This is a genomic window from Pseudomonas sp. NPDC090203 (assembly GCF_044746765.1).
GTDB classification, from domain to species: Bacteria; Pseudomonadota; Gammaproteobacteria; order Pseudomonadales; family Pseudomonadaceae; genus Aquipseudomonas; species Aquipseudomonas putida_AD.
This window is the reverse complement of sequence record NZ_JBIVCV010000007.1, coordinates 114,472-198,234: the sequence shown is the minus strand read 5'-3', so window position 1 is coordinate 198,234 and position 83,763 is coordinate 114,472. Positions and strand designations below refer to the sequence as shown.

The window sequence follows — 83,763 nt, the reverse complement described above, 5'->3', positions numbered from 1 at the left end:
AAGTTTTGGCGGACTAGTTCATTATGTCGGCGACTCAAAATTGCTGCACTGGCCGTCGCAAGACCGCAACCGCACGCGTTTTCCTGCGTCCGGGCACCGGTAACATCTCGATCAACAACCGCTCCCTGGATTCGTTCTTCGGTCGCGAAACTGCCCGCATGGTAGTTCGTCAGCCGCTGGAACTGACCGAGACCGTTGAGAAATTCGACATCTACGTCACCGTCATCGGCGGTGGTGTGAGTGGTCAAGCTGGCGCAATCCGCCACGGTATCACCCGCGCTCTGATGTCCTACGACGAAACCCTGCGCAGCGCTCTGCGCAAAGCTGGCTTCGTTACTCGCGATGCTCGCGAAGTTGAACGTAAGAAAGTCGGTCTGCGTAAAGCGCGTAAGCGTCCGCAGTACTCGAAGCGTTAATTCGCTTTTCGTTCAAAAAGAACGCTCAGTTTCCTCACGGAACTGGGCGTTTTTTTATGGGCGTCTATTATTGGGTGTGACGACTGGTCTCATCCGTGGATGCCCCGTTCCATAAGGCCTCCCCGTTTTCGCCAAATGGCAATACCCTTGCGGATACAAGGGCCTTTGCTTACATTTGGCAGGATTTTTTTGACAGCTAGAAAAATAATTCAAAGGGATGCCTGACCAAGCAGGCCTCTAAAAGCTGATGGGAGAGGACGGAATGAGCAATGACGGCGTGAATGCAGGCCGGCGTCGCTTCCTTGTCGCGGCCACATCTGTGGTCGGCGCTGCAGGAGCGGTGGGGGCTGCGGTCCCGTTCGTGGGGTCATGGTTTCCCAGTGCCAAAGCCAAGGCGGCGGGCGCACCCGTGAAGGTCAACGTCAGCAAGGTCGAGCCAGGCCAGCAGATGATCGCCGAATGGCGGGGCCAGCCGGTCTTCATCGTTCGTCGAACGCCCGAAATTCTCACCAACCTGACCAAGATCACCGGTCAGCTCTCCGATCCCGAATCCAAGAACTCCGTTCAGCCTGCGTACGTGGACCCCAAGGTTCGCTCGATCAAACCCGAGCTGCTGTTGCTGATCGGCATCTGTACACACCTGGGCTGCTCGCCCACGTTTCGCCCTGAAGTGGCCCCCGCAGACCTGGGCAAAGACTGGGTCGGCGGCTACTTCTGTCCTTGTCACGGCTCCCATTACGACCTGGCCGGGCGCGTCTACAAGGCGCAACCTGCACCCCTGAATCTGCCAGTGCCGCCGCATTCCTACGAGTCGGACTCAATCATCGTCATTGGTGTCGATCAGGAGAAAGCGTAATGAGCAAATTCATGGACTGGATCGATGCGCGCTTCCCTGCGACCTCCATGTGGGAAGACCATCTCAGCAAGTATTACGCCCCCAAGAATTTCAACTTCTTCTACTTTTTCGGCTCGCTGGCGCTGCTGGTGCTGGTCAACCAGATCGTCACCGGCGTGTGGCTGACGATGAGCTACACGCCCTCGGCGGAGGAGGCGTTCGCCTCGGTCGAGTACATCATGCGCGATGTCGAGTACGGCTCGATCCTGCGCCTGCTGCACTCCACAGGGGCTTCAGCGTTCTTTATCGTGGTCTATCTGCACATGTTCCGTGGCCTGCTCTATGGCTCGTACCAGAAGCCACGGGAGCTGGTGTGGATCTTCGGCATGCTCATTTACCTGGCATTGATGGCAGAGGCGTTCATGGGCTATCTGCTGCCATGGGGGCAGATGTCGTACTGGGGCGCGCAGGTCATCATCTCGCTGTTTGGCGCGATCCCGGTGATCGGCAATGACCTGACCCAGTGGATTCGCGGCGACTACCTGATTTCCGGGATCACCCTGAACCGCTTCTTCGCCCTGCATGTGGTGGCGTTGCCCATCGTGATTCTCGGCCTTGTGGTGCTGCATGTGCTGGCGCTGCACGAAGTGGGTTCGAACAACCCCGATGGCGTCGACATCAAGAAGCTCAAGGATGAAAACGGCAAGCCGCTGGACGGGATCGCCTTCCATCCATACTACACGGTGAAGGATATCGTCGGCGTCGTGGTGTTCCTGTTCATCTTCTGTTCGATCGTGTTCTTCTTCCCGGAGATGGGCGGCTACTTCCTCGAGAAGCCGAACTTCGAGCAGGCCAACGCCTTCAAGACACCAGAGCACATCGCCCCGGTGTGGTACTTCACGCCGTTCTACGCGATCTTGCGGGCCATCCCTGACAAGCTCATGGGCGTCATGGCCATGGGCGCGGCGATCGCGGTGCTGTTCGTGCTGCCCTGGCTTGATCGAAGTCCGGTCAAGTCCATGCGTTACAAAGGCTGGCTCAGCCGGATCTGGCTGGTGGTGTTCTGTGTGTCGTTCGTGATCTTGGGAATTCTCGGCGTGCTGCCGCCCAGCCCTGAGCGCGCGTTGCTGTCGCAGGTGTGTACGTTCCTGTACTTCGCCTATTTCATCCTGATGCCGTTCTACACGCGGATGGAGAAGACAAAACCGGTTCCGGAAAGGGTGACTGGCTGATGAAAAAATTATTGGCTGTTTTCATTCTTTCTGCCTTGCCTGTGCTGTCCTTTGCCGCCGAACACGGTGGACCGGAGCTGGAAAGCGTCGACATCGACGTCTCCGACAAGGTGGCCATGCAGGACGGCGCCCGCACCTTCGGCAACTATTGCATGGGCTGCCACAGCGCCAAGTTCCAGCGTTACGAGCGGGTCGCGGATGATTTGGGCATTCCCCACGAGATGATGCTGGAGAAGCTGGTCTTCACCGGTGCCAAGATCGGCGACCACATGACCGTCGGCATGCAGTCGGCAGACGCCAAGGCCTGGTTCGGCGCAGCGCCGCCCGACCTCACCCTGGTTGCCAGGGTGCGGGGCACCGACTGGCTCTACGGTTACCTGCGTTCGTTCTACGAGGATCCGGCACGGCCTTGGGGCGTGAACAACAAGGTCTTTCCTAACGTGGGCATGCCCAACGTGCTGGTGGGGCTGCAGGGCCGCCAGATCATCGGCTGCAAGCAGGTCCAGGCGGTCGAGGATGGCAAGAAGCAGTTCGACCCGCTGACCGGCTCGCCGCTGACCCATGAGGCCTGCGATCAACTGACCATCGTGCCCAAGACCGGCACCCTCACCGAAGAGCAGTTCGATGAGAAGGTGAAGAACCTGGTGACCTTCCTGGCCTACTCGGCCAACCCGGTCAAGCTGCAACACCAGCGCATCGGCACCTATGTGCTGCTGTATCTGGCGATCCTGTTTATCTTCGCGTACCTGCTCAAACGTGAATACTGGAAAGACGTTCACTGACTTCGCGCCAGTGATGAAGTAGATGGAACGCGCTCTGAAGAGCCTCATTCGGGCAATGGACGCAGAGCGGGTATAGTGGCGGGCGAAAGATTACGGAATTTACCTTGAGTAAATGCGCTATCTTGTCGCCCGCGACGAACACCCGCTGATTGTGGATGTTGCCGGAGGCGCCTTCAGGGCGCGTTCGTTTTTCTGCTTCTGAACATTTAACAAGCGAGGAGGATCACCATGGGCGTGACCAATCGGTTGGCCTGTTACTCCGACCCCGCCGACCACTATTCCCACCGCGTGCGCATTGTGCTCGCCGAGAAAGGTGTCAGCGCCGAGATCATCGATGTCGTGGGAGGTCGCCTTCCGCCGCAACTGGTCGAGGTCAATCCGTACGGCAGCACACCGACACTGGTCGATCGCGATCTGGCGTTGTACGAGTCGACAGTGGTCATGGAATACCTGGATGAGCGTTACCCGCATCCGCCTTTACTGCCGGTATACCCCGTTGCCCGGGCCAACAGCCGCCTGCTGATCCATCGGATCCAGCGCGACTGGTGCGTCCTGGTGGATGTCATCCTGGATGCTCGCAGCAAAGAAGCTGCCCGCACCCAGGCGCGCAAGGAGCTGCGCGAAAGTCTGACCGGCGTCTCGCCACTGTTCGCGGAAAAGGCTTTTTTCCTCAGTGACGAGCAAAGTCTGGTTGACTGCTGTCTATTGCCCATACTCTGGCGCCTGCCGATTCTGGGTATCGAGTTGCCGCGGCCTGCCAAGCCGCTGCTTGATTATATGGAGCGCCAGTTTGCGCGTGAGGCATTCCAGGCGAGTCTGTCTGCTGCCGAACGCGACATGCGCTAAAGGCTTAAGGAAACATTCGATGAACTCCAGTCGCCCCTATCTGATCCGTGCTCTCTATGAGTGGATCGTGGACAACGATTGCACGCCGCACATCCTGGTCAACGCCGAGTACCCGGCGGTGCAAGTCCCGCAAGGTTTCGCCAACGACGGACAAATCGTCCTCAACATCTCGCCAAGCGCCGTGCGCCACCTGCACATGGACAATGACGCGGTGAGCTTCGAAGGCCGTTTCGGCGGTGTGCCGCACAGCCTGTATGTGCCGGTCGCTGCGGTCATGGGGATTTACGCCCGTGAAAACGGCCAGGGCATGGTCTTCGACCTGGAGCCTGCCGTGGACGACGATGATGATCTGGATGTCGAAGACGACATGCCGCCACCGGACGACGAACCGCCACGCCCGAGCGGCCGGCCGAGTCTGAAAGTGGTCAAGTAACCCGACTGCGCGGTAATGAAAAAGGCGATCCCGAGGGATCGCCTTTTTTGTCGCCGCAGTTTGAGCGCATCGCACGTCCCGTAGCAGCACGGCTTGCCGGCGGGGACATTCTCAAGATCGCTCCCGCCGGCAAGCGGAGCGCCGCCCGGCCGGGCTGCTACGGTGGGAGCGATGGGCTGGCTGTTTAGTCGATGTACTCGAACAGCTTCACGATCTTCTGCACGCCGCCCACGCCCTGCACCAGGTTGGTGGCGCGGGTCGCTTCGGCCTGGGTCAGCAGGCCCAGCAGGTAGACGATGCCGTTCTCGGTCACGACCTTGATGCGCGAGCCCGGGATGGCGCTGTCGGTGAGCATCTCGGTCTTGATCTTGCTGGTCAGCCACGCATCGTTGCTGCGCGCCAGCATCGAGGAGGGCGCGATGACCTGCAGCTCGTTGTTGACCTTCTTGACCTTCTGCACCTGGGCGGCGGTCTGCTCGGCCAGTTGCTTGAGGTCGGCGCGTGGGGTCTGGCCGGCCAGCAGCACGATGCCGTTGAAGCTGGTCACCACGATGTGCGAATTGTTGTCCAGATCGGGGCTTGCCTTGGCGATGTTGACCGCGGCCTTGGTTTCGATCAGCGAGTCATCGATCTTGCTGCCGAAGGTGCGCGTACCGCGATCGTCGTCGATTGGCGCTTCGCGGCTGGCGTTGATCACCGAGCTGCATCCGCTGACGCCCAGGCACAGTGTCAGGGCCAGCAGGCTGAGACGTTTGGATATCATTCTTCACTCCCGAACAATTGGCTGTCGATCAGATCGCAAAGGCAATGGATCGACAGCAGGTGGACTTCCTGGATACGTGCGGTGACCTTGGCCGGGACGCGGATCTCCACGTCCTCGGGCAGCAGCAGCGAGGCGACATCGCCACCGTCGCGACCGGTCAGGGCTACGACAATCATTTCCCGATCATGTGCCGCCTGGATCGCCTGGATGATGTTGGCCGAGTTGCCGCTGGTGGAAATCGCCAGCAACACATCGCCGGGCTGGCCCAGGGCGCGGATCTGCTTGGAAAAGATTTCGTTGTAGCTGTAGTCGTTGGCGATCGAGGTGATGGTCGAGGTGTCCGTCGTCAGCGCGATGGCGGGCAGGCTCGGGCGTTCACGCTCGAAGCGGTTGAGCAGCTCCGACGAAAAGTGCTGGGCATCGCCGGCCGAGCCGCCGTTGCCACAGGCGAGCATCTTGCCTTCGTTGAGCAGGGCGTTGACCATCACCTGGCTGGCTTGCTCGATGTGCGGTGCAAGAACGTCCATCGCCTGTTGCTTGGTATCGATGCTGGCCTGAAAAAGCTGGCGAATTCGGGATTGCATGTCCATCTATGAAAACCTTAATAGGGGCGGCTGGTCGGGCGACGTCTGAAAGAGGTCATCGGCTTCCCGGCACAAAACTGTGCAGCCCGCAAAGCAAAGAGCAAATCAGTGTGAAGAGTGGTGTCGGCGAACAGGTTCGCAGATGTGGGCTTCAACGCGTAGTCAGGTGTCGAACGCATTCTGCACCCAGTTCGTTACAGGCCCCGCTCCCGGCTCGCCGTTGATGGCGACGACATCGAATCGGCAGGGGGAATCTGCCCATTTCGGTTCGGTCTGCAAGAACCATTGTGCAGCCAGGGTGAGCTTTTCCTGCTTGCGAACATCGACACTTTCCATCGCGCCACCGAAGCTGGCGTGGCGCCGATAGCGAACTTCGACGAATACTACTGTATCGCCGTCGAGCATGACCAGATCAAGCTCACCGCGTTTGCATGACCAGTTCTGTGTAATCAGTTGCAAACCTTGTTGCTGCAAGTGTTGCAGGGCGTGGGCCTCGGCCTCTCGCCCTGCGGTCTGGCGCGTGCTGCCTTGGGTCAAGGCGTGGTGTCCGGCAGGCGCTGGACGCGACCGTCGACGAACTGGGCCCATGGCAGTTGACGCTCGATACGCTGGCCCTGACCGATGGCCAGGCTGCCGGACAGACCGTCGATGCGGCTCTCAGGCAGGGTCTTGAGCTGGGTCAGGCGCGGCGCCAGGCGATAGGCATCGATGCCCATGGCGTACAGGCGACCCAGGCTGCCGGCGGCTTGAGGCCACTGGGTGGTGACTTGCTGGCGCAGCGGGTCGGTGGCGTTGAGCAGCCAAGGGGTTTCGCAGAAGCGCACGCCGGCCAGGTCGTTGTACATCGCCTGGTCGCCGCTGTTGGTGAACAGGTGCGAAGTCGCATAGACAGGCACGTCACCGGCGTACTGGAAGACCATGGTCGGTTTGATCTGCTGGGCCTGCTGCGGGGTCGCGGCCAGGAACATGAAATCGACATCCTGGCGGCGGCTTGGCTGTGCGGCCATCTGTGCGCCGGTGGTGCTTTGCAGGCGCTGGGCGCGGCCTTCGCTGTTGCGCAGCTGGAACAGGTCGGCGACTTGCTGGGCCAGGGCTACCGGCTGGTCGATGCGTTCGACGCCCAGCAGGGTGCCGCCCTTGGCTTGCCAGCTCTGGCGGAAGGCGTCGAGCACGCGGTCGCCCCATTCGCCTTTCGGCACCATGGCGACGGCGCTGCGTTTACCGTCAGCCCAGGCGCGACGGGCCACTTCACGGGCTTCGTCTTCCGCTGCCAGGCCGAACTGGAACAGCTCGGCCGGACCTTGCGCGGTCGAGTCGCTGTAGTTCAGGGCAAGGGTGGTGATAGGCAACTGCGGGTGAGCGCTGAGCTGTTTGACCAGCGGTTTTTCCAGCGGGCCTACCACCATCTGTACGCCAGCGGCCTTGGCCTGGGCGTAGAAGGCATCCATCGAGGTCACGCGGGAGCTGTCGAACACTTCGATGGCAGGCGGCTTCTGGCCGGCCTGTTGCGCCTGATAGTGCGCAGCCATGAAGCCGTCACGCAGGGCACGGGCGACCGAGGCTAGGGGGCCGTCTTGCGGCAGCAGCAGGGCGATCTTGGTCAGCGGCTGGCTTTTCAGGTCGCGCAGTTGAGCGAGCGACGTCGGCAACTGACGTGCGGCAGGGTGTTGCGGGTTCTGCGCTTTCCAGTTGTCGATGGCCGCCTGTTGTTGTTCCAGCGTGCCGGCACCCTTGACCGCGCGGGCCAGGCTCAGCCAGCCGCCCATGTCATCGGTGGCGTTGCTTTGCAGTTGCTCGGCAGGCAATGCCGCGACCAGGGTCCAGATCGCATCGTTGTTGGCGCTCAGGGCGTCGCCTTGCAGCAGCGGGCCCATGAACACGCGCTCGCTGGCGGCGGCGAGGGTCTGGCCATCAGCTTCCAGGGCGCGAGCGCGAACGGTGTGGGTGCGGGTTTGCAGGTCCACCGGCATTTCGGCCAGGTGCTGCAGGCTCGGGTGGTTGAGGGCGGTCAGCGCAGCCTTTGGCTGGCTGCGGCCCAGGGCCAGTTCGGCGGACAGGGTGTTGGCGTAGATCTGCTTGTCCGTCTTGAGCTGATCCATCTGGACTTGCTCAAGAATGCTCGCTGCACGGCTCGGGTTGTTCTGGCGTGCGGCCAGGTCCGCGGCGGTCAGCCTCAGCAGTGCGGCCTGATCGGGCGTCTTGGCGCTCGACGCCTGTTCGAGGAGTTGCTCGATGGTGGCGTCAGGGGTGCGTGGCAACTCGCCAAGGCTGGAGGAGGGCGAACTGGCGCAGGCGGCCAACAAGGCAGCCAGGCAGAGGGCAGAGAACAGCCGCAGGCAAGCGATCATGTATATGTTCCTGATACTTGAGCAAATAAGAGTGGAATTGTACCCAAGCACTGGCCGGGGCGCGACGTTGGAGGTATCAAAGCTGCGATATTGACCATGCAGATGGGCAATTGTGCGCACCGCGTGGTGGAATTCCCTGACAATGGCAGCCGATCTCAATGTATGAGCGGATGTGTGGGTGCATTTTCCAATCTCCCTGTCTGGATCCCCTGAACCTGTACAATGCAGGTTTTTACCCCACATGAGGTGCGCGTTTTGACTGCTCCAGGTGCTTTGAATTCCACTACAGGCTCGCTTTATGTGGTGGCCACGCCGATTGGCAACCTGGACGACATGAGCGTGCGAGCGCTGAAAGTATTGCGCGAAGTGTCATTGATTGCCGCCGAAGATACCCGGCATTCATTACGCCTGATGCAACATTTCGGCATAGCGACTCCGCTGGCTGCGTGCCATGAACATAACGAACGCGAAGAGGGCAGCCGATTCATCACCCGCCTGCTGGCCGGTGACGACGTCGCGCTGATTTCCGATGCGGGCACGCCACTTATTTCCGATCCTGGCTATCACCTGGTGCGTCAGGCGCGGGCGGCGGGCATTCAGGTGGTTCCGGTGCCTGGTGCTTGTGCCTTGATCGCGGCGTTGTCGGCGGCAGGCCTGCCGTCGGACCGTTTTATCTTCGAAGGCTTCCTGCCGGCCAAGTCGGTGGGGCGCAAGGCGCGTCTGGAACTGTTGAAGGAGGAACCGCGCACGGTGATCTTCTACGAGGCGCCGCACCGGATTCTCGAATGCCTGCAGGATCTTGAAGAAATCTTCGGTGCCGAGCGGCCTGCGGTGCTCGGGCGTGAGCTGACCAAAACCTTCGAAACCCTGAAGGGTTTGCCACTGGGCGAGCTGCGGGCCTTCGTCGAGGGCGACAGCAACCAGCAACGCGGCGAGTGCGTGGTGCTGGTTGCAGGCTGGAGCGAACCTGAGGGCGAGGACGTGATTGGTGCCGAGGCGCGCCGCGTGCTGGACCTTCTGCTGGAGGAAATGCCGCTCAAGCGCGCGGCTGCGTTGGCTGCCGAAATCACCGGCGTGCGCAAGAATCTGCTGTACCAGGTGGCCCTCGACAAGCAAAAGGGCGAGTGATCGCCATCCGTCAGCCTGTCACTCAATAGTGCCCCAGGCTTATTAATGCTTGTTCTTGAGCCTGCCAGCCATTAACCTTGGCGGCGGAGAGTCGATTGGACAGTCGCTGCCTTTCATTGTTCCGCAATGAAGGGGGGAGGAAAGTCCGGGCTCCATAGGGCGGAGTGCCAGGTAACGCCTGGGGGGCGCGAGCCTACGGAAAGTGCCACAGAAAATAACCGCCTAAGCACTTCGGTGCCGGTAAGGGTGAAAAGGTGCGGTAAGAGCGCACCGCACGGCTGGTAACAGTTCGTGGCTAGGTAAACCCCACTCGGAGCAAGACCAAATAGGGTTCCAAGGCGTGGCCCGCGCTGGAACCGGGTAGGTTGCTAAAGATGTCCAGTGATGGCCATCGTAGAGGAATGACTGTCCTCGACAGAACCCGGCTTACAGATCGACTCTCCACCTTTTCCCCTCTCCCTGCTTTTTCTCGCATTTCTTTCTCGCTTTCTTTGTCAAAATCCTCCCCTCGTAATGCCGAAAAAATCTTAAACCTCACAAAACACTTTAAGTTCGAACGCCATCTTTCTGAATATTTTCGGATTTATCTGTAGTCCCAATCCGAAATTTTTGGAAACTCCCGCACAACCTCTCCTAAATCTCCGTTCTGTAAGGGTTTTCCTTAAGAAGTTGCCTTGACGGTGTGGTGGGCGCATTCCTATAGTGTGCGCAAGTGGCGGAAAGTGGCGTGAAGTGGGTTTTTTGAGCGCAAAAAGATAATATTCGGAGAAAGCGCCTGTGTTCCGTGGTGCAAACGCAATCAATCTCGACGCAAAGGGCCGTCTCGCTATGCCGAGCCGGTACCGCGACGAGCTCGATTCGCGTAGCTCCGGCCAGTTGATTGTGACCATTGATACCGTTGACCCGTGCTTGTGCATCTATCCGCTCCCGGAATGGGAACTGATCGAAGCCAAACTGCGCGAGCTTGCAACATTCCGTGAAGAAAACCGTCGTCTGCAGCGACTGTTGATCGGTAACGCGGTTGATCTGGAACTCGACGGCAGTGGGCGCTTTCTGGTGCCACCACGTTTGCGTGACTACGCCAAGCTCGATAAGCGAGTGATGCTGGTTGGCCAGCTCAACAAGTTTCAACTGTGGGATGAGGACGCCTGGAACGCACTTGCTGATGCGGACCTTGCGGCCATTCAAAAACCGGGCGCGATGCCTGATGAACTGCGTGATTTGATCCTGTGACTATGAATAGCGGCTTTACCCACATCACCGTACTGCTCGAAGAAGCCGTCGAGGCTCTCGCGGTGCGCGCCGATGGCTGCTATCTGGATGGCACGTTCGGACGGGGCGGGCACAGCCGCCTCATCTTGCAGAACCTGGGGCCGGACGGCCGGCTCCTGGGGTTCGACAAGGATCCTCAAGCGATTGCCACCGGGCAAGCGCTGGCGGCCGAAGACGGCCGCTTTGTCATTGTGCAGCGCAGCTTTGCAGAATTGGGCTCAGAGGCTCTGGAACGCGGCATTGCGGGCAAGGTCAGCGGAATCCTGCTCGACCTTGGCGTCTCCTCGCCACAACTCGACGACCCTGAGCGCGGCTTCAGTTTCATGAACGACGGCCCGCTGGACATGCGCATGGACCCGTCCCGAGGGATCAGCGCCGCCGAGTTCGTCAATACTGCGCCTGCCGAAGAAATCGCCCGAGTATTCAAGGAATACGGCGAGGAGCGTTTTGCCAAACGCATGGCCGGTGCTGTCGTCGCACGTCGCGAAACCCAGCCTTTCGAACGTACCGGCGATCTGGCCGAAGTGTTGAAAGTCGCCAACCCTGCGTGGGAAAAGGGCAAGAACCCGGCAACCCGTGCATTCCAGGGTCTGCGCATTCACGTCAACAACGAGCTGGGCGACCTGGAAGCCGGCCTTGAAGCTGCGCTGGACGCACTGGAAATCGGCGGCCGTCTGGCGGTCATCAGCTTCCACTCGCTGGAAGACCGCATCGTCAAACTGTTCATGCGCAAGCTGGTCAAGGGCGAGGCCGACAACCTGCCACGCAACCTGCCGGTTCGCCATCAGGCCTTCGAGCCACGCATCAAGCTGATCGGCAAGGCGCAGTTCGCCTCCGATGAAGAAACCCGGGCCAACCCCCGTTCGCGCAGTGCTGTCATGCGTGTCGCGGAGAAACTCCGGTGAGCCGCGGATTCTTCAAGCCATTGCCAGGCGGCAGCTTCTTCATGCTGCTGTTGTTCATTGCCGTCCTCGTGTCGGCAATCGCCGTTTCCTACAGCGCACACTGGAACCGTCAGCTCCTCAACTCGTTGTATTCCGAACTCAGCGTTCGTGACAAGGCGCAGGCCGAGTGGGGTCGCCTGATTCTTGAACAAAGCACCTGGACCGCTCACAGCCGGATCGAGGCGCTGGCCACCGATCAACTGAAAATGCGCATTCCCAATGCCGCCGATATCCGGATGGTGTCGCCATGATGAAGCTTGACGGCGCACTCTACCCATGGCGGTTCCGCCTCGTGGTCGGCCTGTTGTCGGTCATGGTGCTGGCTATTTCCTATCGCATCGTCGATCTGCAGGTCATCGACCGTCGCTTCCTGATTGAACAGGGCGATGCGCGCAGCCTGCGTACCGTCTCCATTCCTGCGCACCGTGGCCTGATTACCGACCGCAACGGCGAACCGCTGGCCGTCAGTACTCCAGTGACCACCATCTGGGCCAACCCGTCCGAGATGCAGGCCGACAAGAGCAAGTGGGGCGTACTGGCCCAGGTGTTGGGTCAGGATCCGAAAGCCCTGGCAGACCGCCTGAACGAGCAGGCCAGCAAGGAATTCATCTATCTGGTTCGCGGCCTGACCCCGGAGCAGGGCCAGTCGGTGCTCGACCTGAAAGTGCCGGGCGTCTACGGCAAGGAAGAGTTCCGGCGTTTCTATCCTGCCGGCGACGTGACCGCCCACATGGTTGGCTTCACCGACCTGGACGACCATGGCCGCGAAGGGGTTGAGCTGGCCTACGACGACTGGCTGGCCGGTGTGCCCGGCAAGCGGCAGGTCATCAAGGACCGGCGCGGCCGGCTCATCAAGGACCTGCAAGTGAAGAAAAACGCCAAGGCTGGAAAGACCTTGGCTTTGTCTATTGATCTGCGCCTGCAATACCTGGCGACCCGCGAGCTGCGCAACGCGATTCAGGAAAACGACGCCAAGGCCGGCAGCCTGGTGATCATGGACGTGAAGACTGGCGAAGTGCTGGCGATGGTCAACCAGCCGACCTACAACCCGAACAACCGTCGCACCATGGTTCCGGCGGCGATGCGTAACCGCGCGATCATCGACGTGTTCGAGCCAGGCTCGACCATGAAACCGATCTCCATGACCGCAGCCCTGGACAGTGGCCGCTGGAAACCCAGCGACAAGGTCGAGGTGTACCCGGGCACCCTACAGATCGGCAAATACACCATTCGTGACGTGACCAAGACCGAAGGTCCGATCCTTGACCTGACCGGCATCCTGATCAACTCCAGTAACGTGGGCATGAGCAAGGTCGCGTTCGACGTCGGCGGTGAAGCGATTTTCCGTGCGATGCAGCGTGTGGGCCTTGGCCAGTACACCGGCCTGGGCTTCCCGGGCGAGCGCGTGGGCAACCTGCCGAACTACCGCGAGTGGCGCAAGGCTGAAACCGCGACCCTGTCCTACGGCTACGGCCTGTCGGTGACGGCGCTGCAACTGGTGCACGCCTACTCGGCGCTGGCCAACAACGGCAAGATCGTCCCGCTGACCATCCTGAAAACCGACAAGCCGTCCGAGTCTACCCAGGCGATTCCGGAAGCCACCGCGAAGACCCTGCAAGGCATGCTGCAGCAAGTCATCGAAGACCCGCGCGGCGTATACCGTGCCCGCGTGCCGTCGTACCACGTCGCTGGCAAGTCGGGTACCGCCCGTAAGACGTCGGTCGGCACCAAGGGCTACGCCGAGAACTCCTATCGCTCGCTGTTCGCAGGCTTCGGCCCGATGAGCAACCCGCGCTACGCCATCGTGGTGGTGATCGACGAACCAAGCAAAGGCGGCTACTTCGGTGGTCTGGTTTCGGCACCGGTGTTCAGCAAAGTGATGTCGGGCACCTTGCGCCTGATGAACGTGCGCCCGGACAACCTCGCGCCGGTCCCGCCTGAACAGCAGGCCAATGCCGCGCCACCGCTCGTCGTTCCAGTCAAGGGAGGGCGTGGCTGATGCCTTTCAACCTGAGCAAGATCTTCGCCCAGAGCGACCGTGACCTGTTGATCCGTGAACTGACCCTGGACAGCCGCAAGGTGCGTCCGGGCGATCTGTTCCTGGCGATTCCAGGCCTGAAGGTCGACGGCCGCGACCACATTACCGACGCCATCGCCCACGGCGCCGCCGCCATTGCCTATGAAGTCGAAGGCGCCAAGGTGCTGCCGATCACCGACATCCCGATGATTCCGGTCAAGGGCCTGGCCGCGCAGTTGTCGGACATCGCCGGGCGTTTCTATGGCGATCCGAGCCGCGGCATGCATCTGGTTGGCGTCACCGGCACCAATGGCAAGACCAGCGTGACCCAGTTGATCGCCCAGGCGCTCGACAAGCTCGGCCTGCACTGCGGGCTGATCGGCACATTGGGCACTGGCTTCTACAGCGAGCTGAAAAGCGGGATCCACACCACGCCCGATCCGATTTCCGTGCAGTCGACGATCTACGACCTGAAAAAGGCCGGGGCCAAGGCCATCGCCATGGAAGTGTCGTCCCACGGTCTGGATCAGGGTCGTGTCACCGCGCTGGCGTTCGACGTCGCGGTGATGACCAACCTGTCCCGCGATCACCTCGATTACCACGGCACCATGGAAGCCTACGCGGCGGCCAAGGCCAAGCTGTTCGCCTGGAATGACCTGCGTTGCCGCGTGGTCAACCTGGACGACGATTTCGGTCGCCAGCTCGCCGGTGAGCAGCACGCGTCGCGGCTCATCACCTACAGCCAGGAAGACAGCAGCGCCTACCTGTTCTGCCGCGATGCGGTGTTCGACGACGATGGCGTTCGCGCCACCCTGGTCACCCCGCAGGGCGATCACCTGTTGCGCAGCAGCCTTCTGGGCCGCTTCAACCTGAGCAACGTGCTGGCGGCGGTTGGTGCCTTGATGGGACTCGACTACCCGCTGAGCGACATTCTCAAAGTGCTGCCGAGCCTCGAAGGCCCGGTCGGCCGGATTCAGCGCCTGGGCGGCGGCAAACGTCCTCTGGTTGTGGTCGATTACGCCCACACCCCCGACGCGCTGGAAAAAGTGCTGGTGGCCCTGCGCCCACACGCCAAGGGCCAACTGGCCTGCCTGTTCGGCTGTGGCGGTGATCGCGATCGCGGCAAGCGTCCGTTGATGGCCGAGGTGGTCGAGCGCTTGGCCGACAAGGTGCTGGTCACCGATGACAACCCGCGCACCGAAGACGCCGCCCGCATTTTCGACGACATTCGCGCAGGTTTCACCTCGGCCGATAGCGTCGCTTTCGTCGCCGGCCGCGGCCAGGCCATTGCACAGATCATCGCCCAGGCCGATGCCGCCGACGTGATCGTGCTGGCCGGCAAGGGCCACGAGGATTACCAGGAAATCGACGGGGAACGCCATCCGTTCTCCGATCTTGAAGAAGCCGCCAAGGCACTGGACGCATGGGAGGCTGCACATGATTAAGCCGCTTTCGTTCAGCGAACTGCTGTTGCCACTCGACGCGCGTCGGGTCGGCGAAGACGTACATTTCAACGGCGTCAGCATCGACAGTCGCGCCATCGAGTCAGGCCAGCTGTTCGTTGCGCTGACCGGTCCGCGTTTCGACGGCCACGATTACCTCGATCAGGTCGCCGCCAAAGGTGCGGTGGGCGCGTTGGTCGAACGTGAGGTTGCAGACAGTGCATTGCCGCAACTGATCGTGGGTGACACCCGCAAGGCGCTGGCGCAACTGGGCGCGCTGAATCGCAACGCCTTTGTCGACAAGCCGGTCGCGGCGATTACCGGTTCCAGCGGCAAGACCACGGTCAAGGAGATGCTCGCGAGCATCCTGCGCACGCGCGGCACCGTGCTGGCGACCAAAGGCAATCTGAACAACGAGCTGGGCGTACCGCTGACCTTGCTGACACTGTCGCCGGAGTTCGATGCGGCTGTGATCGAGTTGGGCGCCAACCACGTGGGCGAAATCGCGCTGACCGTGAGCCTGACCAAGCCTCACGTGTCGGTGCTGACCAACGCGGGTACTGCTCACGTGGGCGAGTTCGGCGGTCCGGAAAAGATCGTCGAAGCCAAGGGCGAGATCATCGACGGCCTCGATTCGCGCGGCACTGCGGTGCTGAATCTGGACGACAAGGCATTCGGTATCTGGGCCGCCCGTGCCGGCGCCCGCAAGGTGCTGAGCTTTGCCCGCACCAACCCTGACGCCGATTTCCATGGTTCGGACCTGGGCATCGACGCCCGTGGCTGCCCGACTTTCACCCTGAACAGCCCCACTGGCTCTGCTCAGGTGCAACTCAATCTGCTGGGCGCGCACAACGTGAACAACGCGCTGGCCGCTGCCGCTGCCGCACACGCGCTGGGCGTGTCGCTGCCGGGCATCGTCGCCGGGCTGAACAACGTCCAGCCGGTGAAGGGGCGCACCGTTGCGCAACTGGCGACCAACGGCATTCGCGTGATCGATGACACCTACAACGCCAACCCGACCTCCGTGGCCGCAGCGACTGACATTCTGACCAGCTTCCCGGGCCGCAAGGTGCTGGTGCTGGGCGATATCGGCGAGCTGGGCGACTGGGCCGAGCAGGGCCACCGCGATGTCGGCGCCTATGCCGCTGGCAAGGTCGACGCGCTGTATGCCGTCGGTCCGCTGATGGCCCATGCGGTCAAGGCTTTCGGGCAGGATGCCCGCCATTTTGCAAGTCAGGCTGACCTGATCGAGGCGCTGGGCGCCGAGCAAGACAAAAACACAACCATTTTGATCAAAGGTTCTCGCAGTGCCGCGATGGAAAACGTCGTGGCGGCTCTCTGCGCAACCCAGACTTATCCCTTGAAGGCGGAGAAACATTAATGCTGCTGCTGCTGGCCGAGTATCTGCAACAGTTCTATAAAGGCTTCGCGGTCTTCCAGTACCTGACCCTGCGCGGGATTCTTGGCGTGCTCACTGCACTCTCGCTCTCGCTGTGCCTGGGGCCATGGATGATCCGTGCCCTGCAGAACAAGCAGATCGGCCAATCGGTCCGCAACGACGGTCCGCAATCTCACCTGTCCAAATCCGGCACCCCGACCATGGGTGGCGCATTGATTCTGTCCGCCATCGGCATCGCCACCCTGCTGTGGGCCGACCTGACCAACCGCTACGTGTGGGTGGTGCTGATCGTCACGCTGCTGTTCGGCGGCATCGGCTGGGTCGACGACTACCGCAAGGTCATCGAGAAGAACTCGAAGGGTCTGCCAAGCCGCTGGAAATACTTCTGGCAGTCGGTGTTCGGCCTGGGCGCGGCGATCTTCCTTTATATGACCGCACAATCTCCGGTCGAAACCACGCTGCTGATCCCGATGTTGAAAGACTTCAGCATTCCGTTGGGTATCGGCTTCGTGATCCTGACCTACTTCGTGATCGTCGGCTCCAGCAACGCGGTCAACCTGACCGATGGTCTGGACGGCCTGGCCATCATGCCAACAGTCATGGTCGGCGGCGCGCTGGGCATTTTCTGCTACCTGTCGGGTAACGTGAAGTTCGCCGAATACCTGCTGATTCCCTACGTGCCGGGCGCGGGCGAGCTGATCGTGTTCTGCGGCGCGCTGATCGGTGCGGGCCTGGGCTTCCTCTGGTTCAACACCTATCCGGCACAAGTGTTCATGGGTGACGTCGGCGCGCTGGCGCTGGGCGCGGCCCTGGGCACCATCGCGGTGATCGTCCGTCAGGAAATCGTCCTGTTCATCATGGGCGGCGTGTTCGTGATGGAGACCCTGTCAGTCGTCATTCAGGTTGCATCGTTTAAATTGACCGGCCGCCGCGTTTTCCGCATGGCACCGATCCACCACCACTTTGAACTCAAGGGCTGGCCCGAGCCGCGCGTGATCGTCCGTTTCTGGATCATCACCGTGATCCTCGTGCTGATCGGCCTTGCCACATTGAAACTGAGGTAACGCAGAGTGTCGTTGATCGCTTCTGACCACTTCCGCATCGTTGTCGGCCTCGGCAAGAGCGGCATGTCCCTGGTTCGCTTCCTGGCGAACCGGGGCGTGGCGTTTGCCGTGGCCGATACGCGGGAGAATCCGCCGGAGCTTGAGACCCTGCGTCGTGACTACCCGCACGTTGAAGTGCGTTGTGGCGAGCTCGACGTCGAGTTCCTGTGCCGCGCCGACGAGCTGTACGTGAGCCCGGGCCTGGCCCTGGCGACTCCGGCGTTGCAGGCGGCTGCGGCCCGTGGCGTGAAGCTGTCGGGTGACATCGAGCTGTTCGCGCGTAACGCGAAGGCGCCGATCATCGCCATCAGCGGCTCCAACGCGAAAAGCACCGTGACCACGCTGGTCGGCGAAATGGCCGCAGCGGCGGGCAAGCGCGTGGCGGTCGGCGGCAACCTGGGCACCCCTGCCCTGGACCTGCTCAGCGATGACGTCGAGCTGTATGTGATGGAGCTGTCGAGCTTCCAGCTGGAAACCACCGACCAGTTGGGCGCTGAAGTCGCTACCGTGCTCAACGTCAGCGAAGACCACATGGACCGCTACAGCGGCCTGCCTGCGTATCACCTGGCCAAGCACCGGATTTTCCGCGGTGCCCGTCAGGTGGTGGTCAACCGTCAGGACGCGCTCTCCCGGCCGTTGATCGGCGAAGGCGTGCCGTGCTGGACCTTTGGTCTGAACAAGCCTGACATCGCAGGCTTTGGTCTGCGGGAAGAGAACGGCGAAAAATACCTGGCCTTCCAGTTCGAGCACCTGATGCCGGTGAGCGAGCTGAAAATCCGTGGCGCGCACAACCAGGCCAACGCCCTGGCTGCCCTGGCGCTGGGCCACGCTGCCGGCCTGCCATTCGAACCGATGCTGCAAGCGCTGCGCAGCTTCGCCGGCCTGGTACACCGTTGCCAGTGGGTGCGCGAGCGTGCAGGCGTCAGTTACTACGACGACTCCAAGGCCACCAACGTCGGCGCTGCATTGGCCGCCATCGAAGGCCTGGGTGCGGACATCAGCGGCAAGCTGGTGCTCATCGCCGGTGGCGACGGCAAGGGGGCGGACTTCTCCGCACTCAAGGCGCCGGTCGCCGTTCATTGCCGCGCCGTCGTCCTGCTGGGCCGCGACGCTGAACTGCTCGCCGCGACCTTCGGCGATTCGGTGCCCCTGATACGCGTCAAGACATTGGAAGAAGCTGTGCAACGTGCTGCCGAAGTGGCTCAGCAAGGGGACGCCGTGCTGCTGTCTCCGGCCTGTGCAAGCCTGGACATGTTCAAGAATTTCGAAGAACGCGGACGTCTGTTCGCCCAGGCAGTGGGGGGCTTGTCATGATCTTTGGCGTGCTCAAGCCTTACCCGTCGCCGATCATCAGCGGCCGTGGCGTTGACGTCGACTTCCCGATGCTCGCCGGTTGCCTGGCCTTGCTGGGCCTGGGCCTGGTGATGATCACTTCCGCATCCTCGGAAGTCGCCGCCGTCCAGTCCGGCAACGCGCTGTACATGATGACCCGCCACCTCATCTACCTGGTGCTGGGCCTGGGTGCCTGCGTCGCCACCATGATGGTGCCGGTCGCGACCTGGCAACGCCTGGGCTGGCTGATGCTGCTGGGTGCCTTCGGCCTGCTGATCCTGGTGATCGTGCCCGGTATCGGGCGTGAGGTGAACGGTTCGATGCGCTGGATCGGCTTCGGCATGTTCAACGTGCAGCCCTCGGAAATTGCCAAGGTGTTCGTGGTGATCTTCCTGGCTGGCTACCTGATTCGTCGCCAGACCGAAGTGCGCGAGAGCTGGATGGGCTTCTTCAAGCCGTTCATCGTGCTGCTGCCCATGGCCGGCCTGCTACTGATGGAACCTGACTTCGGTGCCACCGTCGTGATGATGGGCGCTGCCGCGGCGATGCTGTTCCTGGGCGGCGTCGGCCTGTTCCGCTTCACCCTGATGGTGGCACTGGCGGTCGCGGCAGTGTTCGTGTTGGTTCAAGCCCAGCCTTACCGAATGGCGCGCCTGATTACCTTTACCGACCCCTGGTCCGATCAGTTCGGTTCCGGCTACCAGTTGACCCAGGCGCTGATCGCCTTCGGTCGTGGCGAGTGGTTCGGCGTGGGCCTGGGCAACAGCGTGCAGAAGCAGTTCTACCTGCCTGAAGCGCACACTGACTTCGTGTTCTCGGTACTGGCCGAAGAGCTGGGCGTGGTCGGGTCGCTGGTGACCGTTGCGCTGTTCATGTTCGTGAGTATCCGTGCGATGTACATCGGCATGTGGGCCGAGCGCGCCAAGCAGTTCTTCGCCGCGTACACCGCCTATGGCCTGGCGTTCCTGTGGATCGGCCAGTTCCTGATCAACATCGGGGTGAACGTCGGCCTGCTGCCGACCAAAGGTCTGACCCTGCCATTCCTCAGCTACGGCGGCAGCTCGCTGATCATCTGCTGCGCAAGCCTGGGCCTGCTGCTGCGTATCGAATGGGAATCGCGCAACAACATGGGCAGTGAAGAAGCCGAGTTCAACGAGAGCGATTTCGCCGAGGAGCCGAACCATGGCCGTCGGTAATGTACTGATCATGGCAGGCGGCACCGGCGGACACGTGTTCCCGGCACTGGCCTGCGCCCGGGAATTCCAGGCACGCGGCTACACCGTGCACTGGCTGGGCACGCCTCGTGGTATCGAAAACGAACTGGTGCCCGGCGCCGGTCTGCAGTTGCACCTGATCAACGTCACCGGCCTGCGCGGCAAGGGGCGTCTGTCCTTGCTCAAGGCGCCGTTCATGTTGCTCAAGGCCTTGTTGCAGGCGCGCAAGGTCGTGCGTGAGTTGAAGCCGGTCTGCGTGGTCGGATTCGGCGGCTACGTGACAGGCCCTGGCGGTCTGGCAGCGAAGCTTTCCGGCGTGCCGTTGATCATCCATGAGCAGAACGCCGTGGCCGGCACCGCCAACCGTAGCCTGGCGTCGTTCGCCGCTCGTGTGTGCGAGGCGTTCCCGCAGACTTTCGCGGCTTCGGCCAAGCGTCGCACCACCGGCAATCCGGTGCGTGCCGAGCTGTTCTTCGAGACGCCGCGTCAGGCGCTGGAAGGGCGCAAGCCACGGCTGCTGATTCTGGGCGGAAGCCTGGGCGCCGAGCCTCTGAACAAGCTGCTGCCCGAAGCCCTTGCGCTGGTGCCGGCAGAGTTGCGGCCTGAGGTGTTCCATCAGGCGGGCAAGAAACACGATGAAGTCACTGCCGAGCGCTACCGCGCTGCCGGTGTCGAGGCGCAGGTCGCCCCCTTCATCAAGGACATGGCCCAGGCCTATGGCTGGGCGGATCTGGTGGTCTGTCGCGCAGGCGCGCTGACCATCAGTGAACTGGCAGCCGCTGGACTGCCGTCGTTGCTGGTGCCGCTGCCCCACGCAATCGATGACCACCAGTCGCGCAATGCCGAATATCTGGCCCGTGAAGGCGCAGCCTTCGTGATGCCGCAAAGGACAACTGGCGCTGCCGATATGGCGGCTCGCCTGAAAGAGGTTTTGATGCAACCCGAACAATTGAAACGCATGGCTACCACGGCCCGCCAACTGGCCAAGCCGGATGCCACCAACACCGTCGTCGATGTCTGCCTGGAGGTGGTCCATGGTTGAGAATCAACGCGCGATGCCACAACCGGAAATGCGTCGTATCCGTCGTATCCACTTCGTCGGGATCGGCGGCGTGGGCATGTGCGGCATTGCAGAGGTGTTGCTGAACCTGGGTTATGACGTCTCCGGTTCCGACCTCAAGGCGTCCCCGGTGACCGAGCGTCTGGAATCCTTCGGTGCGCACATCTACATCGGCCACCGCGCCGAGAACTCGGCTGCCGCCGACGTGCTGGTCGTCTCCAGCGCCGTCAACACCTCCAACCCGGAAGTGGCGACCGCCCTTGAGCGTCGCATTCCCGTGGTGCCGCGCGCCGAGATGCTGGCCGAGCTGATGCGCTATCGCCACGGCATCGCCGTCGCCGGTACCCATGGCAAGACCACCACCACCAGCCTGATCGCCTCGGTGTTCGCCGCCGGTGGCCTGGACCCGACCTTCGTGATCGGCGGCCGCCTGAACGCAGCGGGCACCAATGCCCAGCTTGGCACCAGCCGTTACCTGATCGCCGAAGCGGACGAAAGCGACGCCAGCTTCCTGCACCTGCAGCCGCTGGTCGCCGTGGTCACCAACATCGACGCCGATCACATGGCGACCTACGAAGGCGACTTCAACAAGCTGAAGAAGACCTTCGTCGAGTTCCTGCACAACCTGCCGTTCTACGGCCTGGCCGTGGTCTGCACCGACGATCCGGTGGTGCGCGACATCCTGCCGTCCGTGAAGCGTCCGGTCATGACCTACGGCTTCAACGAGAACGCCGACGTGCGCGCCATCAACGTGCGCCAGGAAGGCATGCGTACCCACTTCACCGTGCTGCGCCGCGACCGCGAGCCGCTGGACGTGTCGGTGAACATGCCGGGCAACCACAACGTGCTCAACTCGCTGGCGACCATCGCCATCGCGACCGACGAAGGCATCACCGACGAAGCCATCGTCCAGGGCCTGTCGGGCTTCCAGGGCGTGGGTCGGCGGTTCCAGGTGTACGGCGAGCTGCCGGTCGAAGGCGGCAACGTGATGCTGGTGGACGACTACGGTCATCACCCGCGCGAAGTGGCTGCGGTCATCAACGCCGTGCGCGGCGGCTGGCCGGATCGCCGGCTGGTCATGGTCTACCAGCCGCACCGCTACAGCCGTACCCGCGATCTGTACGACGACTTCGTGCAGGTGCTCAACGACGCCAACGTCCTGCTGCTGATGGAAGTCTACCCGGCGGGCGAAGAGCCGATTCCGGGCGCGGACAGCCGCCAACTGGCCCATAGCATTCGTCAGCGCGGCCAACTGGACCCGATCTACATCGAGCGTGGCGTTGAACTCGCGCCGCTGGTCAAGCCGCTGCTGCGCGCAGGCGACATCCTGCTGTGCCAGGGCGCGGGCGACATCGGCGGTCTTGCTCCGCAATTGCTCAAGAGCCCTTTGTTCTCGGGCGCCATCGTGGCCTCAACCGAAGGTAAGCTGAAATGACAGCCGCCGCGCCAGTCTCCCTGCTCTCGACCCTGGAGCCGAAAAGCTTCGGTCGCGTGGCCGTGCTCTTCGGTGGCAAGAGCGCGGAGCGGGAGGTTTCCCTGAAATCCGGCAATGCAGTGCTCAAGGCGCTGCAGAGCGGGGGCGTGGATGCGTTCGGCATCGACGTGGGCGACGATTTCCTGCAGCGGCTGGTCAGCGAAAAGATCGACCGCGCGTTCATCGTGTTGCACGGCCGTGGTGGCGAAGACGGCACCATGCAGGGCCTGCTCGAATGCCTCGGGATCCCGTACACCGGCAGCGGCGTGCTGGCCTCGGCGCTGGCGATGGACAAGCTGCGCACCAAGCAGGTCTGGCAGAGCCTGGGCCTGCCGACCCCGCGTCACGCGGTGCCTGGCTGCGAATCGGATTGTATTTTGGCGGCGACGGAACTGGGCTTTCCTTTGATCGTCAAACCCGCACATGAAGGCTCTAGTATCGGTATGGCCAAGGTGACCTGCGTCGACGAATTGATCGCCGCATGGAATGCCGCCAGTACCTATGATTCGCAAGTGTTGGTCGAACAATGGATTCAAGGTCCGGAGTTCACCGTCGCCTCGCTGCGTGGGCAGGTATTGCCTCCGATCGGCCTGGGCACTCCCCACACCTTTTACGACTACGACGCCAAGTACCTGGCTTCCGATACCCAGTACCGGATCCCGTGTGGCCTCGACGCAAACAAGGAACAGGAACTCAGGGCGCTGACCGCACGTGCCTGCGAAGCCGTGGGCATTGCCGGCTGGGCGCGTACCGACGTGATGCAGGACGCCGACGGCAAGTTCTGGCTGCTGGAAGTCAACACCGTGCCGGGGATGACCGACCACAGCCTGGTGCCGATGGCTGCCAAGGCGGCGGGGCTCGATTTCAACCAGTTGGTGTTGGCGATTCTGGCCGACAGTGTCCAGGTGCGGGGGTAGATCATGCACGGCGCGACGCTTCGTCATCAGCAACCCGTTTCCGGCGGCCGCAAGCCGGTGCCGCGTGGTGCCAGCCGCATGGTGGCCAAGGAGCCATTGTCGGCGCGCATGCCACGGCCCAGCTTCGGTTTCCTGCGCACCCTGATGTGGCCGGTGCTGCTGGTGGTGCTCGGCTTTGGCACCTACGAAGCGGCCCAGCGCCTGCTGCCGTACGCCGACCGGCCGATCTCGCGGATCAACGTTCAGGGCGACCTGAGCTACATCAGCCAGCAGGCCGTGCAGCAGCGTATCGCTCCGTATGTGGCCACCAGTTTCTTCAACATCGACCTGGCCGGCATGCGTACCGAGCTTGAGCAGATGCCGTGGATCGCCCACGCCGAGGTCCGCCGCGTCTGGCCGGACCAGGTGGTGATCCGCCTGGAAGAACAGTTGCCGGTTGCGCGCTGGGGCGATGAAGCCCTGCTGAACAACCAGGGTCAGGCATTCACCCCGCGTGAGCTGGCCAACTACGAACACCTTCCGCAGTTGTTCGGGCCCGTGCGGGCTCAACAGCAGGTGATGCAGCAGTATCAGGTCCTGAGTCAGATGTTGCGCCCGCTGGGCTTCTCCATCGCTCGCCTGGAACTGCGCGAGCGAGGCAGCTGGTTCCTGACCACCGGCGCAGGCAACGCAGGCCCGGGCCTTGAGTTGCTGCTGGGTCGCGACCACCTGGTGGAGAAGATGCGCCGCTTTATCGCCATCTACGAAAAAACGCTTAAAGAACAGATCACGAACATTGCGCGAGTAGACCTGCGTTACAACAACGGCCTGGCCGTTGGCTGGCGTGAGCAGGCACCAGCGCCAACGACGGACAAACCCGCCGTCGCGAAGAATTGATAAGAGGCAGGACCCATGGCAAACGTGCAAAGCGGCAAAATGATCGTCGGATTGGATATCGGCACCTCCAAGGTGGTGGCGCTGGTAGGCGAAGTCGCGGCTGATGGCACGCTGGAAATCGTCGGTATCGGCACCCATCCATCGCGCGGCCTGAAGAAGGGCGTGGTGGTGAACATCGAGTCGACGGTGCAATCGATTCAGCGCGCCGTCGAAGAAGCGCAGCTGATGGCTGGCTGCCGCATTCACTCGGCGTTCGTCGGTGTCGCGGGCAACCACATTCGCAGCCTGAACTCCCACGGCATCGTGGCGATTCGTGACCGCGAAGTGAGCTCGGCTGACCTGGAGCGCGTCCTGGACGCTGCACAGGCAGTGGCGATCCCGGCTGACCAGCGCGTGCTGCACACCCTGCCGCAGGATTACGTGATCGATAACCAGGAAGGCGTGCGCGAGCCACTGGGCATGTCCGGCGTGCGTCTGGAAGCCAAGGTCCACGTAGTGACCTGCGCCGTCAACGCTGCGCAGAACATCGAGAAGTGCGTGCGCCGCTGCGGCCTGGAAGTCGACGACATCATCCTGGAACAGCTGGCTTCGGCCTACTCGGTACTGACCGACGACGAGAAGGAACTGGGTGTGTGCCTGGTGGACATCGGCGGCGGCACCACCGACATCGCGATCTTCACCGAAGGCGCGATCCGTCACACCGCGGTGATTCCGATTGCCGGCGATCAAGTGACGAACGACATCGCGATGGCCCTGCGTACTCCAACCCAGTACGCCGAGGAGATCAAGATTCGTTACGCCTGTGCACTGGCCAAGCTGGCCGGCGCCGGGGAAACCATCAAGGTTCCAAGCGTGGGCGACCGTCCACCTCGTGAACTGTCCCGTCAGGCACTCGCCGAAGTGGTCGAGCCACGCTATGACGAGCTGTTCACCCTGATCCAGGCCGAGCTGCGTCGCAGCGGCTACGAAGACCTGATCCCGGCCGGCATCGTGCTGACCGGCGGTACCTCGAAAATGGAAGGCGCGGTTGAACTGGCCGAGGAAATCTTCCACATGCCGGTTCGCTTGGGCGTTCCGCACAGCATCAAGGGTCTGGCGGACGTCGTTCGCAACCCGATCTACTCCACCGGTGTTGGCCTGTTGCTGTACGGACTGCAAAAGCAGTCGGACGGCATCACGCTGTCGGGCTTGTCCGGCCCCGGTAGCAGTTATAGCGATGAACCTAAGGCGCCCGTGCTTGAACGCCTCAAGCGCTGGGTGCAGGGGAATTTCTAAGTTTCAAAAGTGGTAGGCGGCAGTAGGCGATAAAAAACTAGAGAAGTGAAGGAGAGGGAACATGTTCGAGCTCGTAGACAACATCCCACAAAGCCCGGTAATCAAGGTTATCGGTGTCGGTGGCGGCGGCGGCAACGCGGTCAATCACATGGTCAAGAGCAACATCGAAGGCGTTGAGTTCATCTGCGCCAACACCGATGCTCAAGCACTGAAAAACATTGGCGCACGTACCATTCTGCAACTGGGTACCGGTGTGACCAAGGGCCTGGGTGCAGGTGCCAACCCTGAAGTAGGTCGTCAGGCCGCACTGGAAGATCGTGAGCGCATTGCGGAAGTTCTGCAGGGCACCAACATGGTCTTCATCACCACCGGCATGGGTGGCGGTACCGGTACCGGTGCTGCGCCGATCATCGCCGAAGTGGCCAAGGAAATGGGCATCCTGACCGTTGCGGTCGTGACCCGTCCGTTCCCGTTCGAAGGCCGCAAGCGCATGCAGATCGCCGATGAAGGCATCCGCGCGCTGTCCGAAAGCGTCGACTCGTTGATCACCATTCCCAACGAGAAGCTGCTGACCATCCTGGGCAAGGACGCAAGCCTGCTGTCCGCATTCGCCAAGGCAGACGATGTACTGGCTGGTGCCGTTCGCGGTATCTCCGACATCATCAAGCGTCCAGGCATGATCAACGTCGACTTCGCCGACGTACGCACCGTGATGTCCGAAATGGGCATGGCGATGATGGGCACTGGCGCTGCCAGCGGTCCGAACCGTGCACGTGAAGCCACCGAAGCTGCGATCCGCAACCCGCTGCTCGAAGACGTGAACCTGCAGGGTGCCCGCGGCATTCTGGTCAACATCACTGCCGGCCCTGACCTGTCCCTGGGTGAGTACTCCGACGTGGGTAGCATCATCGAAGCGTTCGCCTCCGAGCACGCCATGGTCAAGGTCGGTACCGTTATCGATCCGGACATGCGCGACGAGCTGCACGTGACTGTGGTTGCCACAGGCCTGGGTGCAAAAATCGAGAAGCCTGTGAAGGTCATCGACAACACCATGCAGACCGCCCAAGCCGCACCGGTTCAGCAACAGGCCGTCCGTCAGGAACAGCCTTCGGTGAACTACCGCGACCTGGACCGTCCTACCGTGATGCGCAATCAGGCTCACGCAGGCGCCACTGCTGCGGCAAAAATGAATCCGCAAGACGATCTGGACTACCTGGACATTCCAGCATTCCTGCGTCGTCAGGCTGATTGATGAGTTCTATCAGGGGTATAAGGGTGATTGGTGTTCAGCAAAGGCCAGGTCTGCTATCATCGCCAGCCTTTGTTGATACTAATTCGCGATATGCGCTGAAGCGGCCAATGCCATGATTAAACAACGCACCCTGAAGAATATTATTCGTGCCACAGGCATCGGCCTGCACTCTGGGGAAAAGGTCTACCTGACCCTCAAGCCTGCACCTGTGAACGCTGGCATTGTGTTTTTCCGTACCGACCTCGAGCCGGTCGTCCAGATCAACGCGCACGCGTTGAACGTCGGCGACACCACGCTCTCCACAACACTGTTCAACGGTGACGTGAAGGTCGATACGGTTGAACACTTGCTGTCGGCCATGGCCGGTCTTGGCATCGATAACGCCTACGTTGAACTCTCTGCCTCCGAAGTTCCAATCATGGACGGCAGCGCAGGTCCCTTCGTATTCCTGATTCAGTCAGCTGGCCTGGAAGAGCAGGACGCACCGAAGAAATTCATACGCATTCTGAAAGAAGTTTGCGTAGAAGAAGACGGCAAATACGCCAAGTTCGTGCCGTTCGAAGGTTTCAAGGTGAGCTTCGAAATAGATTTCGACCACCCGTACCTCAAGAACCGCACGCAAACTGCAAGCGTCGACTTCTCCAGCACTTCGTTCGTAAAAGAAGTGAGCCGTGCGCGTACATTCGGTTTCATGAAAGACATCGAATACCTGCGCAAGCACAACCTTGCACTGGGCGGCAGCGTTGAAAACGCGATCGTCGTGGACAAGGACGGCGTGTTGAATGAAGACGGTCTTCGTTATGAAGACGAATTCGTCAAACACAAGATTCTGGATGCCATCGGTGACCTGTATCTGTTGGGCAACAGCCTGATTGGCGAGTACCAGGGCTTCAAGTCGGGACACGGCCTGAACAACCGTCTGCTGCGTGCATTGATTGCACAGGAAGACGCGTGGGAAGTCGTGACCTTCGAAGATGCCAGTACCGCACCGATCTCCTACATGCGCCCTGTTGCGGCGGTGTAAAAAGTCTCTTCTTCTCTGCTTGAATATTCAAGGTCACCTTCGGGTGGCCTTTTTTATTGGCTCGCTTTTGCACCGCGCCATTACTGCTCTGATGGTTCCCACGCTCCGCGTGGCGGGTGACTCTGATATTGGGGACATATCCATTGTCGCGGTGACCGGGCTTTAGGGTTTCGCCCCTTACGGGCGACCTACTTTCCTTACGGGGAAAGTAGGCAAAGCCATTGCGACAGGCTGGGGTCCTTCGGACTTCCCTCGCTCCGGCGCCGTTCCGGGGGCACGCCGTCCCGTCCATCTGAGCGCCGTCCATGGCCCGCACGGCTAGCGGCATCCATGCCGCTCATCCCCCTCCACGACACCTGCGCTCGGCCTGGCGCCTTAACGTCGCGTTCGGCGTCGTCTGCACCATCGCGCATGAAGATCAAAAGCAAAGCTTTGGCTCACTCTGCCCCGTAGCAGCACGGCTTGCCGGCGGGAGCGCCCTCAAGATCGCCCCCGCCGGCAAGCCGTGCTGCTACGGGTCGGTGGTGTGCTTTTGATCTTGGTGCGCGATGGTACAGGCGCTACAGATCGCGACGTCAAGGCGCCAGGCCGAGCGTAGGCGTCGTGTAGGGGGATGAGCGGCAGGAAGCCGCTAGCCGTGCTGGCCATGGACGGCGCTCAGATGGACGGGACGGCGTGCCCCCGGAACGGCGCCGGAGTCGAGGGAAGTCCGACGAAGGAGGACCCCAGCCTGTCGCAAATGGTTTGCCTACTTTCCCGAAAGAAAGTAGGTCGCCCGTAAGGGGCGAAACCCTAGGCCAAAACCACCGCGAAAACGGATATACACCCGACTTCAAAGTCACCCAAAGACGCGGAGCGTCAAACAACCCGTTACCACGCGGAGCGTGGGAACGATCAGCAATCCCTGGGCCTGCCATGCGCCGCCAGCCGCTCCAGCGCCGCGCGCAGCTTGGGGTCGCTGATCCCCTCGGCTGTCTCATTGAGCGTCTCGGCGGCCGCGCTCGAAAGATCCCGCGAATGACCCACCGCCGCCCCATGAATCGTCGGCGGTTGTACCTTGAACAGCAATCGGGTCAGGTTTGCAAACTCCTTGAACTCCACCAACTGACGTTGCAAGCGCCGCTGCTGATAACGCAAACGGGTCGCCCAATGCCCGTCCGTCACCACCAGCAACAAAGTTCCTTCCCGCCACGACGCCACATGACAATGCGCCCGGGCAGCCGGTTGCAACTGCGTTTCGAGCAGGCGCTGTAAGTGTGCCAGGCGCTGGGCGTGGTTGAAGATCGCCCGCAAGGGCCTGGCCTCACGCAGAAGAGCCGCCGGTGCGCGAGCCTGTAAAGGACGAAATGCCATATCAGATGCCTGTTCTTGCAAGTCCGCGATCTTAACAGAAAGCGCCGGGCAGCCCTGTAAGCGTTGGATCAAGCGGCCTTAAAGCGGTTACAGTATGAAAAAACATTAATCAAACTTCTGCCCCGTACGGGTTGAAGTCCCGAGAAATGCCCCTATTGTACTTCTGCCCCGTAACATTGCTGTGCCAGCATCGTGGAATAACGCCACTTTCCTCACCACCATTTCCGGGTAGAATGCTCGTTCGCATGCGGCCATGAGGGCTGCACGGGCGACTCACGGGGCCGCCCTCCATCTCTATGTGTGGAAGATCCTGTCGATATGTTTGCACCTTTGTTGAAAAAACTTTTCGGAAGCAAAAACGAGCGCGAAGTGAAGCGCATGCTCAAGACGGTTCAATTCGTCAACAGCTTCGAAGAGCAAATGGTGGCCCTTTCGGACGAGCAACTGCGCGCCAAGACCGAAGAATTCAAGGCCCGCATCGCCAAAGGTGAGACCCTCGATAAGCTCCTGCCTGAAGCCTTTGCGGTATGCCGTGAAGCGGGCAAGCGCATCATGGGGATGCGTCACTTCGACGTTCAGCTGATCGGTGGCATGACGCTGCACGAAGGCATGATCGCCGAAATGCGCACCGGTGAAGGTAAAACCCTGGTGGCGACACTGGCGGTGTACCTCAACGCGCTGTCCGGCAAGGGCGTGCACGTTGTCACCGTGAACGATTACCTGGCTCGCCGCGACGCCAACTGGATGCGCCCGCTGTACGAATTCCTCGGTCTGACCGTAGGCGTCGTCACGCCATTCCAGCCGCCTGAAGAAAAGCGCGCTGCGTACGCCTCCGACATCACCTACGGCACCAACAACGAATTCGGTTTCGATTACCTGCGCGACAACATGGCGTTCAGCATGGAAGAAAAATTCCAGCGCGAACTCAATTTTGCCGTGATCGACGAAGTGGACTCCATCCTCATCGACGAAGCGCGTACGCCGCTGATCATCTCCGGCCAGGCCGAAGACAGCTCCAAGCTCTACACCGAAATCAACAAGCTGATCCCTAAACTCGAGCAGCACATCGAGGAAGTGGAAGGCGTCGTGACCAAGCAGGGCCACTTCACCATCGACGAGAAATCCCGTCAGGTGGAGCTCAACGAGTCCGGTCACCAGTTCATCGAAGAAATGCTCACCGAAGTCGGCCTGCTGGCTGAAGGCGAGAGCCTGTACTCGGCGCACAACCTGGGCCTGTTGACCCACGTCTACGCCGGCCTGCGTGCGCACAAGCTGTTCAACCGCAACGTCGAGTACATCGTCCAGGACGGCCAGATCCTGCTGGTCGACGAACACACCGGCCGTACCATGCCGGGTCGTCGCCTGTCCGAAGGCCTGCACCAGGCCATCGAGGCCAAGGAGCACCTGAACATTCAGGCCGAGAGCCAGACCTTGGCTTCGACCACCTTCCAGAACTACTTCCGTCTGTACAACAAGCTGTCCGGCATGACCGGTACCGCAGACACCGAAGCGTTCGAATTCCACCAGATCTACGCGCTGGCCGTGATGGTCATCCCGCCGAACAAGCCGTTGGCGCGCAAGGACTTCAACGACCTGGTGTACCTGACCGCCGAAGAGAAATACCTGGCGATCATCACCGACATCAAGGCGTGCCTGGCCGAACAGCGTCCGGTGCTGGTGGGTACCGCGACCATCGAAACTTCCGAGCACATGTCCAACCTGCTCAAGAAGGAAGGCATCGATCACAAGGTCCTGAACGCCAAGTTCCACGAGAAGGAAGCCGAAATCATCGCGCAGGCCGGCCGTCCTGGCGCCCTGACCATCGCCACCAACATGGCCGGTCGCGGTACCGACATCCTGCTGGGCGGCAACTGGGAAGTGGAAGTCGCAAGCCTCGAAGACCCGACTCCGGAGCAGATCGCACAGATCAAGTCCGCCTGGCAGAAACGCCATCAGCAAGTGATCGAGGCCGGTGGCCTGCACGTGATTGCGTCCGAGCGTCATGAATCCCGTCGTATCGACAACCAGCTGCGCGGTCGCGCCGGTCGTCAGGGCGACACCGGTTCGAGCCGTTTCTACCTGTCGCTGGAAGACAGCCTGATGCGCATCTTCGCCTCTGACCGGGTGAAGAACTTCATGAAGGCGCTGGGCATGCAGTCCGGCGAGGCCATCGAGCACCGCATGGTGACCAACGCCATCGAAAAGGCCCAGCGCAAGGTCGAAGGCCGCAACTTCGACATCCGCAAGCAATTGCTGGAGTTCGACGACGTTTCCAACGAACAGCGTAAAGTGATCTACCACATGCGTAACAGCCTGCTGGCTGCGACGAACATTGGTGACACCATTGCCGAGTTCCGCGAAGAAGTGCTCGACGCCACCATCAGCGCGCACATTCCGCCTCAGTCGCTGCCAGAGCAGTGGGACGTGGCCGGTCTGGAAGCTGCACTGAACAGCGATTTCAGCGTCAAGCTGCCGGTTCAGCAGTGGCTGGACGAAGACGATCACCTGCACGAAGAAACCCTGCGTCCAAAACTGCTGGAAGCCATCCTGTCGGCTTACAACGAGAAGGAAGACCAGGCCAGCGCCGAAGCCCTGCGTACCTTCGAGAAGCAAATCCTGCTGCGCGTTCTGGACGACCTGTGGAAAGACCACCTGTCGACCATGGACCACCTGCGTCACGGTATCCACCTGCGCGGCTACGCTCAGAAGAACCCGAAACAGGAATACAAGCGCGAGTCCTTCACCCTGTTCCAGGAACTGCTGGATTCGATCAAGCGCGACACCATCCGCGTGCTGTCGCACGTTCAGGTTCGCCGCGAAGATCCTGCCGAAGAAGAAGCGCGCCTGCGTCGCGAAGCCGAAGAACTGGCCCAGCGCATGCAGTTCCAGCACGCCGAAGCACCGGGTCTGGATCAGCCGCTCGCACTGGCCGAGGAGGGCGATGACGTCGCCGTTGCCGCTGCTGCCCTGTCGCCGGTTCGCAACGACCAGAAACTGGGTCGCAACGAGCTGTGCTGGTGTGGCTCCGGTAAAAAATTCAAGCACTGCCACGGTCAGATTAATTAAGTAACGGCCTGGCTGTAGCTTTGACGTAACACCACGCCGCGACCGGCCCAGCCGTCGCGGCGTTTTTCAATCATTCGAGCCGTCGCGGTACTGCCCGGCGGCCTGGTTAGTTTAAGGAGCGCATTTCATGGCTGTTGGTCTTGGTCCTCTGCCGACTCTGCACCCGGTTCCCGGTTTTGAACTTGGTATTGCCTCTGCCGGCATCAAGCGCCCTGGGCGCAAGGATGTGGTGGTCATGCGCTGCGCCGAAGGTTCCAGCGTCGCTGGCGTGTTCACCCTGAACGCGTTTTGTGCAGCACCGGTGATCCTGTCCAAACAGCGCGTGGGCGGCACCGTTCGCTACCTGCTGACCAACACCGGCAATGCTAACGCAGGCACCGGCGAGCCAGGCCTGGCTGCTGCCGAGCGCACCACCGCGAAACTGGCCGAACTGACCGGCGTCGACGCCAGCGCGATCCTGCCGTTCTCCACCGGCGTGATCGGCGAGCCGTTGCCTGTGGAAAAGATCGAAGGCGCATTGCAAGCCGCGCTGGACGACCTGTCTGTGGATAACTGGGCGGCCGCGGCCACCGGCATCATGACCACCGACACCCTGCCCAAAGGCGCCAGCCGCCAGTTCCAGATCGATGGCGTGACCGTCACCGTGACCGGTATCAGCAAAGGCGCGGGCATGATTCGTCCGAACATGGCCACCATGCTCGGCTACATCGCCACCGACGCCAAGGTGTCCCAGAGCGTGCTGCAGGACCTGATCCGCGACGGCGCCAACAAGTCGTTCAACCGCATCACCATCGATGGCGACACCTCGACCAACGATTGCTGCATGCTGATCGCCACCGGCCAGGCCAACCTGCCAGAAGTCACCGAAGCCCGCGGCCCGCTGTTCGACGCGCTGAAAAAGGCCGTGTTCGACGTCTGCATGGAAGTCGCCCAAGCCATCGTGCGTGACGGCGAAGGCGCGACCAAATTCGTGACTGTCGAAGTCAACGGTGGCGGCAATCATCAAGAGTGCCTGGACGTCGGCTACACCGTCGCTCACTCGCCGCTGATCAAGACTGCGCTGTTCGCCTCCGACCCGAACTGGGGCCGCATCCTGGCCGCCGTGGGCCGCGCCGGCGTGCCGGACCTGGACGTGAGCAAGATCGACGTGTTCCTCAGCGGCGTGTGCATCGCCAGCAAGGGCGCCCGCGCCACGACCTACACCGAGGCTCAGGGCTCGGCGGTCATGGCCGAAGAAGAAATCACCATCCGCATCGAGCTGGGCCGTGGTGATTGCAGCGAAACGATCTGGACCACCGACCTGTCCCACGAGTACGTGAAGATCAACGCGGAATACCGCACCTGATTCTTTGCGCCAAGGAGTCTGGGGTCATGTGGGATGTTCCTGCCTGACGCCGTCTCTTGTGGGAGTGAGCTTGCTCACGAAGGGGCCAGTGCATAAGCCACATCTTCAGGGTTTGGACTGCCGTCTTCGTGAGCAAGCTCACTCCCACAGTAATGAGTCTGTGCTCCGAGAGTAGGTGCAACCCGCAATATCTGTTTTTGAAGGAAAGCTGAACGTGAAACGCATCCATGTAGCCGCCGCGGTCATTCGTGGCACCGACGGCAAGATTCTGATTGCCAGGCGCGCTGACAAGCAGCACCAGGGCGGCTTGTGGGAGTTTCCCGGGGGCAAGGTCGAGCCCGACGAAACCGTCGAGGCGGCGTTGTCCCGTGAGTTGAAAGAAGAACTGGGCATCGTGGTCGCCAAGGCGCGGCCACTGATCAAGATCAAACACGACTACCCCGACAAGCAGGTGTTGCTGGATGTCTGGGAAGTCTCGTCTTTTACCGGCGAGCCCCATGGCGCCGAGGGCCAGCCGCTGGCCTGGGTGTCGAACCGGGAACTGGCCAGCTATGAATTCCCCGCCGCCAATCAACCGATCGTCGCGGCAGCCCGTTTGCCGGGCGAGTATCTGATTACCCCGGATGCCCTGGAAACGCCGCAGCTGCTGCAAGGCATGCAAAAGGCGATTGCCGGCGGGATCAAGCTGATCCAGCTGCGCGCACCGAACGGCTACGACCCCAAGTACCGCGATGTCGCGGTGGATGCGGTCGGGCTGTGCGCAGGCAAGGCGCAACTGATGCTCAAGGGGCCTCTGGAGTGGCTTGGGGACTTTCCGGCCGCAGGCTGGCACCTGACCAGCGAGCAACTGCGCAAATACGCCAGCAAGGGCCGTCCGTTCCCGGAAGAGCGCTGGCTGGCGGCCTCGTGCCACAACGCCGAAGAGCTGTCCCTGGCCGAGCAGATGGGCGTGGATTTCGTCACCCTGTCGCCGGTTCAACCCACCCAGACCCATCCCGATGCCCAGCCTCTGGGCTGGGAGCAGGCGTGGGCGTTGATCGAAGGCTTCAGCAAACCGGTCTACCTGCTGGGCGGCGTGGGCCCGGCAGAGCGCCAGCAGGCGTGGGAGCATGGCGCGCAGGGCGTGGCGGGGATCCGGGCGTTCTGGCCGCAGATCTGACGGTCACCTGTAGGAGCGCGCTTGCCCGCGACAGCGGTGGGTCAGATACCAGGATGTATCAGACGGATCGCAATCGCGGGCAAGCGCGCTCCTACAATGAGCCAGGTTTTTTCGCGGGCTGCCACAGAATCTCCGGCACTCCCTCTCTGCGCGCAATGATCCGAGCCGCGACGAACAGCAAGTCCGACAGCCGATTGATATAAGCCAGCCCAAACCCGGCCAGCGGCTCGACAGCGTTCAAATGCTGGCAACGTCGCTCGGCACTGCGGGCCAGGCTGCGGCAGACGTGGGCCTGGGCGATCAGGGTCGAGCCGCCGGGCAGGATGAAGTTTTCCAGCGGCCCTACCTCGTCATTCCATTTGTCGATGGCCGCTTCCAGCCGTTCGACTTCCCCGGCGTTCAGCGCCTGGTACTCCGGCATCGCCAGCTCACCGCCCAGGTCAAACAGTCGATGCTGACAGGGCGCCAGCACATCGATGACCTCCTGAAACGTCGGCATGGCGTGGGCCAGCCCTTCAAGCCCCGCCAACAGCAAACCGAGCTGGCTGTTCAGCGCATCGACTTCGCCGATGGCCTCGATCCGCGGATGATCCTTCGGCACGCGGCGGCCATCGCCCAGGCCGGTCTCGCCCTGGTCGCCGGTGCGTGTGTAAATTTTCGACAAGCGAAATCCCATGAGCTTACTCCCGGTCGTTCTGACCAATGATCTGGGGTGCCGGCACGTTCATCGGGTTGCCCGCCAGCGGCAGGCGCAACGTGAAACAGGTGCCCTGGCCGAGAGTGGAGTGCACCTCCATCTGGCCCTTGTGATTGTTGGTGATGATGAAGTACGAGACCGACAGCCCCAGCCCCGTGCCCTGGCCGACTTCCTTGGTGGTGAAGAAGGGTTCGAAGATGCGCTTGCGCACGCTTTCGGGCATGCCCACGCCGTTGTCTTCGACCTGAATTTCCGCCCATGGCGGGTTCAGCCGGGTGCGCAGGATGATGCGGCCGGGCTCGGCGTCGTGTTCGCGCTGGTGAATCGCCTGCGCGGCGTTCTTCAGCAGGTTGAGCAGCACTTGCTCCAGTTCGTTGGCCGTGCCCGGTACCGGGCCGAGTTGCGGGTCGAACTGGCGCAGGATGTTCTGGCCCTTGAAATCGAAACCGATGGTCAGGTCGAAGTCATTGCTGGCGATTTCCACGGCCTGGTCGATCAGCCCCGGAAGATCGCATGGCGCCATCTGTCGGTTGCTGCGCCGGCTGAAGCTGAGCATGTGGCTGACGATCTTCGCCGCCCGGGCGCCTGCGTGCTGAATGCCGTCCAGCAACTGCGGCACCTCCCGCGCGCTGAGGTACTGGTTCACCGCGCCCAGCTCGATGCCTTCCTGCTCGGCCTGCTCCAGGTTCTTCGGCAACTCCGGGGACAGGCGCCGGCGGATGTTCTGCACGTTGTGCATGATCGCGCCCAGCGGGTTGTTGATCTCGTGGGCCATGCCCGCCGCCAGACCGCCGACGGAAAGCATTTTCTCGGACTGCACCATCATGTCTTCCAGTGACAGGCGCTGGGTAATGTCGTCGATGCGGATCACCACGCCGCGCCCCGCACCGCCGGTCAGCGGGTAGAAAGTCAGGGCGAAGTGGCGGGTCAGGTCGCCCTTGACCCAGGTGACGCGCTCGATCTTGGTCACGGTGTGGCGTTCGACGGTCTGCTTGATCTGCGGCAGAAACGACTTCATCGGCGGGAAGGCCAGGAAAATCGGCTGATTGAGGGCCTCGTCCAGCGGCGTGCCGGAGAGGGCGCCGGCTTCCTGGTTCCACTGGGTGACGTAGAGCTGTTCGTCCAGGGCGATCAGCGCCGACGGCATCGAGTCGATGATGCTGTTGAGGTAGTTCTGGAAGCCTGTGAGCTTTTTCTCGATCTTGCTGCGCACCTGGACTTCCAGTTCCAGCTTGCGGTTGGTGTGGCGGGTTTCTTCGGCCAGCCCCTGGGCCTGATCGTAGGCTTCCTGGGACTCGTCGCGGGCGCGCTTGAGCTGCTGCTCCCGCGCTTCCATGCGCGACAGCATGGTGTTGAACGCCTCGGCCAGCGAGCCGATTTCATCGCGGTTGCCGGTGCCAGCCCGCAGGGCATAGTTCTCCTCGCGGGTCACCCGGCGCGACAGTTGCTCCAGTTGATAGATTGGCTCGGTGATGAAGCGGCGGATCTGCCGGGCGACCCCGGCCCATAGCAACACGCTGAAAATCAGGATGCCCAGGCTTGCGGTCAGGGTTCCGGTGTAGAAGGCCGTCGGCAGTTCGCTGCTGGCCACCAGCAGCAGATGGCCGGGCGCGTGGCCCAGCTTGGGCACTGGGATCACTTGGGTGTTGCGAAACTCGGTGATACGCCAGCTTTCCAGATTGCGGTAGTGCTCGGGCAGGTGAAGTTTGTCGCCCTGTTGCACCTGGGCAAGGCGGTCGCCGGTGCTGTCGTAGAGCGCAGCGGCGCGCAGGGGGCCGTAGTTTTTCAGCTCCTTGAGCAGTGCCTGGGCGTTGGCCGAGGACGACAGCGCTTCATCGGACAGCCCGGGGTTGCTGATCAGCCGGCCGATGGTCTGCAGGGCCTGAGGCGCCATGGCTTCCTGGGAGATGTAATAGGCGGCGCTGATGAAGGTCAGGTTGGCGACCAGCAGGACGGTGGTCAGCAGAACCAGCAGGGCCGCCAGTAGTTTCTGGCCGACCGGCAGGTTTTCGAGGCGCTGGCGCAATGGCATGGGGCAGGGTCACTGGCAGATGAGGAACAGGCAGGTTAGCGCTGTTCGGCGCCTGCGCAAACCCGCCGTGCAAAACCATAAACAGATGCGCCCCCAATCCGTAGCAGCCGGGCTTGCCCGCGGGAACGATCTTGAGGCCGCCCCCGCCGGCAAGCCGTGCTGCTACGAGATTTGTGGTGAACGCAAATGCCGGTACACATGAACCCGTAGCAGCCGGGCTTGCCCGCGGGAGCGATCTCGAGGCCGCCCCCGCCGGCAAGCCGTGCTGCTACGGGTCAGTTATCTGGCAGGCCTTTTGTGAGCAGGTGTGCGATCAGTTTTGCTCGCGTCTGATCCAGAAGCGGGGCGGTGCAGCCATGGCGGGCTGCGGCCTGGCAGGCGTAACCCAGCAAGTAGCTGATCTCCGTTCGTCGCCCCTGCGCCACGTCCTGATACATCGACGAATAATTCGCCGCCGTGGCGCTGATGACGCGAAACACTTCTTCATGCAGCCCGGTCGCCGCGTCGGGCTGTCCACACGCTATCAGCACGCGGCTGAGCTCATCGCACAATGCGCCCACCTCAGCCGCGTGAGCCTGCAACTCACCATTGCGGCAGCCATAGAGCACCGTCAGCGGATTAATGGCGCAGTTCAGCGCCAGCTTGCGCCAAAGACGGTCGAGGATGTCCCCGGTCCACTCACAGGGAATGGCCGCATTGATCAGTTCAGCCATCCAGCCCGGTCCCTCCAGTTGCTGCCCATCGCCCAGCCAGTTGAAGCCCTGGCCTGCGAAGACCACGCTGAAGTCCTGATCCCGAAATGCGCCCTCCGTGCTGGAAACAAAGATGCAACGTGCGTCAGGCACCTGCGCGGCGACCGCCTGCTGGCTGCCCAGTCCGTTTTGTAACAGGAGAATGTCGGCACCAGGGCTCAGGCGCCCAGCAACGCTGGCCACGGCCCGCTCGGCGTCGTAGGCCTTGCACGCCACCAGCAGCCGCTCGATGGGTTCGTCGGTGTCCACGGTTTGCGCCTCGATGGCAAAGGTCTGGCGCTGCCCTTGCTCGTTCAACGTCAAACCGCCCCTGGCCGTGTAGGCGGCCAGGCGCACCTCATCGCGCAGAATCAGCCGCACCGGCAAGCCTGCGTGAGCCAGTCGCGTCGCCCACAGACTGCCAAGGCTGCCTGCGCCCAGAATGTGCCACACAGTCAGTTTCACAGGCGTTCCCACCGCGAATCCAGGAAAAAGACGGGCAAGGAAAACACAAACGACATCGCAGGCTCACATGAACATCGGGAAAGTCTCGTTATAATGACCGGGCTTTCATACCGTCAAGTCAGGCGTGCTCCATCTACATGTCGAGCCGCGCCGTATCAATTGGAGAATCTACATGCCCTCGTTCGACGTAGTGTCCGAACTGGATAAACACGAAGTCACGAATGCCGTCGACAACGCGATCAAGGAGCTGGACCGTCGCTACGACCTCAAAGGCAAAGGCAGCTTCGAGTTCAAGGAAAAGGATCTGACCGTCAACCTGACCGCTGAAGCCGAGTTTCAGCTGGAGGCTATGATCGAGATCCTCAAGCTGGCGCTGGTCAAGCGTAAGATCGATGTGCAGTGCCTGGAAGTGAAGGATGCCTATGCGTCCGGCAAGCTGATGAAACAGGACGCCGTGCTCAAGGAAGGCATCGACAAGGAGCTGGCGAAGAAGATCGTCGCTCACATCAAGGATGCCAAGCTCAAGGTCCAGGCTGCCATCCAGGGCGAGCAGGTCCGCGTGACCGGCAAGAAGCGTGACGATCTGCAAGAGGCCATCGCGGCCCTGCGTGCCCGTGAATTCGGCATGCCGCTGCAGTTCAACAACTTCCGCGACTGATTGCCTTCTGATTTGCCTCAGCGTCGGGAACCTGACCGGTTTGTGCGCGTCCGAGTGCAGGTCCCTCTGAAACGCTGGCGCTATAGGGTGTCGGCGTTTCTGTCTTCCGTTTTCGCGACCGCGAGGAGAAATAAATGGATTTGGATTTGAACGGCCAGGTCGATCACCTGGTCAAGGCCTCCCAGGCCTGGATTCCCATGGTCATGCAGTACGGCAGCAAGGTATTGCTGGCGCTGGTGGTATTGCTGGTGGGCTGGTGGCTGATCAACAAGCTCACCGGCCGGGTCAGCGCGCTGCTCGCCTATCGTCAGGTGGACCTGGCCCTGCAGGGCTTCATCGGCAGCCTGGCCAACATCATCCTGAAGATTCTGCTGATCGTCAGCGTGGCCTCGATGATCGGTGTCGAAACCACCTCGTTCGTCGCCGCCATCGGTGCCGCCGGTCTGGCCATTGGTCTGGCGTTGCAGGGCAGCCTTGCGAACTTCGCAGGCGGGGTGCTGATCCTGCTGTTTCGCCCGTTCCGCATCGGTGACTGGATCGAAGCCCAGGGTGTGTCAGGCACCGTGGACAGCATCCAGATTTTCCACACCATTCTGCGTACCGGCGACAACAAGACGGTGATCCTGCCCAACGGCAATCTGTCCAACGGCATCATCACCAATACCAACCGCCAGCCGACCCGCAAGGTCGTGTTCGATGTGGGCGTGGACTACGACGCCGACCTGCAGAAGGCCCGGGAAGTGTTGCTGGAACTGGCCAAGGACCCACGGGTGCTTGCCGACCCGGGGCCCCAGGCGGTGGTTTCCACGCTGGGCGACAGCTCGATCACCGTTTCCCTGCGCCTGTGGACCAAGACCTCGGATTACTGGGACGTGATCTTCATGCTCAACGCCGAGGCGCGTGATCGCCTGCGTGCCGAGAACATCGACATCCCGTTCCCGCAACGGGTGATTCGCGTGGTGCAGGAGCAACAGGAAGCAACGCCTCAGCGTTGATCCTTCGCCCCTGAAACGCAGAAGCCCCGGCTCGCAAGAGTCCGGGGCTTTTTGTTGCCGCTCGATCAACTGTAGGAGCGCGCTTGCCCGCGACGCGGTGTATCAGCCCCTGCAAGGGTGACTGATGAATCGCAATCGCGGGCAAGCGCGCTCCTACGGGTTCAGTGTTGCTCTCCGGCGGGGGCTTCGACCGGTTTCTCAGGCTCGGCAGGCTTTTCCTTGCGCAGCTCCTGCGCCCAGTGCAGGGCGATCATGAACAGCGTCGGTACGCCCATCACCGCGGTGGCGAGGAAGAAGTTGTGATACCCGAGCTTCTCCACCATCACGCCCGAATAGCCGCCGATCAGGCGCGGCAACAGCAGCATGATCGAACTGAGCAGCGCGTATTGCGTGGCCGAGAACTTGAGGTTGGTCAGGCTCGACAGGTAGGCCACGAACGCCGATGTCGCCAAGCCCGAGCTGAAGTTGTCCAGCGAGATGGTGACAATCAGCATCTTCAGGTTCGGGCCCATGTCGGCCAGCATCAGGAACAGCAGGTTGGTGGCCGCCGACGTCGCGCCACCGATGAACAGGATCGGCAGGATGCCGAAACGCACGATGGCCAGGCCGCCGAATGCCGCGCCGACCAGCGTCATCACCAGGCCGAAGATCTTGCTGACGCTGGCGATCTGATCCTTGGTGAAGCCCTGGTCGATGTAAAACACGTTGGCCATCACGCCCATCACCGTGTCCGACATGCGATAGGTGGCGATCAGCCCCAGCAGCAACAGCGCCTGCCAGCGATAACGCAGGATGAAGTCGTTGATCGGCGTCAGCACTGGTGCAAGGCCGCGACGCCCGAACGACGACAGGCATGCGCCGGTCAGCAGGGTGTAGAGGATGGCGCGCAGGAAGGCGCGGTCTTCCATCAACAGGTCTTTCCAGGTGGCGTCCTTGAACAGCACGCTGGCGAAATCGGTATTGTACAGCTGGGTGAACATCGCAGGCACCGACACCAGCAGGATGATCAGCACGAACACCGATGCCAGTTGGTGGGTGAAGCCGTAGCGCGCTGCCGACAGCTGGGTGCGCAGCGGCACAGGCGGTTCGCGCATGATCAGCGAGGTGATCAGCGCTGGCACCATCAGCAGGCCGAACAGCACATAGGTGCCGGTCCACGCCGAATGCTTGTAGGCAAAACCGGTAGAGCCGAAGCCTTCGGCGAAATACAGCGCGCCGGCCGTGGCGAGCAGGGCGGCAACGCGATACCCGGCCATGTAACTGGCGGCAAGGGTGGCCTGCTGGCTGTCGGAGGCAATCTCCAGGCGGTAGGCGTCGATGGCGATGTCCTGGGTGGCGGACGAGAAGGCCACCACCACCGCAATCGCGATCAGCCAGGACAGATGCTGCTGCGGATCGCAGAAGCCCATGCCGATCAGGCCCATGATCACCAGGGCCTGGGAGAGCACCAGCCAGGAGCGTCGCCGCCCCAGCTTACCGAGCAGCGGCAGGCGCCACTGGTCGAGGAGGGGAGACCACACCCATTTGAAGGCATAGGCCAGTCCGATCAGGCTGGCGTAACCGATGGTTTCCCGGGCGACACCGGCTTCACGAAGCCAGACCGAGAGCGTGGAAAACACCAGCATATAAGGCATGCCCGCGGCGAAGCCGAGCAACAGCAATACGAGTGTAGAGGGGCTGGCATAAGCGGCGAGCGCGGCGCGCCAGGTTTTGCGGGGCATGGGCTGGAATCTGCCTCAGTTTACGTAAACAAAGCGCGCACTCTAACCGTTGTCCTCTGTCGGACGCCAGCCATGACGCTCCATATCCACACGATTATTACGGATGGTTACCCCTTCGGCCCGCAATCTGGCCCGTTGTTCCTCGCCGGAAACGGTCCCGGACGCCAGGCTCAATCGTCCGCCGGCACCCAATACTCGATGCCACGGCAGGCTGCTGCCGTCTGGCAATTGGCTCAATGTCCTGCCAACGAAGCGTGCCGCTCGTCCTAAACCGGCAAGCTCGGCGAGCTGGCCGTAACTGACGACTTTTCCTTCGGGAACCTGATGCAATGTCAGGTAAAGCGCCGTGCGTCGGGCCTCTGCGGGGGACAGCCCGGTGGGGTCATCTTGCATCGAAATATGTTCGATCACATGTTCGTTCCTGATTGTCTGACGATCGAGAATTTTCCTTCAGGAACTACAGAAAATTCCTACGGTCAGTGATACCTGTGCCGGCGGTCCATGGATTGCCACGACGTTATCCACAAGGATAATGCCCCGTTTCCGCAAACCAGAGCGTTGTAGTTGCTTATGCTGTCCAGAACTTTGCTGTGCCTTGCTATCACCAGTGTTTCCACCCCCTTGCTCGCTGACACCGTCTGGTTGAAGAACGGTGACAAACTGACCGGGACCATCAAGGTCTTCGATGGCGGAAAACTGCTGCTCAATACCAAGTATGCAGGCGATATTCCGCTGGACTGGAAGGAAGTCAAGACGCTGGAAAGCGATCAGCACCTGCTGGTCAAGCAGGACGCCTACACCGGCGAGATTTCCAAATCCCTGCACGCAGCCGACGACGGCAAGGTCACCCTGGCCAACGGCGATGCGCCCAAGACCGTGGATCTGGCCAGCATCCAGCAGATCATGAAGCCCAAGCCCGTGGTCACGGACCTGGTGTGGAAGGGCAACGTCGATGCCGCGCTCGACTTCCAGCGCGCCGACAAGGACACCGACGACTACAACATCGCCTTCAAGACCTCGGCCACTCACGGCCGCTGGCGTCACAACGCCAAGGGCGAATACAACCGCGAAACCCAGGATGACCTGACCACCACCAACAACTGGAGCGCCGAGTACTCCATCGACCGCTTCCTGACCGACAAGTGGTTCTGGGATGGCCGCCTGACCTACAAGCACGACGGCATCGAAGACCTGCGCCGCCAGCGCACCGTGGGTACCGGTCCGGGCTACCAGTTCTGGGATGACGAGTTGGGCGCGTTCAAGGTCGGCACCCTGCTCAACCGTACCGACTTCGAATATTCCAACGGCGCGAAAGACAATTTCTACTCGGTTTCCGGCACCTGGGACTACAACCGCTACCTGATCGGCAAGAAGGTCGAGTTCTTCACCAACGGTGAAGTGGGCAAGCCTATCGGCAGCGTTGCGGACTACAGCCTGGATACCGAAGTCGGCCTGCGCTACAAGGTCACCGAATGGGCCTCGCTCAACGTCAAGGCCGAGAAGGACATCATCAGCGGCTCCGACGACGGCAACCTGAACAAGACCCGCTACACCGCAGGGTTTGGTGTGGCCTGGTAAAGCCTTGGTTATATAGAAGACGCTGTCGGCGACACCTTCGCCGTAGCAGCACGGCTTGCCGGCGGTGACATCTTCAAGATCGCACCCGCCGGCAAGCCGTGCTGCTACAGGGCAGTGCTGAGTCGAAAAAAATTACGCGAAATCCCCGCAAAATCGTCACGCCTCCTCAATCTGGCACCCGTTCGCGATAACGATTATCGTGTGGCCTCTACCATCTGTTCAGGAGCCACACCATGAGCGTCAAAGCCAACCGGCAAGCCCGAGCCCTGCTGCTCAAGGAGTATCGCGGCGTGCTGTCGACCCATTCCAAGTCGATGCCCGGTTATCCCTTTGGCTCCGTGGTGCCGTATTGCCTGGATGACCAGGGCCGCCCGCTGATTCTCATCAGCCGTATTGCCCAGCACACCCACAATCTGCAGCGCGACGACAAGTGCTCGCTGCTGGTGGGCGAGCGTGAGGCCGAAGACATCCAGGCCGTAGGCCGCGTGACGGTCATGGCCCAGGCGCAGAAACTCACCGACGAAGCCGCCATCGCCGCCGCAGCACAGCGCTACTACCGCTTTTTCCCGGATTCCGAGAGCTACCACAGCGCCCATGATTTCGATTTCTGGGTCCTGGTGCCGGTGCGCTACCGCTACATCGGCGGCTTTGGCGCGATCCACTGGCTCGACGAGGTGGCGCTGGCCAACCCGTTCGCGGGTCAGGCCGAGACCGGCATGGTCGAGCACATGAATGAAGACCACACCAAGGCCATCGCCCATTACGTCGAACTGGCCGGCCTGCCGCAAACGGAGCCTGCGCAACTGGTCGGTATCGACGCCGAGGGCATGCACCTGCGCATCGGCCAGGGCGTCTACTGGCTGGCCTTTGCCGAGCCTTGCAATACGCCGACACAAGTCCGCCAGGCCTTGGTTCAGCTGGCTCACGCCGAAAAATGGCCGACCGTTGAAGCAACCGAGGCTTGAATTAACGACTTTGCGACTTCACCTAGTGTCTACTGGAAGCCTTCTTCCGTTGAGGAAACTATTTGATGCGCGCTTTTCTACTGCTTTTATTGCTTTTTCCGGTGCTCGAGCTGTTCGTGCTGGTGAAAGTCGGCATGTCCATCGGCTTTCTGGCGACCTTCCTGCTGGTCGTCGCCGGTTCCATGCTCGGGATCTTCGTGATTCGCGTCGCAGGCCTTGCGACCGCCATGAGCGCCCGTGAAAGTCTGGCGCGGGGCGAGTTGCCCGCGCAGCAGATGATGGACGGCCTGATGATGACAGTCGGCGGTGGCCTGCTGGTGCTGCCCGGTTTCATCAGTGACGTGCTGGGCCTGATCTGCCTGATGCCGTTCACCCGCCGCCTGCTGGCGAACAAGGTGCGCCAGCGTGCCCAGGCACAGGCCGACCGTCAGCGTGCGTTCGCCGACGACCTGCGTTCGGCGGGGCCGATGAATCCGGGAGCGTCTCGTCCCGGTACCCGTCGCCCCGAGGTGATCGAAGGTGAGGTCATCGAAGGCGAGTACGAGCCTGTCGACAAGAAGTGATCCGCACTGCGATGCGAGCACGGCACCTTCGGGTGCCGTGTCCGTTTTCGTTCCCGGGGTTTGTAAAAAAAAAATCCGGCCAGCCTTGTAATCAGCTTGCACGCCCTTATGTATGGGTCACCGCAAGGTTTCTGGCGCATTTCGTCAGACCGTATTCTGCGGTTCGCCTGCGAACCGCAACCGGCAAGCCCGGATGTTTTAACCGGCCGGTGTCAGCACCGGGCGTTCAAAAACCATAATTAGGAGATCGACAATGAAGCTTCGTCCTCTGCATGACCGCGTCGTAATCCGTCGCAGCGAAGAAGAAACCAAGACTGCTGGCGGTATCGTGCTGCCAGGTTCGGCTGCTGAAAAACCAAACCGTGGCGAAGTCATCGCTGTCGGCGCTGGTCGCATCCTGGACAACGGTGAAGTACGTGCGCTGGCCGTGAAAGTGGGTGACAAAGTGGTGTTCGGCCCTTACTCCGGCAGCAACACTGTGAAAGTAGACGGCGAAGACCTGCTGGTGATGAGCGAGAACGAAATTCTCGCGGTCGTCGAAGGCTGAGTTGATACCCCGCATTTCCCGTTACTACAAAGTATTTAAGGAATAACGATCATGGCTGCTAAAGAAGTTAAATTCGGCGACGCTGGCCGTAAAAAGATGCTGGCTGGTGTAAACGTCCTGGCCGACGCCGTCAAAGCGACCCTGGGCCCGAAAGGCCGTAACGTCATCATCGAGAAAAGCTTCGGCGCTCCTCTGATCACCAAAGACGGTGTGTCGGTTGCCAAAGAAATCGAACTCAAAGACCGTTTCGAAAACATGGGCGCGCAGCTGGTCAAAGACGTTGCCTCCCGTGCCAACGACGACGCCGGTGACGGTACCACCACCGCTACCGTTCTGGCTCAAGCCATCGTCAACGAAGGCCTGAAAGCCGTCGCTGCCGGCATGAACCCGATGGACCTCAAGCGCGGCATCGACAAGGCGACCATCGCCATCGTTGCTGAGCTGAAAAAACTGTCCAAGCCTTGCACCGACACCAAAGCCATCGCTCAGGTCGGCACCATCTCGGCCAACTCCGACAACTCCATCGGCGACATCATTGCCGAAGCCATGGAAAAAGTGACCAAAGACGGCGTTATCACCGTTGAGGAAGGCACTGGCCTGGAAAACGAACTGTCGGTTGTAGAAGGCATGCAGTTCGATCGTGGCTATCTGTCCCCGTACTTCATCAACAAGCCGGACACCATGGTTGCCGAGCTGGACAGCCCGCTGCTGCTGCTGGTTGACAAGAAGATCTCCAACATCCGCGAAATGCTGCCAGTGCTGGAAGCCGTTGCCAAAGCCGGCCGTCCTCTGCTGATCGTTGCCGAAGACGTCGAAGGCGAAGCCCTGGCGACTCTAGTCGTGAACAACATGCGTGGCATCGTCAAAGTCGCAGCCGTCAAGGCGCCAGGCTTCGGCGACCGTCGCAAGGCCATGCTGCAGGACATCGCTGTCCTGACCGGCGGCACTGTGATCTCCGAAGAAATCGGCCTGAGCCTGGAAACCACTACCCTGGAACACCTGGGTAATGCCAAGCGCGTCGTTCTGAACAAAGAAAACACCACCATCATCGACGGTGCTGGCGTTCGTACTGACATCGACGGCCGTATCGCCCAGATCCGTCAGCAGATCGGCGACACTTCGTCCGACTACGACAAAGAGAAACTGCAAGAGCGTCTGGCCAAGCTGTCCGGCGGCGTTGCAGTGATCAAGGTCGGTGCCGGTTCCGAAGTTGAAATGAAAGAGAAGAAAGCCCGCGTTGAAGACGCCCTGCACGCAACCCGCGCAGCCGTCGAAGAAGGCGTGGTACCTGGCGGTGGTGTAGCACTGGTTCGCTCGCTGCAGGCCATCTCCGAACTGAAAGGCGACAACGCCGATCAGAACGTCGGTATCGCTCTGCTGCGTCGCGCTGTTGAAGCGCCACTGCGCCAGATCGTTGCCAACTCCGGCGACGAGCCAAGCGTAGTCGTCGACAAGGTCAAGCAAGGTTCGGGTAACTTCGGTTACAACGCAGCTTCCGGCGAATACGGCGACATGATCGAAATGGGTATCCTGGACCCGGCGAAAGTGACCCGCTCTGCTCTGCAGGCAGCATCCTCGATTGCCAGTCTGATGATCACCACCGAAGCCATGATCGCTGACGTGCCAGAAGACAAGCCTGCAGCTGGCGGCATGCCAGACATGGGCGGCATGGGTGGCATGGGCGGCATGATGTAAGCCAGCCTTACCCCGATGTACAAAAAACCCCGCTTCGGCGGGGTTTTTTTATGGGTGGGAGTTTTTTAAAGGAGGCGTTGGGTTTAAGCCTGGGTTGGGATCGCTACATTGATGCCCTTCGGGCGCTATCGCGGGCAAGCGCGCTCCTACATTTGTTGCAACGTGCCGCATTCTGAAAGATCACCTTGTTCGCCTTTGGCATTCCAACCCGATTTCAAGTGAACCCCAAAGGCTACCAACTCGGTCCATCAGGCCATGGCACGTTGCAACAAATGTAGGAGCGCGCTTGCCCGCGATAGCGCCCGCCAGGGCATCAGACTAACGATCCCAAGCCAACTACCCCGAAACCGCCGCCCCCTCGACCACCTTGTCTTTCCCGCCCACCGGCCGGTACAACACGGCGTAATAAGCCCCCAGGCAGATCAGCCAGCAAAACACCGCCGTCCAGATGTTGTGCGAAAAGAAATGCGCGCCCTGCAACATCCGGCCGACGGAAAACACCGTGCCCAGGCCAAATGCGAAGATCAGGCCGGCCTTGGCCAGGCGTGGACGGCGGTCGCGGAAGACGAAGAACAGTGCGAACAGGGTAAAACCGGTTGCCGCGTGACCACCCGGCCAGCAACGCCCTGGCTTGTCAGTCGGTGGGCGTGGGCTGAGCAGTTCGCTGTAGGTTTCCTGGCCGCCGAATTCGGTCAGGCTCCAGGGACATTGCACGGAGGTCACCACTTTGACCGGCGTGACGAAGCTGGTGGACAACGCCATCGACAGCACCAGGCAACCAAGCTCGCGTTTCCATGACTTGAGCGGCCCGACGAAGAAAGAGGCGACGAAACCGGCAAATGACAGCACCCCCATTGCAATCACGGCCTGTTTGGCGCGGTCGTGAAGTATGTTTTCCAGAAAGTAACTGTGCTTGCCGATGAACCCGCCCGCTGCCGGATCGTAGGCCAGCTTGGCGATGTCCATGTCCAGCGAAGTGAGTTCCAGCAACAGCAGGGTGATGGCGGTGATCGCCGGAATACCCAGATAAACCCAAAGGTTGATCGGGCGCGAGGCGGGCCGTTCGAAAACGTCTGACATGGGAAATCCCGTGTAATGGCAAGGAGGTTGACCGAGAGCGTTCGGCAGTCTGTACCCCGGCCTGTCGCGGGGCTGTGAATCACGAGTGAAAAAAACGTTATGCACTCGGGCGCTGGCCCTCGGGCGCGCTTGGCCTTAAGCTGCCGCCAACTCTGACTCATCGAGTGCACAGGCTTGCGCTGTGCCCGGGTCACGCCGACAACCGCATATGGAGACATGCACCCATGAGAATTCTGCTGGTTGAGGACAACCGCGACATCCTGGCGAACCTGGCCGACTACCTGGGTTTGAAGGGCTATACCGTGGATTGCGCGCAGGACGGCCTGTCCGGACTGCACCTTGCCGCCACCGAACACTACGACCTGATCGTGCTCGACATCATGCTGCCCGGCATCGACGGCTACACCCTGTGCAAGCGTCTGCGTGAAGATGCCCGTCGCGACACGCCGGTCATCATGCTCACCGCCCGCGACCAGCTCGATGATCGTCTGCAAGGCTTCCGTTCCGGCGCCGACGATTACCTGCTCAAGCCCTTTGCGCTTTCAGAGCTGGCTGCGCGCATCGAGGCGGTCCTGCGTCGCGCCCAGGGCGGCGGCCGGCGCACCTTGCAGGTGGCTGACCTGATCTATGACCTGGACACCCTGGAAGTCACGCGCGAAGGCCGCATGCTCAAGCTCAACCCGGTGGGCCTCAAGCTGCTGGCCGTACTGATGCAGAAGAGCCCTCATGTGCTGCGTCGCGAAATTCTCGAAGAAGCACTGTGGGGCGACGATTGCCCGGACAGCGACAGCCTGCGCAGCCACGTCCACCAGTTGCGTCAGGTGATCGACAAGCCATTCGCCAAACCGCTGCTGCAGACCGTGCACGGTGTCGGATACCGTCTGGCCGAGGGCCGCGATGGAGTTTAAGCAGAGCCTTGCCCAGCGGATCATCATCGCCTTTGCGTTGATGAGCGCGCTGGTGGCCGGGTCGTTCGCCATGGGCATCGTCGCGACGGTGCACCTGGTGGAAGAAAAGCTGATCTCGTCAGGCTTGGGGGGTGACCTCACCCGCCTGTTGTTGATGGACAGTGTCGAGGACTGGAGCCACCGGCCCGAGCCCGACCAGTTGTTCTATTTCAGCGGCGGGCCGGGTGACTTCGAACTGCCCAAGGATCTGCGGCATCTGGAGCCGGGCTTTCACGAAGTGTTTCGTGGACCGCTGTCGTACCACGCCATGGTCGAAGTAGTGGACGGCCGTCATTACGTGCTGCTGCAGGATCAGAGCGACTTCGAAGAGCGCGAGCGCGTGCTGTTCGCCGTGGTGCTGGTGGGCTTCGTGCTGGCGCTGGCGCTGGCGGTGTTCCTGGGCTGGGTGCTTGCACGTCGGGTCATGGCACCGGTGGTGCGCCTGGCGCGCCAGGTGCGCCATCGTGACCAGTTGCTGGGCCTGGCACCGCCTCTGGCCCCGGACTATGCGGCCGATGAAGTGGGGGAGTTGGCAGTGGCCTTCGACGCCACCCTGGGTCGCCTGCGCGATGCCTTGACCCGCGAGCGCATGTTCACCAGCGACGTCAGCCACGAGCTGCGCACCCCGCTGATGGTGCTGGCAAGTTCTTGCGAACTGCTGCTGGAAAACCCGGCGCTGGATCAGCGCGCCCGTGCCCAGGTCGAGCGCATCGAACGTGCCTGCGAAGAGATGCGTGATCTGGTGCAGACCTTCCTGATGCTGGCCCGCACCCAGCGCGACGACGCCAGCATGAACCCCCAGTTGACCCTGCAGGGCGCGGCCCAACAGCTGCTGACCCTGTGGCGCGAGCCTATCGAGGCCAAGGGGTTGTTGCTTGAGTACCACCCCGAGCATGCGTCCCACGGCAATTACAACGCGACCTTCCTGTATGCGGTAATGGGCAACCTGCTGCGAAATGCGCTGCACTACACCGATCACGGTTTCATTCGCCTGACGCTGCTGGCGCAGGGCTTTACCGTCGAGGATTCGGGCGTCGGCATTCCCGAAGAAAAGCGCGAGGCGATGTTCCAGCCGTTCGTGCGCGGTAACGAGAAGCGCGGGGAGGGCTTGGGGCTTGGGCTGTCGCTGGTTCAGCGGATCTGCGAGAACCAGGGCTGGACAGTGAGCCTGGACCACATGCAGCCGAATGGCTGTCGATTCAGCGTCGAATTCAAGAAACGTACGGAGTGATAGCGGCAACACCGAGTTGGTACAAATGTACAGACAATGTAAAGTTTGCTGTGATCGTGCAGCTTATGGCCATATGCTAGCCCTATCTTCTGGTAAAACCTCGTAACATTTGCGCGGCGCTCTGGACGTTTTTTTCACATTCAGGTGACCTGAGGATCACGTAAATCCCCTTAATTTTGGCGGTATCACCTTCAGGAGATACAGCCATGAGCAAGCGGGTCGAGCTTGATTTCTCACGTAAATACGACGACGAGCACGCCAGAAAATATTTTCGCAAGCACCGGGACGGATTCGCCCGGCAGATGTCTGATCGTCGCGACAAGCAGTTGGCCCGCCGCGCACTGGCGCTGGCAGGTGAGCCGGGACTGGTTCTGGACCTGCCCTGTGGCGCCGGTCGTTTCTGGCCGCTGCTGGCAGAAAAGGCCAATCGGGTCATCATCGGGGCCGACAATTCGGCGTCGATGGTCAAGACCGCCTGCGAGTCGCAGCCGGCCGAGGTGGTGAAATGGGTACAGCCCTTGCAGACATCTGCATTCGCCATCGACATGCCTGACAACGCTGTAGACAACATTTTCTGCATGCGGCTCTTGCACCATGTAGGAAACCCGGAAGACAGAGCAGTGCTGCTCAACGAGTTTCATCGAGTCACCCGCGACAGCGTGATCATTTCGTTGTGGGTCGATGGCAATTTCAAAGCCTGGAAACGCAAGCGTGCCGAGCGTAATCGCCATCAGGAGGGTTACCAGAACCGCTTCGTGTTACCGGTGGCCACAGTCGAGGCCGAGTTCGAACAGGCAGGATTCCGCATCCAGGAACGACTGGATTTCCTGCCGTTGTACGCCATGTGGCGAGTGTATCTATTACGTAAGAGGTAACAGGATGGCCGTGGATTTCGCAGCTGAGTTGACCGTTCCCGCCAAGGACCGTTTTGCCTATTTCTGGAATACCAAGGGTGATTGGGTAGAAGAGCCTAACGTTCGTCGCGGTGGGGAAAGTGGCGTTCAGCGCGTCGTGTCGGAGAATGGCCGCCTGCTGTACGTCAAGCGCCAGGTCGGTCACATCTACCGCAGCTGGCTGCATCCCTTCGGTCGCCCGACGGTGCTGCGCGAGCGCGATGCCCTCGAGGGCTTGCGTCAACTCGACGTCAACGTGCCGCGCATGGTGTTCTGCGGCGCGGAGCGTGACGAGAACAACCAGTGGCGAGCCCTCTTGGTGACCGCTGCGCTGGAGGGCTACGACGAGTACGAGAACTGGCTGAAGGCCGGTGGTCGCGAGCAGTTCGGCGAGGCTGTTCATGAGCAGATGCTCAAGGAACTGGCGCAGAACCTGGCGCGCATGCACAAGGGGCGCTGGCAGCACAGTTGCATCTATATCAAGCACGTTTTCGTCCGCGTGGTGGGCGAGGGTGCGAACGCCAGGCCTGAAGTGGCGCTGCTGGATCTGGAGAAATGCCGTCAGCGTCTGACCGCCTACGGCGCCGCCCAGCACGACATGAAGCAGTTGCGTCGCCATTCGTCGTTCCAGCCTGCGGACTGGAAGAAGCTCGTCTACTTTTACGAGACGGCGTTTGGCAGCCCCATCAAAGGTTTAGATCGATGAAGTTAGAACTGGCGCGAGGTTTGTTTGTAGTCGGGGCGTTGGGCATCGCATCCATAGCCATGGCAGCCTGGGAGCAACCCAGACCGAAGATTCTGAGCGCAGTACACGGCGAGGGGCAATGTGCCTTGCCGCGGGTGGCGAAGATCGACTCGCCCGTTCGCCCGGATCACGATCTGCTGTTGTTGATGTTCGGGCTGGCCCAGGGTTCGGGGCCGCAGCATTGAGAGCATCATGTGACAAAAAAGCCCCGAGGATTCGGGGCTTTTTTGTTTCTGTTGGCTTTGGATTCTTACGCGGATGCCCTTCGGGCCTTGTCGCGGGCAAGCGCGCTCCTACATTTGTTGAAACGTGCCATGGCCAGATGGACCGAGGCTAGCAACGCGGTCCATCTGATGCGGCACGTTGCAACAAATGTAGGAGCGCGCTTGCCCGCGATGCGCCCGAAGGGCATCAATGTGGCGATTTCAACTCAACCCCGCCCTCACGCTGCGACTTCGAATCCCTTCCCGCCAGCAAGGTGTAGAAACAAGGCAACACAAACAGCGTAAACAACGTCCCCACCGACATCCCCGTCGCGATCACCAGGCCGATGTCGAAGCGGCTCACGGCGCCTGCGCCGGTCGCGAGGATCAACGGCACCATGCCGAACACCATCGCAGCGGTGGTCATCAGCACCGGGCGCAGGCGGATTGCGGCGGCTTCTTCCACCGCCTCGCGGGCGCTCAGGCCCTTGTCCCGGCGTAACTGGTTGGCGAATTCGACGATCAGGATGCCGTGCTTGCTGATCAGACCAATCAGGGTCACCAGCCCCACCTGGGTGTAGATGTTCAGCGTCGAGACACCGAGGAACAGCGGTATCAGCGCCCCGCAGATCGACAGTGGCACCGTCACCAGAATCACCAGCGGGTCACGGAAGCTTTCGAACTGCGCGGCCAGCACCAGGAAGATGATCGCCAGTGCCAGGCCGAACGTGACCCACAGCGCATTACCTTCCTGCACGAACTGCCGGGACGCGCCGGCGTAGTCATAGGCGAACCCGGCCGGAGCTTCTTCGCGGGCGATGTCGCGGACCGTATCGATGGCTTCACCCATGCTCACCAGCGGGAAGCCCGAGATGATCGCCGAGTTGAGCTGCTGGAACTGGTTGAGCTGACGCGGCCGCGCCCGGTCGCTGACCGTGATCAGGGTCGACAGCGGCAGCATCTTGCCATCGGTGTTTTTCACGTAATAGTTGGACAGCCATTGCGGATTGTCGCGGTAGGCGCGCTCCACCTGGGCAATGACCTTGTAGCTGCGGCCATCGATGGTGAAGCGGTTGATCTCCGCCTCGCCGAGCAATGTCGCAAGGCTGCCGCCCAGGTCCTGCATGGACACCCCCATCTGCGCCGCCTTGGCGCGGTCGATATCGACCACCACCTCCGGCTTGTCGAACGCCAGGTCCACATCCAGGAAGGCGAACTTGCCGGATTCGGTCGCGCGTTTCTTGATCCGGTCGACCACCTCCAGCAGCGCCGCGTAGTCGTTGGGCGTGTTGATCACGAACTGGAACGGTAGGCCCTCACCGGTGCCCGGCAGCGACGGGAGGTTGAAGCCGAAGATCTGCAAGCCGGTGATGCCTTCGAGCTTGGCCTGGACTTGCGGCAGCAATTCCATCTGGGTGCGGCTGCGCTCGTCCCACGGCTTGAGCAGGAAGCCGCCGACGCCGGTCTGCACGCCGTTGAAACCGTTGATCTGGAACGAGGAGTAGTACTCCGGGAACGCCTTGAAGATACTGATGAACTGGTCGGTGTACTTGTTCATGTAGTCGAGGTTGGTCGGCTGCGGCGAGGTGGCCATCATGAAGATGATGCCCTGGTCCTCGTCCGGCGCCAGTTGCGACTGGCTGAACTTGAGGAACACCGGAATCAGGCACAGCACCAGCACCGCGAACACGATCACCACCGGCCGCGTGTTCAGCGTGCCGTGCAGCAGGCGCTGATAGCGGGTCTTCAGGCCGTCGAAGATCCGGTCGAGGCGGTGGGCAAGGCCGCTGGGGTTCTCGTCGTGGCGCAGCAGCATCGCGCACATCATCGGCGAGAGTGTCAGGGCGACGATGCCGGAAATCACCACGGCGCCGGCGAGCGTCAGGGCGAATTCCTTGAACAGCGCACCCGTCAGCCCCTGCAGGAAGCCGATGGGCGCGTAGACGGCCGCCAGGGTGATCGTCATCGAGACCACCGGCATGGCGATCTCGCGGGCACCCTCCAGCGCAGCATCGAGGGGCGTCTTGCCTTCCTCGATGTGCCGATGGATGTTTTCCACCACCACGATCGCGTCGTCCACCACCAGGCCGATGGCCAACACCATGGCCAGCAGCGTCAGCAGGTTGATCGAGTAGCCCATCATCTGCATGAAGAACAACACGCCGATCATCGACAGCGGGATGGTGATCACCGGGATCAGCACCGAGCGCAATGCGCCCAGGAACAGGAAGACCACCACGATCACGATCAGCACGGCTTCGATCAGGGTCTTCGCGACCTCGTGGATCGAGGCCTGGATGAACAGCGTGGCGTCGTAGGCGATGGAGGCTTTCAGGCTCGGCGGCAACTGGCTTTCCAGCTCCGGCATGATGCGCCGCACTTCCTTGATGACGTCCAGCGGGTTGGAACTGGGCGTGCCCTTGATGCCGATGTACACCGAGGGCGTGCCGTCGAACGAGCTGACGGTGTCGTAGTTTTCCGCGCCCATTTCCACCCGCGCCACATCCCCCAGCAGCACGCGGCTGTCGCCGACGGTTTTCAGCGGGATGGCGGCGAAGGTCTCGGGGGACTTGAGGTCCGTGGTGGCGTTGACGCTGGTGACGATGTACTCGCCCTTCACCTCACCGGCCGCAGAAAGGAAGTTGTACTTGCGCACCGCATCCGTGACGTCGTTGGCGGTCAGGCCGAAACCTGCGAGCTTGACCGGGTCCAGCCACAGGCGCATGGCGAACACCTGGTTGCCAAGAATCTCCGCCTCGGCCATGCCCGGCAGCGTGGCGAGCTTGGGCTGGATGACCCGGGACAGATAGTCGGTGATCTGCGGGTTGTTCAGCTCCGAGCTGTAGAAACTGATGTACATCAGGGCCGAGGCGTCGGCGGCTTCCTTGCTCAGCACCGGGTCTTCGGCGTCCTGCGGCAGCTTGTTCTTCACCTCGTTGGCCTTGGCCAGCAGCTCGGTGTAGAGCCGGTCGCTGTTGGAGCCGATACGCGCGTAGATCGAGATCACCGAGAAGTTCTGGCGGCTCACCGAAGTCATGTAGTCGATGCCTTCGGCGCTGGCCAGGCTCTGCTGCAAGGGCTGGGTGATGTAGCCCTGAATGGTCTCGGCGTTGGCGCCGGGGTAGGCCGTGGTCACGGTGATCAGGGCGTTCTCCATCTGCGGGTATTCGCGGATGGTGAGTTTGCTGAACGCCTGGAAACCCAGCAGCACGATCAGCAGGCTGATGACGCTGGCCAGGACCGGGCGGCGGATGAACGGGTCTGTGAATGCCATCGATGAAAGCTCCTTTGACAGTCAGGTCGATCAGTCAGCAGATCCGGGCTTTGAGCCCTGGCTGTGCTGCTCGACGGGGGCTGCCGTATCGGCGCTGATGGCGACGCTGGCGCCGTTGTCCAGCTTGAGCTGGCCTCCGGTCACGACCTGTTCGCCGGCTTGCAATCCCTTGCTGATGATGACGAATCCGCCCCGGCGCTCGCCGGTCTGCACGAAGCGCCGCTCCACGGCCAACTGCGGTTCGCCTTTGCTGTTGTTTTCCGGCTTGCCGTCGGCGCCTTTTTTCGGCCCCACGACGAACACCGAATTGCCGTACAGCGTGTAGGTGATGGTGCTCTCGGGCACCACCAGCTCACGGCTGTCCTGGCCGAGGATGACCGACAGGCTGGTGAACATGCCGGGCAACAATTTGCCGTCAGGATTGGGCAGGGTGGCGCGGATCAGCACGTTGCGGGTGGCGTCCTCGACCTTGGGGTTGATGGCGCTGATGCTGGCGTCGAACGTGCTGCCGGGGTACGCGGCCACGCTGACCTGCACTTTCTGGCCGATCGCAAGTTTGGGCAGCATTTGCTCGGGCACGAAGAAGTCGGCGTAGAGGCTGCTCAGGTCCTGCAAGGTAGCGATCACCGTACCGCTGGCCAGGTAGTCGCCGACGTCCACCTGACGAATGCCGATGGTGCCGCTGAACGGCGCAAGAATGCGCTTCTTGGCCAGTGATGCGTTGAGTTGGGCGACGGTGGCGGCGGCTTTCTTCTGGGTGGCCGCGAGCTTGTCGAACTCGCCGCGGGAAATGGCCGCGTCGCCCACCAGCTTGCTGCCCCGGGCGTAATCGACCTGAGCCAGGCCCAGGTCCGCTTCGGCGGTGCCCAAGAGGCCCTTTTCCACGTCGCTGTCCAGTTGCAGCAGGGGCTGGCCGACCTTGACCTTCTGCCCGGATTCGAACTGCACAGCCTTCACGGTGCCGGCGATTTCCAGGCTCAGGTCCACGCCCTGAAACGCTTTGAGGCTGCCGATGGCGGGCAGGCGATTTTCCCACGAGCGTTCTTCGACGACCGCGACGGCAACGTTGATGGGCGGTTTGGGGGCAGAGAACTGCTGGATCTGTTTGTAGATCGAAAAGGCCTTGTACCCTCCTAGGGCCAGTACCACGATCACCACTACAGCCAGCATGAGCAACATACGGCGACGCAACATATTCCACTTCCTTGGAAAACGGATGAATCAGGCGAGCACGCTATTCGTGTCTTATTTTAGATCGTTACATGGATGCCCTTCGGGCCTGGTCGCGGGCAAGCGCGCTCCTACATTTGTTGCAACGTACCATGGCCTGATGGACCGAGGCGGCCAACGCGGTCCATCAGAATGCGGCACGTTGCAAACAATGTAGGAGCGCGCTTGCCCGCGATGCGCCCGAAGGGCATCCATATAGCGATTTCAAGCCAACCCCACCAAATGCAAATGGTTGTCCCACAACCCCGCCGGCAATTCCAGCGGCTGGGGCGCGAGGGTGTTCTGGCGGCAATCATAGAACCGGCAGCGGCCCTGGCCCGAGGTCACCACGAAACCGTCGGCCACGGCGCCGACACCGGCGCAATCGGGCAGTGGCGCATCGAGCTTCACTGCGCCGCTGTCCAGGTCCCAAATGAAGAAACGATTGCCGCGCGGCGCTGTTAAGGCCACCAGACGTAACTCATTGTGGATCGCCACGCTGGCGGTGTAGTGCGCCATCGCCTGCAACTGCTGTTCAGCCACGGGAAAGGCCTGAAACGGCTGTCCTGGACGCTTGATCGCCAGCAACTCGGCGGACTCGTGGGACGGCCCCATGAACTGCTGTCCGGCCACGATGGTGCCGTCGCGGGCAATGGCCATGTGGCGCACGCTGTTCATCTGCTGGCTCAGTGTCTCCTTGCTCAGCAGCGTACCGTCACGCTGCATCAGCACCAGGCTCGGCTCCATGGCGTCGAGGTTCATCTCCACGCGGCTTTCGGCCTCAGTGCGAATGCCGCCGTTGGCGACCGCCAGGGTTTCACCGTCAGGCATCCAGGACACCTGATGCGGGCCGATGCCGTGGGTGGGAATCTCGCCGCTGTGCTCCAGACGCTCACCGTTGAAACGATAGACGCCCAGCAGCCCCCGGCCGGGATCGGTGGTGTCGTTTTCCGTGGCGTACAGCCACTCACCGCCCTTGTGGATCACCGCGTGGCCGTAGAAATGCCGGTTGGGCCGTGAAGTGATGGTCTGCAACAGGCGGCCGTCGCGCAGGTCGATCAGGTAGCTTTCGGTGCCCGGACGGCGGGCGACGAACAGCGCAATCGAAAGGGTAGGGTGATCGATGATGTCGTGGCAACGCTGGGCCACTTGCGTGGCGAACACCCGCGTGCCGTCCACCCGGTAACCCACGGCGTAGTGGCGGCCGTCGCTGTCGTCACGGGCGGACAGCAGCAGCGGGCTTTCCCCTTTTTTGCGCAACAGCGTCCAGCCACCCAGCGTGCAGGCGCTGAGAACGAGGCTGCCCAGCGCAAGAGCCTGACGTCGCAACATATCAGTCACCATCGTTGGCGTTGAACCCCAATTGAATGCCTAGCGCCTTGGCCAGTTCGCCCTCGTGCAGGCGATGCACCACGTTAAGGCTGTCATAGAACGCATTCAACTGCTGACGGCCCTGTTCGGTCGCCAGCAATTCGACCAGCGGCGGCTTGAGCGCGGCCAGCTGCTTGCGGCTTTCGGCATAGGCGGCGTCGATCTTGTCGGCCAGCGGTTTCTGCTCGGCAGGCAACAGGCCACGCAGGCCTTTGTTGTCGACACCGGACCAGACGGTCTCGGCACTGGCCAGGCTCGCCTGCAGGCTGCTCAGCGAAGCCTTGCTGCGCCATGCATCGGCCTGGAACGGCTGCGGTACGCCTTTGGACTGGCGGCCCAGAGGCGTGCCTAGCTTCTTCTTCAGGGTGTCCAGCGCCGTCACCTGAACACGCAGCAATTCGGCGATGGCTTCGTGGGAATCGGCGTAACGCTGGTTCGGAAACTTGCTCAGTTGCGCGAGCATGCCGTCGGTGCTGTTCCAGCTGTTGAGGATTTCCTCTGCCAGGTTTTTCTGGCGTTCGCCGATGGCGGTCAGCAGCGGGCAGTAGAGCGCTTTCTGGTCGGCAGCGGCCATGTCGATGTTGGCGTCGAACAGGATGTATTCGTAGGCCGACAGGCCTTGCACCACCACGCTGGACTTGGCCAGGGCTTCGGCAGTGATCTGCGGCTGGGCCGTCACCAGTTGCTCGACCTGACGGCCCACGAGGTTCTTCTTGTCAGGCCAGAACTGCACCTGCCAGGAACGGTTGCCCTCGGCCAGCGGGCCGATCAGCAGCGGCTGCAATTCGGCCCAGGCCTTCTGCGCGTGAAGGAAGTCGGCACGGGCCGTGTCCAGGTCGCTCTTGCCCTGGCAGTAGGCGAGGGCGCTGACCGCCAGTTGCCGGTCGGCGTCTACCCAGCGGCTGTAGGTCGGCAGGATCACCTGCTTGGCGATGGCAGCGGACGTCACGGCTTGCGGATCCGAAGGGGCGCAGGCGCCCAGCGCGAGGGCGGCAAGGCCGGTGAACAACAGCTTGGGACGGAACATGCCCGGCTCCTTATTTGCAAAAAGTTATAGAGAATTCAGAAACGCCAGCAGCGCAGCCCGCTGCTGAGCGTCAAAAGCCAGGACCTGGCGCTGGGCCGGCAGCGCTTCGCCGCCGTGCCACAGCACCGCTTCCATCAGATTGCGAGCGCGGCCGTCGTGCAGGAACTGGGTATGACCGCTGACCGTCTGGGTCAGCCCGATCCCCCACAGCGGCGCCGTGCGCCATTGTTGGCCGTTGGCCTGGAACTCGTTGAGGTTGTCGGCCAACCCTTCGCCCATGTCGTGCAGCAAGAGGTCGGTATAGGGGCGAATCACCTGGTTGGCCAGCTCCGGCTCCGGGGCGTTGGCCGAGGTGGTGAACTGCGGTGTATGGCACTGCTGGCAACCGGCCTTGAAGAACAGATTCTTGCCCTCCAGCACTTGCGGGTCGCCCACGTCGCGGCGCGCCGGAACACCCAGGTTGCGTGCGTAGAAGGTCATCAGCCGCAGGATATTGTCGCTGACTTCCCGCTCGCCATCCGGCCCTTCGCCGTTGGGTGCCTCAAGGCAGGCGGTCTGGGTCGGGGTGCAGTCATCGCGGGTCTTGAGGCTGGACGTCAGACCCATGTCGCCTGCCAGTGCATGGGCGTTCTGTTGAAGCACGGTTGGCTGTGAGGCTTTCCAGCCAAAGCGCCCGAGCACGACTTTCTGCCGGACATCATCCCAGACCCAGTTGGGTTTGCCGGTGATGCCGCTGCCGTTATGGTTCTCGGCGTTGGCGTTGGCCAGGATCGCTGCTTCGGGGATCGCCTCCAGAAGGCCAAGGCCGATCATGGGCGGCGCAATACGGGCCGAAGCGCGGGTTTGCGGGTGCATCGGGCCGTATCCCAGTTGAGTGATCTGCAGGGTCGGGCGGCGCAGTTGCACCGGCGTGCCGTCGCGGAAATGCACGGTCAGGGTGTCGTAGACCACGCGCACCTTGCCTTCGGGCACCACTCCGGGAACTGCCATGTCCTGCAATTGCGTGCCGTACACCGGCTCAGGCGTCAGGCCCATCTGCTGGATCTGCCTGGCGTAGGCGGGCGTAGGCTCGCCCGGCTCATCCGGGATGGACAGGCGCACCAGCATGGAAACGGCGTTGTCAGCGCCGGGCTCGGGCGGGTGTCCGCGGCCGTCCTTGATGTGGCAGTTCTGGCAGGCGTTGGTGTTGAACAGCGGCCCCAGGCCATCCCGGGCCGTGGTGGTCGAGGGCGCGATGACCCAAGGGTTGCGGAAGAAACTGTTGCCGACACTGAAATCCAGCCGCCGCGAAGGTGACAGGTTGCCGGAAGGCAGGGAGAACGCGTTGCGGTCGCTCCGGTTGACCGTCGCAGCGCCGCCCGATTGTGCTTCGCCAGGTTCTGCCGAGGTAAAACGCGGGGCGTCATCGCACCCACCGAGGGCCACAGCCATCAGCAGGAAAAGCGAAAGACGGAACCGCACAGTCATACAGATCCTGCAAAGGGCGTGAAATCGGGGCGAGCAAGCTTACCAGCCCCGCCTGTAGGGAATAAGAGGGATTTGCGTTTGGAAGCGCCTCTCGCAATAGGTTGTTACCAATTAGCGCTCCGCCCGGAAAGGCGAAGCGCAAGTGCGGTTCACATGCCGGCAATTTCCAGCGTCGGGTTTTCGATCATCAGTTGCATCAGGCGCTGTTCGCCCTCGACCACTTTGAACGAACGGTAGTCGCCCACGGTGTCGAGCTGCCGTTCTCGCTCGCGGATCGCCAGCTCCTTGGCTCGTTCATAGCCGTAGTACTCGACCCGGAACGACTTGGTGACACTGCTGCCATTGCGCAGCGTGGTGCGCGCCACCCAGTAGGCAGTGCCTGTGTAGCAGCGGTAATGCACGCCGGGATAGCCGCTGGTGTTGGTGGCGATGATGCGCTGACGGATGTCCCGGCTCAGGCGGGGCAGGTGGTTGAGCAACAGTTGGTCGCGACAGGCGTCCGCCGCCTTGCGTGCCGCCTCGCGACCGCCGTAGCGGGAGAAAGAGAACAGTCGGTTGAAGGTTGTGCCGTCACGATAGATCGTCACCTTCCAGGCACGAGGCCCCTTGATGCCGACCAACAGGTGGATACCGTAATCGTTGGCTTTGAGTTTACTGACGCGGCGCCTTTTCTTGTTTCCTCTGGGCACTTTCTGTCTCCTCCTGGATGGGATGGGGCAAGGAAGTACGCATCATCGGCGGCGAAAACCCAGTGTTCAATCCGACATCGGACGATCAGGAAATGCCCTACAAAATTTACGGATCGGTCCTGAAAAGCCTGTTTTTACAAGGAGTTTCAATATTTTTCAGAGCATGAAAAATGCCGATCCATTTCTGGATCGGCATCCGGTGTTGCTGCCTGCACGCGCGCCGCAAGACGCGCCTGGGACTCGGGATCAGAACTCGTGATCGGCGTTGTCCGGATTCAGGTCGGTGATGCCCAGTTTGCCTGCGGCCTGTTCGATGGCGCCGGTCTGCTTGACCAGTGCTGCGATGGCGTCGCGAACCACCTGGTTGCCAGCAGTGTTGCCTGCGGCGATCAACTGATCGAAGTGCTCGCCCTTGTTGGCGTGATCGACGATGACCTGCAACTTGGCCTGGGTAGCGTCCAGGTCGGCGCGCAGGGTGGCGTCGGTGGCGGCATCGGCTTTTGCCACCAGCGACGACAGGCTCGGGCCGCTGACTTTGCTGCCGTCTACGCGGGTGTACTCGCCCAGGTAAACGTTGCGGATTCCCAGGCCGTTGTAGAAGTGCGAGTTGTGGGTGTTGTCGCTGAAGCAGTCGTGTTCGTCTTCGCTGGAGTTGGCTTCCAGCGCGACCTTCATGCGCTCGCCCGCCAGCTCGCCCAGCGACAGGCTGCCCATGCCGAACAGCATCTTGCGCAGGCCGCTGTCGCCTGGTTCGGCTTCCAGCGAGGCGCGGTAGTTGTCGGCAACGCCCGGCTTCCAGTTGTTGACCATTTCTTCCAGGTCGCTGACCAGCAGGTCGGTGACCGCCTTCAGGTAGGCGCGACGACGGTCATTGTGGCCACCGGTGCCGCCTTTGCCGTCGATGTAGTCGCTGGCAGGCCGCTCGCCGGCGCCTGGGCCGGTGCCGTGCAGGTCCTGGCCCCAGAGCAGGAATTCGATGGCGTGGTAGCCGGTGGCGACGTTCGCTTCGGAGCCGCCCAGCTCGTTCAGGCTGGCGAGTTTCTCAGGGGTGATTTCGCTGACATCGACCTTGTCTTCGCCAACCTGAATCGATTTATTGGCGATGATGTTGGCGGTGGCGCCCGGGTTGCCGAGGGCGTGCTGGTAGTCCTTGGCGACGTAGTCGATCAGGCCTTCGTCCAGCGGCCAGGCGTTCACCTGACCTTCCCAGTCGTCGATGATGGTGTTGCCGAAGCGGAAGACTTCGGTCTGCATGTACGGAACGCGGGCGGCGAGCCAGGCATCGCGCGCGGCCTTGAGGGTCGCGTCGTTTGGCGTGGCGAGGAAGGCGTCGACCGCGGTGCTGAGTGCCTTGGCGGTGGATTCGGCGTCGCTGAATGCGGCAAAGACCATGTTCGCGTAGTTCGCGACCACGGCCTTGGCCTCGGCATCGCTGGTCTGGGCTGGCGCTGGGGCCGGAGCGGCAGCGGGCGCCTGTGCGGCGGCTGGGGCCGGAGTGGGCGCGGCAGCGGCGGGCTTGTCCTTGCCTTGGTCGCAACCGGCCAGGGCGATAGCGAGGGCCAGCAGACTGGCAGTTGCCAGGGGCGTACGAATCATGACGGAATCCTGCGTCGAAAGTGTGTGTGAACGGTGGCGAACGCCAAAAAAAGCTGCGACATAATGCGAAAGATTTGCATTCGGTGTAAAGGCGAAACGCCGTTACGCAGGCGGGGGAGATATTTCAAGCTGTTACAAGAATTTACAGCCAGTCAAACGTCCGGACGACTGTAGGAGCGCGCTTGCCCGCGACCGCGCCGTGTCAGTTTCCCCATCCGGTCTGACAAACCGCAGTCGCGGGCAAGCGCGCTCCTACACCGCCCCTCGCTACAGCACCCCGACGTAGGAGCGCTGGGCGTTCTTGAGGTAGGACAGCAACTCCCGGGCCGGCAACGGCTTGCTGTAGAAGTAGCCCTGACCCTCGTGGCAGCCTTCGGAGATGATGTAGGCCTCCTGCTCGGTGGTTTCCACACCTTCGGCAATGACCTGCATTCCCAGGCTTTTCCCGAGCTGGATGATGGCGCGCACGATAGTGGCGTCGTCATCGTCGTCGATCAGGTCCTGAACGAAGCTCTTGTCGATCTTGATCTTGTCCAGGGGCAGGCTTTTCAGGTAACTGAGCGACGAGTAGCCGGTACCGAAGTCGTCAATGGCGATCAACGCCCCCGAGCGGCGCAGGCTGAGCAGGTGCTGGGCGGCGGTACTGATGTCTTCCATCAGGCCGGTTTCGGTCACTTCCAGCTCCAGGCTGCGCGGCGGCAGGCGATGGATCTGCAGCAGGTTGTTCACCACCCGTGGCAACTCGGCGTGGTGCAACTGGACGGTGGACAGGTTCACCGCCATGCGCAGTTCGGAGAAGCCCTGGTCGTGCCATTCGCGCAGTTGCTTGCACGCCTGGTCCAGCACCCACTCGCCGATGGCGATGATGGTGCCGTTCTGCTCGGCCAGCGGAATGAACTGGTCGGGCGGCACGAAGCCATGTTCCGGGTGAATCCAGCGAATCAGTGCCTCGACACCGACCACGCGCTGGTCGCGATAGCTGATCTGCGGCTGGTAGACCAGGTGGAACTGGTTGCGCACCAGTGCCTCGCGCAGGTCCTTTTCCAGCTCCCGGCGGCGACGCATCTCGCTGTCGACGCTGGCGATGTAGAACTGGTAGCGGTTGCGTGACCGGGTCTTGGCCAGGGTCATGGTCTGCTCGGCTTTTTGCAGCAGCTTCTCGGTGCTGTCGCCGTCTTCGGGGAACAGGGTGATGCCGATGGTGGCGCGCAGGCGGATTTCCTGTTGGTCGACCGCGAATGGGGCTTCCAGATCATCGAGGATGCTTTGCGCCAGTTCCGCTGCTTCGTAAGGTTGTTCGATGTCGGCCTGCACCAGCGCGAACTGGTCGCCACCCAGGCGCGCCAGTGCGCCCAGGCGTCCGCTGTGCCCACGCAGCCGATCGGCCAGGGCGAGCAGCAACTGGTCGCCGGCCTGATAGCTGAATTGTTCGTTGATGCCCTTGAAGTCGTCCAGGCCTACGCAAAGCACGGCGACGCGGTGCTGCACGCGGCCTGAGTCCACCAGAATCCGGTCCAGTTGCTGCTGCAGTTGCTGGCGATTGGGCAGGCCGGTAAGGAAGTCATACTGCGCCATGCGCAGCAGGCTGGATTCGGCTTCATGGCGCAGGTGGGTGTTGCGCTCGATGGACGACAGCAACTGGTTGGCGGTGGTGACCCAGATGCCCAGTTCGTTCTTTTCGTGACCCTTGAGCAGCGGCAGTTGATGCTCGCTCGGGCGGTCCGGGTTGATGCTGGTCAGGTGCTCGATGATGCGCGAGAGCGGCTTGGTCAGCAGCCAGTGATAGACCAGGTACAGCACCATGCCCATCGCCAGGGCACGCAGCACGCCGGAGATGAAGATGATCAGGGAATTGGTCAGGAAACCTTCGCCGTAGGTGGCGGTGTCCAGGGTAATGCGCAAGTCGCCGTAATATTCGCTGTAGGGGCTGCGGCCCACCAGTTGCGTGGTAAAGCTGCGCTCCTGGCCGAGGATGGGATCGGTCAGCCAGCGGGTCGGGGTTGCGGCCAAATCGCGGGTTTTTTCGGCCAGCAGGGTCTCGTTGGGATGGCCGATGGAGGCCATGCGCACGGCCTTGTCCTGAAACAGACCTTCAATGACCTGCATACCCATCTCGCGGTCCAGGCTATAGACAGCCTGCGTCGAGGGGTCGCGGAACATGTCGAGAATCCGGCCGGCGTCGGTGGCCACCGCCTGGCGGGTCTTGTAGGCGTCGTACACGATCTGCGCGCAACTGAGCACAACGCCCACGACCAGCGCCGAAAGCAGCACCACGCGCAGCAGCTTCACCGACAAGCTGTTCTTGAGTTCCAGCTTCAAATGGGCATTCCTTCATCCATGCGATAGCGGGTTGTTGCAAGCATTGGCATGCACACAGTCCACGTCAAGGTCCTGATACACCCTTGACCTGTTTCATCCAGATAACGATTTCCTGCGGGCAAGTAAGGCTATCGGTACTGTGTCGGTAGAAAGCAGGTGGAACTTGAGCGGCAATTCGTCGAATCGGGCCGCCACTGATATTAGTCCGCTATCGTTGTCCGACGATACATAAAGGACGAACAGAAGGCGAAAAAAAACCCGGACATGCCGGGTTTTTTTCAGACAACCATCTGATGCGCGGATCAGGCGGTGAAGGTCTTGCCTTCGAACTGCTCGGCAACGAACTTCCAGTTGACCAGGTTCCAGAACGCCTCGACGTATTTTGGACGCAGGTTACGGTAGTCGATGTAGTAGGCGTGTTCCCAGACGTCGCAGGTCAGCAGCGGGGTGTCGCCGTTGGTCAGCGGGTTGCCTGCACCGATGGTGCTGGCCAGGCCCAGGGAGCCGTCAGCCTTCTTCACCAGCCAGCCCCAGCCGGAGCCGAAGGTGCCGATGGAGGTCTTGCTGAACTCTTCCTTGAACTTGTCGAAGGAGCCGAACGCTGCGTTGATGGCATCAGCCAGTGCGCCGGTAGGTTGGCCGCCAGCGTTTGGCGCCAGGCAGTTCCAGTAGAAAGTGTGGTTCCAGACCTGGGCTGCGTTGTTGAAGATACCGCCCGAGGAAGTCTTGACGATTTCTTCCAGAGTCTTGCCTTCGAACTCGGTGCCCGGCACCAGGTTGTTCAGGTTCACGACGTAGGTGTTGTGGTGCTTGTCGTGGTGGTATTCCAGGGTTTCCTTGGAGATGTGCGGTGCCAGAGCGTCATGTGCGTAAGGCAGCGGCGGCAATTCGAAAGCCATGGTGATTCTCCTACTCAGGTCAGGTTGCGGTTAGCGCAAGGCCGATCACGGGCGGCCGTACAGAGTATGCGTCGGTGAGTTTCTACTCTTTTGCGACACAGGGGCAGGATCATAGCACCGGCCCCAGACCATAACCACGCAACAACTGTGAGGGATAGAGGTTCCAGAGCGTTGGCAGGAATAATGGGTATTGATCGTTCCCACGCTCCGCGTGGGAATGCATTGCGCGACGCTCCGCGTCGCCGGGTAACTCTGAGATTGGGGACATATCCGTTGTCGTGGTGACCGGGCTTATGGGTTTCGCCCCTTACGGGCGACCTACTTTCCTTACGGGGAAAGTAGGCAAAGCCATTGCGACAGGCTGGGGCCCTTCGGGCTTCCCTCGACTCCGGCGCCGTTCCGGGGGCACGCCGTGATGGGCCGTCCCTGGCCCGCACGGCTTTCGCGGCATCCATGCCGCTCATCCCCCTCCACGACACCTGCGCTCGGCCTGGCGCCTTAACGTCGCGTTCGGCGGCGCCTGCACCATCGCGTAAGAAGATCAAAATCAAAAGCTTAGGTTGTACACCGTCCCGTAGCAGCACGGCTTGCTGTTCGCATCTGTAGGAGCGCGCTTGCCCGCGACGACGACCGTAAGATCGCCCTCGCCGGCAAGCCGTGCTGCTACGAAGGGCTCACGCCGATCTGATGAGTTGCACGGCCACGCTGAACATCATCACCGCGACCATCAGGTCCAGTAGCCGCCAGGTTGCCGGGCGGGCGAGCCAGGGGGCGAGCCAGGCGGCGCCGATGGCCAGGGTGGAGAACCACACCAGGGAGGCACTGGCCGCGCCGGCCACGTAGGCGCCGGGCATGGTCTGCTGTGCGCCGAGGGAGCCGATCAGCAGCACGGTGTCCAGATAAACGTGGGGGTTGAGCAGGGTCACCGCCAGTGCCGTGAGCAACACCGCGCGGCGGGAGCGCTGGCCACTGCCGTCACCCTGTTCCAGACTTTGCGGCGTCAGGGCGCGGCGCAGTGCCTTGGCGCCGTACCACACCAAAAAGACCACGCCGCCCCAGCGTGCAATGGCCAGCAGTGTCGGGTTGTGGGCCAGCACGTTGGCCAGGCCGAAAACCCCGGCGGCCACCAGCATCGCATCGCAGAGGATGCACAGCACCGCGACCGACAAGTGATGTTCGCGGCGCAAGCTCTGGGCCAGGACGTAGGCGTTCTGGGTGCCGATGGCCATGATCAGGCCAAAGGCGACCAGCAGGCCGTTGAGGTAGCTTTGCCACATGGTGTCGTGCTCCGGGAATTCGATGAGGCGAGGTGCATTTGAGGTGGCCATTGTCGGTGCAATGGCTGTATAAGAAAAAACAATAATCATCATCGCCCATTAGGAAAATTGATGTTCGATTACAAGCTGCTTTCCGCCCTGGCGGCAGTGGTGGAGCAAGCCGGATTCGAGCGTGCGGCGCAGGTGCTGGGCTTGTCGCAGTCGGCCGTGTCGCAGCGGATCAAGCTGCTCGAAGCCCGTGTCGGCCAGCCGGTGCTGGTGCGTGCGACGCCGCCGAGCCCGACGGACATCGGCCGCCGCCTGCTCAATCATGTGCAACAGGTGCGCCTGCTGGAGCGCGATCTGCAAAGCGTGGTGCCGGCACTGGACGAGGGCGGCATGCCGGAGCGGCTGCGCATTGCCCTGAACGCCGATTCGCTGGCGACCTGGTGGGCGCCTGCCGTGGGCGATTTCTGCGCCGAGCGCGGGTTGTTGACCGATCTGGTGGTCGAGGACCAGGACGTGGGCCTCAAGCGCATGCGCGCAGGCGAAGTGGCGGCCTGTGTGTGCGCAAGCGAAAGGCCGGTCGCCGGCGCGCGCAGCCTGCCCCTCGGCGCCATGCGTTACCGTGCCCTGGCCAGCCCCGATTTCATGGCCCGGCATTTTCCCCACGGGGTGACGGCAGAGTCCCTGGCGCGCTCCCCGGCACTGGTGTTCGGCCCGGATGATTTCCTGCAGCACCGGTACATGGCGTCGCTGGGTGTCGAAGGCGGGTTTGCGTACCATCTGTGCCCGTCCTCCGAGGGCTTCATTCGCATGAGCGAGGCCGGGATCGGCTGGGGCCTGGTGCCGGAATTGCAGGTCAAGGAGCAGTTGGCCAGCGGCAGGCTGGTGGAATTAATGAGCGATCGCTGCATCGATGTGCCCTTGTACTGGCATCATTGGCGCAACGGCGGGCAACTGTTGAATCAGTTGACCGACCATCTGGCGAAAAAAGCCGGGCAATGGTTGGTGCCGCTTGAGGGACAATGAGCGTCATCCACTGGTCGTCGCAAGGCCATGATGCCCTGTGGGAGCGAGCTTGCTCGCGAATGCTGACTATCCGCCACCAGAGATGTGGCGGATGTACTGGCCTCTTCGCGAGCAAGCTCGCTCCCACAGGTTTTGCATAAGCCTTCGCGGCCGACGATTTCCTGTGCATAGAGATGTGGAGCGGTAAATGAAGATTCTGGTCACCGGCGCAAGCGGCTTCATCGGCGGGCGCTTTGCGCGTTTTGCCCTGGAGCAGGGCTTGAGCGTTCGGGTCAATGGCCGTCGCGCGGAAGGTGTCGAGCATCTGGTGCGGCGCGGGGCCGAGTTCATACAGGGCGATCTGAATGATCCAGACCTGGTGCAGGCGCTGTGCGATGACGTCGAAGCGGTTGTGCATTGTGCCGGGGCGGTCGGCACCTGGGGGCGGCGCCAGGATTTTCATCAGGGCAACGTGCAGGTCACCGAGAACGTGGTCGAGGCCTGCCTGAAACAAAGGGTACGTCGCCTCGTGCACCTGTCGTCGCCATCGATCTATTTCGATGGCTATTCGCACCTCAATATTCGCGAAGAACAGGTGCCCAAGCGTTTCCACAACCACTACGCCGCGACCAAATACCTGGCCGAGCAGAAAGTGTTCGGCGCCGAGGAGTTCGGCCTGGAAGTGATCGCCCTGCGTCCCCGTTTCGTGACCGGGGCAGGCGACACCAGCATCTTTCCGCGGCTGATGCAGATGCAGCGCAAGAAGCGCTTGTCGATCATCGGCAACGGCCTGAACAAGGTGGATTTCACCAGCATCCAGAACCTCAACGAGGCGCTGCTGAGCAGCCTGCTGGCCAGCGGTTCAGCCCTGGGCAAGGCCTACAACATCAGCAACGGCACGCCGATTCCGGTCTGGGACGTGGTCAACTACGTCATGCGCCAGATGCAACTGCCGCCTGTCACGCGCTACCGCTCCTACGGCCTGGGCTACAGCGCCGCGGCGCTCAACGAAGCGGCGTGCATGCTCTGGCCGGGCCGACCTGAACCGACGCTGTCGAGAATCGGAATGCAGGTCATGAGCCGTGATTTCACCCTTGATATCAGCCGCGCCCAGTATTATCTGGATTATCAGCCCAAGGTCAGTGTCTGGACCGCGCTGGACGAGTTCTGCAGTTGGTGGAAAGCCCAGCACGGCGGGGCGTTGTGAAACATCGACCATTGAGAATGGTCTTGATTAGCGGCGGTTATAATGCCGCCAGCAGATTTACCGGTTTTTAAAGGGAACCCCATGCGTAAAGATCCGTATGACGACGTCGATGACGTCCCGAGCCTCAGCGCCAAAGATGACGATGACGATTTCGTCCCCTCGGCCGGCGCCCGCGAGCGCACCACGGTCTATTCGCGTACCACGCCTGTGGTCAAGGTCAAGGCGCCTGGCACCGGTGCGCTGTGGGCGTTGATCGGCGCGTTGTTCATCGCGTTCTGCGGCCTGGGCTGGTGGAGCTTTCAACAGGTCTCGTTGATGGAGCAGCAACTGGTCGCGACCCAGGAAAGCTTTGCGCGCATCAGCGAAGAAGCGGCGGGGCGCCTGCAGGCGATTTCCGGCAAGGTCGTTGCTACCGAGTCGGTTGCCACCAGCGGTGGTGAAGCGATGAAGGCGCAAATCAAGGAGCTGCAGGATCAACTGGCCGAGCAGGGCAAGCAGGCGCAAGGCGTGGCGGGTCTGCAGGGCGGGCTGGACAAGCGTCTTGAGCAGATCAGCAGCCAGTCGACCCAGCAGCAGGCGACCAATCAGCAGTTGCAGGAACAGCTCAAGGCGGTGGCCACCGAACTGGCTGCGGTGAAGGCGGCGATGCCTGACGGCAAGTCGGCCCAGGCCGAGCAGGAGCGTCTGGATACCCAGATCAAGAGCCTGAGCGCGGATGTCGCGAACCTCAAGAAGAGCAACAACAGCCAGGCCATCGAGCGTCTGGAGCAGGACATGATCGTGCTCAAGAGCGAGCAGGACAATCGTCCCGCTGCGCCAGCCCAGTCAGGCGCCAGCACCCAGGAGTTCGATGCGTTTCGCGGGCAGATGACCCGCAACCTGAACACCTTGCAGAGCCAGATTCAGAATCTTTCGCAGCAGATCAATGCGCGGCCTTAGATAGGCTGGCCATCGCTACATGGATGCCCTTCGGGCGCGGTCGAGGGCAAGCGCGCTCCTACATCTTTTGCAACGTGCCATGGCCTGATGGACCGAGGCCAGCAACGCGGTCCATCAGAATGCGCTACGTTGCAACAAATGTAGGAGCGCGCTTGCCCGCGATCAGGCCCGAAGGGCATCAAGGTAACAATCTAAAGCCTTGAAACGGCTGACGCCTTACAACGCCGGATAATCCAGATACCCCACCGCACCCTTGCCATAGAACGTCTCGGGACGCGGCTCGTTCAGCGGTGCATCCTGGGCCAGTCGTGCTGGCAGGTCAGGGTTGGCGATGAACGGCACGCCGAATGCCACAGCGTCAGCCTTGCCACTGGCCAGCCACTCATTGGCCGAGGCCTTGGTGAATTTCTCGTTGGCGATGAACACCCCACCAAAGGCTTCTTTCAGGCGTGGCCCCAGGCTGTCGTCCAGTTCACGCTCGCGGGCGCAGATGAACGCCACGCCACGTTTGCCCAGTTCGCGAGCCACGTAGGTGAAGGTCTCCGCCAGGTTGTCGTCGCCCATGTCGTGGGAGTCGGCACGGGGAGCCAGATGCACGCCCACACGGCCCGCGCCCCAGACTTCGATGGCCGCATCCGTGACTTCCAGCAACAGACGCGCGCGGTTCTCCAGCGAGCCGCCGTAAGCGTCGGTGCGGGTGTTGGTGCTGCTTTGCAGGAACTGATCGAGCAGATAGCCGTTGGCGCCGTGGATTTCCACGCCATCGAAGCCGGCCGCCTTGGCGTTTTCGGCACCGGTGCGGTAGGCCTCGACGATGTCTTCGATTTCAGCCAGTTCCAGGGCGCGCGGCGTCGGGTAGTCGGCTTGTGGACGCACCAGGCTCACGTGGCCCTTGGGTTGAATGGCGCTCGGCGCGACAGGCGCCTCGCCGTTCAGGTACATCGGATGCGACACCCGGCCCACATGCCACAGTTGCAGAACGATCTTGCCGCCGGCCGCATGCACGGCCTTGGTGACGTTGCCCCAGCCGCGCACCTGATCGTTGGACCAGATGCCGGGGGTGTCCGGGTAACCGACGCCCATCGGCGTGACCGAGGTCGCTTCGCTGATAATCAGCCCCGCCGAGGCGCGCTGCACGTAGTACTCGGCCATCATCGCGTTCGGTACGCGGCCTTCGTCGGCACGGCAGCGGGTCAGCGGCGCCATGATGATGCGGTTGGCCAGTGTCAGCTCGCCGATCTGGATCGGATCAAAAATCGTAGTCATCGGGGATATCCTCAATGAAGTCTCAGGGGTGAATCCGCAGTCTTTTGTCGCAAACGCCAGTGCGCTGATTCTCGGCGATCAGTTGGCAACGGCAGCCAGCCCGGCATCGCCGCGCTGACGGAAATTGATCAGGGTGGCCAGCAAGGCCAGCACCGCCAGTGCACCGGCTGCCAGGGGCACGCTGGTCAGGCCATAGCCGTGGGCGATGACGCTGCCGCCAACCCAGGCGCCCAGCGCGTTGCCGACGTTGAAGGCGCCGATGTTCAGCGTGGAAACCAGGTTGGGTGCGTCTTTGCCGAAGGTCACGACATTGATCTGCAGGGCAGGCACGGCAGCGAAACAGGCGACGGCCCAGAGGAACAGCGTCACTTCGGCGGGAATCAGTGCAGCGCTGGTCCAGCTCAGCACGGTCGACACCACGGCCATGGTGATGAACACGCCGATCAGCGTGGCGGCCAGGCGCCGGTCTGCCAGCTTGCCGCCGATGATATTGCCCACGGTCAGGCCCAGGCCGATCAGCATCAGTGTCCAGGTCACGCCCCGTGGCGAAACCCCGGTGACCTCGCCCAGCAATGGCGCGACGTAAGTGAACAGCGCGAACACCGATGCGGCGAACAGCGCAGTCATGCTCAGCGACAGCCAGATACCGCCGCCCTTGAGCATGGCCAGCTCGGCGCGCATGTCGATTTTCTCTTCATTACGGTTGGCCGGCAGGAAGCGGATCAGGCCGATGAAAGCGATCACGCCGATCACGGTCACGGCGTAGAAGGTCGAGCGCCAGCCGGCCTGCTGGCCCAATGCGGTGCCCAGTGGCACTCCCAGAACGTTGGCCAGGGTCAGGCCGGTGAACATCAGTGCTACCGCCGAAGCGCGGCGGTTGGCCGGAACCAGGCCCGCTGCCACCACCGAGCCAATGCCGAAGAAGGCACCGTGGCACAGCGCGGTCACGACTCGGGCAAACATCAGGATGTTGTAGTCGGCGGCGACGGCGCAGAGCAGGTTGCCGACGATGAAAATGCCCATCAGCGTCACCAGCGCGGCTTTGCGCGGCAGCCTGGCGGTGGCCATGGCCATGAACGGCGCGCCGATGGCCACGCCCAGCGCGTAGCCGGTCACCAGCCAGCCGGCGCCGGGAATGCTCACGCCAAGGTCAGTGGCGACATCGGGCAACAGGCCCATGATGACGAACTCGGTGGTGCCGATGGCGAAGGCGCTCAGGGCCAGAATAAGTAGCGAAAGAGGCACGTGGCGTCTCCTGGAAGTCGTGGCTAGAGCTGTTCGCTCAGGGCCTTCAAAAACGCCTGGATGGCGTCTTCATTGCGTTTGAAAAAGTGCCACTGACCGTGTTTCTTGCTGGAAATCAGCCCGGCGCGCTGCAGCGTTGCCAGGTGCGCCGACACCGTCGATTGCGACAGGCCCGCGCGCTGGTCGATCTGCCCCGCACAGACACCCAGCTCCAGGGAGTGGTGCTGGTCGGGGAAGCAGGTATTGGGTTCTTTGAGCCAATTGAGGATCTGCCGGCGGACCGGATGAGCCAGGGCTTTTATTATTTCGTCGAGGTCGATAGGCATGTCGTTCTCAATCTGTGTGTAGCGGTATATCGCGATGGGGCGAACTTTATATCTGTGCATCGCGATATACAAATATGTTTCGGTGCTAAGCTCAGCCTATTTCGCTATATCGGGTTATAACGATGCAGGCCCCTAAGCTCCGTAGCAGCACGGCTTGCCGGCGGGCGCGGTGGGTCAGCCGAAGAATGGATGTCTGACACACCGCTCCCGCCGGCAAGCCGTGCTGCTACGAAGTTTGCTACATTGGCCTCCATGAACTACCTCGCACACCTCCATCTGGGCGGTCAAACGCCCGCGCAATTGCTCGGCAGTCTTTATGGCGATTTCGTCAAAGGGCTATTGCCGGGGCGCTTTCCCCTGGACATCGAAGAGGCGATCCGGCTGCATCGGCGCATCGATGTGTTCACCGATGCCCACCCGGTCATCAAGCAGGCCATGGGCCGCTTCCCTGCCGAGCGCAGGCGTTACGCAGGCATCGTGCTGGACGTGTTTTTCGATCATTGCCTGGCGCGGGACTGGCCGCAGTACTCGGACGTATCCCTGCACGATTTCACCCGCAAGGTCTACGGCGTGCTGGCGAGCGAACCCGCATTGCCAGAGCGCCTGGCCCTGATCGCCCCGCGCATGGCCGCGCAGGACTGGCTGGGTTCGTACGTGGATTTCGAGGTGGTGGGCGATGCGCTGGCCGGGATTTCCCGACGCCTGTCACGCCCCGAGGGACTGGCCGGCGCCATGCAGGAACTGCAGGCGCTTTATCGGCCGTTGAGCGAAGATTTCAGCGAGTTCTATCCACAGCTTCAGGCGTTCGCTCAGGCTGCCCTGGCGGATGCCGCCGGGCGAACCTCGGCAGGCTGAGCCACGTCGCCGGTCTTCTCACCGAACAACGCCACCTGCACCGCTTGCTGAGCTTCGAACGCCAGTGCAGCGCGCTCCTTGCCCTGTGAGTCGATAGGCTTGAGCAAGTGGATGTGCACGTCGCTCACGTCATTGGCGAACAACCGACGCAGGTGCGACAGCAGGTCGTCGTCACCGATGAACGGGGCGATCTGATCGGGCTTGCCGTTGCGCAGGTACTGGATCGCTACCGGTTGAACAGGCACGCCGGTATCGATGGCGCTGGACAGCAGGCGACCGTGGAACGTGCGCAGGCTGCGGCCATCGGTGGTGGTGCCTTCCGGAAAGATCACCAGCGAATGATTGCCGGTCAGGTGCTGGCCGATCTGTTTCTGAATCAGCTTGCTGTCGCCCGAACCGCGACGGATGAACAGCGTGCCGGCCTTGAGCGCCAGCCAGCCGGCGACCGGCCAGGTGCGCACTTCAGCCTTGGACAGGAACGATAGCGGCGCCAGCTTGCCGAGGATGGCGATGTCGGTCCACGACACATGGTTGCTGACCCACAGCATCGGCTGCGCAGGCAGCTTGCCGTGGACCGTGACGCGAAACGGCAGGGCGGCGGTCAGGCGCGCCATGAACCAGCTGGTCCAGCGTTGGCGACGGGCCATGGAGTTGCCGATGCGCAGCCGTTCCATCAGGGCGAAGGTGCCGGCGATGGTCAGCCCCAGGGCGATGACCCACAGCACGCGGATGACTCGCGCATGACTGCGCAGCGCGCTCATCACACGGCTGCCTTGAAGTGACGGGCGTAGCGCGGGCAGAGTTCGTCGCGCTTGAGCAGGATGAACACGTCGGCCACCTGGAAGTCTTCGTCCCAGCAGGGCTCGCCGCAGATCTTCGCGCCCAGGCGCATGTAGGCCTTGAGCAGCGGTGGCATTTCGCAGATGACGTTGTTCGGAATGTCCAGGCTTGGCAGCGGGTTTTTAGGCTCGGCACGCAGGTGCTCGGTGCTCAGGTAACGCTCGCGCAGGCGCTGCATGATGGCGTGAGCCTGGATGCCGCCGTCCTGCATCGGGATGCTGGCGCAGCCCATCAGGTAGCTGTAGCCGCCTTCGTTGAGCACTTCGGCCAGCTCGCTCCACAGCACCGCGATGGTGCCGCCGTTGCGGTAGGCCGGGTCGACGCAGGTGCGGCCCAGTTCCAGGATCGGACCTTGCAGATGGCCCAGGCCATGCAGGCTGAATTCTTCTTCGCTGTAGAAGCGGCCCAGGGTGTTGGCGGCCTTGTGGTCCAGCAGGCGGGTGGTGGCCACCAGCTTGCCGCTGTTCAAGTCACGCACGCCGATGTGCATGCAATGTACGTCGTAATCGTCGATGTCCAGGCCCAGTTCGGCGCCCTTGAGCTTGGCATTGAATTCGCCGCTGAACACACTGAAGCGCAAAGCCTGTGCTTCCTGCATGGCTTGAGGCCCGATCAGGCGCTCGGCCTGCAGGCGACGTTCGGAGCGGGTGTCTCGAATACTGGCGATCTGAGTCATGTGGCGTCTCCGTGGGCCAGCCTTCGTCCAGGCCGGTCGACTGATTATTCGAAGCATTGCTGTACGAATGCAGGCTAGGGAGGGCCGATGTCATGACCATTAAGCTTTGGTGATGGTTGCGTGACAGGGATTCGGAGTGGGGTTGCAGCCGCTGACGAGCACATCCCCGTAGCAGCACGGCTTGCCGGCGGGGGCGATCTCCAGGCCCCATCGCGGGCAAGCGCGCTCCTACAGGTTTGGGGTAAACCACACCCGTAGCAGTCCGGCTTGCCGGCGTCGGCGATCTCGAAGACGCCCCCGCCGGCAAGCCGTGCTGCTACGGGAAGGCGGCGGAGCGTGGGAACGATCAACAATGTAACGATTGGCTGCTAGGGTTTCTCGCATCGCGTATTCGAGACCCCTTCATGAGCCGTCTGCTCTTCCTTCTGCTGCTGTTGACCTGCTCGGCCGGCGCACAGACCTGGCCTGACGAACAATGGCCTGTCCACAAACTCACACCCGGCCCCGCACTCAAGGACCTGGAAACCTACGCCTTCCCGCCCCGCGACGAGCAAGAGCGCAAAGGCGTGCGCACTGACGCCCTGTTGATCATCCGCGACGGTGAACTGGTCTACGAACGCTACGCCGGAGTGACCACGGCCCAGACCCCACACCTCACCTGGTCAATCAGCAAAAGCATCCTGGCGACGGTGCTCGGCGTGGCGTTCGGCGAGGGGCGTTTCAAGCTCGCTGATTCGGTCGCCAGCTTCTACGCCCCGTTCAACGCCCATCCCGATATCAGAGTCCAGGACCTGCTGCACTGGGCCTCGGGCCTGGACTGGCAGGAAGACTACGAATACGCGCCGCTCGATTCCTCAGTGGTGGCCATGCTCTACACCCGAGGTCGCACCGACATGGCACGCTTCACTGCCGAGCACCCTGTGGCCAGTGCCCCCGGCACGTCCTATCGCTACTCCAGCGGCGACAGCACGGTCCTGGCGGCGGCATTGCGGGGAATGGTCGGCGAGGCCGCCTACGCCGACTATCCCTGGACTGCACTGTTCGACCCGCTGGGCATCAAGAGCGCCGTCTGGGAAACTGACTCCACGGGCACCTTCGTCGGTTCATCCTATGCCTACATGACTGCCCGGGATCTTGCGCGCATCGGCCTTTTGATGGAGCGCCGCGGCCAGTGGCAGGACCGCCAGTTATTGCCAACCCAATGGGTGGATTTCAACCTCACGCCGTTCAAGTCGCAAACGCCGACTAGCGAAGCGCCAGGCGGCCATTGGTGGCTGAACAAGACCGCTGACGGCCCTGGTCCCTGGCCCGATGCACCACCCGACACGTTCGCCGGGCTGGGCCATTGGGGCCAGGCGCTGTATGTGATCCCCAGCGCAGGCCTTGTGATCGTGCGTTACGCCGATGATCGCGACGGAACCTACGACCACGACCAGTTGCTCAAGCTGACGTTGAAAGCCGTGGCCGGGGAGGGTGTCAAATGACTGCACAGAAAAGCTTCATCCGCCGCCGACCGTTCAGCAGCCTGGGCATCCTGATCCTGCTGGTTCTGCTCGCGCTGATCTGGACCTGGCGCGTCCAGTTGCAGGCATTTCCCACGATCATCAGCGCCTACACTGCCAAGGAGTACTGCTCCTGCCGTTATGTGATGAACAATCCTGTGGATTACTGCCAAAGCTATGTGAAACAGTGGCTGCCCAGCACCCTGACCGAAAGCCTGAGCGACAAACGCATCACCGCCACCGGCATGGGCCGCGAGAGCAGCGCACAGTGGCAGGGGCTGCGGCAGGGGTGTCGGCTGGTGTCCCCGGCGAGTTGATGGCGAACATCCCCATTTGCCTGTGGTCTGACTGCCGGATAAGGTTGCCTCAACCGCGCATCTGGAGTTCGCATGCCCATTCTCACCCGCCTGTTGCTGGCCTCGCTCGCTGTGCTTGCGCTGCCTGCCCAGGCGAACTGGTATCTGGATAACGAGTCTTCGCGACTGTCGTTCATCTCGACCAAAAACGCCGATGTTTCCGAAGTGCATCGTTTCCTCAACCTGCATGGCAAGGTCGACACCAAGGGTGTCGCTGAACTCGAGGTCGAGATGGAATCGGTGAGCACCGGCATTCCGTTGCGCGACGAGCGCTTGCGCAGGCAACTGTTCGACATCAAGCAGTTCCCCGAAGCGCGGATCAGCGCGCAACTGGATATGCGCCCGATCAACGCGCTGGCCCCCGGTGCGCAGCTGGAATTGCGTCTGCCGCTGAAGGTGCAACTGCACGGTCAGTCCCAGAGTTACAGCGCAGAACTTCTGGCCACGCGCCTGGATGACCGGCGTTTCCAGGTGGTGACCCTCGAGCCGCTGGTGCTGCATGCCGAGGATTTCGGCTTGTTGCCGGGGCTCGATGACCTACGCAAGGTCGCCGGGCTCTCGGCTATCGGCTTCTCGGTGCCGGTGGGCGCCGTGCTGATCTTCACGGCGCGCTGATCATGAGAGGCGCGATCTTTCCGTGGCGTGACGACAACCGCTTCAATCTGCTGGTCGATGGGCCGGCGTTCTTCCCGTGCATGATTGCCGCCATCGACGGCGCCGAGCAGCAGGTGGAGCTGGAGTTGTATCTGGTGGAGGCCGGGAGCTGCGCTGAAGCCGTGGTGCAGGCGCTGGTCAATGCGGCCAGGCGCAAGGTGATCGTGCGTTGCCTGTTCGATGATTTCGGCTCGCTGGCGTTCACCCTGGGCATGCGCACCCGGCTGACCGAGGCGGGCGTGATTCTGCGCTTCTACAACCGCGTGCACTGGCGGCGGGGCATCCGTAATTTCTACCGCGACCATCGCAAATTGTTGTTGGTGGACAAGCAGCTCGCGGTGGTGGGCGGAACCGGGGTGACCGACGAATTCTGGCGCCCCGATCAGGACACCAGCGAATGGCACGAAGTGATGGTGGAAATTCGCGGGCCGCTGGTGCTCGACTGGCAGGCGCTGTTCGACCGGCAGTTCCACGCCAATGCCCGGCCCCGTGCCTGGCGGCCTTCGGAAAATTTCGGCCTGCCGCGCCTGCCCAAGGCGCCGGTCAGCGGACAAGGGCTTGGTCGGGTGGCCTACGCCGACTCCCGCCAGCACCGTGACATCCTGCAATCCTTGATTCACGCCCTGTACACCGGCAAGAAGCGCATCTGGCTGGCGACGCCGTATTTCCTGCCGACCTGGAAAGTCCGCCGTGCCCTGCGCCGCGCAGCCTCCCGAGGCATCGACGTGCGCCTGCTGCTCACCGGCCCCCGCACCGATCACCCGTCAGTGCGATACGCCGGGCATCGCTATTACCCTCGATTGCTCAAGGCCGGGGTGAAAATCTTCGAATACCAGCCGTGTTTCCTGCACCTGAAAATGGTGCTGGTGGACGACTGGGTCAGCATTGGTTCATGCAATTTCGATCACTGGAACCTGCGGTTCAACCTTGAGGCCAATCTGGAAGCCCTCGACCCGGCGCTGACCCGGGCGGTGACCGAGAGCTTCGAGCGGGATTTTCTGGTCAGCAGCGAGATCAGCCTGCAGGACTGGCAGGCCCGGCCGCTGTGGCAGCGGGTCAAGCAACGGATCTGGGGCTGGGTGGACCGGTTGGTGGTCAATGCGCTGGATCGACGGGGCTGATTGCTTTCGGCGCTTGTCTGCTCCGTAGCAGCACGGCTTGCCGGCGGGGGCGGTGGGTCAGTCGAAGCGTGCGTGTCTGACGCAGCGCCGTCGCGGGCAAGCGCGCTCCTACAGGGGTGATTTGAGACAGGCACCCTGCTACGGGACCACCGACGACCTTGCGTGTGTAGTACTACGCTGTTACCAGCGCCTGCAATATTGGCGAATACTGGAACGACATCTCACTCACCGCAACGGGTTCGGAGGGCTTCAGCACATGGCTGCCAAGAAAATTCTCATGCTGGTCGGCGATTACGTCGAAGACTATGAAGTAATGGTGCCGTTCCAGGCGCTGCAGATGGTCGGCCATACGGTGCATGCCGTCTGCCCCGGCAAGAAGAAGGGCGAGGTGATTCGCACCGCCATCCATGACTTCGAAGGCGACCAGACCTACAGCGAAAAACGTGGTCATAACTTCGCGCTGAATTTCGATTTCGACAGCGTGAAGTCCGCCGACTATGACGCACTGCTGGTGCCCGGCGGGCGGTCTCCCGAGTACCTGCGACTCAATGCCGATGTGCTGGCGCTGGTGCGCGAGTTTGGTCGCGACAACAAGCCCATCGCCGCCGTTTGCCACGGCCCGCAACTGCTGGCCGAGACAGGCGTGCTCAAGGGCAAATCCCTCAGCGCTTACCCTGCCTGCGCTCCCGAGGTACGGCTGGCCGGTGGCGAGTACGTCGAGATCGGCATGGAAGAGGCGCACACCGACGGCAACCTGGTCACAGGTCCGGCATGGCCTGCTCATCCGGCGTGGCTGGCGGCGTTTCTGAAGCTGCTGGGCACTCAGATCATTCTGTAGAACGCGAGGCGTCATCATGTGCGAACTCTACGTAAAAGCCGACCCGATCCTGTACGAATCCCGCTCGCGCTCATTGCGCATCTGTGGCGTGGTGACCACCTTGCGTCTGGAAAACCAGTTCTGGGACATCCTCGCCGAAATAGCCGGGCACGACGGCATCACCACCAACCAGTTGATCAGCAAGCTCTACGAAGAAGTCATGGATTACCGAGGAGAAGTGGTGAATTTCGCCTCGTTTCTGCGTGTCAGTTGCATGCGCTACCTGAGCCAGCACCGGGTGAGCGCCACACCCTTGAGCCTGGTGCGCCACGCTGCGACCTGAATGCCCATGAAAAAGCCCGGCACAAAGGCCGGGCTTTTCGGTGTTGCCAGAAAGCGCTTACTGCACTTCCACCGCCAGGCTCTCACTGATCTTCTTCTGCCAGATGGCAGGACCTGTGATGTGCACCGACTCACCTTTGCTGTCGACCGCGACAGTGACCGGCATGTCTTTGACTTCGAACTCGTAGATCGCTTCCATTCCCAGTTCCGGGAAGGCCAGGACCTGCGATTTCTTGATCGCCTGGGCCACGAGGTACGCAGCACCGCCGACGGCCATCAGGTAGACGGCTTTATTGTCCTTGATCGCGTCGATAGCGGTCGGGCCGCGCTCGGACTTGCCGATCATGCCCAGCAGGCCAGTCTGCTCGAGGATCTGACGGGTGAACTTGTCCATACGGGTGGCGGTGGTCGGACCGGCCGGACCTACCACTTCGTCACCGACCGGATCGACCGGGCCGACGTAGTAGATGAAGCGACCCTTGAGGTCAACCGGCAGGGTTTCGCCCTTGTTCAGCATCTCGACCATGCGCTTGTGCGCGGCGTCGCGGCCGGTGAGCATCTTGCCGTTGAGCAGGACGGTTTCGCCCGGCTTCCAGCTCTGCACGTCTTCGGGTGTCAGGGTGTCGAGGTTGACGCGGCGGGCCGACGGGCCGGCTTCCCAGACGATTTCCGGGTAGGCGTCCAGCGGTGGCGCTTCCAGCGAGGCTGGACCGGAACCGTCGAGCACGAAGTGGGCGTGACGGGTGGCGGCGCAGTTCGGGATCATGCAGACCGGCAGCGAGGCTGCGTGGGTCGGGTAGTCCATGATCTTGACGTCGAGCACGGTGGTCAGGCCGCCCAGGCCCTGGGCGCCGATGCCCAACTGGTTGACCTTCTCGAACAGCTCCAGACGCATTTCTTCCAGCCGGTTCGACGGGCCGCGAGCCTTGAGCTCGTGGATGTCGATGGACTCCATCAGGACTTCCTTGGCCATGACCGCGGCTTTCTCGGCGGTGCCGCCGATGCCGATGCCGAGCATGCCAGGCGGGCACCAGCCAGCGCCCATGGTCGGCACGGTTTTCAGGACCCAGTCGACGATCGAATCGGACGGGTTGAGCATTGCCATCTTCGATTTGTTTTCCGAGCCACCGCCCTTGGCCGCCACGTCCACTTCAACGGTGTTACCCGGAACGATGGAGTAGTGGATGACCGCCGGGGTGTTGTCCTTGGTGTTCTTGCGAGCGCCTGCCGGGTCGGCGAGGATCGAGGCACGCAGGACGTTTTCCGGCAGGTTGTAGGCGCGGCGCACGCCTTCGTTGATCATGTCGTCCAGGCTCATGGTGGCGCCATCCCAGCGCACGTCCATGCCCACGCGTACGAAAACGGTAACGATACCGGTGTCCTGGCAGATCGGACGATGGCCGGTGGCGCACATGCGCGAGTTGATGAGGATCTGGGCCATGGAATCGCGCGCGGCGGGCGACTCTTCGCGCAGGTAGGCCTCGTGCATGGCCTGGATGAAATCGACGGGGTGGTAATAGGAGATGAACTGCAGGGCGTCGGCGACGCTCTGGATAAGGTCATCCTGCTTGATCACGGTCATGGGCGTTCTCCTCTATCAGGCGGGAACATTATATAGGGCGGCTCGCGCGGGTGCGTCGGGCAATCGCACAAACGGCCTTTGGCTCGGCTACCGCTCAGGCGCTGCGGCAGGAAAAGGCGCGGCAGTATACCCCTTGCCCCTCGGCGCGACACCCTGTCGCAGGATAAACGTTGGTCTAAGGCGGGCAGGGGGCGCCGAACGGCAGTGTCCGGCGGGCTGAATCATCGCTCACCGGGCACAGCGGCGCTCATGCTGGATTGAAGATCCGCCAGGTCGCGCGTTCGAATTTGTCGCCTGCGGCAAAACGCTCGCGTGGTGCACTGCTCAGTCGCTTGAAAAAACCCATCTTCTGCAGGGGCAGGCTGGTATGAATGCCTAATGGGCTAGCGTAGTTGGTGAGCGCGTTCAAGCGTGCGATCGTGCCGACATAGATGGCTTTGTCATAGCCGATCACGGGCCTGCGCAAGACATTGGCCATTGCCTGCGCCGCGCCACTGGAACCGCCCTCACAGGCAAGCAGCACCAAAGGGCGATCCGCAGCGTAGCCGGCGAGGCGAGGAGCGATTTCGCGTCGGGCCACATTCGCGGCGGGTTCGAATATACCCTGAGCGTTGAGCAGATAGCCCTCGCCGCTCCCGTGGGTTCTGAGGCCCCTCAGGTTGTCCCCCCAGAGTCTGTTGTGAAACGTCACCTGAGGCACACCGGGTGGATGTTCGAACAGGACCTCGGTTAGATAGTACCTGTGCAAACTCGGAGTTGGCGCAGCCGCCTTGCGACCGGTAAACCTTGCGACCGGACCGGACAGCCCGCTCAAAGCGCCCGCTGCAAGGCCCGTACCGAGCGAGACCCAGCCCAGAACGCTGGCGACGTTCTGATCGGCACCGGTGTGCTCGGCAACCAGGCCGGCCACGCCGGTCCCCAGCGACACAAGATCCAGCACGCCTGCGGCGAGGACCATCATTGCGCTCGGTGTCAGCGCTGCCGAACCGGCGTAACAGATGGAGGCGCCTACTGTGAGAAGCGCGCCGAAACCTGCGATCGCCGACGCAATACCAATCGCCAGACCTACGCCTGCCAGTGCGTAATTCACCCAACTGTGCCCGTCCGGATCGATGCGGTTGACCGGATCGCCTGCGCAATAGGCATACGGGTTGATGCCGCCCGCGCCGAACGGGCTCTGGCTGTCCGGGCTCAGGAAACACATCAGCACCGGATCGTAGGGGCGATAATCGCCCAGTATCTGCCAGCCTGTCAGGGGCTCACGCCGTTGTCCGGCGAAT

76 protein-coding genes and 1 other RNA gene (1 of these 77 only partly in view) are annotated in these 83,763 nt (G+C 61.9%); 49 read left to right on the top strand and 28 right to left on the bottom strand.

Annotated features, from left to right (window positions below; translation table 11 throughout):
• Nucleotides 1-23: 23 nt before the first annotated feature.
• The 6 genes from rpsI to ACIPO9_RS14340 all read left to right on the top strand — a co-directional run bounded on the left by rpsI (nucleotide 24) and on the right by ACIPO9_RS14340 (nucleotide 4,544).
• Nucleotides 24-416, top strand: a complete 393-nt coding sequence (gene rpsI, locus ACIPO9_RS14365; RefSeq protein ID WP_400781607.1) for a 30S ribosomal protein S9 — start codon at nucleotides 24-26, stop codon at nucleotides 414-416.
• Nucleotides 417-678: 262 nt separating this feature from the next.
• Nucleotides 679-1,272, top strand: coding sequence for a ubiquinol-cytochrome c reductase iron-sulfur subunit (petA, locus tag ACIPO9_RS14360; protein WP_274136210.1), 594 nt, complete (start codon nucleotides 679-681; stop codon nucleotides 1,270-1,272).
• On the top strand, nucleotides 1,272-2,483 hold the full coding sequence (locus tag ACIPO9_RS14355; protein WP_400781606.1) for a cytochrome bc complex cytochrome b subunit: 1,212 nt from the start codon (nucleotides 1,272-1,274) through the stop codon (nucleotides 2,481-2,483). The genes petA and ACIPO9_RS14355 overlap by 1 nt, the downstream gene beginning before the upstream one ends.
• Nucleotides 2,483-3,265: a cytochrome c1 gene (locus ACIPO9_RS14350; protein WP_400781604.1), complete on the top strand. Its 783-nt coding sequence runs from the start codon at nucleotides 2,483-2,485 to the stop codon at nucleotides 3,263-3,265. The genes ACIPO9_RS14355 and ACIPO9_RS14350 overlap by 1 nt, the downstream gene beginning before the upstream one ends.
• 228 nt (nucleotides 3,266-3,493) lie before the next feature.
• Complete coding sequence (locus ACIPO9_RS14345; protein WP_274136204.1) at nucleotides 3,494-4,111, top strand: glutathione S-transferase N-terminal domain-containing protein; 618 nt, start codon at nucleotides 3,494-3,496, stop codon at nucleotides 4,109-4,111.
• A 19-nt stretch (nucleotides 4,112-4,130) separates the two neighbouring features.
• Entirely contained in the window at nucleotides 4,131-4,544 is a 414-nt protein-coding gene (locus tag ACIPO9_RS14340) for a ClpXP protease specificity-enhancing factor (protein ID WP_274136202.1), read from the top strand.
• Nucleotides 4,545-4,728: 184 nt separating this feature from the next.
• Here the strand turns inward: ACIPO9_RS14340 and ACIPO9_RS14335 are convergent, their stop codons facing one another.
• From ACIPO9_RS14335 to ACIPO9_RS14320, 4 genes are all read right to left on the bottom strand, one after another.
• Complete coding sequence (locus ACIPO9_RS14335) at nucleotides 4,729-5,307, bottom strand: BON domain-containing protein (RefSeq protein WP_274136200.1); 579 nt, start codon at nucleotides 5,305-5,307, stop codon at nucleotides 4,729-4,731.
• A complete protein-coding gene (locus ACIPO9_RS14330) occupies nucleotides 5,304-5,897 on the bottom strand; it encodes a phosphoheptose isomerase (protein ID WP_120129559.1) in 594 nt (197 codons plus the stop codon). The genes ACIPO9_RS14335 and ACIPO9_RS14330 overlap by 4 nt, the downstream gene beginning before the upstream one ends.
• 156 nt (nucleotides 5,898-6,053) lie before the next feature.
• On the bottom strand, nucleotides 6,054-6,428 hold the full coding sequence (locus tag ACIPO9_RS14325) for a YraN family protein (protein WP_274136197.1): 375 nt from the start codon (nucleotides 6,426-6,428) through the stop codon (nucleotides 6,054-6,056).
• Nucleotides 6,425-8,239: a penicillin-binding protein activator gene (locus tag ACIPO9_RS14320; protein WP_400604795.1), complete on the bottom strand. Its 1,815-nt coding sequence runs from the start codon at nucleotides 8,237-8,239 to the stop codon at nucleotides 6,425-6,427. The genes ACIPO9_RS14325 and ACIPO9_RS14320 overlap by 4 nt, the downstream gene beginning before the upstream one ends.
• Before the next feature lie 222 nt (nucleotides 8,240-8,461).
• Here ACIPO9_RS14320 and rsmI point away from each other — a divergent pair, with 222 nt between their 5' ends.
• From rsmI to lpxC, 18 genes are all read left to right on the top strand, one after another.
• Entirely contained in the window at nucleotides 8,462-9,367 is a 906-nt protein-coding gene (gene rsmI, locus ACIPO9_RS14315; RefSeq protein ID WP_274136194.1) for a 16S rRNA (cytidine(1402)-2'-O)-methyltransferase, read from the top strand.
• Nucleotides 9,368-9,454: 87 nt separating this feature from the next.
• An RNA gene (gene rnpB, locus ACIPO9_RS14310) (RNase P RNA component class A) lies at nucleotides 9,455-9,812 on the top strand.
• Nucleotides 9,813-10,144: 332 nt separating this feature from the next.
• Entirely contained in the window at nucleotides 10,145-10,600 is a 456-nt protein-coding gene (mraZ, locus tag ACIPO9_RS14305) for a division/cell wall cluster transcriptional repressor MraZ (RefSeq protein ID WP_110948512.1), read from the top strand.
• 2 nt (nucleotides 10,601-10,602) lie between these two features.
• Nucleotides 10,603-11,544 carry a 16S rRNA (cytosine(1402)-N(4))-methyltransferase RsmH gene (rsmH, locus tag ACIPO9_RS14300; protein ID WP_400781791.1) on the top strand — a complete coding sequence of 314 codons (942 nt, stop codon included), beginning with the start codon at nucleotides 10,603-10,605 and terminating at the stop codon, nucleotides 11,542-11,544.
• Nucleotides 11,541-11,834, top strand: a complete 294-nt coding sequence (gene ftsL, locus ACIPO9_RS14295; RefSeq protein ID WP_274136189.1) for a cell division protein FtsL — start codon at nucleotides 11,541-11,543, stop codon at nucleotides 11,832-11,834. The genes rsmH and ftsL overlap by 4 nt, the downstream gene beginning before the upstream one ends.
• Complete coding sequence (locus ACIPO9_RS14290; protein ID WP_400781602.1) at nucleotides 11,831-13,582, top strand: peptidoglycan D,D-transpeptidase FtsI family protein; 1,752 nt, start codon at nucleotides 11,831-11,833, stop codon at nucleotides 13,580-13,582. Before ftsL ends, ACIPO9_RS14290 begins: the two co-directional genes overlap by 4 nt.
• Nucleotides 13,582-15,045: a UDP-N-acetylmuramoyl-L-alanyl-D-glutamate--2,6-diaminopimelate ligase gene (locus ACIPO9_RS14285; protein ID WP_400781599.1), complete on the top strand. Its 1,464-nt coding sequence runs from the start codon at nucleotides 13,582-13,584 to the stop codon at nucleotides 15,043-15,045. The genes ACIPO9_RS14290 and ACIPO9_RS14285 overlap by 1 nt, the downstream gene beginning before the upstream one ends.
• Nucleotides 15,038-16,423, top strand: coding sequence for a UDP-N-acetylmuramoyl-tripeptide--D-alanyl-D-alanine ligase (murF, locus tag ACIPO9_RS14280; protein ID WP_400781596.1), 1,386 nt, complete (start codon nucleotides 15,038-15,040; stop codon nucleotides 16,421-16,423). The genes ACIPO9_RS14285 and murF overlap by 8 nt, the downstream gene beginning before the upstream one ends.
• Entirely contained in the window at nucleotides 16,423-17,505 is a 1,083-nt protein-coding gene (gene mraY / locus ACIPO9_RS14275) for a phospho-N-acetylmuramoyl-pentapeptide-transferase (protein ID WP_166596479.1), read from the top strand. Before murF ends, mraY begins: the two co-directional genes overlap by 1 nt.
• Before the next feature lie 6 nt (nucleotides 17,506-17,511).
• Nucleotides 17,512-18,858 carry a UDP-N-acetylmuramoyl-L-alanine--D-glutamate ligase gene (murD, locus tag ACIPO9_RS14270; protein ID WP_400781594.1) on the top strand — a complete coding sequence of 449 codons (1,347 nt, stop codon included), beginning with the start codon at nucleotides 17,512-17,514 and terminating at the stop codon, nucleotides 18,856-18,858.
• Nucleotides 18,858-20,072, top strand: a complete 1,215-nt coding sequence (ftsW, locus tag ACIPO9_RS14265) for a putative lipid II flippase FtsW (RefSeq protein WP_274136215.1) — start codon at nucleotides 18,858-18,860, stop codon at nucleotides 20,070-20,072. The genes murD and ftsW overlap by 1 nt, the downstream gene beginning before the upstream one ends.
• Nucleotides 20,059-21,132, top strand: coding sequence for an undecaprenyldiphospho-muramoylpentapeptide beta-N-acetylglucosaminyltransferase (gene murG / locus ACIPO9_RS14260; RefSeq protein WP_400781591.1), 1,074 nt, complete (start codon nucleotides 20,059-20,061; stop codon nucleotides 21,130-21,132). The genes ftsW and murG overlap by 14 nt, the downstream gene beginning before the upstream one ends.
• A complete protein-coding gene (gene murC / locus ACIPO9_RS14255; protein ID WP_400781590.1) occupies nucleotides 21,125-22,585 on the top strand; it encodes a UDP-N-acetylmuramate--L-alanine ligase in 1,461 nt (486 codons plus the stop codon). Before murG ends, murC begins: the two co-directional genes overlap by 8 nt.
• Complete coding sequence (locus tag ACIPO9_RS14250; RefSeq protein ID WP_400781587.1) at nucleotides 22,582-23,541, top strand: D-alanine--D-alanine ligase; 960 nt, start codon at nucleotides 22,582-22,584, stop codon at nucleotides 23,539-23,541. Before murC ends, ACIPO9_RS14250 begins: the two co-directional genes overlap by 4 nt.
• A 3-nt stretch (nucleotides 23,542-23,544) precedes the next feature.
• On the top strand, nucleotides 23,545-24,417 hold the full coding sequence (locus ACIPO9_RS14245) for a cell division protein FtsQ/DivIB (protein ID WP_274136174.1): 873 nt from the start codon (nucleotides 23,545-23,547) through the stop codon (nucleotides 24,415-24,417).
• Nucleotides 24,418-24,432: 15 nt separating this feature from the next.
• Nucleotides 24,433-25,692, top strand: coding sequence for a cell division protein FtsA (ftsA, locus tag ACIPO9_RS14240; protein ID WP_274136172.1), 1,260 nt, complete (start codon nucleotides 24,433-24,435; stop codon nucleotides 25,690-25,692).
• Between the two features lie 61 nt (nucleotides 25,693-25,753).
• Entirely contained in the window at nucleotides 25,754-26,944 is a 1,191-nt protein-coding gene (gene ftsZ / locus ACIPO9_RS14235; RefSeq protein ID WP_062384185.1) for a cell division protein FtsZ, read from the top strand.
• Nucleotides 26,945-27,056: 112 nt separating this feature from the next.
• Nucleotides 27,057-27,968 (top strand): UDP-3-O-acyl-N-acetylglucosamine deacetylase, encoded by a 912-nt coding sequence (lpxC, locus tag ACIPO9_RS14230; protein ID WP_108236924.1) that lies wholly within the window; start codon nucleotides 27,057-27,059, stop codon nucleotides 27,966-27,968.
• Between the two features lie 894 nt (nucleotides 27,969-28,862).
• Here the strand turns inward: lpxC and ACIPO9_RS14225 are convergent.
• Entirely contained in the window at nucleotides 28,863-29,321 is a 459-nt protein-coding gene (locus ACIPO9_RS14225; protein ID WP_400781788.1) for a DciA family protein, read from the bottom strand.
• A gap of 318 nt (nucleotides 29,322-29,639) precedes the next feature.
• On the opposite strand from ACIPO9_RS14225, the gene secA reads away from it, so the two are divergent.
• From secA to ACIPO9_RS14210, 3 genes are all read left to right on the top strand, one after another.
• The gene (gene secA / locus ACIPO9_RS14220; protein WP_274136841.1) at nucleotides 29,640-32,387 is read left to right on the top strand and encodes a preprotein translocase subunit SecA; all 2,748 of its coding nucleotides are present in this window, start codon (nucleotides 29,640-29,642) and stop codon (nucleotides 32,385-32,387) included.
• Between the two features lie 127 nt (nucleotides 32,388-32,514).
• Nucleotides 32,515-33,732, top strand: a complete 1,218-nt coding sequence (gene argJ, locus ACIPO9_RS14215) for a bifunctional glutamate N-acetyltransferase/amino-acid acetyltransferase ArgJ (protein ID WP_400781585.1) — start codon at nucleotides 32,515-32,517, stop codon at nucleotides 33,730-33,732.
• A gap of 214 nt (nucleotides 33,733-33,946) precedes the next feature.
• Nucleotides 33,947-34,891 carry a Nudix family hydrolase gene (locus tag ACIPO9_RS14210; protein WP_400781583.1) on the top strand — a complete coding sequence of 315 codons (945 nt, stop codon included), beginning with the start codon at nucleotides 33,947-33,949 and terminating at the stop codon, nucleotides 34,889-34,891.
• Nucleotides 34,892-34,982: 91 nt separating this feature from the next.
• Here the strand turns inward: ACIPO9_RS14210 and ACIPO9_RS14205 are convergent, their stop codons facing one another.
• The 3 genes from ACIPO9_RS14205 to ACIPO9_RS14195 all read right to left on the bottom strand — a co-directional run bounded on the left by ACIPO9_RS14205 (nucleotide 34,983) and on the right by ACIPO9_RS14195 (nucleotide 38,810).
• Nucleotides 34,983-35,567 (bottom strand): cob(I)yrinic acid a,c-diamide adenosyltransferase, encoded by a 585-nt coding sequence (locus ACIPO9_RS14205; RefSeq protein ID WP_400781580.1) that lies wholly within the window; start codon nucleotides 35,565-35,567, stop codon nucleotides 34,983-34,985.
• 4 nt (nucleotides 35,568-35,571) lie between these two features.
• Nucleotides 35,572-37,620, bottom strand: a complete 2,049-nt coding sequence (locus ACIPO9_RS14200) for an ATP-binding protein (protein ID WP_274135944.1) — start codon at nucleotides 37,618-37,620, stop codon at nucleotides 35,572-35,574.
• A gap of 275 nt (nucleotides 37,621-37,895) precedes the next feature.
• Complete coding sequence (locus tag ACIPO9_RS14195) at nucleotides 37,896-38,810, bottom strand: putative 2-dehydropantoate 2-reductase (RefSeq protein WP_400781785.1); 915 nt, start codon at nucleotides 38,808-38,810, stop codon at nucleotides 37,896-37,898.
• A gap of 178 nt (nucleotides 38,811-38,988) precedes the next feature.
• On the opposite strand from ACIPO9_RS14195, the gene ACIPO9_RS14190 reads away from it, so the two are divergent.
• Both ACIPO9_RS14190 and ACIPO9_RS14185 read left to right on the top strand, forming a co-directional pair.
• On the top strand, nucleotides 38,989-39,474 hold the full coding sequence (locus ACIPO9_RS14190) for a YajQ family cyclic di-GMP-binding protein (RefSeq protein ID WP_274135946.1): 486 nt from the start codon (nucleotides 38,989-38,991) through the stop codon (nucleotides 39,472-39,474).
• Between the two features lie 140 nt (nucleotides 39,475-39,614).
• Entirely contained in the window at nucleotides 39,615-40,469 is an 855-nt protein-coding gene (locus ACIPO9_RS14185; RefSeq protein ID WP_274135978.1) for a mechanosensitive ion channel family protein, read from the top strand.
• 161 nt (nucleotides 40,470-40,630) lie between these two features.
• Here the strand turns inward: ACIPO9_RS14185 and ACIPO9_RS14180 are convergent, their stop codons facing one another.
• Both ACIPO9_RS14180 and ACIPO9_RS14175 read right to left on the bottom strand, forming a co-directional pair.
• The gene (locus ACIPO9_RS14180; RefSeq protein ID WP_274135947.1) at nucleotides 40,631-42,190 is read right to left on the bottom strand and encodes an AmpG family muropeptide MFS transporter; all 1,560 of its coding nucleotides are present in this window, start codon (nucleotides 42,188-42,190) and stop codon (nucleotides 40,631-40,633) included.
• Nucleotides 42,191-42,232: 42 nt separating this feature from the next.
• Nucleotides 42,233-42,583: an MGMT family protein gene (locus tag ACIPO9_RS14175; RefSeq protein WP_400605190.1), complete on the bottom strand. Its 351-nt coding sequence runs from the start codon at nucleotides 42,581-42,583 to the stop codon at nucleotides 42,233-42,235.
• 177 nt (nucleotides 42,584-42,760) lie between these two features.
• On the opposite strand from ACIPO9_RS14175, the gene ACIPO9_RS14170 reads away from it, so the two are divergent.
• The 5 genes from ACIPO9_RS14170 to groL all read left to right on the top strand — a co-directional run bounded on the left by ACIPO9_RS14170 (nucleotide 42,761) and on the right by groL (nucleotide 47,538).
• Complete coding sequence (locus ACIPO9_RS14170; protein ID WP_274135948.1) at nucleotides 42,761-43,768, top strand: DUF481 domain-containing protein; 1,008 nt, start codon at nucleotides 42,761-42,763, stop codon at nucleotides 43,766-43,768.
• A gap of 233 nt (nucleotides 43,769-44,001) precedes the next feature.
• A complete protein-coding gene (locus ACIPO9_RS14165; RefSeq protein ID WP_400604766.1) occupies nucleotides 44,002-44,733 on the top strand; it encodes a HugZ family protein in 732 nt (243 codons plus the stop codon).
• A 65-nt stretch (nucleotides 44,734-44,798) separates the two neighbouring features.
• On the top strand, nucleotides 44,799-45,296 hold the full coding sequence (locus ACIPO9_RS14160; protein ID WP_274135951.1) for an FxsA family protein: 498 nt from the start codon (nucleotides 44,799-44,801) through the stop codon (nucleotides 45,294-45,296).
• 253 nt (nucleotides 45,297-45,549) lie between these two features.
• On the top strand, nucleotides 45,550-45,843 hold the full coding sequence (locus ACIPO9_RS14155) for a co-chaperone GroES (RefSeq protein ID WP_274135953.1): 294 nt from the start codon (nucleotides 45,550-45,552) through the stop codon (nucleotides 45,841-45,843).
• Nucleotides 45,844-45,894: 51 nt separating this feature from the next.
• A complete protein-coding gene (gene groL / locus ACIPO9_RS14150) occupies nucleotides 45,895-47,538 on the top strand; it encodes a chaperonin GroEL (protein ID WP_274135955.1) in 1,644 nt (547 codons plus the stop codon).
• A gap of 336 nt (nucleotides 47,539-47,874) precedes the next feature.
• Here groL and ACIPO9_RS14145 read toward each other — a convergent pair whose 3' ends face one another.
• Nucleotides 47,875-48,618, bottom strand: coding sequence for a phosphatase PAP2 family protein (locus ACIPO9_RS14145; RefSeq protein ID WP_274135956.1), 744 nt, complete (start codon nucleotides 48,616-48,618; stop codon nucleotides 47,875-47,877).
• Nucleotides 48,619-48,842: 224 nt separating this feature from the next.
• Here ACIPO9_RS14145 and colR point away from each other — a divergent pair, with 224 nt between their 5' ends.
• The 5 genes from colR to ACIPO9_RS14120 all read left to right on the top strand — a co-directional run bounded on the left by colR (nucleotide 48,843) and on the right by ACIPO9_RS14120 (nucleotide 52,619).
• Nucleotides 48,843-49,526 carry a two-component system response regulator ColR gene (gene colR / locus ACIPO9_RS14140; protein ID WP_081565296.1) on the top strand — a complete coding sequence of 228 codons (684 nt, stop codon included), beginning with the start codon at nucleotides 48,843-48,845 and terminating at the stop codon, nucleotides 49,524-49,526.
• A complete protein-coding gene (locus tag ACIPO9_RS14135) occupies nucleotides 49,516-50,796 on the top strand; it encodes a HAMP domain-containing sensor histidine kinase (protein ID WP_274135958.1) in 1,281 nt (426 codons plus the stop codon). The genes colR and ACIPO9_RS14135 overlap by 11 nt, the downstream gene beginning before the upstream one ends.
• Nucleotides 50,797-51,002: 206 nt before the next feature.
• Nucleotides 51,003-51,671, top strand: a complete 669-nt coding sequence (locus ACIPO9_RS14130; protein ID WP_400781576.1) for a class I SAM-dependent methyltransferase — start codon at nucleotides 51,003-51,005, stop codon at nucleotides 51,669-51,671.
• Between the two features lie 4 nt (nucleotides 51,672-51,675).
• On the top strand, nucleotides 51,676-52,395 hold the full coding sequence (locus tag ACIPO9_RS14125) for a lipopolysaccharide kinase InaA family protein (protein ID WP_400604757.1): 720 nt from the start codon (nucleotides 51,676-51,678) through the stop codon (nucleotides 52,393-52,395).
• On the top strand, nucleotides 52,392-52,619 hold the full coding sequence (locus ACIPO9_RS14120; RefSeq protein WP_274135963.1) for a hypothetical protein: 228 nt from the start codon (nucleotides 52,392-52,394) through the stop codon (nucleotides 52,617-52,619). The genes ACIPO9_RS14125 and ACIPO9_RS14120 overlap by 4 nt, the downstream gene beginning before the upstream one ends.
• 226 nt (nucleotides 52,620-52,845) lie before the next feature.
• Here the strand turns inward: ACIPO9_RS14120 and ACIPO9_RS14115 are convergent, their stop codons facing one another.
• The 10 genes from ACIPO9_RS14115 to ACIPO9_RS14070 form a co-directional block, all read right to left on the bottom strand.
• Nucleotides 52,846-55,911 carry a multidrug efflux RND transporter permease subunit gene (locus ACIPO9_RS14115; RefSeq protein WP_274135964.1) on the bottom strand — a complete coding sequence of 1,022 codons (3,066 nt, stop codon included), beginning with the start codon at nucleotides 55,909-55,911 and terminating at the stop codon, nucleotides 52,846-52,848.
• 30 nt (nucleotides 55,912-55,941) lie between these two features.
• Nucleotides 55,942-57,105 carry an efflux RND transporter periplasmic adaptor subunit gene (locus ACIPO9_RS14110; RefSeq protein ID WP_400604754.1) on the bottom strand — a complete coding sequence of 388 codons (1,164 nt, stop codon included), beginning with the start codon at nucleotides 57,103-57,105 and terminating at the stop codon, nucleotides 55,942-55,944.
• 240 nt (nucleotides 57,106-57,345) lie between these two features.
• A complete protein-coding gene (locus ACIPO9_RS14105; protein ID WP_400781573.1) occupies nucleotides 57,346-58,452 on the bottom strand; it encodes a DUF1513 domain-containing protein in 1,107 nt (368 codons plus the stop codon).
• 1 nt (nucleotide 58,453) lies between these two features.
• Nucleotides 58,454-59,518, bottom strand: a complete 1,065-nt coding sequence (locus ACIPO9_RS14100; protein ID WP_274135970.1) for an imelysin family protein — start codon at nucleotides 59,516-59,518, stop codon at nucleotides 58,454-58,456.
• A gap of 24 nt (nucleotides 59,519-59,542) precedes the next feature.
• The gene (locus ACIPO9_RS14095; protein WP_400781571.1) at nucleotides 59,543-60,985 is read right to left on the bottom strand and encodes a di-heme oxidoredictase family protein; all 1,443 of its coding nucleotides are present in this window, start codon (nucleotides 60,983-60,985) and stop codon (nucleotides 59,543-59,545) included.
• A 149-nt stretch (nucleotides 60,986-61,134) separates the two neighbouring features.
• Nucleotides 61,135-61,674: an AP2/ERF family transcription factor gene (locus ACIPO9_RS14090; protein WP_274135972.1), complete on the bottom strand. Its 540-nt coding sequence runs from the start codon at nucleotides 61,672-61,674 to the stop codon at nucleotides 61,135-61,137.
• 246 nt (nucleotides 61,675-61,920) lie between these two features.
• Nucleotides 61,921-63,270, bottom strand: coding sequence for an imelysin family protein (locus tag ACIPO9_RS14085; protein ID WP_274135973.1), 1,350 nt, complete (start codon nucleotides 63,268-63,270; stop codon nucleotides 61,921-61,923).
• A gap of 267 nt (nucleotides 63,271-63,537) precedes the next feature.
• Nucleotides 63,538-65,589 carry a bifunctional diguanylate cyclase/phosphodiesterase gene (locus tag ACIPO9_RS14080; RefSeq protein WP_274135974.1) on the bottom strand — a complete coding sequence of 684 codons (2,052 nt, stop codon included), beginning with the start codon at nucleotides 65,587-65,589 and terminating at the stop codon, nucleotides 63,538-63,540.
• Between the two features lie 302 nt (nucleotides 65,590-65,891).
• Complete coding sequence (locus ACIPO9_RS14075) at nucleotides 65,892-66,488, bottom strand: superoxide dismutase (protein ID WP_274135976.1); 597 nt, start codon at nucleotides 66,486-66,488, stop codon at nucleotides 65,892-65,894.
• A 674-nt stretch (nucleotides 66,489-67,162) separates the two neighbouring features.
• Nucleotides 67,163-67,765, bottom strand: coding sequence for a LysE/ArgO family amino acid transporter (locus ACIPO9_RS14070; RefSeq protein WP_400781782.1), 603 nt, complete (start codon nucleotides 67,763-67,765; stop codon nucleotides 67,163-67,165).
• Nucleotides 67,766-67,876: 111 nt separating this feature from the next.
• On the opposite strand from ACIPO9_RS14070, the gene ACIPO9_RS14065 reads away from it, so the two are divergent.
• The 3 genes from ACIPO9_RS14065 (at nucleotide 67,877) to ACIPO9_RS14055 (ending at nucleotide 70,901) form a co-directional block, all read left to right on the top strand.
• The gene (locus ACIPO9_RS14065; RefSeq protein ID WP_274134726.1) at nucleotides 67,877-68,776 is read left to right on the top strand and encodes a LysR family transcriptional regulator ArgP; all 900 of its coding nucleotides are present in this window, start codon (nucleotides 67,877-67,879) and stop codon (nucleotides 68,774-68,776) included.
• Nucleotides 68,777-68,963: 187 nt separating this feature from the next.
• Complete coding sequence (locus ACIPO9_RS14060; protein WP_400781568.1) at nucleotides 68,964-69,962, top strand: NAD-dependent epimerase/dehydratase family protein; 999 nt, start codon at nucleotides 68,964-68,966, stop codon at nucleotides 69,960-69,962.
• Between the two features lie 81 nt (nucleotides 69,963-70,043).
• Complete coding sequence (locus tag ACIPO9_RS14055) at nucleotides 70,044-70,901, top strand: ATPase (protein ID WP_400781565.1); 858 nt, start codon at nucleotides 70,044-70,046, stop codon at nucleotides 70,899-70,901.
• Nucleotides 70,902-71,117: 216 nt separating this feature from the next.
• On the opposite strand, the gene ACIPO9_RS14050 is transcribed toward ACIPO9_RS14055, so the two are convergent.
• From ACIPO9_RS14050 to ACIPO9_RS14040, 3 genes are all read right to left on the bottom strand, one after another.
• Complete coding sequence (locus tag ACIPO9_RS14050) at nucleotides 71,118-72,167, bottom strand: alkene reductase (protein WP_400781564.1); 1,050 nt, start codon at nucleotides 72,165-72,167, stop codon at nucleotides 71,118-71,120.
• Nucleotides 72,168-72,245: 78 nt separating this feature from the next.
• On the bottom strand, nucleotides 72,246-73,412 hold the full coding sequence (locus tag ACIPO9_RS14045; RefSeq protein WP_400604743.1) for an MFS transporter: 1,167 nt from the start codon (nucleotides 73,410-73,412) through the stop codon (nucleotides 72,246-72,248).
• Nucleotides 73,413-73,435: 23 nt separating this feature from the next.
• Entirely contained in the window at nucleotides 73,436-73,738 is a 303-nt protein-coding gene (locus ACIPO9_RS14040; RefSeq protein ID WP_274134734.1) for a helix-turn-helix transcriptional regulator, read from the bottom strand.
• Between the two features lie 252 nt (nucleotides 73,739-73,990).
• On the opposite strand from ACIPO9_RS14040, the gene ACIPO9_RS14035 reads away from it, so the two are divergent.
• Nucleotides 73,991-74,593 carry an ACP phosphodiesterase gene (locus ACIPO9_RS14035; RefSeq protein WP_400781562.1) on the top strand — a complete coding sequence of 201 codons (603 nt, stop codon included), beginning with the start codon at nucleotides 73,991-73,993 and terminating at the stop codon, nucleotides 74,591-74,593.
• Here the strand turns inward: ACIPO9_RS14035 and ACIPO9_RS14030 are convergent.
• Both ACIPO9_RS14030 and olsB read right to left on the bottom strand, forming a co-directional pair.
• Nucleotides 74,548-75,354 carry a lysophospholipid acyltransferase family protein gene (locus ACIPO9_RS14030; RefSeq protein WP_274134736.1) on the bottom strand — a complete coding sequence of 269 codons (807 nt, stop codon included), beginning with the start codon at nucleotides 75,352-75,354 and terminating at the stop codon, nucleotides 74,548-74,550. The two genes, ACIPO9_RS14035 and ACIPO9_RS14030, sit on opposite strands and share 46 nt — an antisense overlap.
• Nucleotides 75,354-76,109, bottom strand: coding sequence for an L-ornithine N(alpha)-acyltransferase (olsB, locus tag ACIPO9_RS14025; protein WP_400781560.1), 756 nt, complete (start codon nucleotides 76,107-76,109; stop codon nucleotides 75,354-75,356). The genes ACIPO9_RS14030 and olsB overlap by 1 nt, the downstream gene beginning before the upstream one ends.
• A 404-nt stretch (nucleotides 76,110-76,513) precedes the next feature.
• On the opposite strand from olsB, the gene ACIPO9_RS14020 reads away from it, so the two are divergent.
• The 6 genes from ACIPO9_RS14020 (at nucleotide 76,514) to ACIPO9_RS13995 (ending at nucleotide 80,902) form a co-directional block, all read left to right on the top strand.
• Nucleotides 76,514-77,593 (top strand): serine hydrolase domain-containing protein, encoded by a 1,080-nt coding sequence (locus ACIPO9_RS14020; protein ID WP_400781558.1) that lies wholly within the window; start codon nucleotides 76,514-76,516, stop codon nucleotides 77,591-77,593.
• Entirely contained in the window at nucleotides 77,590-77,928 is a 339-nt protein-coding gene (locus ACIPO9_RS14015; RefSeq protein WP_274134739.1) for an amidase, read from the top strand. Before ACIPO9_RS14020 ends, ACIPO9_RS14015 begins: the two co-directional genes overlap by 4 nt.
• A 72-nt stretch (nucleotides 77,929-78,000) precedes the next feature.
• Entirely contained in the window at nucleotides 78,001-78,582 is a 582-nt protein-coding gene (locus ACIPO9_RS14010) for a YceI family protein (protein WP_400781557.1), read from the top strand.
• A 2-nt stretch (nucleotides 78,583-78,584) separates the two neighbouring features.
• Nucleotides 78,585-79,742 (top strand): phosphatidylserine/phosphatidylglycerophosphate/cardiolipin synthase family protein, encoded by a 1,158-nt coding sequence (locus ACIPO9_RS14005; protein WP_400781555.1) that lies wholly within the window; start codon nucleotides 78,585-78,587, stop codon nucleotides 79,740-79,742.
• 256 nt (nucleotides 79,743-79,998) lie between these two features.
• Nucleotides 79,999-80,580: a DJ-1/PfpI family protein gene (locus tag ACIPO9_RS14000; protein ID WP_274134742.1), complete on the top strand. Its 582-nt coding sequence runs from the start codon at nucleotides 79,999-80,001 to the stop codon at nucleotides 80,578-80,580.
• Between the two features lie 16 nt (nucleotides 80,581-80,596).
• On the top strand, nucleotides 80,597-80,902 hold the full coding sequence (locus ACIPO9_RS13995; RefSeq protein ID WP_274134743.1) for a ribbon-helix-helix domain-containing protein: 306 nt from the start codon (nucleotides 80,597-80,599) through the stop codon (nucleotides 80,900-80,902).
• Between the two features lie 57 nt (nucleotides 80,903-80,959).
• On the opposite strand, the gene ACIPO9_RS13990 is transcribed toward ACIPO9_RS13995, so the two are convergent.
• Nucleotides 80,960-82,483, bottom strand: a complete 1,524-nt coding sequence (locus ACIPO9_RS13990) for a fumarate hydratase (RefSeq protein WP_108236967.1) — start codon at nucleotides 82,481-82,483, stop codon at nucleotides 80,960-80,962.
• Between the two features lie 247 nt (nucleotides 82,484-82,730).
• Nucleotides 82,731-83,763, bottom strand: the end of a protein-coding gene (locus ACIPO9_RS13985; RefSeq protein ID WP_400781553.1) for an RHS repeat domain-containing protein. Its footprint extends 1,385 nt past the window's final position; only the last 1,033 of its 2,418 coding nucleotides appear in the window; its start codon lies off the right edge, out of view — the gene reads right to left on this strand; its stop codon occupies nucleotides 82,731-82,733.

Bases quoted from the DNA above. Each gene is read 5' to 3' on its own strand.
- rpsI (WP_400781607.1), top strand. From the start codon at position 24: ATGTCGGCGACTCAAAATTGCTGCACTGGCCGTCGCAAGACCGCAACC.
- petA (WP_274136210.1), top strand. From the start codon at position 679: ATGAGCAATGACGGCGTGAATGCAGGCCGGCGTCGCTTCCTTGTCGCG.
- ACIPO9_RS14355 (WP_400781606.1), top strand. From the start codon at position 1,272: ATGAGCAAATTCATGGACTGGATCGATGCGCGCTTCCCTGCGACCTCC.
- ACIPO9_RS14350 (WP_400781604.1), top strand. From the start codon at position 2,483: ATGAAAAAATTATTGGCTGTTTTCATTCTTTCTGCCTTGCCTGTGCTG.
- ACIPO9_RS14345 (WP_274136204.1), top strand. From the start codon at position 3,494: ATGGGCGTGACCAATCGGTTGGCCTGTTACTCCGACCCCGCCGACCAC.
- ACIPO9_RS14340 (WP_274136202.1), top strand. From the start codon at position 4,131: ATGAACTCCAGTCGCCCCTATCTGATCCGTGCTCTCTATGAGTGGATC.
- ACIPO9_RS14335 (WP_274136200.1), bottom strand. From the start codon at position 5,307: ATGATATCCAAACGTCTCAGCCTGCTGGCCCTGACACTGTGCCTGGGC.
- ACIPO9_RS14330 (WP_120129559.1), bottom strand. From the start codon at position 5,897: ATGGACATGCAATCCCGAATTCGCCAGCTTTTTCAGGCCAGCATCGAT.
- ACIPO9_RS14320 (WP_400604795.1), bottom strand. From the start codon at position 8,239: ATGATCGCTTGCCTGCGGCTGTTCTCTGCCCTCTGCCTGGCTGCCTTG.
- rsmI (WP_274136194.1), top strand. From the start codon at position 8,462: ATGCAGGTTTTTACCCCACATGAGGTGCGCGTTTTGACTGCTCCAGGT.
- rsmH (WP_400781791.1), top strand. From the start codon at position 10,603: ATGAATAGCGGCTTTACCCACATCACCGTACTGCTCGAAGAAGCCGTC.
- ACIPO9_RS14290 (WP_400781602.1), top strand. From the start codon at position 11,831: ATGATGAAGCTTGACGGCGCACTCTACCCATGGCGGTTCCGCCTCGTG.
- ACIPO9_RS14285 (WP_400781599.1), top strand. From the start codon at position 13,582: ATGCCTTTCAACCTGAGCAAGATCTTCGCCCAGAGCGACCGTGACCTG.
- murF (WP_400781596.1), top strand. From the start codon at position 15,038: ATGATTAAGCCGCTTTCGTTCAGCGAACTGCTGTTGCCACTCGACGCG.
- mraY (WP_166596479.1), top strand. From the start codon at position 16,423: ATGCTGCTGCTGCTGGCCGAGTATCTGCAACAGTTCTATAAAGGCTTC.
- murG (WP_400781591.1), top strand. From the start codon at position 20,059: ATGGCCGTCGGTAATGTACTGATCATGGCAGGCGGCACCGGCGGACAC.
- murC (WP_400781590.1), top strand. From the start codon at position 21,125: ATGGTTGAGAATCAACGCGCGATGCCACAACCGGAAATGCGTCGTATC.
- ACIPO9_RS14250 (WP_400781587.1), top strand. From the start codon at position 22,582: ATGACAGCCGCCGCGCCAGTCTCCCTGCTCTCGACCCTGGAGCCGAAA.
- ACIPO9_RS14245 (WP_274136174.1), top strand. From the start codon at position 23,545: ATGCACGGCGCGACGCTTCGTCATCAGCAACCCGTTTCCGGCGGCCGC.
- ftsA (WP_274136172.1), top strand. From the start codon at position 24,433: ATGGCAAACGTGCAAAGCGGCAAAATGATCGTCGGATTGGATATCGGC.
- ftsZ (WP_062384185.1), top strand. From the start codon at position 25,754: ATGTTCGAGCTCGTAGACAACATCCCACAAAGCCCGGTAATCAAGGTT.
- lpxC (WP_108236924.1), top strand. From the start codon at position 27,057: ATGATTAAACAACGCACCCTGAAGAATATTATTCGTGCCACAGGCATC.
- ACIPO9_RS14225 (WP_400781788.1), bottom strand. From the start codon at position 29,321: ATGGCATTTCGTCCTTTACAGGCTCGCGCACCGGCGGCTCTTCTGCGT.
- secA (WP_274136841.1), top strand. From the start codon at position 29,640: ATGTTTGCACCTTTGTTGAAAAAACTTTTCGGAAGCAAAAACGAGCGC.
- argJ (WP_400781585.1), top strand. From the start codon at position 32,515: ATGGCTGTTGGTCTTGGTCCTCTGCCGACTCTGCACCCGGTTCCCGGT.
- ACIPO9_RS14205 (WP_400781580.1), bottom strand. From the start codon at position 35,567: ATGGGATTTCGCTTGTCGAAAATTTACACACGCACCGGCGACCAGGGC.
- ACIPO9_RS14200 (WP_274135944.1), bottom strand. From the start codon at position 37,620: ATGCCATTGCGCCAGCGCCTCGAAAACCTGCCGGTCGGCCAGAAACTA.
- ACIPO9_RS14190 (WP_274135946.1), top strand. From the start codon at position 38,989: ATGCCCTCGTTCGACGTAGTGTCCGAACTGGATAAACACGAAGTCACG.
- ACIPO9_RS14180 (WP_274135947.1), bottom strand. From the start codon at position 42,190: ATGCCCCGCAAAACCTGGCGCGCCGCGCTCGCCGCTTATGCCAGCCCC.
- ACIPO9_RS14175 (WP_400605190.1), bottom strand. From the start codon at position 42,583: ATGCAAGATGACCCCACCGGGCTGTCCCCCGCAGAGGCCCGACGCACG.
- ACIPO9_RS14170 (WP_274135948.1), top strand. From the start codon at position 42,761: ATGCTGTCCAGAACTTTGCTGTGCCTTGCTATCACCAGTGTTTCCACC.
- ACIPO9_RS14165 (WP_400604766.1), top strand. From the start codon at position 44,002: ATGAGCGTCAAAGCCAACCGGCAAGCCCGAGCCCTGCTGCTCAAGGAG.
- ACIPO9_RS14160 (WP_274135951.1), top strand. From the start codon at position 44,799: ATGCGCGCTTTTCTACTGCTTTTATTGCTTTTTCCGGTGCTCGAGCTG.
- ACIPO9_RS14155 (WP_274135953.1), top strand. From the start codon at position 45,550: ATGAAGCTTCGTCCTCTGCATGACCGCGTCGTAATCCGTCGCAGCGAA.
- groL (WP_274135955.1), top strand. From the start codon at position 45,895: ATGGCTGCTAAAGAAGTTAAATTCGGCGACGCTGGCCGTAAAAAGATG.
- ACIPO9_RS14145 (WP_274135956.1), bottom strand. From the start codon at position 48,618: ATGTCAGACGTTTTCGAACGGCCCGCCTCGCGCCCGATCAACCTTTGG.
- colR (WP_081565296.1), top strand. From the start codon at position 48,843: ATGAGAATTCTGCTGGTTGAGGACAACCGCGACATCCTGGCGAACCTG.
- ACIPO9_RS14135 (WP_274135958.1), top strand. From the start codon at position 49,516: ATGGAGTTTAAGCAGAGCCTTGCCCAGCGGATCATCATCGCCTTTGCG.
- ACIPO9_RS14130 (WP_400781576.1), top strand. From the start codon at position 51,003: ATGAGCAAGCGGGTCGAGCTTGATTTCTCACGTAAATACGACGACGAG.
- ACIPO9_RS14125 (WP_400604757.1), top strand. From the start codon at position 51,676: ATGGCCGTGGATTTCGCAGCTGAGTTGACCGTTCCCGCCAAGGACCGT.
- ACIPO9_RS14120 (WP_274135963.1), top strand. From the start codon at position 52,392: ATGAAGTTAGAACTGGCGCGAGGTTTGTTTGTAGTCGGGGCGTTGGGC.
- ACIPO9_RS14115 (WP_274135964.1), bottom strand. From the start codon at position 55,911: ATGGCATTCACAGACCCGTTCATCCGCCGCCCGGTCCTGGCCAGCGTC.
- ACIPO9_RS14110 (WP_400604754.1), bottom strand. From the start codon at position 57,105: ATGTTGCGTCGCCGTATGTTGCTCATGCTGGCTGTAGTGGTGATCGTG.
- ACIPO9_RS14105 (WP_400781573.1), bottom strand. From the start codon at position 58,452: ATGTTGCGACGTCAGGCTCTTGCGCTGGGCAGCCTCGTTCTCAGCGCC.
- ACIPO9_RS14100 (WP_274135970.1), bottom strand. From the start codon at position 59,518: ATGTTCCGTCCCAAGCTGTTGTTCACCGGCCTTGCCGCCCTCGCGCTG.
- ACIPO9_RS14095 (WP_400781571.1), bottom strand. From the start codon at position 60,985: ATGACTGTGCGGTTCCGTCTTTCGCTTTTCCTGCTGATGGCTGTGGCC.
- ACIPO9_RS14085 (WP_274135973.1), bottom strand. From the start codon at position 63,270: ATGATTCGTACGCCCCTGGCAACTGCCAGTCTGCTGGCCCTCGCTATC.
- ACIPO9_RS14075 (WP_274135976.1), bottom strand. From the start codon at position 66,488: ATGGCTTTCGAATTGCCGCCGCTGCCTTACGCACATGACGCTCTGGCA.
- ACIPO9_RS14070 (WP_400781782.1), bottom strand. From the start codon at position 67,765: ATGTGGCAAAGCTACCTCAACGGCCTGCTGGTCGCCTTTGGCCTGATC.
- ACIPO9_RS14065 (WP_274134726.1), top strand. From the start codon at position 67,877: ATGTTCGATTACAAGCTGCTTTCCGCCCTGGCGGCAGTGGTGGAGCAA.
- ACIPO9_RS14060 (WP_400781568.1), top strand. From the start codon at position 68,964: ATGAAGATTCTGGTCACCGGCGCAAGCGGCTTCATCGGCGGGCGCTTT.
- ACIPO9_RS14055 (WP_400781565.1), top strand. From the start codon at position 70,044: ATGCGTAAAGATCCGTATGACGACGTCGATGACGTCCCGAGCCTCAGC.
- ACIPO9_RS14050 (WP_400781564.1), bottom strand. From the start codon at position 72,167: ATGACTACGATTTTTGATCCGATCCAGATCGGCGAGCTGACACTGGCC.
- ACIPO9_RS14040 (WP_274134734.1), bottom strand. From the start codon at position 73,738: ATGCCTATCGACCTCGACGAAATAATAAAAGCCCTGGCTCATCCGGTC.
- ACIPO9_RS14035 (WP_400781562.1), top strand. From the start codon at position 73,991: ATGAACTACCTCGCACACCTCCATCTGGGCGGTCAAACGCCCGCGCAA.
- ACIPO9_RS14030 (WP_274134736.1), bottom strand. From the start codon at position 75,354: ATGAGCGCGCTGCGCAGTCATGCGCGAGTCATCCGCGTGCTGTGGGTC.
- olsB (WP_400781560.1), bottom strand. From the start codon at position 76,109: ATGACTCAGATCGCCAGTATTCGAGACACCCGCTCCGAACGTCGCCTG.
- ACIPO9_RS14020 (WP_400781558.1), top strand. From the start codon at position 76,514: ATGAGCCGTCTGCTCTTCCTTCTGCTGCTGTTGACCTGCTCGGCCGGC.
- ACIPO9_RS14015 (WP_274134739.1), top strand. From the start codon at position 77,590: ATGACTGCACAGAAAAGCTTCATCCGCCGCCGACCGTTCAGCAGCCTG.
- ACIPO9_RS14010 (WP_400781557.1), top strand. From the start codon at position 78,001: ATGCCCATTCTCACCCGCCTGTTGCTGGCCTCGCTCGCTGTGCTTGCG.
- ACIPO9_RS14005 (WP_400781555.1), top strand. From the start codon at position 78,585: ATGAGAGGCGCGATCTTTCCGTGGCGTGACGACAACCGCTTCAATCTG.
- ACIPO9_RS14000 (WP_274134742.1), top strand. From the start codon at position 79,999: ATGGCTGCCAAGAAAATTCTCATGCTGGTCGGCGATTACGTCGAAGAC.
- ACIPO9_RS13995 (WP_274134743.1), top strand. From the start codon at position 80,597: ATGTGCGAACTCTACGTAAAAGCCGACCCGATCCTGTACGAATCCCGC.
- ACIPO9_RS13990 (WP_108236967.1), bottom strand. From the start codon at position 82,483: ATGACCGTGATCAAGCAGGATGACCTTATCCAGAGCGTCGCCGACGCC.